The 111,112-nt window shown below is 66.4% G+C and carries 105 protein-coding genes (1 of these 105 cut by a window edge); 40 read left to right on the top strand and 65 right to left on the bottom strand.

What is annotated here, in order from left to right; genetic code table 11:
* The 14 genes from ACOHWE_RS13020 to ACOHWE_RS12955 all read right to left on the bottom strand — a co-directional run.
* On the bottom strand, positions 1-205 hold the beginning of the coding sequence (locus tag ACOHWE_RS13020) for a DUF2938 domain-containing protein (protein ID WP_420666950.1). It extends 320 nt beyond the left edge of the window; only the first 205 of its 525 coding nucleotides appear in the window; the start codon lies at positions 203-205; the stop codon falls past the left edge of the window.
* 157 nt (positions 206-362) lie between these two features.
* Positions 363-818 carry a hypothetical protein gene (locus ACOHWE_RS13015; RefSeq protein ID WP_420666948.1) on the bottom strand — a complete coding sequence of 152 codons (456 nt, stop codon included), beginning with the start codon at positions 816-818 and terminating at the stop codon, positions 363-365.
* Positions 819-820: 2 nt separating this feature from the next.
* Positions 821-1,864: a hypothetical protein gene (locus ACOHWE_RS13010; protein WP_420666946.1), complete on the bottom strand. Its 1,044-nt coding sequence runs from the start codon at positions 1,862-1,864 to the stop codon at positions 821-823.
* Positions 1,865-1,944: 80 nt separating this feature from the next.
* Positions 1,945-3,246, bottom strand: a complete 1,302-nt coding sequence (locus ACOHWE_RS13005; RefSeq protein ID WP_420666944.1) for a vanadium-dependent haloperoxidase — start codon at positions 3,244-3,246, stop codon at positions 1,945-1,947.
* Positions 3,247-3,353: 107 nt separating this feature from the next.
* On the bottom strand, positions 3,354-4,799 hold the full coding sequence (locus ACOHWE_RS13000; RefSeq protein WP_420666942.1) for an SLC13 family permease: 1,446 nt from the start codon (positions 4,797-4,799) through the stop codon (positions 3,354-3,356).
* Between the two features lie 208 nt (positions 4,800-5,007).
* On the bottom strand, positions 5,008-5,559 hold the full coding sequence (locus ACOHWE_RS12995; RefSeq protein ID WP_420666941.1) for a gamma-glutamylcyclotransferase: 552 nt from the start codon (positions 5,557-5,559) through the stop codon (positions 5,008-5,010).
* Between the two features lie 78 nt (positions 5,560-5,637).
* Positions 5,638-6,309 carry a M23 family metallopeptidase gene (locus ACOHWE_RS12990; protein WP_420666939.1) on the bottom strand — a complete coding sequence of 224 codons (672 nt, stop codon included), beginning with the start codon at positions 6,307-6,309 and terminating at the stop codon, positions 5,638-5,640.
* Positions 6,306-6,851, bottom strand: a complete 546-nt coding sequence (locus ACOHWE_RS12985; RefSeq protein WP_420666938.1) for a hypothetical protein — start codon at positions 6,849-6,851, stop codon at positions 6,306-6,308. The genes ACOHWE_RS12990 and ACOHWE_RS12985 overlap by 4 nt, the downstream gene beginning before the upstream one ends.
* Before the next feature lie 74 nt (positions 6,852-6,925).
* On the bottom strand, positions 6,926-8,122 hold the full coding sequence (locus ACOHWE_RS12980) for an acyl-CoA dehydrogenase family protein (RefSeq protein ID WP_420666936.1): 1,197 nt from the start codon (positions 8,120-8,122) through the stop codon (positions 6,926-6,928).
* Positions 8,123-8,161: 39 nt separating this feature from the next.
* On the bottom strand, positions 8,162-8,578 hold the full coding sequence (locus ACOHWE_RS12975) for an acyl-CoA thioesterase (protein ID WP_420666934.1): 417 nt from the start codon (positions 8,576-8,578) through the stop codon (positions 8,162-8,164).
* The gene (locus ACOHWE_RS12970; RefSeq protein WP_420666933.1) at positions 8,575-9,219 is read right to left on the bottom strand and encodes a prephenate dehydratase; all 645 of its coding nucleotides are present in this window, start codon (positions 9,217-9,219) and stop codon (positions 8,575-8,577) included. Before ACOHWE_RS12970 ends, ACOHWE_RS12975 begins: the two co-directional genes overlap by 4 nt.
* 341 nt (positions 9,220-9,560) lie before the next feature.
* Positions 9,561-10,247, bottom strand: coding sequence for a glutathione S-transferase N-terminal domain-containing protein (locus tag ACOHWE_RS12965; RefSeq protein WP_420666931.1), 687 nt, complete (start codon positions 10,245-10,247; stop codon positions 9,561-9,563).
* A 177-nt stretch (positions 10,248-10,424) separates the two neighbouring features.
* Positions 10,425-11,333 carry a LysR family transcriptional regulator gene (locus ACOHWE_RS12960; RefSeq protein WP_420666929.1) on the bottom strand — a complete coding sequence of 303 codons (909 nt, stop codon included), beginning with the start codon at positions 11,331-11,333 and terminating at the stop codon, positions 10,425-10,427.
* 246 nt (positions 11,334-11,579) lie between these two features.
* A complete protein-coding gene (locus tag ACOHWE_RS12955; RefSeq protein WP_420666928.1) occupies positions 11,580-12,128 on the bottom strand; it encodes a CHAP domain-containing protein in 549 nt (182 codons plus the stop codon).
* 311 nt (positions 12,129-12,439) lie between these two features.
* On the opposite strand from ACOHWE_RS12955, the gene ACOHWE_RS12950 reads away from it, so the two are divergent.
* Positions 12,440-12,982 (top strand): winged helix DNA-binding protein, encoded by a 543-nt coding sequence (locus tag ACOHWE_RS12950; RefSeq protein WP_420666927.1) that lies wholly within the window; start codon positions 12,440-12,442, stop codon positions 12,980-12,982.
* Positions 12,983-13,122: 140 nt separating this feature from the next.
* Here the strand turns inward: ACOHWE_RS12950 and ACOHWE_RS12945 are convergent, their stop codons facing one another.
* The gene (locus tag ACOHWE_RS12945; RefSeq protein ID WP_420666925.1) at positions 13,123-13,746 is read right to left on the bottom strand and encodes a TetR/AcrR family transcriptional regulator; all 624 of its coding nucleotides are present in this window, start codon (positions 13,744-13,746) and stop codon (positions 13,123-13,125) included.
* A gap of 125 nt (positions 13,747-13,871) precedes the next feature.
* Between ACOHWE_RS12945 and ACOHWE_RS12940 the strand changes: the two genes are divergently transcribed.
* The 3 genes from ACOHWE_RS12940 to ACOHWE_RS12930 are packed head-to-tail and all read left to right on the top strand — an operon-like array spanning position 13,872 to position 19,346.
* Entirely contained in the window at positions 13,872-15,656 is a 1,785-nt protein-coding gene (locus tag ACOHWE_RS12940; RefSeq protein ID WP_420666924.1) for an acyclic terpene utilization AtuA family protein, read from the top strand.
* 59 nt (positions 15,657-15,715) lie between these two features.
* On the top strand, positions 15,716-17,275 hold the full coding sequence (locus tag ACOHWE_RS12935; protein ID WP_420666922.1) for an acyl-CoA carboxylase subunit beta: 1,560 nt from the start codon (positions 15,716-15,718) through the stop codon (positions 17,273-17,275).
* Between the two features lie 13 nt (positions 17,276-17,288).
* Positions 17,289-19,346 (top strand): acetyl/propionyl/methylcrotonyl-CoA carboxylase subunit alpha, encoded by a 2,058-nt coding sequence (locus ACOHWE_RS12930; protein ID WP_420666920.1) that lies wholly within the window; start codon positions 17,289-17,291, stop codon positions 19,344-19,346.
* A 263-nt stretch (positions 19,347-19,609) separates the two neighbouring features.
* Here ACOHWE_RS12930 and ACOHWE_RS12925 read toward each other — a convergent pair whose 3' ends face one another.
* From ACOHWE_RS12925 to ACOHWE_RS12860, 14 genes are all read right to left on the bottom strand, one after another.
* On the bottom strand, positions 19,610-20,305 hold the full coding sequence (locus tag ACOHWE_RS12925) for an RraA family protein (RefSeq protein ID WP_420666919.1): 696 nt from the start codon (positions 20,303-20,305) through the stop codon (positions 19,610-19,612).
* Positions 20,302-20,997, bottom strand: coding sequence for an alpha/beta fold hydrolase (locus ACOHWE_RS12920; RefSeq protein WP_420666918.1), 696 nt, complete (start codon positions 20,995-20,997; stop codon positions 20,302-20,304). The genes ACOHWE_RS12925 and ACOHWE_RS12920 overlap by 4 nt, the downstream gene beginning before the upstream one ends.
* Positions 20,994-22,118 carry a cobalamin-independent methionine synthase II family protein gene (locus ACOHWE_RS12915; protein ID WP_420666916.1) on the bottom strand — a complete coding sequence of 375 codons (1,125 nt, stop codon included), beginning with the start codon at positions 22,116-22,118 and terminating at the stop codon, positions 20,994-20,996. The genes ACOHWE_RS12920 and ACOHWE_RS12915 overlap by 4 nt, the downstream gene beginning before the upstream one ends.
* A 139-nt stretch (positions 22,119-22,257) precedes the next feature.
* Positions 22,258-23,217: a cupin domain-containing protein gene (locus ACOHWE_RS12910; protein ID WP_420666914.1), complete on the bottom strand. Its 960-nt coding sequence runs from the start codon at positions 23,215-23,217 to the stop codon at positions 22,258-22,260.
* A gap of 156 nt (positions 23,218-23,373) precedes the next feature.
* Positions 23,374-24,348 carry a nuclear transport factor 2 family protein gene (locus ACOHWE_RS12905; protein WP_420666913.1) on the bottom strand — a complete coding sequence of 325 codons (975 nt, stop codon included), beginning with the start codon at positions 24,346-24,348 and terminating at the stop codon, positions 23,374-23,376.
* Positions 24,345-25,364, bottom strand: a complete 1,020-nt coding sequence (locus ACOHWE_RS12900) for a LacI family DNA-binding transcriptional regulator (RefSeq protein WP_420666912.1) — start codon at positions 25,362-25,364, stop codon at positions 24,345-24,347. The genes ACOHWE_RS12905 and ACOHWE_RS12900 overlap by 4 nt, the downstream gene beginning before the upstream one ends.
* Positions 25,364-26,131 carry an SDR family NAD(P)-dependent oxidoreductase gene (locus tag ACOHWE_RS12895; RefSeq protein ID WP_420666911.1) on the bottom strand — a complete coding sequence of 256 codons (768 nt, stop codon included), beginning with the start codon at positions 26,129-26,131 and terminating at the stop codon, positions 25,364-25,366. The genes ACOHWE_RS12900 and ACOHWE_RS12895 overlap by 1 nt, the downstream gene beginning before the upstream one ends.
* A 1-nt stretch (position 26,132) precedes the next feature.
* Positions 26,133-27,188 (bottom strand): ester cyclase, encoded by a 1,056-nt coding sequence (locus ACOHWE_RS12890; protein WP_420666909.1) that lies wholly within the window; start codon positions 27,186-27,188, stop codon positions 26,133-26,135.
* On the bottom strand, positions 27,185-28,498 hold the full coding sequence (hisD, locus tag ACOHWE_RS12885) for a histidinol dehydrogenase (protein WP_420666908.1): 1,314 nt from the start codon (positions 28,496-28,498) through the stop codon (positions 27,185-27,187). Before hisD ends, ACOHWE_RS12890 begins: the two co-directional genes overlap by 4 nt.
* A 10-nt stretch (positions 28,499-28,508) precedes the next feature.
* On the bottom strand, positions 28,509-29,039 hold the full coding sequence (locus tag ACOHWE_RS12880; protein ID WP_420666907.1) for an ester cyclase: 531 nt from the start codon (positions 29,037-29,039) through the stop codon (positions 28,509-28,511).
* 136 nt (positions 29,040-29,175) lie between these two features.
* Entirely contained in the window at positions 29,176-30,057 is an 882-nt protein-coding gene (locus ACOHWE_RS12875) for a carbohydrate ABC transporter permease (protein WP_315901051.1), read from the bottom strand.
* A 49-nt stretch (positions 30,058-30,106) separates the two neighbouring features.
* Entirely contained in the window at positions 30,107-31,138 is a 1,032-nt protein-coding gene (locus ACOHWE_RS12870) for a carbohydrate ABC transporter permease (RefSeq protein WP_420666905.1), read from the bottom strand.
* Between the two features lie 66 nt (positions 31,139-31,204).
* Positions 31,205-32,443, bottom strand: coding sequence for an ABC transporter substrate-binding protein (locus ACOHWE_RS12865; protein WP_420666904.1), 1,239 nt, complete (start codon positions 32,441-32,443; stop codon positions 31,205-31,207).
* 67 nt (positions 32,444-32,510) lie between these two features.
* The gene (locus ACOHWE_RS12860; RefSeq protein ID WP_420666903.1) at positions 32,511-33,563 is read right to left on the bottom strand and encodes an ABC transporter ATP-binding protein; all 1,053 of its coding nucleotides are present in this window, start codon (positions 33,561-33,563) and stop codon (positions 32,511-32,513) included.
* 114 nt (positions 33,564-33,677) lie between these two features.
* Here ACOHWE_RS12860 and ACOHWE_RS12855 point away from each other — a divergent pair, with 114 nt between their 5' ends.
* Positions 33,678-34,682 carry a nuclear transport factor 2 family protein gene (locus ACOHWE_RS12855; protein ID WP_420666902.1) on the top strand — a complete coding sequence of 335 codons (1,005 nt, stop codon included), beginning with the start codon at positions 33,678-33,680 and terminating at the stop codon, positions 34,680-34,682.
* A complete protein-coding gene (locus tag ACOHWE_RS12850; protein ID WP_420666901.1) occupies positions 34,679-35,569 on the top strand; it encodes an amidohydrolase family protein in 891 nt (296 codons plus the stop codon). Before ACOHWE_RS12855 ends, ACOHWE_RS12850 begins: the two co-directional genes overlap by 4 nt.
* A 142-nt stretch (positions 35,570-35,711) precedes the next feature.
* Here ACOHWE_RS12850 and ACOHWE_RS12845 read toward each other — a convergent pair whose 3' ends face one another.
* From ACOHWE_RS12845 to ACOHWE_RS12830, 4 genes are all read right to left on the bottom strand, one after another.
* On the bottom strand, positions 35,712-36,065 hold the full coding sequence (locus ACOHWE_RS12845; RefSeq protein WP_420666899.1) for a type II toxin-antitoxin system RelE/ParE family toxin: 354 nt from the start codon (positions 36,063-36,065) through the stop codon (positions 35,712-35,714).
* Positions 36,049-36,324 (bottom strand): type II toxin-antitoxin system ParD family antitoxin, encoded by a 276-nt coding sequence (locus ACOHWE_RS12840; protein WP_420666898.1) that lies wholly within the window; start codon positions 36,322-36,324, stop codon positions 36,049-36,051. Before ACOHWE_RS12840 ends, ACOHWE_RS12845 begins: the two co-directional genes overlap by 17 nt.
* Positions 36,325-36,632: 308 nt before the next feature.
* Positions 36,633-36,866 (bottom strand): hypothetical protein, encoded by a 234-nt coding sequence (locus ACOHWE_RS12835; RefSeq protein ID WP_420666896.1) that lies wholly within the window; start codon positions 36,864-36,866, stop codon positions 36,633-36,635.
* 111 nt (positions 36,867-36,977) lie between these two features.
* Positions 36,978-37,358: a c-type cytochrome gene (locus tag ACOHWE_RS12830; protein ID WP_420666894.1), complete on the bottom strand. Its 381-nt coding sequence runs from the start codon at positions 37,356-37,358 to the stop codon at positions 36,978-36,980.
* A 399-nt stretch (positions 37,359-37,757) separates the two neighbouring features.
* On the opposite strand from ACOHWE_RS12830, the gene ACOHWE_RS12825 reads away from it, so the two are divergent.
* The 6 genes from ACOHWE_RS12825 to ACOHWE_RS12800 all read left to right on the top strand — a co-directional run bounded on the left by ACOHWE_RS12825 (position 37,758) and on the right by ACOHWE_RS12800 (position 46,716).
* Entirely contained in the window at positions 37,758-38,465 is a 708-nt protein-coding gene (locus ACOHWE_RS12825; RefSeq protein WP_420666892.1) for an ABC transporter ATP-binding protein, read from the top strand.
* 3 nt (positions 38,466-38,468) lie between these two features.
* Entirely contained in the window at positions 38,469-40,826 is a 2,358-nt protein-coding gene (locus ACOHWE_RS12820; RefSeq protein ID WP_420666890.1) for an ABC transporter permease, read from the top strand.
* Positions 40,827-40,830: 4 nt separating this feature from the next.
* On the top strand, positions 40,831-42,033 hold the full coding sequence (locus ACOHWE_RS12815) for an efflux RND transporter periplasmic adaptor subunit (RefSeq protein ID WP_420666888.1): 1,203 nt from the start codon (positions 40,831-40,833) through the stop codon (positions 42,031-42,033).
* Between the two features lie 35 nt (positions 42,034-42,068).
* Entirely contained in the window at positions 42,069-44,705 is a 2,637-nt protein-coding gene (locus ACOHWE_RS12810; protein WP_420666886.1) for a cation-translocating P-type ATPase, read from the top strand.
* 44 nt (positions 44,706-44,749) lie between these two features.
* Positions 44,750-45,469, top strand: coding sequence for a VIT1/CCC1 transporter family protein (locus ACOHWE_RS12805; protein ID WP_420666885.1), 720 nt, complete (start codon positions 44,750-44,752; stop codon positions 45,467-45,469).
* A gap of 101 nt (positions 45,470-45,570) precedes the next feature.
* A complete protein-coding gene (locus ACOHWE_RS12800) occupies positions 45,571-46,716 on the top strand; it encodes a site-2 protease family protein (protein WP_420666883.1) in 1,146 nt (381 codons plus the stop codon).
* Here the strand turns inward: ACOHWE_RS12800 and ACOHWE_RS12795 are convergent.
* Both ACOHWE_RS12795 and ACOHWE_RS12790 read right to left on the bottom strand, forming a co-directional pair.
* Positions 46,713-47,531: a formate/nitrite transporter family protein gene (locus ACOHWE_RS12795; protein WP_420666882.1), complete on the bottom strand. Its 819-nt coding sequence runs from the start codon at positions 47,529-47,531 to the stop codon at positions 46,713-46,715. The genes ACOHWE_RS12800 and ACOHWE_RS12795 overlap by 4 nt on opposite strands.
* Positions 47,532-47,574: 43 nt before the next feature.
* The gene (locus tag ACOHWE_RS12790) at positions 47,575-48,420 is read right to left on the bottom strand and encodes a universal stress protein (RefSeq protein WP_420666880.1); all 846 of its coding nucleotides are present in this window, start codon (positions 48,418-48,420) and stop codon (positions 47,575-47,577) included.
* 184 nt (positions 48,421-48,604) lie between these two features.
* On the opposite strand from ACOHWE_RS12790, the gene ACOHWE_RS12785 reads away from it, so the two are divergent.
* From ACOHWE_RS12785 to ACOHWE_RS12770, 4 genes are all read left to right on the top strand, one after another.
* Positions 48,605-51,040 (top strand): Lon protease family protein, encoded by a 2,436-nt coding sequence (locus ACOHWE_RS12785; protein ID WP_420666879.1) that lies wholly within the window; start codon positions 48,605-48,607, stop codon positions 51,038-51,040.
* Positions 51,027-51,767 carry a hypothetical protein gene (locus ACOHWE_RS12780; protein WP_420666878.1) on the top strand — a complete coding sequence of 247 codons (741 nt, stop codon included), beginning with the start codon at positions 51,027-51,029 and terminating at the stop codon, positions 51,765-51,767. Before ACOHWE_RS12785 ends, ACOHWE_RS12780 begins: the two co-directional genes overlap by 14 nt.
* A 115-nt stretch (positions 51,768-51,882) precedes the next feature.
* On the top strand, positions 51,883-52,254 hold the full coding sequence (locus ACOHWE_RS12775; protein ID WP_420666876.1) for a hypothetical protein: 372 nt from the start codon (positions 51,883-51,885) through the stop codon (positions 52,252-52,254).
* A 51-nt stretch (positions 52,255-52,305) separates the two neighbouring features.
* Positions 52,306-53,253 (top strand): 1-phosphofructokinase family hexose kinase, encoded by a 948-nt coding sequence (locus ACOHWE_RS12770; protein WP_420666875.1) that lies wholly within the window; start codon positions 52,306-52,308, stop codon positions 53,251-53,253.
* Here ACOHWE_RS12770 and ppsA read toward each other — a convergent pair.
* Positions 53,250-55,631 (bottom strand): phosphoenolpyruvate synthase, encoded by a 2,382-nt coding sequence (ppsA, locus tag ACOHWE_RS12765; RefSeq protein ID WP_420666873.1) that lies wholly within the window; start codon positions 55,629-55,631, stop codon positions 53,250-53,252. The two genes, ACOHWE_RS12770 and ppsA, sit on opposite strands and share 4 nt — an antisense overlap.
* Before the next feature lie 178 nt (positions 55,632-55,809).
* Between ppsA and ACOHWE_RS12760 the strand changes: the two genes are divergently transcribed.
* The 4 genes from ACOHWE_RS12760 (at position 55,810) to ACOHWE_RS12745 (ending at position 57,576) form a co-directional block, all read left to right on the top strand.
* Complete coding sequence (locus ACOHWE_RS12760; RefSeq protein ID WP_420666871.1) at positions 55,810-56,160, top strand: spore germination protein GerW family protein; 351 nt, start codon at positions 55,810-55,812, stop codon at positions 56,158-56,160.
* 3 nt (positions 56,161-56,163) lie between these two features.
* On the top strand, positions 56,164-56,715 hold the full coding sequence (locus ACOHWE_RS12755) for a DUF2953 domain-containing protein (protein WP_420666870.1): 552 nt from the start codon (positions 56,164-56,166) through the stop codon (positions 56,713-56,715).
* Positions 56,712-56,984: a hypothetical protein gene (locus ACOHWE_RS12750; RefSeq protein WP_420666868.1), complete on the top strand. Its 273-nt coding sequence runs from the start codon at positions 56,712-56,714 to the stop codon at positions 56,982-56,984. The genes ACOHWE_RS12755 and ACOHWE_RS12750 overlap by 4 nt, the downstream gene beginning before the upstream one ends.
* A 145-nt stretch (positions 56,985-57,129) precedes the next feature.
* Positions 57,130-57,576 (top strand): hypothetical protein, encoded by a 447-nt coding sequence (locus ACOHWE_RS12745; RefSeq protein WP_420666866.1) that lies wholly within the window; start codon positions 57,130-57,132, stop codon positions 57,574-57,576.
* A 104-nt stretch (positions 57,577-57,680) separates the two neighbouring features.
* Here ACOHWE_RS12745 and ACOHWE_RS12740 read toward each other — a convergent pair whose 3' ends face one another.
* The gene (locus ACOHWE_RS12740) at positions 57,681-58,523 is read right to left on the bottom strand and encodes a universal stress protein (protein WP_420666864.1); all 843 of its coding nucleotides are present in this window, start codon (positions 58,521-58,523) and stop codon (positions 57,681-57,683) included.
* A gap of 195 nt (positions 58,524-58,718) precedes the next feature.
* On the opposite strand from ACOHWE_RS12740, the gene ACOHWE_RS12735 reads away from it, so the two are divergent.
* The gene (locus ACOHWE_RS12735; RefSeq protein WP_420666863.1) at positions 58,719-59,288 is read left to right on the top strand and encodes an Hsp20/alpha crystallin family protein; all 570 of its coding nucleotides are present in this window, start codon (positions 58,719-58,721) and stop codon (positions 59,286-59,288) included.
* A gap of 81 nt (positions 59,289-59,369) precedes the next feature.
* Complete coding sequence (locus tag ACOHWE_RS12730; RefSeq protein WP_420666862.1) at positions 59,370-59,786, top strand: CBS domain-containing protein; 417 nt, start codon at positions 59,370-59,372, stop codon at positions 59,784-59,786.
* Here ACOHWE_RS12730 and ACOHWE_RS12725 read toward each other — a convergent pair.
* Positions 59,783-60,535: a Crp/Fnr family transcriptional regulator gene (locus ACOHWE_RS12725; RefSeq protein WP_420666861.1), complete on the bottom strand. Its 753-nt coding sequence runs from the start codon at positions 60,533-60,535 to the stop codon at positions 59,783-59,785. The two genes, ACOHWE_RS12730 and ACOHWE_RS12725, sit on opposite strands and share 4 nt — an antisense overlap.
* Before the next feature lie 315 nt (positions 60,536-60,850).
* Between ACOHWE_RS12725 and ACOHWE_RS12720 the strand changes: the two genes are divergently transcribed.
* Positions 60,851-61,774, top strand: a complete 924-nt coding sequence (locus ACOHWE_RS12720) for a LysR family transcriptional regulator (protein WP_420666860.1) — start codon at positions 60,851-60,853, stop codon at positions 61,772-61,774.
* A 70-nt stretch (positions 61,775-61,844) separates the two neighbouring features.
* Here the strand turns inward: ACOHWE_RS12720 and ACOHWE_RS12715 are convergent, their stop codons facing one another.
* The 7 genes from ACOHWE_RS12715 to ACOHWE_RS12685 all read right to left on the bottom strand — a co-directional run bounded on the left by ACOHWE_RS12715 (position 61,845) and on the right by ACOHWE_RS12685 (position 69,325).
* The gene (locus ACOHWE_RS12715) at positions 61,845-62,549 is read right to left on the bottom strand and encodes an NAD(P)H-dependent oxidoreductase (protein WP_420666859.1); all 705 of its coding nucleotides are present in this window, start codon (positions 62,547-62,549) and stop codon (positions 61,845-61,847) included.
* A gap of 672 nt (positions 62,550-63,221) precedes the next feature.
* Positions 63,222-63,908 (bottom strand): D-lyxose/D-mannose family sugar isomerase, encoded by a 687-nt coding sequence (locus ACOHWE_RS12710; RefSeq protein ID WP_420666858.1) that lies wholly within the window; start codon positions 63,906-63,908, stop codon positions 63,222-63,224.
* On the bottom strand, positions 63,905-65,182 hold the full coding sequence (locus ACOHWE_RS12705; protein ID WP_420666856.1) for an MGH1-like glycoside hydrolase domain-containing protein: 1,278 nt from the start codon (positions 65,180-65,182) through the stop codon (positions 63,905-63,907). The genes ACOHWE_RS12710 and ACOHWE_RS12705 overlap by 4 nt, the downstream gene beginning before the upstream one ends.
* An 11-nt stretch (positions 65,183-65,193) precedes the next feature.
* Positions 65,194-66,237 carry an ABC transporter ATP-binding protein gene (locus ACOHWE_RS12700; RefSeq protein ID WP_420666854.1) on the bottom strand — a complete coding sequence of 348 codons (1,044 nt, stop codon included), beginning with the start codon at positions 66,235-66,237 and terminating at the stop codon, positions 65,194-65,196.
* A gap of 29 nt (positions 66,238-66,266) precedes the next feature.
* Positions 66,267-67,109, bottom strand: coding sequence for a carbohydrate ABC transporter permease (locus ACOHWE_RS12695; protein WP_420666853.1), 843 nt, complete (start codon positions 67,107-67,109; stop codon positions 66,267-66,269).
* Complete coding sequence (locus ACOHWE_RS12690) at positions 67,106-67,951, bottom strand: carbohydrate ABC transporter permease (RefSeq protein ID WP_420666851.1); 846 nt, start codon at positions 67,949-67,951, stop codon at positions 67,106-67,108. The genes ACOHWE_RS12695 and ACOHWE_RS12690 overlap by 4 nt, the downstream gene beginning before the upstream one ends.
* 105 nt (positions 67,952-68,056) lie before the next feature.
* Positions 68,057-69,325, bottom strand: a complete 1,269-nt coding sequence (locus tag ACOHWE_RS12685) for an ABC transporter substrate-binding protein (protein WP_420666850.1) — start codon at positions 69,323-69,325, stop codon at positions 68,057-68,059.
* A 287-nt stretch (positions 69,326-69,612) separates the two neighbouring features.
* Here ACOHWE_RS12685 and ACOHWE_RS12680 point away from each other — a divergent pair, with 287 nt between their 5' ends.
* Entirely contained in the window at positions 69,613-70,623 is a 1,011-nt protein-coding gene (locus ACOHWE_RS12680; protein WP_420666849.1) for a LacI family DNA-binding transcriptional regulator, read from the top strand.
* 331 nt (positions 70,624-70,954) lie between these two features.
* On the opposite strand, the gene ACOHWE_RS12675 is transcribed toward ACOHWE_RS12680, so the two are convergent.
* The 9 genes from ACOHWE_RS12675 to ACOHWE_RS12635 all read right to left on the bottom strand — a co-directional run bounded on the left by ACOHWE_RS12675 (position 70,955) and on the right by ACOHWE_RS12635 (position 80,649).
* Positions 70,955-73,252: a copper-transporting P-type ATPase gene (locus ACOHWE_RS12675; protein WP_420667114.1), complete on the bottom strand. Its 2,298-nt coding sequence runs from the start codon at positions 73,250-73,252 to the stop codon at positions 70,955-70,957.
* Between the two features lie 478 nt (positions 73,253-73,730).
* On the bottom strand, positions 73,731-74,453 hold the full coding sequence (locus tag ACOHWE_RS12670) for a DsbA family protein (protein ID WP_420666847.1): 723 nt from the start codon (positions 74,451-74,453) through the stop codon (positions 73,731-73,733).
* 137 nt (positions 74,454-74,590) lie between these two features.
* Entirely contained in the window at positions 74,591-75,985 is a 1,395-nt protein-coding gene (locus ACOHWE_RS12665; RefSeq protein WP_420666846.1) for a multicopper oxidase family protein, read from the bottom strand.
* A 51-nt stretch (positions 75,986-76,036) separates the two neighbouring features.
* Positions 76,037-76,933, bottom strand: coding sequence for a c-type cytochrome (locus ACOHWE_RS12660; RefSeq protein ID WP_420666845.1), 897 nt, complete (start codon positions 76,931-76,933; stop codon positions 76,037-76,039).
* Position 76,934: 1 nt separating this feature from the next.
* On the bottom strand, positions 76,935-77,549 hold the full coding sequence (locus tag ACOHWE_RS12655; RefSeq protein WP_420666844.1) for a c-type cytochrome: 615 nt from the start codon (positions 77,547-77,549) through the stop codon (positions 76,935-76,937).
* A 41-nt stretch (positions 77,550-77,590) separates the two neighbouring features.
* A complete protein-coding gene (locus ACOHWE_RS12650) occupies positions 77,591-77,944 on the bottom strand; it encodes a hypothetical protein (RefSeq protein ID WP_420666842.1) in 354 nt (117 codons plus the stop codon).
* A complete protein-coding gene (locus tag ACOHWE_RS12645; RefSeq protein ID WP_420666841.1) occupies positions 77,941-78,387 on the bottom strand; it encodes a c-type cytochrome in 447 nt (148 codons plus the stop codon). Before ACOHWE_RS12645 ends, ACOHWE_RS12650 begins: the two co-directional genes overlap by 4 nt.
* A gap of 122 nt (positions 78,388-78,509) precedes the next feature.
* Complete coding sequence (locus ACOHWE_RS12640; protein ID WP_420666839.1) at positions 78,510-79,952, bottom strand: ATP-binding protein; 1,443 nt, start codon at positions 79,950-79,952, stop codon at positions 78,510-78,512.
* A complete protein-coding gene (locus ACOHWE_RS12635; RefSeq protein ID WP_420666838.1) occupies positions 79,936-80,649 on the bottom strand; it encodes a response regulator in 714 nt (237 codons plus the stop codon). Before ACOHWE_RS12635 ends, ACOHWE_RS12640 begins: the two co-directional genes overlap by 17 nt.
* Before the next feature lie 171 nt (positions 80,650-80,820).
* On the opposite strand from ACOHWE_RS12635, the gene ACOHWE_RS12630 reads away from it, so the two are divergent.
* The 4 genes from ACOHWE_RS12630 (at position 80,821) to ACOHWE_RS12615 (ending at position 85,909) form a co-directional block, all read left to right on the top strand.
* Entirely contained in the window at positions 80,821-81,393 is a 573-nt protein-coding gene (locus ACOHWE_RS12630) for an EF-hand domain-containing protein (protein WP_420666837.1), read from the top strand.
* A 590-nt stretch (positions 81,394-81,983) separates the two neighbouring features.
* Positions 81,984-83,891 carry a copper resistance system multicopper oxidase gene (locus tag ACOHWE_RS12625; RefSeq protein ID WP_420666836.1) on the top strand — a complete coding sequence of 636 codons (1,908 nt, stop codon included), beginning with the start codon at positions 81,984-81,986 and terminating at the stop codon, positions 83,889-83,891.
* A gap of 29 nt (positions 83,892-83,920) precedes the next feature.
* The gene (locus ACOHWE_RS12620; RefSeq protein WP_420666835.1) at positions 83,921-84,625 is read left to right on the top strand and encodes a copper resistance protein B; all 705 of its coding nucleotides are present in this window, start codon (positions 83,921-83,923) and stop codon (positions 84,623-84,625) included.
* Between the two features lie 60 nt (positions 84,626-84,685).
* Positions 84,686-85,909: an ABC transporter ATP-binding protein gene (locus tag ACOHWE_RS12615; protein WP_420666833.1), complete on the top strand. Its 1,224-nt coding sequence runs from the start codon at positions 84,686-84,688 to the stop codon at positions 85,907-85,909.
* A 304-nt stretch (positions 85,910-86,213) separates the two neighbouring features.
* Here the strand turns inward: ACOHWE_RS12615 and ACOHWE_RS12610 are convergent, their stop codons facing one another.
* Complete coding sequence (locus tag ACOHWE_RS12610; protein ID WP_420666832.1) at positions 86,214-87,212, bottom strand: substrate-binding domain-containing protein; 999 nt, start codon at positions 87,210-87,212, stop codon at positions 86,214-86,216.
* Between the two features lie 58 nt (positions 87,213-87,270).
* Between ACOHWE_RS12610 and ACOHWE_RS12605 the strand changes: the two genes are divergently transcribed.
* From ACOHWE_RS12605 to ACOHWE_RS12590, 4 genes are all read left to right on the top strand, one after another.
* On the top strand, positions 87,271-89,658 hold the full coding sequence (locus ACOHWE_RS12605; RefSeq protein ID WP_420666831.1) for a DUF1989 domain-containing protein: 2,388 nt from the start codon (positions 87,271-87,273) through the stop codon (positions 89,656-89,658).
* A gap of 35 nt (positions 89,659-89,693) precedes the next feature.
* Positions 89,694-90,656 (top strand): ABC transporter substrate-binding protein, encoded by a 963-nt coding sequence (locus ACOHWE_RS12600; RefSeq protein WP_420666829.1) that lies wholly within the window; start codon positions 89,694-89,696, stop codon positions 90,654-90,656.
* 73 nt (positions 90,657-90,729) lie between these two features.
* Positions 90,730-91,779 carry a quaternary amine ABC transporter ATP-binding protein gene (locus tag ACOHWE_RS12595; RefSeq protein ID WP_420666828.1) on the top strand — a complete coding sequence of 350 codons (1,050 nt, stop codon included), beginning with the start codon at positions 90,730-90,732 and terminating at the stop codon, positions 91,777-91,779.
* 10 nt (positions 91,780-91,789) lie between these two features.
* Positions 91,790-93,307, top strand: a complete 1,518-nt coding sequence (locus tag ACOHWE_RS12590) for an ABC transporter permease (RefSeq protein WP_420666827.1) — start codon at positions 91,790-91,792, stop codon at positions 93,305-93,307.
* A 302-nt stretch (positions 93,308-93,609) separates the two neighbouring features.
* On the opposite strand, the gene ACOHWE_RS12585 is transcribed toward ACOHWE_RS12590, so the two are convergent.
* Entirely contained in the window at positions 93,610-94,053 is a 444-nt protein-coding gene (locus tag ACOHWE_RS12585; protein WP_420666825.1) for a cupin domain-containing protein, read from the bottom strand.
* Between the two features lie 111 nt (positions 94,054-94,164).
* On the opposite strand from ACOHWE_RS12585, the gene ACOHWE_RS12580 reads away from it, so the two are divergent.
* The 6 genes from ACOHWE_RS12580 (at position 94,165) to hydA (ACOHWE_RS12555) (ending at position 100,651) form a co-directional block, all read left to right on the top strand.
* Positions 94,165-95,091 (top strand): LysR family transcriptional regulator, encoded by a 927-nt coding sequence (locus tag ACOHWE_RS12580; RefSeq protein WP_420666823.1) that lies wholly within the window; start codon positions 94,165-94,167, stop codon positions 95,089-95,091.
* 392 nt (positions 95,092-95,483) lie between these two features.
* The gene (locus ACOHWE_RS12575; protein WP_420666821.1) at positions 95,484-96,467 is read left to right on the top strand and encodes a TRAP transporter substrate-binding protein; all 984 of its coding nucleotides are present in this window, start codon (positions 95,484-95,486) and stop codon (positions 96,465-96,467) included.
* A complete protein-coding gene (locus tag ACOHWE_RS12570; RefSeq protein WP_420666819.1) occupies positions 96,467-97,003 on the top strand; it encodes a TRAP transporter small permease in 537 nt (178 codons plus the stop codon). The genes ACOHWE_RS12575 and ACOHWE_RS12570 overlap by 1 nt, the downstream gene beginning before the upstream one ends.
* Positions 97,000-98,280, top strand: a complete 1,281-nt coding sequence (locus ACOHWE_RS12565) for a TRAP transporter large permease (protein WP_420666817.1) — start codon at positions 97,000-97,002, stop codon at positions 98,278-98,280. Before ACOHWE_RS12570 ends, ACOHWE_RS12565 begins: the two co-directional genes overlap by 4 nt.
* An 80-nt stretch (positions 98,281-98,360) precedes the next feature.
* Positions 98,361-99,113 (top strand): aspartate/glutamate racemase family protein, encoded by a 753-nt coding sequence (locus ACOHWE_RS12560; protein WP_420666816.1) that lies wholly within the window; start codon positions 98,361-98,363, stop codon positions 99,111-99,113.
* A 122-nt stretch (positions 99,114-99,235) separates the two neighbouring features.
* Positions 99,236-100,651, top strand: a complete 1,416-nt coding sequence (hydA, locus tag ACOHWE_RS12555; RefSeq protein ID WP_420666814.1) for a dihydropyrimidinase — start codon at positions 99,236-99,238, stop codon at positions 100,649-100,651.
* Positions 100,652-100,884: 233 nt separating this feature from the next.
* Here hydA (ACOHWE_RS12555) and ACOHWE_RS12550 read toward each other — a convergent pair whose 3' ends face one another.
* On the bottom strand, positions 100,885-101,616 hold the full coding sequence (locus tag ACOHWE_RS12550) for a GntR family transcriptional regulator (protein WP_420666812.1): 732 nt from the start codon (positions 101,614-101,616) through the stop codon (positions 100,885-100,887).
* A gap of 406 nt (positions 101,617-102,022) precedes the next feature.
* Between ACOHWE_RS12550 and ACOHWE_RS12545 the strand changes: the two genes are divergently transcribed.
* Positions 102,023-102,238, top strand: a complete 216-nt coding sequence (locus ACOHWE_RS12545; protein ID WP_420667112.1) for a hypothetical protein — start codon at positions 102,023-102,025, stop codon at positions 102,236-102,238.
* Between the two features lie 55 nt (positions 102,239-102,293).
* Here the strand turns inward: ACOHWE_RS12545 and ACOHWE_RS12540 are convergent, their stop codons facing one another.
* Together ACOHWE_RS12540 and ACOHWE_RS12535 are read right to left on the bottom strand one after the other, a co-directional pair.
* A complete protein-coding gene (locus tag ACOHWE_RS12540) occupies positions 102,294-102,959 on the bottom strand; it encodes a L,D-transpeptidase (RefSeq protein ID WP_420666810.1) in 666 nt (221 codons plus the stop codon).
* Between the two features lie 332 nt (positions 102,960-103,291).
* Positions 103,292-103,630: an ArsR/SmtB family transcription factor gene (locus ACOHWE_RS12535; RefSeq protein ID WP_420666809.1), complete on the bottom strand. Its 339-nt coding sequence runs from the start codon at positions 103,628-103,630 to the stop codon at positions 103,292-103,294.
* Positions 103,631-103,806: 176 nt separating this feature from the next.
* Here ACOHWE_RS12535 and arsH point away from each other — a divergent pair, with 176 nt between their 5' ends.
* Positions 103,807-104,532, top strand: coding sequence for an arsenical resistance protein ArsH (gene arsH, locus ACOHWE_RS12530; RefSeq protein ID WP_420666808.1), 726 nt, complete (start codon positions 103,807-103,809; stop codon positions 104,530-104,532).
* A gap of 68 nt (positions 104,533-104,600) precedes the next feature.
* On the opposite strand, the gene ACOHWE_RS12525 is transcribed toward arsH, so the two are convergent.
* The 6 genes from ACOHWE_RS12525 to ACOHWE_RS12500 form a co-directional block, all read right to left on the bottom strand.
* Positions 104,601-104,894: a DUF1330 domain-containing protein gene (locus ACOHWE_RS12525; RefSeq protein WP_420666807.1), complete on the bottom strand. Its 294-nt coding sequence runs from the start codon at positions 104,892-104,894 to the stop codon at positions 104,601-104,603.
* A 70-nt stretch (positions 104,895-104,964) separates the two neighbouring features.
* Complete coding sequence (locus tag ACOHWE_RS12520) at positions 104,965-106,455, bottom strand: NCS1 family nucleobase:cation symporter-1 (protein WP_420666805.1); 1,491 nt, start codon at positions 106,453-106,455, stop codon at positions 104,965-104,967.
* A 93-nt stretch (positions 106,456-106,548) separates the two neighbouring features.
* On the bottom strand, positions 106,549-108,009 hold the full coding sequence (hydA, locus tag ACOHWE_RS12515; protein WP_420666803.1) for a dihydropyrimidinase: 1,461 nt from the start codon (positions 108,007-108,009) through the stop codon (positions 106,549-106,551).
* A gap of 5 nt (positions 108,010-108,014) precedes the next feature.
* Positions 108,015-109,265, bottom strand: coding sequence for a Zn-dependent hydrolase (locus ACOHWE_RS12510; RefSeq protein ID WP_420666802.1), 1,251 nt, complete (start codon positions 109,263-109,265; stop codon positions 108,015-108,017).
* Positions 109,266-109,327: 62 nt separating this feature from the next.
* Positions 109,328-110,647 carry an omega-aminotransferase AptA gene (gene aptA, locus ACOHWE_RS12505; RefSeq protein ID WP_420666800.1) on the bottom strand — a complete coding sequence of 440 codons (1,320 nt, stop codon included), beginning with the start codon at positions 110,645-110,647 and terminating at the stop codon, positions 109,328-109,330.
* 23 nt (positions 110,648-110,670) lie between these two features.
* On the bottom strand, positions 110,671-111,112 hold a 442-nt coding region (locus ACOHWE_RS12500; RefSeq protein ID WP_420666798.1), incomplete at its 5' end, for an NAD(P)(+) transhydrogenase (Re/Si-specific) subunit beta.

The raw sequence follows: 111,112 nt of genomic DNA, 5'->3' as shown, positions 1-111,112 counted from the left end.
CACCTTGTACGGGCGCTGCCCTGCGCAGGCTATCGTGCACGAACGTGCCCTCCGGCATATGGCCGAGCCAGCGGCCGACCATGGTAAAGCTGCTCTGCGGAATTCCGAACATTGCCTCCGCCGCCACTGCCCAGATATCCATAAAAAGCGTGGCTCCCAATCCCGTCAGCACGATCCGTGCCGCCAATTCCATCTGCTGTGCCAAGGTTTTTGCTCCTCTGCTTGGGGAATGATCCGCGCGGGCGCCGCCCGGCGCGTGCAGGTTCAGCCTAAGGCAGGGGGACTGGCGCTGGCCAATTCGATAAGCTGAGGAAAAACAGCGGTTTTTCTGAGGGTTCGGCGGCCGTTCCGTGGGCGTCCCGTCAGTCCGGCACAGTAACCGTCACGCTGCGTGAGAGCGCGCCGCGGCGCTGCGGGCGGGCCAGGACGCGGTGATCGCTGGCGCGCAGCGAAACGGTGTAGCGATGGGTGCCGGGCGGGAGAGGCCCCAGCGGGAAAAGCGGCTGGTAGGCGGTGCCGATTTTTTCGCTTCCCTTGAAGACATGCGCATGCCCCGCGGGCGCACCATTCTGATCGAGGGCGCAAAGCCCGCTGAAAGTGAAACCCGGGGCGCTGATTTCCAGGTGCCAGGCGCCGCCCGAGGATTGAACCGCGGCCAGCGACAGCGCCGGGCTGTCCCCGGGCAGAGTCACGAACAATTGGTGCGGCAGCTGCCGCAGTTCCTGCGCCTGAGGCAGCCATGACGCCAGCGCGAGCAGCGGGCAGCAGGCTATGAGCGCGGTGGCTGCCAGCTGCCGCAGGGGACGGCGCGGCGGCATCCTCAGGCACGCTCCGCCCCGGGCTGGCGCAATCGCAGCACGCCCGGGCTGCGGCCGCCGTGCAGGAACAGAAAGACACACAGCCCGTAGAGATTGCCGTGCAGGAGCGGCGACTCCTGCAGGACGATGGCGAAGAAGGTGAACGCGCCGATCAGGAAGAGCGCGACGGGCCGCAGCAGCAGCCCCATTGCCAGCAGGACACCGGCCAGGAGCTCGATGCTCATCATGAACAGCGCTGTCCAGGGCTGCGGCAGGCCAAAGAAACTCAGGCCCCCGTGATCGAGGATTGCGATCAGCAGAGTGGGCTGGAGGAACTTGACGCAGACCGCAATCAGCGCAAAGCCGGCACCCGAAAGAACCTGTGCCGTGGTCCAGACCGCATTTGCGTTGGCGTTGCGGGCCTGTCGCGATCCCGATAGCTTCGCATCCAACCCAAACCGGCCGCCGCCATAGTGCAGAAGCAGCAGCGCAGGTGCCGCAAAATGCGGTGCGTAGTAGAGCAGGAAGTCCACCGGGAAGGCGCAGGCGCCCAGGAGCACAAGCACAATCACCCCCAGAGCAGCGGTGCGCACGGCAAGACCCGCGAGCAGCAGCGCGGCTGCGGTCAGGGCGGCGGGCGCCAGCCATTCCCAGCCCGGCGCGAGCGACAGCTGCATGTCGGGCACGAAGAGCGTGGGCTCGCTCCAGCGCGCGGTGCCGTGGCGCGGCAGGCCGCCAAGCGCATTCAGCCCGATGGTGAGTCCAAGGCCCAGCCGCAAAGCGAGGGGGCCAAAATCCGGACTCGCATCGTGCAGCGGCCTCAGCACGCGCGTTGCCGCGGGCTGGGCGCGCTCGGCGAGGAGCAGCGCGGCGAAAACCGCCAGCGCTGCGGCCAGCGCCACCAGCATCAGCGCCTGCCGGTCGAAAAACAGCGCTGGCACCGGGGCGAGGGACAGCTTGTACACCTCTTCCGGCGTCAGCAGCCATGCCTCATGTGCGGCAGCTGGGGCGGCGCAGAGCAGCGCTGCTGCAGCAATGGGCAGGAATGGCCGGCAATCCGGTGTCACGCTTCCCCCTGGGGCTAAGGAGAGGTTTGCAAGGGTGAGAGCATGCCGCCCGCGGTATGCAGGCGGCATGGCGATCAGCATCAGTAGGAGAGCTTCGAGGAAACATTGCTCAATTCGCCCGGCGTGCACTCGGCGGTACCCGCGCCGTTCTGCGGTTGCAGGGCGTTCTGCACGATGTAGGTGCCGATTTGATGGCCCAGCATGTCACCCACAGTGTTGGAGCGGCGGTAATGCACGCCGGCCAGCACCCGCGATTCCGCCTCCTCCTCGGCAAACTGCCGGAAGCTCGTGTAGTCCCTCTCCAGCCCCTTGCCATTGGTGAAGGTGAAACTGAATTCGCCGTCGCCGAAGACTGACTCCATCACCTCCTGCGCAGCGCTGCCGCTGGTGCAGTGCTGACAGGGGTACTCGGGGTGCATCGGGGCCGGAATGCGGGAGGACCAAGGCGTGCCAGGTGCCAGTTCGGGGTGCTCGAACCCCTTGCCAAGCGCCGCCATTGCGGTTTCCGGACGCCAGAAGGCGTATTCATACTTGGCGTTGAAGCCGGCCACCAGCGCATCGGTCAGTGCCAGGTTCAGCAGGGCCAGCAGCCGTGCCTCCTCCAGCAGATCAAGCCCGCAGCGCGCACTGCCGCCGAGCGCGATCTGGTTCCAGGCGCCCGAACCGGAGCCCGCATGCAGCTTGGCAATGGTGGTCACTTCTTCGGAAGCCTCCTGAGCGGCACCGCCGAGCCTGGCCACCTCGGCCAGGTCGCGGTGGAACTGCATGCTGTCGAGGGCGGGCGGCGGGGGCACCGGGAAATGGTCGGCGGAGGACAGAACGAAGGGCGTCATGTGCCGGATCCGGGGCGCGGCCATCGCCCGTTCGGAGGTCGGCTGATAGATGCCTGGCGCGGCCTTGGCCGGGGTGAAGTCGGCGGAGAAATCAGCACCATCCTCTAGCCGCGCCTGAAGCACCGCTTCGGCGGCCGCGCGGCCAAGCGCGATGCCCTGGCCGAGGATTTCGGGGCTGGCGGCGGCGTCCAGATGGCTGTCGGCGATCTGTTGCAATACCTCGGCGCGTTCCGGTATCAGCGTCTGCATCACCGTGAGAGCGGCCTGCGTCACCGCAGCCTCGCGCACCTCCGCTGGACCGCCGGGGCCGTCGTAGGCGTAGGCCTGGTAGTTGCCGCCTGCCGCATTTGCTGCGTCGAACATCGCGGTGTGCAGGATTGCCAGCGCGCGCTGGCGCTGAGGCCCGGGCCATTTCGCCTGTTTGATCAGCTGCATCGCGGCGCCTTGCCACTCTGCCGCCAGTTCGGCCTGCGCGCTGCCCGCGCTCATCGCCAGGGCCAGCGCCGCGCTACAGGCGATGCCCCGCAGCCAGGAAGTTCGTGCCGTCATCGTGTTACCTCGCAAGTCAGAAATACCTATAGGTAGAAACGCATCCGCGGTTCGCACAATTCGGAAGTGCCGAGGGCGGCCCTCAGGATTCCTTGCGCCCTGACCGCTCAGAGCACGCCCAGCACGCGCCACCATAGGAAATCCAGCGGCACCAGCACCAGGAGGCTCACCGTAAACAGTATCAGGCACATCCGGACCACCGCCCGGGCCGGGATGCGGCCGGCCTGGATCGCGGCCACCAGCGGCGGCGCCTGGAAGGGCAGGAAAACATTGGAGAAGGCCAGCACCTGAGTCATCAGCACGGTTTGCAGCGGCAGTCCGGTGGCCTGCGCCAGGTCGGCCCCCAACGGCGTCATCACCGCGGGCACACCGGGCAGGTTGGTGGCCATGGCCACCAGCGTCGACAGGCCAGTCAGCACGGCGAGGTTGCGCACAGGGGTCTCTGGCGAGAAGCCGGCGAAGCCGCCCGCGGCGGCCACCAGCGCCTCGCCCAGGCCGGCCGAAGCAATCACCGCGCCCAGCCCCATGATGCCCGCGACAAACAGCAGCGCGCCATAGCTGAGGTCGGTATTGACCGCTCCGCGTGCGGTGAGCCCGGCGCGCGGCCACAGGCAGGCAAGCGCCGCCGCCAGCCCGATCCAGGCGGGCGAGATCCCGTGCAGCTCGTCGCTCAGCCACAGCGCCAGGCACAGGCCCAGGATTGCCATCAGTTGCCATTGCGGCAGGGTGACGGGCGCGGGCGCTTCGGGACGCGCCTCGCCCCGTTCCGGCAGGCGGTCGGGGAACATCACCAGCACAAGGCCAGCAATGAGCGCCGATTTCAGCAGCCCCAGAACCGGGAAGTGCAGCTTCAGATAGGTCCAATAGGAGATCTCAACCCCGTAGAGGGTCTCGCTCATACCGGCGAGGATCATGTTCGGCGCGTTGGCGGGCAGGATGGTGAAGGCGGGCGCGAAGGTGGCGAAGGCCGCGGCTGTCAGCATTCCGGTGCGGCCCTTGGCGCCGGCCGCAAAGCCCAGCTGCCCGGCCAGGGCCGAGATTACCGGCATCAGGATCATGATGCGGCCGATCGAGGAGGGCACCAGGAAGGCAAGCGCCATGCTGCAGCCGGTGATGCCAGCAATCAGCATCGGGTAGGTCCTGAACGGCAGTCGCATCAGAAGCGCCGCGGCACGCTGGTCGAGCCCGGTGTGCTTGATGGCCGCGCCCAGCACCAGTCCGCTGAACAGCAGCCAGAAGGTGGAGGAATGAAAGCCGGAGAAGATCACCTCGGCCGGGGCCGCAGCAGTGGCAACCGCGGCCAGGAAAAAGGCCAGCGCGGTCCAGTATTCCGGCACCGCGGCGCTGGCCCAAAGGCCGAGACAGCCGGTGGAGAGCGCTGCAGCCAGCGCCATGCCGGGAGGCAGGTAGGCGGCGGCCAGCGCCGCGGCGGCGGCGGCGGCCGCAGCAGAGCCTGCAATCCCCCAGAAGGTTCTGCTGCGGGCGAACCTGTGCAGCGTGGCGGCAAGCGGGTTGAGGTGCGGCGGGGCGCTGGTCTGGGTATGATCTGTCATGGCGGCCTCTAATTCCCGGCAAAAGTGAACTGTCTCCGGGTTATGGGTGTGCGGGCGGCGCCAAATCCAATCGTTTTATCCGAGCTGGGGGCTCACGGTTTTCGAGGGGTGGCCGCCAGCGGCCTGGACGAATCCCGCTGGCAGGGTTTTTGGTTCTGCGCAGCGGGCGGCGCGCAGTTGCGTGGTGCCGTGCGGCACCCGGAAAGGGTCAGGCCGGGAGCCGGGTTCCTGCGTGCAAGGCGCGCACGCGGTCCGACAGCCAGTCGAGGTCAGGGTCGGCAATACCAAGGCTGCGCAGATGCGCGGCGGTGTTCCACAGGTAATCGCAATTGGGGCCCTTTTCACCTGCGGCGGCCGCGATGATCCGGGCCTGCTCGCCGCGCTCGAAACCGCAATACTGCGGGTGTTCACGGTTCACCACATAGGTCAGCGCAGTCACCTCGCGCCCGTCGCGGAGGGCGAGCCGGGTGGTGATTTCGCGGTAGGCCGGGTTGAACAGTTCACGCGCGCGCAGACCCTCCAGGACAGGTTCTTCCTGCCCCTGCGGCACCGCCAGCGCAACTCCGTGGCAGGCTTCGCGCGGCGCTGCGTCCAGCGCCAGCACCAGGCCTGGCTGCTCGGAGGTGCCGCGGTAGCGCAGCGAGCACAGGCAGAAGCGCCGCTTCCAGCCGTCGAGCCGCGCCGGCACCTGTTCGGCGGGATGGAAACCCGGGTTCCAGATCAGCGATCCGTAGCCGAAGACCCAAAGTTGTTCCGGCATGCTGAGGCTCCTTTCAATTAGCAAAATGCAGGCGGCCGGAGCGCGGGGGAGGGCGCTCCGGCCGCCGTGGTGCAGCGTTCAGGGCTCGATGGCCTGATAGGCCTGCACCAGGCTGGTGTAGGGCGGCAGGAATACCGACTTCACACGGCCGCCGGCACGGACCGTGTCCTTAACGTCAAAGTGCAGATGTACCGGCAGCTCCGAAAGCCAGCTGTTGGACACCTTGCCGATACGGTCGCCCTTGGAGACGCGGTCCATCGGCTCCACCTGGAGGCTTTCCATGTCGAGGTGCACATAGCGGTAGAGCGTGCCCGCGGGCGACTGGATGGTGACGGCAAAGCGGCCTACCTGCGCCACCACGCCGTCCGCGGCGGCGACCGCCCAGTGCTTGCCGGCCTCGCAGGTCGCCGGGCGGATGTCCTGGCCCTGGTGGCCTCCGGAAGCGCAGAGCGGCAGATCGGCGCGCCGGAACTCGCAGAAGTTGTCGCGCCAAGGGTAGGAGTAGTTCACCGGATCGCACTCGCTGCCGCCCCCGCCCTTGAAGCCGCCGGGGGCGTAGGCATGCGAATTGGCATAGGCCGGGCCGCTTTCCAGCGGGAAGCGCATATCCGGGAAGAACACCCTGGTGCTGGTCACGCCGGTGCCGGTATCTTCGATCAGATCGCCGGGCTCCAGGAACCGCGCGGGTTCGTCCGCCTGTACCGCGTGCCCGAGGACCAGGGCCGCTGCAAGAACATAGGTCCGGATCATTCTGCGGGTCCTTTCACGGCGATCAGGCTTTCCGCCAGAGTGGTCAGGTATGCGGGCTCGATGCAGCGGGGGTCCTTCGTGGGCTGGTCGCAGGTGATCCGCAACGTATAGAAGGCGCCGAAACGCGCGAGGCTGTAGTCCGCACCGTCCCCCGTGGACTCGTAAGCGCCGGTTTCATGGTGCACTTCAAGTTCGCCCTGAGCGTCCACCACCGAATGCGCCCCCAGAACGCTGACCTGTGCGCCCTCCAGCGTGTAATAGGCGGCGTAGGCCGTGCCCTGGCTGGCAAACAGCGGCGGCGAGGCTTTGGCCTCGGCGCCAAGGATCAGCACCGGCAGCCGGGTCTCCTCCAGACCATCCGGCCCAGCCGCGGCAAAGGCGTCGAGGGTTGCCGCGTCCTGCGCGCGGGCTGCCGCCGCAGCTTCGGCGGCGGCAGGCCAGTCGATGCGGGTGAACATCCGCTGGGGGCTGTCGACGGCGAGGGAAGGCGCGGCCGGCAGCAGCGCGAGCGCAAGGCCCGCGAGATGGGGTTTGCAGTTCATATCCGGTTCTCTCTGTTGAAGAAACAGCCGCGCGCGGAGCAGGCGCCCCTGCGCGGCTATGGCAGCCGCCCTGTTCAGGCGGTTTCCAGCGCCCGCTTGCGCGCCTTTGGCGCAACGTCGCGCTTGCTCTTGGCGTGCAGCCGGGTCATCTGGCCGATGATATTGCGGCGGTGCATCTCCTCGGTCCCGCCGACGCTGCAGAAGGCCAGCGCATCGCGCAGGAAGGTCGACACCTCGCCCTCGTGGTAGCCCTTGCTGCCATAGAGCTTCAGCAAATCCACCGCGCCTTCGGTGACCGCCTCCGCCCCGGCCAGCTTGGCAATCGAGCAGGACATCGCCGCCTCGGGCGCGCCGGTGAGCAGCTGGTGCAGCGCGCCATAGGCCGTCCACTTTGCCGTTTCCGCCGCAATCCTGAGATCGGTGAGCTTCTTCTGCACGTATTGATGCTCGATCACCGGCACCCCGAAGGTCTGCCGCTCACGCGCGTAGTCCATCGCCGCCGCCAGCATCGGCTCCACCAGCCAGGCAGCGGCAAGGCCATAATACAGCCGGCCGAGTGAGACGATGCTGACCAGGTTGCGCAGGCCCTCGCCGGGGGTGCCCAGCAGGTTGCCATAGTGCAGCGGCACGCTGTCAAAACGCATCGGTCCGGTCGGCAGGTCCAGATTGCCCAGCTTGCGGTCCGGTGGGCCGGTGTGCAGCCCCTCGCTTCCCGCATCCAGCAGCACCAGGGCGGTGCCGTCGCGGTCATGCCCGGCCAGCTTGCAGACCACGAGGGTGAAGCTGGCCACCGGCGCGTGTGCGATATTGTACTTGGCGCCGTCCAGCACGAAGGTCTCGTTCGGTCCGGGGCTCAGCACCGAGGAGGTCGCCCGCACGTCGGTGCCGGTGTCGGGGTCGGCGATGGCGGTGGCGCTGAGCTCGCCGCGCAGGATGCGGCCCAGGTATTCGCGCTTCTGCGCCGGGGTGCCGAACAGGTCCAGCGCCCGCACCATGCCGGCTTGCGCGATCACTGACAGCAGCAGCCCGGGCGCACGGATGCCCGAGGCCAGGCCTTCAAGCGCTGCGGTGAAATCCCACCAGCTGCGGCCGCGGCCGCCGTACTCCTCCGGCACGATCATTTGCCACAGCCCGGCGCTGGTCAGCTGATCCCAGGTGCGCTGGTCGAAGGCCCGCCGCCCGAGACGCAGCTCGTCCTGGTCGGTTCGGCAGGCGATCGAGGCGTATTCCGCCCGGATCGCCTGCTGCGCGCCGCTCCATTGCAGATCCATCATGCCGCTCCTTTTACGGTGACTTGCATCTCATGCACCTCAGTTGCCTTCCTGAAAGGCGGCAACCGCGGCCTTGAAGGCATCCGGCACCGGGTAGGTGGCTTGCTTTTCGTAGTCGAACATCACATGAACCGAGCCCGCCTTCGCCACGATGCGCCCATCCGCCCCGCCCAGCCGCATCTCGTGCGACATCTCGAAGCTCTTGCTGCCGAACTTGGTGACCCGGCTCAGCACTACCAGTTTCTCGCCGTACATCGCCTGGGAGACATAATCGCAGGAAGTCTTCACCATGATGTGCGGCAGCTTCTGCGACTTGGGCAGCTCCAAAAGATTGTGCATGTATTCCAGATACGCTGACTGCATGTAATCGTAGTAGACCGGGCTGCTGACGTGGCCCATGGAGTCGGTGTCGCGGTACCGGATGTCGATCGGTGTCTCGAATGCGCGTTGGGTCATGAAGGTTGCTCCTGTTGGCTGGAAAGGTTACTGCGCGGCCCCCGGGCGGGCGCCGCGCTGCGGGTGGTGGGCTGGCGGCAGGGGCCGTGGATGGTGAAGCCCATCGGCACCGGGCCGAAACTGCGCAGAATGGTGAGGCCGTATCGCTCCGCCGCGCGAAGCGTGGTGATGCAGCCATCCGCGCGGCCCTCGGCACACTCCGCCGCCGCCAGAACGTTGCTGGCGGCATAGATCCGCTGCATCGACGGCGGCAGCAGCTTCTCCGGCGCCGGATGCGTCGCGCAGAGCACCGGCATCTCCCCGGTCGAGGAGGCCAGCACCATGTTGTCGGTGTTCATGATGAACACGTCGATCAGCCTGAGATTGCCGAGATGCTCGTAGATGATCGAATGCAGCTGCGGGTAGGCCACCACGCTCAGCAGCACCGAACCAGGTGCCCCTGCCACCGCGCTCGCCGCCTGTTCCATCGAGCGGTGCAGGGAGACCGCGGCATTCGGGCATTTACGCCCGGCCCAGGCCAACGCGGCCTTTTCGCAATTCGTCCCGGATGGCCCCAGAGTGTGAATACGGCCCACCCAAGCATATTCCGCTTCGGATGAAATTGAGCTGTTATAGGCAGGAGTTTCAATTTGGACGTTCATGACACAGGCAGTCCTTCGGAAGGCACAAGAAAAGAAACATAAATTCCGAATCCGGAAACTTCCGGGCTGCCTCGCGGAATTAAATGGCAGCGCGGGATTTCGGGTTAAATATAACGAGTTTGATCTGTTTCCGGTGATTTCGAATCCGGGTCTTGCGGGTTATGGAAGCCGAGCGGGGGATTCTAAACAATTCAAAAAAACTGATAGCTCCCCTCGGAATCGGTGAAGGGGTAAGGCTAATACTGCGCAGGCCGGCGGCAGGCGCAGCCGAAAAGGCACCGCAGCGGGGGCGGCGCCTTCTGGTGCGTCCGGACGGAAGGCGAAGGGAGATCGGGCAGTGCTCAAGCTGCCCGGGCGCTGCGGCCACACCCGCCGAATAGATCCAGGCAGCGCTCGAACCATCGCTGCACCGGGTCAGCAGCGCCGAGCAGCGCACCCGGGCAGCAGACGTGATACCATTGCAGGGTGCCAAACAGGATATAGTCGGCAAACAAGGACTTTTCGCCCCCTAGCCACTCCCGGTCCGACAGCAGGTCGCGGACCGGGGCCAACTGATCCGGCAGGGTGCCGAGGGCACGGCCGCGGTCTTCGTGCACCTCTTCCAGGGTTTTGCCGAACCGCTGTTCGCGCGCGCTGCGGAAGTAGGCGCGGTCGGCTTCGCTCATCAGACGGTACATGTCCATCACCGCCGCCACCGATAGCGGCGGGTGCAGCATAGTCTTGCAATAGCTTTCCACAAATCGTGACAATTGAATGCCGCCGATGCCCTCGAAAAGACTGGGGGCGCTTGGGTATTTGCGCTCCAGGTGCACGGCGATTTTGAAACTGTCTCCTAATACAGTCCCATTGTCGTTCAGCACCGGAACGCTGGTGAAACGGCCGCCTTCAATTTCGCGAATGGAGGCAAAGGTGACCGGCTCCAGCTTATACTCTAGCTGTTTGTGCTCCAGTGCCATGATCACTTTCCAAACATGCGGCGAATAATGTTCGCCGCCTGCACCGCAGAGGCTGTAGAGAATCCGGGTCATCTATTTCTCCCTGGTTGAATAATGACGTCAGGGTGCAATATTTTCCGGGTGATGCAATGGGGATAATGTACGGTTTTCCGGCGTTTGCGGCGGCTTTACGGAAAGCTGCGGGGCACGGCACCGCCGTACCCCGTGAATCTGCGGTAAGCTGGGGGCTCTTCGGACGGGTGCCTCGGATCAGGCGGCCTGTTCTGCACCCGCCGCGCCGGCACCGGGGCGGGCGGCGAGAATGGCGCGGACCGCCGCGATCACCGGATCCTGCTGGCGGCAGGCGAGATGCGCGAACAGCACGCGGGCGGACTGGCGCAGCTCGCGCAACAGAACGAGACCGCCGTCCGCGGACTGAGCGCCCCCTGAGCCGCTGTGCACCAAGCCGACACCGGCGCCGCTGGCAATCAGCGTGCGGGTCACGGTTTCATCGTCCACATGGATGATGCGCCGCGGGTTCAGCCCGTGGCCCTCCAGCAGCTCCCGTGCCAGCCGCCCGCAACAAGAGGAGCTAGCAGGGAAAATCCACGGAAGATTCTCCAGCTTGGCCCAGTCGGTCTTCTCCCCGGCGGGCAGCAGGCCCGCGGGCGCGGCGAGGTAGACGCAGAAACTGGAAATCTCCAGCGCCGAGAAGCCGCTGAGATCCTCACCCGTTTCCGTGAAGAACCCGGCGTCGATGGTGCCGCGCCGAATGCCCTCCAGAACATCGGAGGAGCTCAGGTTCTGCAGCTCCACCTTCACGTCGGGAAATTGCCGGGACATGGCGGTCAGCAGGCTGCTCACCACCTCGGTGCCCGAATGCCGCCCGGCCCCCAGGCAAAGCTGCCCGGCGAGGCAGCCGCGCAGCCGGGAGGCTTCCTCCAGAAACCGCTGATGCTTGTCCAGAAGCTGGCGTGCCTCGCTCAGAAGGCGCTGGCCGTTTTCGGTCACCGTCATGCCGCGGGGGGTGCGCTGGAACAGGGTGAGGCCCAGGGTTTCTTCCATGCATTTAATATGGGCGCTGACGGCCGGCTGGCTGCGGAACAGCAGCTCCGAGGCGCGTGTGATGCTGCCTTCGCGCGCGACGGTCACAAATGTCTTGAGTTGTTGAATGTCCATTAATTCACCCTTCGTGCGTTCTGGCGCCTGGCCAGTCGGGCGGCAGGCCCCGGAAAGAAAATCAGACGGCCCGGGCGTTGGCGGCGGCTGTGCGCGCGGGCGCCTTAGAAGGGTCTCCCGCCCCTCTCCTTAAGGTTGTATTGCGGAGAGGCAGCGTTTCCAAGAGCTTATCCACGCGGCGCGGGATTTTGGCGCAGGAGCGCCGGCGGAAGGCTGTTCCACGGGCGCGTGACGCAGGAGGCCGCCCTAGCTGTTCTGAGGGGCGGGCGAGATGAATCCGCGCACCGGGTAGGTGCGTCCGAAGGCGCCGGGGTGGCTTTCCACCCGAACTGCGGACCAGTCGTTATCTTCCGATACGTCGATCACAGCCATGCCGAGCGATACCCTGTTGCGGTGCCAATTGGCGTGGTCGATCAGGATCTTGCGGGGCTCCAGAACGCGCGAGACCACCGCGACATGGCCAAGCGGCAGCGAGGGAGTGGCGCGGAAGGCCATCACGGCGCCGACCGTAGGCCTCTGCCGTTTGGCAAAGCCCTCCTGAGCCTGCTGCCACCAGGTCTTGGCATTGCCGTAGATGCTGATGCCGCTGGCGTTGCGGGCAAACGGCACGCACCAGACCCTGTGGCCGCGGGCGCGCAGGGTCTCGGCTTCGGAGACGGCAAAGGCCACCCGCTCGGGGTCGAGCTCGCGGCGGCTGACACCCTCCGGCTGCGGGCTGCAGGCGGAAAGAAAAATCCCGCCCGCTGCCAGTAGCGGCAACAGGCGCAACGGCTTGCGGGCGGGTGATTCAGGCATGTGGTCCCTCGGTCTGTTGGTAAATTTTTAACCAAGCGGATAAAGAACCCGATCCGTTTTGGCGAGCTTCTTGATGCAGCCCGGGTGCTGCTGAGCGGCGGGCCGGCAAAAAACCGCCATCAGCGTGCACGATTGACATGTCTTTTGCCGCGGACCCCTGCGGAGTACTGTCGCGGGTCCCGGTTTCACGGCTGTTCCGGCGTTTTAAGGCGGGCTGATGTCAGCGTTTCGCCGGCATTTCGGCGTGGTTTCTCCCCGGCATTCTTGATATCCCGGCACGGAACAATCCGGCAGCAGAGAGGACGGACGCCATGACAAAGACCCCCAAGGCCGAGCGGCCTGCGCTCTCGGGCACGCCGATTGTGTCCTCGGACCACCTCGCCGGAGACGGCACCGGCTGGGAATTCAGCGAGCTCGAATATGCGATGACGATGACCTACAATGCCTTTTCGAGATGGATGATGCACTGCATGAAGGCGGTGGGTTACAAGGACTTCAACCCGCTCGACATCCTGGTGCTGCACAACGTGAACCACCGCAGCAAGGAGAAGCGGCTCAGCGACATCGCTTTCATGCTTAACATCGAAGACACCCATACGGTGAACTACTCACTAAAGAAGCTGGCTAAGGCGGAGCTGGTGCAAAGCCGCAAGGTCGGCAAGGAGATGTTCTATTCCACCTCGGAACGCGGCAAGGAGGTCTGCGCCGCCTACCGCGACATCCGCAAGACCTGTCTTCTTGAGTCGGCGGAGGCGACAGACCGCGATTACCAGGAGATCCGCCACGTGGCGCGGGTGCTGCGCAGCATATCCGGCCTATACGACCAAGCCTCCCGTTCGGCAGCGTCGCTGTAGCCGCGGCCCGCGGAGCCCGGGCAGGTAGCGCTGCGGGGGGCGAAACAGCGCCTCAGGCCCGGCCGCTGCGCACCAGTGAACCGCCGCCATCGGCGCGCAGCAACTGCAGCGCGTCGCGGCAGCTGTCTTCCGCCGCCCGGTCAACGCAACTGAAGCTGAGGTTCGATCAGATCGGCAAAGCGCGCGAGCATTCGGTGCAGATACTCGGGCGAACTGACGAATTGCTCGTGTATGATCAATCCGCGCACGAAGGAGCGGGCAATGCTCCACAGCACTTCGGCATCGTCCGGCGCCTGCCCTGCACCTGAATACAGCCCGGTGATGGAGGCCAGGCTGGCGCGGTCCCACTCGCGCAGCTGCGGCGCCAGCCGCTGGTTCAGCACCGCATCGGTCCGGCAGGCGACCAGAATTTCCAGCATCGCACGCCCGCCTGCGGTGTTCACCACCCGCTCCCAGATCTCCTGCAGCAGCGAGCGGGCGGTGATCCGCCCGGCCGCGGCCTTGCGCGCCTCGATTGGGCGCAGCGACTGCCCGAGCAGGCGCGCCGCGGTTGCCGCGATAATGTCGTGCCGGTCGGAAAAATGATACATCAGAGCCCCGCGCGACACCGCCGCCTCGGCCTGGATCCGCCCCAGCGTGGTTTCGGCGTAGCCGTGCATGTCGAGGCAGCGGACCGCTGCCTCGCAGATGCGCGCCCGCATGGCGGCCGAGCGCTGCTCGTGTTTCGAGGGTTCGGCTTGCGGCGGGGAATTGGGATCGGTCATGCTGGTCAAGTAGCTGTTGGACGCGGCGTCACACAAGGGTGGCAATTGACCGGGCTTGCTTCAATACGAAAAATACCGACCAAACGGTTTTTATTTTTGGAGCACCGGAGAAGCGGGAGGACGACATGACGCGGAACACCCTGCGGATCGGGGGGGCTTGCGGCTTCTGGGGCGAGGCGTCCCATGCGACCACGCAGCTTCTGACGGACCCGGCGCTGGATGTGCTGGTTTATGACTACCTGGCCGAGATCACGCTTTCGATCCTGGCGCGGGCCCGGGCCAAGGATCCGGCGACGGGCTATGCCGCGGATTTCGTCCGCGATGCGATGGCGCCGAACCTGGCCGCGATAGCGGACCGCGGTGTCCGGGTGCTCAGCAACGCGGGCGGCATGAACCCGCAGGCCTGCGCCGATGCGCTGCGGGCAGAGATCGAGAGGCAAGGTCTTTCTCTGAAGGTCGCGGTGGTGGAGGGCGATGACCTGCGCGGCCGGATTGAAACGGTGGCAGAAGCGCCGGATATGTTCAGCGGCGCGGCCTATCCTCCGCGCGACAAAGTGCTGTCGGTCAACGCCTATCTGGGTGCCGGACCGATGGCAGCGGCGCTGGAGGCGGGCGCAGGTATCGTGATCACCGGCCGCTGCGCGGACAGCGCGCTGACGCTCGCGGCCTGCATGCACGCCTTTGGCTGGCAGGCGGACCAATTGGACCTGATGGCCGCCGGTTCGCTCGCCGGCCACTTGCTGGAATGCGGACCGCAGGCGACCGGAGGCAATTTCACCGACTGGGAGTTCGTGCCGGGTCTCGCCACGATTGGCTATCCGGTAGCGGAGATGCGCGCTGATGGCGTTTTCACTATCGAAAAGCCCGAGGGCACCGGCGGGCTGGTCACGCGCGAAGCCGTGGGCGAGCAGCTGCTTTATGAGATCGGCGATCCGCAGGCCTACCTCCTGCCCGACGTGATCTGCGATTTCTCCGGCGTGACCCTGCGCGAAGTTGGGCCGGGCCGGGTGGAGGTCTCCGGTGCCCGTGGCCGGGCCCCCAGCGGCAAACTGAAGGTTTCGACAACCTGGCATGATGGATTCCGGGCAGGACAGGTGCTGAACTTCAATGGCCGCGGCGCGCGCGCCAAGGGCGGGGCCTATGCGCAGGCGGTGCTCGATCGTGTGGCGGCGAAGCTTTCAGCGTTGAACGCCCCGGGCTTTGACAAGGTGAGCATCGAATGCTTCGGCGGCCGGACCGGGGAGGGGGATTACGAGGAAGTCGCGATGACCGCCGCCGTCCAGCATCAGGATGCGGCCGCAGTGGCGCTGTTTCTGAAAGAGCTGATAGGTGCGGCGCTGGCCACCCCTCCGGGGCTGCATTTCTTCACCGGGGCAGGGCGGCCCAAGCCCTCGCCGGTGGTGGCGCTGCATTCCAGCCTGGTCCCCGCGGACCTGCCGGAGGTCACGGTCACGCTCGATGGCGCGCCGGTTCCGTTTGAGGCAAAATCCGCCGCAGCTTCGGACCGCCACCCGCCGGCGCCGGAGCCGCCGGTGGCCGATGCCACAGGCAAAGAAATGGTCACCGTCCTGCTGGAGGATCTCGCCGTCGCGCGCTCCGGGGACAAGGGGGATGCTGCCAATGTCGGCGTGATGGCCCGCGTGCCCGTATACCTCCCGTGGATCTGGGCCGCGCTGACGCCCGGCGCGGTGGCGGCGCATTTCAAGGGGCTGGCCGAAGGGGCGGTGCAGCGTTTTTACCTGCCGGGCACCGCTGCGATGAATATCTTGATGCACAATGCCCTGGACGGCGGCGGCATTGCCAGCTTGCGCAACGACAGCCAGGGCAAGGGATTTGCCCAACGCCTGCTGTCCCTGCCGGTGGCGGTTCCAGCGGGTCTGGTTTCCAACCCAAGTCGGAGGGCGGGCTGATGGCCTTTGCCAGTCAAATCGATCCTGAAAGCCCCGTGTTCGGTAAGAACCGAAAGGAGATGCTGGAGAAGATTTCCGAGCTGCGCGCGCTTGAGGCGCGCCCGGTTGCCCTGTCCGAAAAGCGCCGCGAGCGGATGCACGGCCGCGGCCAGCTCACCCCGCGCGAGCGCCTGGCGCGGCTTCTGGACCCCGGTCTGCCCTTCCTGCAGCTGCACGCGCTGGCGGGCTACCTGGTGGACACGTCCGATCCCGAAACGTCTGTGCCCGGCTCCTCCACGATCATCGGCATCGGCTACGTCGAGGGCGTGCGCTGCCTGATCTGGGTGGACGACAGCGGCATCAAGGCGGGCGCCTTGGGGCCGATGACCGCCGACGTGATCCTCAGCGCGCAGGAGCTGGCCCTGCGCCAGAAGCTGCCAGTGATCCACCTTGTCGAGAGCGCAGGCGCCAACCTGATGGACTACAAGGTGGAGCAGTGGGCATTTGGCGGCCGGGTGTTCCGCAACCTCGCGAGGCTGAGCGCCGCGGGCCTGCCGACGATTGCAGTGCTGCACGGGCCTTCGACCGCGGGCGGAGCCTATATGCCCGGTATGTCTGACTACGTGATCGGAGTGAAGAAGAACGGGCTGGCGGCGCTGGCGGGCACTGCGCTGGTGGCCGCCGCCACGGGCGAACAGGCCGACGAGCGCGAGCTGGGCGGTGCGGAGATGCACGCCAGCGTTTCCGGCCTGGTGGAATACCTCGCCGAGGATGATGCCCACGCGATCCGCCTGGCGCGCGGCGTGATGCGCGATCTGGACTGGAACGGCTCCCTGCCGCCGGACAACCGCCCGGGCTTCGACGAGCCGGTCCTGCCGCCCGGGGACCTCGCCGGGGTGGTGCCACTGGACTACCGCACGCCCTATGACGTGCAAGAGGTCGCCGCGCGCATCGTGGACGGCTCCCGGCTCAGCGGCTTCAAGCCGGGCTACGGGGCAGCGACGGTCTGCATAAAGGCGCATCTCCACGGCATGCCGGTGGGGCTGATCGGCAACAACGGCCCGATCGACCCGGCGGGCGCCAGCAAGGCCGCACAGTTCATCCAGCTCTGCGGGCAGGCGGGCACGCCGCTGGTCTTCCTCAGCAATACCACCGGGTTTATGGTCGGGACGGAGTATGAGCAGGCCGGCATGATTAAGCACGGCTCGAAGATGATCCAGGCAGTAACCAACGTAGATGTGCCCCGCATCACGCTATATATCGGAGCCAGCTTCGGAGCCGGAAATTACGGCATGAGCGGTTTCCCCTACGAGCCCGATTTCCTGTTCGCCTGGCCCAATGCGGTCACCGGCGTGATGGGCGGCGAACAGGCGGCGGGCACGATGAACATGGTCGCCCGCGCCGCCGCGAGGCGCCAGGGCGCAGAAATTGACGAACAGCGCCTGGCCAAACAGAGCGCGGCGCTGAAGGCGCATTTCGACCGGCAGCACAGCGCCTTTTACACTTCGGGCCGCTGCCTAGACCACGGCATCATCGACCCGCGCGACACCCGCAAAGTACTGGGCTTCTGCCTGGAAACCTGCCGCGAAGCACGGGCCCGCCGCCTGAACCCCAACTCCTACGGCGTCAGCCGGTTCTGACGAGGGCAAAGCGATGAATGATCTGCCGCAAGATCCGCCCCTGTCCGCTCCGGCAAGCAGGCCTTTATCCCTGGCCTCCGTTCTGATTGCCAACCGGGGCGAGATCGCCTGCCGCATCATCCGCACCGCGAAGGCGCAGGGCCTGCGCACAATCGCGGTCTACTCCACGGCCGATGCCGGGGCGCCGCATGCAGCGCTGGCCGACGAGGCGGTGCCGATTGGCCCCGGCCCGGCGGCTGAAAGCTATCTCAGCGCGGAAAACGTACTGGCGGCCGCGCGGGCCACGGGCGCAGAGGCAATTCATCCGGGCTACGGCTTCCTGTCGGAGAACCCCGCCTTTGCCCGCGCGGTTGAGGCTGCCGGGCTGGTCTTTATCGGCCCTTCGGCCGCCGCGATTGAGGCGATGGGCAACAAAGCCGAGGCCAAGCGGCTTATGATTGCGGCTGGCGTGCCCTGCGTTCCGGGATACGAGGGCGCGGAGCAGTCGGAATCCGTGCTCACCGCCAAGGCACGGGAAATCGGCCTGCCGGTGATGGTCAAGGCCGCGGCCGGCGGCGGCGGGCGCGGCATGCGCCTGGTGACGCGCGACGGCCAGCTGGCCAGCGCCATTGCGCTGGCCCGTTCGGAGGCGCAGAACGCTTTCGGCTCCGGCGAGCTGATCATTGAGAAGGCCATCACCGCGCCGCGCCATGTGGAGGTGCAGGTCTTTGCCGATGCCCATGGCAACGTAGTCCACCTGGGCGAGCGCGATTGCTCGGTGCAGCGGCGCCATCAGAAGGTGGTCGAAGAGGCACCCTGTCCGGTGATGACACCGGAATTGCGTGCCCGCATGGGGCAGGCCGCCGCCGATGCCGCCCGCGCAGTCGATTACCGAGGCGCCGGAACCGTGGAGTTTCTGCTCGAGGCAAGCGGTGCCTTTTATTTCCTTGAGATGAACACCCGCCTGCAGGTGGAACACCCGGTGACGGAGATGATCACGGGCCTGGACCTTGTGGCGCTGCAGCTTGCCGTGGCGGGCGGCGCGCCTTTGCCGCTCAGGCAGGAGGATCTGCGGCTTGACGGCCACGCCATCGAGGTCCGGCTCTATGCCGAAGACCCGGCGAATGAATATCTGCCGGCCACGGGACGCATCGGGTTGTGGCAGCCGGCCAGCGGGCCGGGCGTCCGGGTCGATGCGGGGATCGCGCCCGGGCAAGAAGTGCCGCCGTTCTACGACCCGATGCTGGCCAAAATCATCGCGCATGGCGATACCCGCGAGGTGGCGCGGGCGCGGACGCTCCAGGCGGTCCGGGAAACGGTGCTTCTTGGCGTGAAGACCAACAGCGCTTTTCTCGCGGATGTATTGGCCCTGCCCGGTTTTGCCGCAGGCGAGGCGACAACGGCGCTGCTGGAGCAGGCCTATCCGGAGGGCTGGGCGGAGGCCCCGCTGTCCCCGTCCGATCTGGCGCTGGCGGCTGCCTTGCTGGGCCAGCGTGACCAGGACCGCGCCTTTGCGGCCGCCGGGTATCTGTCGCGCAGCCTGCTGGGGTGGGCTTCCGCGCCGCTGCCGTTCGCCACGACGGTGCTGATCCACGAGGGCAGCGAGCATGCCCTGGAGATGCGTTGCATTGGAGCGGCCTGGGAGGTGCGGTTTGAAGGAGACAGCCTCACGGTAGAGCTGACTGCAAAGGATGGGGACCGGGTCCGCGCGAAGGTCGGCGGCGCGTCCATTAACTGTACAGCCTGGCTTGACGGTGAGCGGGCGGAGCTTGCGATCGGCGCGCGCCGCCTGAGCTTCCAGCGCAAGCAGCCGGGCGCGCAGGAGGGCGCGGGCGCGGCCGGCGGCCGCATCACCGCGCCGATGCCCGGCCTGGTGCAGGAGGTGCTGGTGCGCGAGGGCCAGACCATCGCGAAGGGAGGGACCCTCGCGGTTCTGGAGGCGATGAAGATGCAGCACCAGCTCACCGCGCCATTTGACGGCACGGTCATTGGCGTGCGCGCCAAGGCGGGCCAGCAGGCAGCGGCGGGCGAGGTGCTGATCGAGATCGAGGAAGCGGCGCAATTAACGGCCAAGGCCCGGGTTCCCGGATAATCCGCCATGTGACCGTAGCAGCTGTATACCTGCCCCTGCGCGTCCGCTAACTCAGACACGGTCCGGCTGGACCCAAGCCAGGCGCCCGCAACTTCCTCAGGGCGCGGTTTCGCCAGCGCCAGGCCGGTCCTGCTATGGTCAGTGCGGAACTGAACGTGACCGGTCTAGACATGCGGCGGCCGGCGCGCCCAAGGCTCAACCGTCAACGGGGTGCTGCCGGCGGCCATGCCGTTTCTGCCTCCTGCGGAGGCCGCGCTTGCCGCTCAGGTCCGTGCCGCCTCGAACGCCTGCCAGGCCTTCTCGAAGGCCGCGAAGTCGAACTGCGGCTGGCGGGCCGGCTCCAGGATCAGCTTTTCGGTTTCGAGCAGCTTTAGGATTGCCGCCTCAAGGCTCCCGGTCACCTCCGGCGGGATCACCAGCGCGCCGTGGCGGTCGGCATGCACCAGGTCGCCGTCATGGATGGTGAGCCCGAAGATCTCGACCGGCGTGCCGACCTCGCGCACATGCACGAAGCCGTGGCTCGGCCCGACCGAGCCCGCCACCACCGGGAAGCCCTCCGGCAGGTCGCCAAGGTCGCGCATCACCCCGTTGGTGAGCGCGCCGCTGATGCCGAAGCCCTTGTGCACGGTGGTGTTGATCTCGCCCCAATAGGCGCCGATGCAATGCGGGAAGTCCAGGTCCTCGACTACGGTGACCGAGGGCCCGCTGCCGCTCGCCATGTGGCGGTAGTAGTCCATCCGGCGCTTGCGGATCACTTCGGGCGGCTCCTCGGGCGGGGACACCGCGGCGATCTTCGCGGTGCGGGCGTAGCCGACCATGGCGCCGGCACCAGGGTCGGAGCACAGCATGGTGCCGCGGGTGAAGGCATCAAAGCCGCGCTTGCCCTGGGCCACCTCGATGGCGTTGCAGACGGTGGGCGTGTCGACCCGTTTCAGCAGGTCCAGAAGCGATTGTTTCATAGCGTCTCCAGCCAGCGGATCAGCGCCGCCGTGGTTTGTTCAGGTTGTTCCAGGGTGGGCAGGTGGCCCGCTTCCTCGATGATCTCCAGGCGGCTCTGCGGCATCAACTCATGCATCAGCTCGTGCCGGGCGACCGGGCAGAGCGCGTCCTCGCGCCCGCAGAGCACCAGTGCCGGGCCGCGGTATGCGCGCAGCGTGGCGGCCTGGTCACTGCGGCTGCGCAAGGCCTTGGATTGGTTCACAAAAACATCCGGCCCTAGGCCCACGGCCATCTCCATGCAGATATCGAGGATTGCCGCCCGGTCCGGGCCGGGCGCGAGGTAGTTCGGCTTCATCTCCTCCGCCATCACCCGGCGCAGCCCGCCGTGGCGCACCGCCTCGATCTGCGGCGCGCGCCGGGCCTTGACCTCCTCCAGCTCGGCCAGCGGGTTGGTGTCCATCAGCGCCAGCCCCGCGATACGCCCGGGCGCCTGGCGCAGGATCTCCATCGCGAGGATGCCGCCCATCGAAAGCCCGGCGACGGCAAAGCGCGGCGGCGCATAGGACAGAACCTCCGCCGCCAGTGCCGCCATCCTGTCATGCCCGCCCATCGGCGCGGTCAGGATCGGCACGGTTCCGGACAGCGCCGCGATCTGCGGCGCAAACAGCCGCGCGTCGCACATCATGCCGGGCAGGAGCAGCAGCGGCGTCATCGGACCAGCGCCGCCCCCTCGGAGAGCGCCGCGAGCTTGGCATAGGCGATGTCGGGATCGACCGCGCCGAAGCCTGCAAAGGTGCCAAAGCCGCAGTCGCTGCCCGCGATCACCCGTTCAGCGCCGACGATATCAGTGAACCTTGCGATCCGCTGCGCCACCAGCTCCGGGTGCTCGACGAAGTTGGTGGTGGTGTCGACGACGCCGGGCACCAGCACCTTGTCCTCCGGGATCTCAGCCTTGCGGTCGCGGAACACGGTCCATTCGTGGGCGTGGCGCGGATTGGAGGTCTCGAACAGCACGTAGCGCGACTTGGTGGCCATCAGGGTGGAGAACACCTTGTCCATGCCGATGTCGCAGCAATGCGGGCCCTCGTAGTTGCCCCAGCAGATGTGGACGCGCACCTTTTCGGCGGGCACGTCCTGCAGCGCATGGTTCAGCGCCTCGACATGCAGGTTTGCGATCTTCACGAACTCCTCGTCCGTCAGGTCGCTGAACAGCATGTGCCGCGACAGCGCGAGGTCGGGGCAGTCGAGCTGCAGATCAAGCCCCGAGGCCGCGATGGTCTCGTATTCCGCCTTCATCGCATCGGCCAGCGCGGCGAGATAGGCCTCGCGGGTCTTGTAGTAGTGGTTCTGCAGGAACAGCGAGATGACGCCGGGCGAGGCGGCATTCATGAAACCGCGCTGCGCGCCATGCACGGCCACCGCCGCCTTCAGGTTGGCGATGTCCTTCTCCAGCTCGCCCTGGCCCTTGGAACGCACCTCCCCGGTGCACATGGGGCGGGCGTATTGCGGCGTGCCGCCGCCCTCGGCGAGGCGTTTCAGGAAGCCCGGGAACATCTTGAGATCGGCCGGTGCATTGCGCGGGGAATCCCCGGAGAACCCGGTGTAGCGATCCTTCACGTAAGTGGCATAGGAGATCTTCGAGGTCTCCCCGTCGCTCACGATATCCACCCCCGCCTGAACCTGCCTGTGCACGGTGTCCGAGACGGCCGCCGACATGCAAGCGTCAAAACCGTCCTGGTCGAAGGGCTCCTCGCGCTCGCGGGCAAAGATGAAATCCACCACCTCCTGCGTGCGCGGCAGCGAGCCCACATGGGTTGTCGCAATCCTGGTCATGGCGGCGTTCCTTTTTCTTCCGGTCATGTATTTGTCCTGCCGCGGGCGGCAGGCGGGCCCGCCCCGGGGAGGGGCGGGCGCCGGCAAAAGGGGCTCGATGCGCCTTTTGCCGGCTCCCTGCTGCCAGCCAGCCTTGCCGTCAGCCGTTCCAGGTGGCGCCGGCCGGGTCGTCGGTGGCGGTGATGCGGTAGAGTCCTGCGGTGCCGGTCATCGAGGGCGCGGCGCTGTAGCGCTCGCCGGGCAGCACCAGCGCGGTGTCGCCGTTCGACAGAGTGGTCTCCACGTCGTTGATGGTGATGCGCCAGTGGCCGCTGGCAGGCATCAGAACCACCGGCTTTGCGGCCTCGGCCTGTTCGCTCACGGCCGAGCCGCGGGTGAGGAAATCGACCTCGAAGCCGGGCTTGTCCTTGATCAGCGCGTCTTCACCGATGACCTTGGCCGGCTTGTTCGCCGCCAGCGCCATCAGGTCCCAGTAGCGGGCGACGTATTTGCCGATCACGTTCTCAATCGGCACCTCGGGGTAGGCCTTCAGCTCTTCCTCGCTCAGCACCGGCATCGGCTGCACGTTGTGCGGCAGCTCTTCGCCTTTCTTGCTGTCATAAAGCACGCCGTTGTTGCCGAGCATCAGCCCGTGCGCCCTGGCGTCCTCGATCACCTGCGGGGCCCAGGTCACGCCGCCGCCCGCGTCGTCGCCGCCGAGGATCGACATGATCATGCCGTAGTCCTGGCCGACGTTTTCAAAGCCGCGGAACATGCCGGTGGGGATGTTGAAGATATCGCCTTCCTCGGCGATGAATTCGCCCGCGGTGCCGTAGCGGCCCCAGAAGAAGCGCCAGCGGCCCTTGGCGACAAAGAACACCTCGGCGGTGGTGTGGCTGTGCAGCGAGTTGCGGCACTTGGGCGGCTGGCCCGCGGCGCCGATGTTGAAGCCGATCTTGTCGGTGATGTGCACGTGCTGGTCGGGGCTTTCGCTGACGCCGCCGCCGATGATGGTGAAGTTCTCCTTCTGGTCGGAGCCCGGGGTGTGGGCGTCGATGAAGGCGGTCTTGCAGGGTTTCAGCTCGCCGTAGCGGACGATGCGGTCCTGGATGGTGCTCATGTCTTTGATCCTCTTGAAATCTGGTTTGAAACGGCCGGTTCAGCCCGGGCGCCCGGGCGGGCGGTTGTTCAGCCGCCGGGCGCGCAGGCTGGCACGGTGGGTGTGAAACCGCAGCGCCGCCTCGCTGGCGTCCAGAGGAGAGGCACCGGGCCTCATTCAGAGATCGCCCGTCTGCAGCAGGATCTGCTTCCAGACCGAGGTTTCGTCGAACAGCGTGTACTCGCGGCGCAGGCCCCAGGGGCCGAACTCGGCGTGGCTCGCGCCCAGCACGAAGACTTCGGCGCCGGTCGGCCTGCCGAAGACGCCCCAGCCGTCGTGTTTGCCATGCAGCGTCCAGCGCAGCGCGGCGCGCGGCGGCATCATCGGGTCGTCGCGGCCGATCTGGTGGTGGATCTTGAACTCCGCGTTCGGGAAGGCGGCGCGCAGCCCCATCCAGAAACGGTCCACCGGGCCGAAGCTGTGGCCGGTGACGCCGCCGGGATATTCCGACTGCACCGCGCGGTCGTATTCGCTTTCGATCACCCGCATGTCGGCATTCATGATCCGGGTCAGGATATCGGCGTACTTCTGGCCCCATTCATTGTCATTGCCGTTGCCCTTGTAGGGGCCGGGCTGCTCGTTTGCCGGGGTGTAGGGCTGCACGCAGGCCTCTGGCCCGCCCTCGCGTTCGATCAGGTCGCGGGCATAGTCCTTGGGATTCCAGCCCATCTGGCGCACGATGGCGCCCTGGTCGCGGATCAGCCATTCGTCGTTGATCTGGTTGTTGATCGCGTGGCAGTCGGCGATGATCCGGTAGGTGAGCTTCTTGCCCGTCGCCTTGCCGTAGACACCGTCGCCCAGGTGGGTCGCGGTGGACAGCAGCCGGTGCGAGGACAGCATGCCTTCTTCCGGGGTGCCGGACCAGATGACATCTTCGCCCAGGAGGGTGCGGTCGGGGAACTCGGCAAGCGTCGCCATGGTCGCGGCGATCACGCCCTCGTTGCCGGTCACCACCGAGGCGGGCGAGCGCACGACGATGTCCGACGCGTAGTAGTCATGCAGCGTGGCAATGCCGCGGTCTTCCCAGATCTCCTTGGTGATGCCAATGATGTAATCCGGGAAGTCTTTGAACTTGGGGTCAAAACCCTTCATGTCTTCCATCCTTCAGGTATGCGGGCAGAGCCGCGGACGATAAGCGGGCCGTCGATCTCGACCCGGCGCGGACGCACTTCGGCGTCCTCGATCTTGGCCAGGATGATGTCGACGGTTTCGGCCACCATGCGGTTTGCCGGCTGGCGCACGGTGGTGAGGTCGTAAGTGGGCCAGGCGGCAACTGCGACGTCATCGTAGCCGATGACCGAGACGTCGCCCGGCACGCTGAGGCCCAGCTCGAAGCGCAGCGTGTCCATCACGGCGATGGCCATGTGGTCGTTGGCCACGAAGACCGCGTCCGGCGGATCCTGCGCGAACATGCGGCGGGTGGCCTCCTGGGTCTGTTCGGTCACGAAGTTGCCGACCTCGCGCGCGTGCAGCGCAGCGCCGCCCGCTTCCAGCCCGGCGCGGAAGCCCGCCTCGCGGTCGCGCTGGGTGGAGGCGCCCTCCCAGCCCGCGATATAGCCGATCTTCCTGTGCCCGCCCGCGAGCAGGAACTCCGCCGCCTTGCGCCCGCCCGCCACGTTGTCGGAGGTCACCGCCGACATCGAGGGATCGTCCTGCGCCCGGTTGAACAGTACCATCGGCACGCCAGCTGCCTGGCAGCGGGCGGAGAGGTCCGAGGACAGCGCAACCGAGGCCGCGATGATGCCGTCGACCTGGAAATCCAGGATCTCCTCGACCACGCGGTCGATGTTGCCGGCCGAATGGGAGGCGAGGAAGACCAGCACGTGATAGCCGCGCTCCTGCAGCGCGTTGGTGAGCTTCTCCAGCGCCTCAGGGTAGAACTGGTTGTTGAGGTAGGCCACCACCAGCCCGATGATCCCGCTCTTGCCCGAAACCATGGCGCGGGCCAGCACGTTGGGCCGGTAGCCCAGCTCGTCAGCCGCCTTGCGCACCTTCTCGATGGTCTTCTTCGAGGCCGAGGCGCCCGGTGTGAACACTCGGCTGACCGCCGACTGGCTGACGCCTGCGCGGCGGGCGACGTCCATGGATGTGACCTTGCTCGTGCCCATCAGTCTGCCGTCCAGCCGCCGTCCACCAGCATCGCGGTGCCGGTGACCAGGGCCGAAGCGTCCGAGGCGAGGTAGACCACCGCGCCCATGATGTCCTCGATCTCGCCCGGGCGGCCGAGCTTGATCTTGTCGAGCACCCAGGCGCGCTTTTCCGGATCGTCGAAGGTGGGCCGGGTGAGGTCGGTCAGGATGAAGGTCGGGCAGATGGTGTTGATGCGGATCTTAGCGGGTCCGAATTCCAGCGCCATCGCCTTGGTGAAGCCTTCGACCGCGAACTTGGACGCGCAGTAGACCGCGCGCTCACGGCCGCCAACGTGGCCCATCTGGCTGGAGATATTGATCAGCGAGCCGGGGCGGCCGGCGGCGATCAGCCCTTTGGCCACCGCTTGGGTGAGGAAGTAGGCGCCGCGCACGTTCACATCCATCACCGCGTCGAAATCCTCCGGCGCGGTGTCGACGGCCTTGCCATGCCGGGCGGTGCCGGCGGAGTTCACCAGGATGTCGAAGGGCCCGTTTGCCGCCACTGCTTCTGCCGTGGCGGCGACGTCTCCCACATCCAGTTGCAGCACCTTTGCCGCCCAGCCGCGGGCGGCCATTCCCGCGGCGACCTCCTGCAGCGCGTCCGTGCGGCGCGCTGCAAGGGTGACCTCGGCCCCATGCTCCGCCAGTGCCACGGCAGAGGCCATGCCGATGCCGGAGGAGGCGCCCGCGACAAGCGCGCGCTTGCCCTTCAGGCTGAAACTGGGGGTGCTGGGGAATTGGGTCATGTCATGCCTCGCCGACGGGAAATGGAATGCCGCCTGGCACGCGGGCCTTGTTGAACTCGCGCAGGCGCGCAAAGACGTCTACGCCCAGCTGGCGGTAGGCGTCCAGCAGGTCGACCGTCACCCAGTTCTCCCGGATCTTGCCGTTCTCCAGCCGCCAGAAGTCCAGCGAGCGCATGGTGATGCGCTGGCCCGAGGGCGCGATGCCCATCCAGCCGTCGTGGGTCACCGTCTGGATCATGTTGGGCCAGCCGGTCACCGCGGCGTATTCGCCGTCGCCGAAGAAGTGATAGGTGATGTCGGAGACGTATTTGCCGCGGTCGGGCATGCCGTTCAGGAACGGGATCTGGTGCCAGTTGCGGAACCCCGAGATGCCGCGGCCGGTGCCGATGCCCGCAGGGCCGTACCAGTTCATCCGCTCGTGCCAGAACTTCGGCATCTCCATCACCTCCGGGCCGCCCTGGCTCGGGTGTTTCTTCAGATGATTGAGCATCTCGACGATATGCGCGCAGGAAGCCTGGGATTTCTCCTCGTCCCAGGGCCCCGGCACGATGCCGTCGTGCGTGGCCGGGCCGGGGATGCAGAACTCGAGGCCGAGCGAGGGCGCCATCGGCCAGGCGTTTGCCTGCATCATCACCTCGGGGATGTCCCAGATGGTCTGGATCTCGACCACGCGGCCTTCCTCGAAGCGGCAGAACTCGTGGAAGCGCATGTGGGTCAGGTGGCCGGTCGGCGGGATGTCCAGCCAGGGCTGCACGAAGGTGCCGTAGTAATGGCCGCCGCAGCCGATCCAGTCGCCGCCGTGCTCGGTGCGCCCGCCCATTACGATCCAGTCGCGGCGCTCCAGGTCCGGCATGGACTGCAGCAGCGGCGCATAGCAGGTGTCATAGAGCTCCGCCGGCCCGGTCAGGTCGCCGAAGGGGTGGCACATATGCACCACCGCGTCCGGTGCGATCAGCTCATCCAGCGCGGCGCGTACGCCCTTCTCGCTGAAGTCGCGCATCGCGTCCCGCATCGGCGCGATCACCGCCTTGTTTCGGGTGTGGGTATCGGTGGTCATTCTGCGGCCTCTCCGTAGGCCACATTCTTGCCGCCATAGCGGCGGACCCGGATGTTGCACTGCTCGGCGTGGCCCACGAAGCCTTCGAGCATGCAAAGCCGCGAGCCGTATTCGCCGATCATGGTGGCGGCCTCGTCGGTGGTAACCTTCTGATAGCTGTGGGTTTTCAGGAACTTGCCCACCCAAAGCCCGCCGGTGTAGCGGCCCGCCTTCTTGGTCGGTAGGGTGTGGTTGGTGCCGATCACCTTGTCGCCGTTGGCCACGTTGGTGCGGGGCCCGAGGAACAGCGCGCCGTATGAGGTCATGTTCTCCTGGAACCAGTCGTCGCGGTCGGTCATCACCTGCACGTGCTCGGAGGCGATGTCATCGGCGACCTGGAGCATCTCCTCATAGGTGTCGCAGACGATCACCTCGCCGTATTCCTCCCACGACACCTTGGCGGTGCCGGCGGTGGGCAGGATGCCCAGCAGGCGGTCGATCTCGCTCAGGGTTTCCTCGGCCAGCTTGCGGGAGTTGGTGAGCAGCACGCAGGGGCTGTTGTAGCCGTGCTCGGCCTGGCCCAGCAGGTCGGTGGCGCAGAGCTCGGCGTCGGCGGCGGTTTCATCGGCGATTACCATGGTCTCGGTCGGGCCTGCAAAGAGGTCGATGCCGACGCGGCCGAAAAGCTGGCGCTTGGCCTCGGCCACGAAGGCGTTGCCGGGGCCGACCAGCATATGCACCGGGTCGATGGTCTCGGTGCCGATTGCCATGGCGCCGATCGCCTGGATGCCGCCCATCACGTAGATCTCATGCGCGCCGCCCAGGTGCATCGCGGCGATCACCGCGGCGTTGGGCTTGCCCTGGAACGGCGGGGTGCAGGCGATGATGCGCGGCACGCCCGCGACCTTGGCGGTGGCCACCGACATATGCGCCGAGGCGACCATCGGGAACTTGCCGCCGGGCACGTAGCAGCCGACCGACTGCACGGGGATGTTCTTGTGGCCGAGGATCACGCCCGGCAGGGTCTCCACCTCGATGTCCAGCATCGAGTCGCGCTGCGCCTGGGCGAAGTTCATCACCTGCTCCTGCGCAAACTTGATGTCGGCCAGCTCGCGGTCGCTGAGCGAGGCAATCAGATCGTCGATCTCCTGCTGGCTGAGGCGGAAGCTTTCCGGGCTGTAGTTGTCGAACTTCTCGCTGAGCTCGCGAACGGCGGCGTCGCCGCGGGCCTCGATGTCCTTCAGCGTGGCTTCGACCACGGCGCGGGTCTTGGCGTCATCTTCGGCGCGGTCGGCGTCAGACTTGCCGCGTTTCAGGTATTCGATGGTCATGGTCAGGTCCTCAATTGTCGGGGCGCGGAGGGGTCTTCTCCCCGCGGTCAAAAGCTTCCCAGCCCTCGCCGTTGAACAGGTCAACGCCGAGCTGGGCGGCGACATGGGCGAAATCGACGTTCACCCAGTTGTCGACGATCTTGCCGTCCTGGACCTTCCAGAAGTCCATGTAACGGATCTCGACCCGCTTGCCGGTGGGGGCGATGCCCAGGAAGGTGCCGGAGTGGGTGGCTTCCTGGCGGCCGAAGGCGGCGGCCCATTCGCCCATGTAGAGGCGGGCCTCGTCGATGCAGACCTTGTCCGAGAATGCGGCCTGGAAGGGGCGCTGCCAGTTGTCCTGAAATTCCTTCAGCCCGGTCTTGGTGCCGCAGCCCTGGTTGCCCATCCAGCGGAAGCCTTCGGCAAAGAATTCGCCGATGTCGCCGATGCGGTGGTCATTCAGCCCGTCCACCATGTTCTCGATCACGCGGCGGGTTTCTTCGGTCTTGCTCAGGTCCGTGTCTTTGGTCAGCACGGCCTGTTCGGGGCGGGAGCCTTTCATGCTCTGATCCTTAAATTTGTTGCCAAGGGATGATGTGTTCAGACGGGGAGGAGACGGCCGTCCGTCAGAAAATCCCTTGGCATCCGGTTGAGCGCCGGGTGGCGCCCAACGGCATTATGTCTTGCGGCGCTGCTCATCAGCCCTTCACCGCGCCGGCGGTCAGGCCGCTGACGATCTGGCGCTGGAAGAACAGGATCAGCACGAAGAGCGGGGCGGTGGCGGAGACCACGGCGGCAACCGCGTACATCACCTTGCCCTCGACCTGCGTGGTGCCCAGGAAGCTGTTGATCGCGGGGATGATGGTTTCGTTCTCCGAGCTGAGCAGCATCGCGGTCACCGCGAAGTCGTTGTAGGCGAGAAGGAAACTGAACAGGCCGGTGGTGATGACGCCGGGCCACATCACCGGGATGATCACGTGGCGGAAGGCCTGGAAGCGGGTGCAGCCGTCGACCATGGCGCTTTCGTCCATGTCCTTGGGGATGTTGAGAAAGAACGAGTGCAGCATCCACAGGGTGAAGGGCTGGTTGATCGCCACGAGCACGATGATGGTGGTCGGCAGGATGCCCCAGATGTTCCACTCGAAGAACGGCAGCAGGTAGCCCGAAACCAGGGTGATATGCGGCATGGCGCGGAACACCAGCGCGGCCATCAGCAGCCAGAAGGCGTAGCGGCGGCCGGAGCGGGCGAGCGCGTAGCCGCCGAGCGTGCCGAAGGTGAGCGAGATCACCACGGTGAAGAACACCACGATCCCGGAGTTGATGACATTGCGCCAGAATTCCTCGTCCACCCAGGCGCCCTCGTAGCCCTCGAGGGTGAAGGCGCTGCCGGTCTGCCGGATCGTGTTGACCCCGTAGATGGCGTTCTGCCAGTCGGTCTTGGAGAAGAAGTCCGACTGCACCTTGAAGCTGCCCCAGAAGGTCCAGAAGAAGGGGAAAGCAGCGATGATCAGCCAGAGCGCGACGAGCGCCAGAGAGATCACGGTGAGCGGCTGGATGCGGGTCCGGGACTTCGTGCTCACTGCCGGGACCGTAACGCGGGTTTGTGCCTTGGTTGCCATGTTGGTGCCCTCAGTGTGCTTTGCGGGAGAAGTCGCGCCAGGTGCGGATCAGCACCGGCATCAGCAGGATGACCACGCCGATGATGGTCATCATCGAGGTCGCCCCGGCCGAGCCGTAGAGCGGATTGCCGCTTTCGCGCAGGTCGTTGTAGATGATCCAGCTGAGAGAGGTGGCGTGTGCCTCGGCCTTGAAGCTGACGATCGGCTCAAAAACGCGGAAGTTGTCCATCAGCAGCATCAGCGTAACGAAGGCCATCAGCGGCGCCAGGTGCGGCACGATCACGTGCAGCATGCGCTGCCACTTTGAGGCGCCGTCGATCATCGCCGCTTCCATGGTGTCCTCGGGCACGGTCTGGAGGCCGGCGTAGAAGGTGATGAAGCTGAACGGCAGGGTGTGCCAGATGCCGTAAACGATCAGCATGGTCCAGGTCAGCGCGGTGGAGGCCTTGAGGCTCAGTGAGGGGTCGTTGAAGACGCGCTGGATGGTGGCGCCGATCACGCCGTCGCTGTCGACCATCCAGAACAGGATCAGGGATCCGACCAGCGGCGTCACCAGGAACGGCAGCAGCGAGATGAAGATCGACGGGCCCTTGAGGATGCGGGGCAGGTTGTTGACGCCGACCGCAATTGCCAGGCCAAGCGCGATCACGACCGGAGTGACAACAGCCGTGTAGGTCAGGGTGAAGATCAGCGCACGGTAGAAGGGGAGGTTGAAGACCCGCTTCCAGAATTCGCCGAAGCTTTCAGTGCTGCGCCAGGCTTCGCCGACTTCGACGAAGGCCAGGTGCGAGCGGTTGATGTAAGTGCCAATCCCGTTGTACCGGCCCAAGGGCTGTTCTTCCCGCAGCGCGGCGGTGGCCGCGGTATCGACCGTTGTGGTGGGGGTGCAGCCAAACGGGCCGCAGCTCTCGGAGACCACCAGAACCTGCTCGTGCTCGACAAACAGCGACTGGATGAAAACCGAGACGATGGGCAGCGCGATGAACAGGATCATCGCGGATAGCGTCGGCAGGATGAACCAGAAAAAGGTGCGGTGCTTCATGGCGTGCGTCTCAGTCTTCAGTCCAGAAAAGGGAGGGGGCCGGCAGCCCCCTCCAGTCGGGGAGGTTTACTTGAGGAAGCCGGCTTCCTTGGCAGAAGTCCGGTAAGCGGTCTCGACATCAGACAGCGCCTGTTCGGCACTTTCGTTGCCTTTCAGGAAGTCGGTCAGCTCGGAGCCGAGCGCGGCGTGCAGCAGGCCGATCTGCGGGATCATCGGATAGGGCCGTGCCCCGCCCTGCACGGTTCCGGCCACGCCCGCCGCCGCCGGCCCGGGTTCGAAGCCCGCCAGCAGCCAGACCGCGTCGTCGTTGTTTTCCGCCACCATCTCCGGGTTAAGCGCGCTGACCAGCGCGGCGAAGGTGGCCTCGGCCTCTTCATCCGGGACATTGGCGGCGATGGAGATGCCGTCCCACCACAGGGTTGCCGCGGGGATAGAGCCGCCGCCGACGGTGGGCGCCGCAGACAGAACGGTGTTCGAGGTCACCTCTTCGCTGGAGCCTTCGTCATCCAGGATCGGCGCGCCGCGCGAGCCCCACATGACCGCCAGCGCCGCCTGGCCGGATTCCCACAGGCCTTGGGTCTCGTTGGAGGCGTGGGTCAGGTGGTCCGGGTGGGCGTATTCCACCAGCGCCTTCATGGTGTTGAGCGCGGCGATGCCCTTTTCGTTGTTGATCGAGGGCTCGGCGGAGCCCGGTGCGAAGAACTCGCCGCCGTGGCCGAGATAGATCATGTTGAAAACTTCACCCACGTTCCAGCCGGTCTGCAGGTTCATCGCGATGGGATGCTCCATGATGCCCGCGGCGCGGATCTTTTCGGCAGCCTCCAGCACCTCCTCGTAAGAAGCCGGAATGCCCTCGACGCCCGCCTGCTCCAGGATGTCCTTGCGCGAGAACAGGTGCTGCGAGTTGGCCATGAAGGCCACCGCCATCACGTTGCCGTCGATGGTGATCAGCAGGTGCGGCGGGACGTTGTACTTCTCCGCCAGGTCGTTCAGCGGCCGCACCAGCCCGTCGTTCATCAGCTGGGTCAGGGTCGCGTTGGCCAGGATCACGCTGGTGTATTCCGCCGGGTTCGGCGTCAGAGCGGCGTTCATGATCTGCCGCGCCTCGGTGGTGTGGTTGGCGGAAAATTCCTTAGCGGCCGCTGCGCAATTGGCCCGGGCCGCATCGACCACGGCGTGGATCGCCGGGAAATCGCTGGCCAGGATGCGGATCGACTGGCCCTCGGGGCCGCAGTTGGCCGCATAGGCGGCGGAGCCCATCAGGCCCGCAAACAGCGACGCGGCTGCAAGTTTCTTCAGTAGCATGTTCTTCTCCCTGTTTTACTTAAGATTGGGTGCGGGCCGCATGCGCCCGCCCTGTGTGCGGAGACGTTCAGCCCCCGATCCGCGCGCCGGTCTGACCGTCGAACAGGTGGCAGATGTGCTGCGGCACGGAGATCGAGACCATGTCGTCGATCTCCGCCCGGAAGTTCTTGTCCGCCTTGACCGAGACCAGCGCCCCGCCCACGCGGACCGAAATCATTGTCGCGTCGCCCAAAAGCTCCAGCGTGTAGATCGGCGCGTTGATCTGGCCCCGGCCGGGTTCCGCGATGCCGGCATCCTCGGCCCGGAAACCCAGGGTCAAGGGGCCATCCGGCGCGTTCAAGCCGTTGATTTCCACATTCCGGGCACGGAAGGTGCCGCCCCGGACCTCGCCCTCCATCAGGTTCATCGCCGGGTTGCCGATGAAGCTGGCGACGAAAGTATTGGCGGGGCGGTCGTAGATCTCGGTCGGCGAGCCCACCTGCTGCACCACGCCCTTCTTCATCACCACCACGCGGTCGGCCAGCGTCATCGCCTCGATCTGGTCGTGGGTCACGTAGATCGTGGTCACCGCCAGCTCGTGGCTGAGGTTCTTGATCTGCGCCCGGGTGGAGACGCGCAGCTTGGCGTCGAGGTTCGACAGCGGCTCGTCCATCAGGAAAACGTTCGGCTCGCGCACGATGGCGCGGGCCAGAGCGACGCGCTGGCGCTGGCCGCCGGAGAGCTCGGCCGGCTTGCGGTGCAGGAACTCGTCGAGCTCCACCATCGCCGAGGCGCGGCGGACCTTTTCATCATGGGTCTTCGGATCGATGCCGCGCACCTTGAGCGGGAAGCGGATGTTCTCGTAGACGTTCATGTTGGGGTAGAGCGCGTAGGACTGGAACACCATCGCCACGTCGCGGTCCTTGGGCTCCATGTCGTTGACCCGCTTCCCGTCGATCAGGATGTCGCCCTCGGAGGCCTCCTCCAGCCCTGCGATCATCCGCATGGTGGTGGTCTTGCCGCAGCCCGACGGCCCGAGCAGCACCAGAAACTCCTTGTCGGCGATGGTGAGGTCAAAGTTGTCGACGCCGACGAATGACCCCCAGCGCTTGCCAACGTTCTGCAGTTGTATCTCGGCCATGAATTCCCCCTGGCGGTTTCGCGCGCTCGGCTTGCATACGTTTGCAATAGACTAGACTTAGCGTCAGCTTTTCGGCAAGGATTTTTTGCAAACGTATGCATCAGGAGCGCGCCCATGCCCGGCTTTTCAGAAGAGAAACAAGTCATTCGAGCCTTTTACGCCGATCTCGACTCGGTAGAGGAGCACGCCCTGGAAGGGGTTCTGGCGCGCTACTGCGCCCCGAATCACCTCTGGCGCGGCTACCACCCGTTCCACGAACAAAATGGTGCGGAGGCGGTGGCAGAGACCTTCTGGCGCCCGCTGCGCCAGGCGCTGCGGCACATGCAGCGGCGCGAGGACGTCTTCATGGCCGGTCTGAACGAGATGGACGGCTTCACCTCCACCTGGGTGGTTTCGATGGGGCACCTGATGGGGCTGTTCGACGCGCCCTGGCTGGGGATCGCGCCGACCGGCAAGATGGCCTTCCTGCGCTATTGCGAGTTCAACCGCGTGGAGAACGGCCAGATCACCGAGACGGCGATGTATTTCGACATTCCGCATCTGATGATTCAGGCGGGGCTGCAGCCCTTCCCGCCGCAGACCGCCGCGCATCTGGTCCAGCCCGGGCCGATCACACATGACGGGCTGATGTTCGGCCCGCAGCCGCCGGAGGAGGGGCAAAAGACCCTGGCCGCGATCAACGCGATGATCTCCGACCTCGGCCAGTGGAAGAGCGGGCTGAGCCTGGAGGACGAGCTGCGCCGCACCTGGTCTGAAGACATGATCTGGTGGGGGCCTGCCGGGATCGGGGCGACCTACACCATCGAACGCTACGCCAGGCAGCACTCGGGGCCATTCCGCGCGGGCTTCACCGACCGCTCGAAGACCAAACACATCTGCCGCCTGGCGGAAGGCAGCTTCGGCGGTTTCTTTGGCTGGCCCAACTTCACCGCCCGCCCCTCTGGCGGCTTCATGGGGATGCCCGCGACGGAGAAGGCGGGCGAGTTCCGGGTGATCGACATCTACCGCCGCGAGGGGGACAAGCTGGCCGAGAACTGGATCTTCATCGACCTTCTGCACTTCTGGAACCAGCAGGGCGTCGATATCCTCGCCCGCATGGCGGAGGTGCCCCGCACATGACCGGATGGATCGACGCCCACCACCATCTGTGGGACTTGCAAGCGGTGCATTACCCCTGGCTGATGGCGCAGGGAGAAACGCGGTTTTTCGGCGACCCGGCCCCGATCCAGCGCGACTACCTGCTTGATGAATTCCGCGCCGAGGCCGCCGCCGAGGGCTTTGCCGCCTCGGTCCACATCCAAGTCGGCGCCGAAGACGGGCTGGCGGAGGCGCGCTGGGTGCAGTCGGTGGCGGACGAAACTCCGGGCTGGCCGATGGCGCAGGTGGTGTTCTGCGACCTCACCGCGCCGGATCTGGCCGCGCGGCTGGACGCATTCCAAGAGCTCTCTACCGTGTGCGGCGTGCGCCAGATAATCGGCCGCGCCCCGGGTGAAGACGCACAGACCGGCACCAATGCGCTCTTGGACGACCCGCGGTTCCTGGCCGGGCTGCAGGAGGCCGGTCGGCGCGGCCTCAGTTTCGATTTGCAGCTGATCCCGGAACTGATGGAGAAAACCGCCCGGGTGCTGGCGCAGGCACCGGGCACGAAAGTGGCCCTGTGCCACGCGGGCTCGCCGCATGACCGCAGCGCCGAAGGGTTGCGGGCCTGGGAGGCGCAGCTGGCACATCTCTCGCGGCTGCCGCAGGTAAGTTGCAAGCTCTCCGGTCTGGGGATGTTCGAGCACGATTGGACTGCAGCCAGCATCCGCCCGATCGTGGAGGCCTGCCTCGGCCAATTCGGGCCTGGGCGGGTGATGTTCGGGTCAAACTTCCCGGTCGACAAGCTCTACTCCGATTACCGGACCCTCGCGCAGGCCTTCCACACGCTGATTCCGGCGGACGCGCACTCGGCCGTATTCCGCGATACCGCCGCCCGGTTCTATGGCCTGGAGGTGCCGGCCGGCTGACTGGCTCTAGAGAGCCGCCGAGCCCCTTTTGACATTGCGCACTGGCGCTTACAGCCGGGGGAAGGCGATGCGCACGGTGGTGCCGCGTTCGGCCAGCCGGCGGCGGCTGTCCGCCCCACGGCGGCACCCCGTGCGCCGCGGGTCACTCCGGCCCGGAGAGCGCGCGCAGCAGCATCCGGCGCTGGTGGTCCTGGCCGCCAAAGAACACCGCCAGCACCCGCAGCACTTCGGCCTCTTCGTCGAGATCGAAATAGAACACTGCCCGCCCCTTGGTCACACTGCGCAGACCGGGCGCGGTTTCAGGGCGCAGCGTGCCCTGGTGCGGGGCGCGGCCCAGGGCTTCCATCGCGTCCTCGATCGCGGTGATCCGGGTGGCGGCGCGTTCGAAGGCGGTGGCCTCGTCTTCGCCGAACTCCAGCGCCGCTTCGAACAGGAAATCGAAAATCGCTTCCAGGTCGTGGTCCGTTGCGGCGGCCCGCTCAACCCGGAAGATCATACTGCGTCTTCTTGCTGGCAAGCATCGCGGCAGTACGGCCGCGGCCATCGGCAACGCTGGTGAAACCGCCTGCTCGGCGCTCCTCGATCAGGTTGCGCAGGGCTTGAGTGTCAGCCTCCGCCGCCTCCGCCTGCAGCCGCAACAGTTCCAGCCCCTGCTGCATCACGGCGCTGAGACTCGCATAGCGGCCCTCCGCCACCAGCGAGCGGGCAAAGGCCTCCTGCGCTTCGGTCAGGGAAATCGACGCTTTCACACTCATGGCGGGCACCTCCGTTTCCGCAAAGATATGCTACTGAGTAGTATCTATCAAGGGCCTGCCCCCCGCAAGGACCCGAACCGGGCGCGGCATTGAGGCGGCCGTTCGCTGCTGCAGCCTGCCTCTGGCGCAGCAGGGTTGGGAAGAACTGCACGGAGGTTCGCCGGAAAGAGGAAAGTAACCCCCGTTGTCAGCCAGCGTTCATGGCAGAATGTGGCGGCGCTCCACGCCGGGAGCACGAGTCTGGAGCCGTTACTTGCCGCGCTCGTCCCCGCGGGAAGGCGCGTGGCCGGAAGTCTCTAACCGTGAGATCAATGAAGGCTCAGCAGCATCTCGATGCCGCGGCGGCTGAGGCGTTGCAGCAGGGCTCTCTCTTCAGCCGAGAGCCGTGCCTTGCCGTCGATGTACTGCTTAAGGAGCGCTGCCACCTCGGTGGTCGAGCGGTAGTAGAAGTCCATCTCTGTCCGGCTCAATTCCTCCACCAGCCGGCTCAGCAGCTGTTTCTGCTTTTCCGAGTCCAGATCCTTGCGCTTGTCCTGCAGCATGATTTGTCCAAAACCGTTTTCCCTCTCGCCAGACGATAGGGCGCGGGGCGCATCCGCCAAGAAATTTCCCGGGCTTAGGGCCGTGCGGCCTCGCCTTCGAAATTTCCCGCCCTATTCCTCCTGCACGGACTGCAGGTATGCGATGACATTGGCCAGCGGCACACCGGTCATCATTGGCTGCCCGCTGGGCAGCTGCAGGGCCACCTTGCGGTCCGAGTCCAGCGCGGCTCCGAACAGGGGCATCTCCCCGCCATGCGCGAGCAGCGGCGCCCGGCCGTCGATCTGGCGGGCCACTGCTTCCAGCGGAAATTCGCCGCCGTTGCGGGCCGCAAGCCGCGTGAGATCTGGTGTGTCTATGGCCAGCATCTCTGCCATCGGGCCGTTTCCGGCCGCATTCAGGCCATGACACTGCCAGCAGTAGGTTATGTAGAGGTTGCGCCCGTCCTCTGCGTCGGGTTCCTGCGCCCCGGCAGCTCCGGCGGCTGCGAACATTAAGAAAATTCCGCGAAATAGAATCACTTTCTTTCTCCTCTGCGGCAGATCAGGCTGAGGCAGTATATGATCCGCCGCCGGAGCGCGGCGTTGACCTGCGTCAAACCTTCTTCAGGATGCCGCCATGTCCGGTTCAGCCGCTTCGGAAAGCGTCACAGCGGGACAAACGGTATAGGGTATTGGAGGCTCGAAAACCTCTAGCCACTCTTTAGTGGGCCTGGCAGTTGCGGGAGGGCTGATAGAACGCCGCCGCAAAGCCGGGGCCGCAAGTACGGACAGGCGCCGCTGGAATTGCAGAGACCCGCCCTCCGTGGAGCGGCTTTCCCCAAATCCAATTGAGCCAGATCATGTCCGCCGCTGCCGCCTCCGTGCCACCCTGTGAGGGGAAAGGAACGCCGAATGCAGCAGCCCGTCTTCATCATGGAAGGCGTCACCAAGGTCTATGACACCGGCGGCGCCAAGGTGCATGCGCTGGCCGGTGTCGACCTGCAGCTCTACCGCGGCGAGCTGGCGGTGCTCCTTGGGCCGTCGGGCAGCGGCAAGTCCACGCTGCTCAATATCCTCGGCGGGCTGGACCATGCGACGGGCGGCACGGTCTGGTTCGGGGGGCTGGAGCTCACCGCGCTGCGCGACCGGGCCTTGACCCGCTACCGGCGCGATCATGTCGGCTTCATATTCCAGTTCTACAACCTGGTCCCGAGCCTTACCGCGCGCGAAAACGTGCAGCTGGTGACCGATGTGGCGCAGAACCCGATGCCCGCAGCAGAGGCGCTGGCGCTGGTCGGGCTCGGCCACCGGATGGATCACTTCCCGTCGGAAATGTCGGGCGGCGAGCAGCAGCGCGTCGCCATCGCCCGTGCCATCGCCAAGCGCCCGGAAGTGCTGCTATGTGACGAGCCGACCGGGGCACTGGACAGCAAGACCGGCATCCAGGTGCTGGAGGCGCTGCACCGCATCAACCGCGAGTTCGGCACCACTACGGTGGTGATCACGCACAACGCCGATATCCGGAAGATGGCGCACCGCGTGATCTACTTCCAGGACGGGCGCATAAGCCGGATCGAGGCAAATTCCGAGCGCCTCGCCCCGGCAGAGATAAGCTGGTGACATATGCAGGCGCTTGACCGGAAACTCTTGCGGGATTTCAGGCGGCTCTGGGTGCAGGCGCTGGCGATTGCGCTGGTGCTCGCCTGCGGGGTGGCAATCCTTCTGGCGGCGGTGGGCATGTACCGGGCGCTCGACGGCACGCGGGAGGCATACTACGGCCGCAACCGCTTTGCCGATGTCTTTGCCACCGCGCGCCGGGCACCCGAAAGCCTGCTGCCGGAGATCGCCGCCATCGAGGGCGTGCTGGCGCTGGATGCGCGGGTGAGCAGCTATGCGAACCTCGACATGCCGGGCCGGGCGGAGGGCGCGGTGGGCCGGGTGCTGTCCCTGCCCGAAACCGGGCCGCCGCGGCTGAACCTGCCGGTGCTGCGCCGCGGGCACTGGCCCGCGCGGCCGGGCGAGGTGGTGGTGAACGCGCCTTTCGCCGCGGCGCACGGGCTGGCGCCGGGGGATACGTTCCTTGCCAATCTGGACGGCCGCAAGCAGGCGCTGACCCTCACCGGCACGGCGCTTTCGCCCGAGTTCATCTATACGCTCGGCCCCGGCGCGCTCTTGCCCGACAACGCCGCCTTCGGGGTGATCTGGATGCGGCGGCAGGAGGCGGAGGCCGCTTTCGGCATGACCGGCGCCTTCAATGACCTGACCCTGAAGGCCGCCCGCGGCGCTGCGGTGGAGGAGGTGATCCTGCGGCTCGATCAGCTCCTGGAACCTTACGGAGGGCACGGTGCGGTGACTCGGGAGCAGCACAGCTCACATGCCATCATCGACGCCGAGATCGCCCAGTTGAAAGGCACCGCGATGGTGCTGCCACCGATCTTCTTCGGCATTTCGGCTTTTTTGGTCAGCATGGTGATGGGGCGGATCGTGGCGCTGGAGAGGGCGGAGATCGGCCTGCTGAAGGCGGTGGGCTATTCCGACACCGAGGTGTGCCTGCATTACCTGTTGCTCGCGGCGCTGGTGGCGCTGGCGGGGATTGCCATCGGCTGGGCCGCGGGCACCTGGCTGGCGCGGGCGCTGGCGGAGCAATATGCCCGATTTTTCGACTTTCCCTTCCTGATTTACCGGGTCTCCTACTGGGCCTATGCCATGGCAGCGATGGCGGCACTGCTGACCACCACTGCGGGCGCCGCGCGCAGCGCGCTGCAGGCGGCCCGGCTGGCACCTGCCGTGGCAATGCAGCCCCCCGCCCCGCCGCGGTTCAAGCACAGCGTGGCGGACGTCCTGATGCGCCGCCTGCGCCTGTCCCAGCCCACGGTGATGATCCTGCGCAGCTTCCTGCGCTGGCCGGGGCGCAGTGCGCTGACAGTGTTAGGGCTGGCCCTGGCGGTGGCCTCTATCGTGTCCTCGGCCTTTTTCTCGGACGCGCTGGACGAAATCGTCGACAGCGCCTTCGTGCAGTCCAACCGGCAGGACGCCCTGCTGATCTTCTCCGAGGACCGCCCGGACACGGTGCTGGAGGAAGCCCGGCGCCTGCCGGGAGTCCTGCAGGCGGAGCTGCTGCAATATGCACCCGCGATCCTGCGCAATGGTCCGCGCTCCAAACGGGTCTCGATCGAGGCGCGCAGGCCGGACGCGGACCTCAGCCGCGTGCTGGCGAGCAGCGGCCGCGTGGTGAACGCGCCGCCCGGAGGCATCCTTCTGAGCGAGCGGCTGGCTGGCCAGCTGGAAGCCGAGCCGGGCGATCTGATCGAGGTGCAATTCACCACCGGCCGCCGGGAGCGTGCCCGGGTGCCAGTGAGCGGTACGGTGCGCCAGTATTTCGGGCTCGGCGCCTATATGGACCACGCGAGCCTCAACGTGCTGCTGCGCCAGGCGCCGCAGGCTTCGGCCGTGAGCCTGAGCTTTGACAGTGAGCGGGAGCAGGAGCTGCAGCGCGCGGTGAAGGATCTGCCGGCCGCCTCCGGGCTGGTGATGATGGAGAAGATGCGCCGCTCCTTCCGTGACACCATCCGCCAGAACGTGCTGGTGATGAACGCGATATACACCACCATCGCGGTGCTGATCACCGTCGGCGTGGCCTACAACGGCGCCCGCATCCAGCTCTCAGAACGCGCCCGCGAGCTCGCGAGCCTGCGCATCCTGGGGTTTTCGCGCGGGGAAGTCTCCTACATCCTGTCCGGGGAGATGATGATCCTCGCGCTTCTGGCGCAGCCGCCCGGCTGGCTGATCGGTGCATGGATCGCGCGTCTCGCTGCGGAGAACTTCGCCAGTGACCTCTATACGATTCCGCTGGTGCTGGAGCCCGCCGCATTCAGCAGGGCCAGCCTGATTGTGCTGGCGGCAGCGCTGGCCTCGGTGCTGGTGGTGCGGCGGCGGCTGGACCGGCTGGACCTCGTGGCGGTGATGAAGACCAGGGAGTGAGCCGATGCAATTCAGCCTGCGCACCGCGGTTCTGCTGCTCACCGGCGCATTGGTGCTGGCCTCGCTGCTCTATGTGACCTTCCGCGAGGAGCCGGTGCCGGTGGATCTGCACGCCGTGAACCGCGGACCGATGCAGATCACCATAGATGCCGATGGCAAAACCCGCATCCGCGACCTCTATGAGGTGGCAGCCCCGATTGCCGGCACTGCGCGGCGCTCGCCGGTCCGGGCGGGCGACAGGGTGGTGGCGGGGGAGACCGTGGTGGCGATTGTCGAGCCGGTGCGGTCGTCGCTTCTGGACCTGCGGGCCCGGCTGCAGGCGGAGGCCACGCTGCAGGAGGCCCGTGCGGCGCTGCATGTGGCCGAAGCCGACTTGCAGAAGGCCAAGGAGGACCGCGCCCATGCGCAGAGCCACTTCGGCCGCATGAAGGCGCTGGCCGAGCGCAACGTGGTCTCGCTCACCCGGCTGGAGGATGCGACGCAGCGGCTTGCCATTGCTTCTGCCGGGGTGGCGGCGGCGGAGGCGCGGGTGGAGATGTCGCAAGGCACGCTGGAACGGGCCGAAGCGGCGCTGATCCCGCCCGAGGCCGGCACGCCGGTGCCCGACAGCTGCTGCATCCGGATCACCGCGCCTGCGGACGGAGTGGTCCTGTCGGTGGCTGCGATCAGCGAGCGCCCGGTGCTGCCGGGGGCGCTGCTGCTGACCATTGGCGATCCGGGCGACCTGGAGCTGGTGGCGGACCTTCTGTCCGCCGATGCGGTCCGAATCGCGCCCGGCGCCCGCGCGCGGATCGAGCGGTGGGGCGGCCCGGACCCCCTCGAGGCGGAGCTCGACCGGATCGACCCGGTCGCGGTCACCAAGGTCTCCGCCCTCGGAATCGAGGAGCAGCGGGTCGATGCGTTCTTCACCCTGACCACGCCGCCGGCGCAGCGCGCGGCGCTGGGGGAGGGGTTTTCGGTCTTCCTGCGCATCGTTGAGTGGGAGGGCGAGGACGTGCTGCAAATCCCTGTCAGCGCCCTGTTCCGCCGTGGCGGCGCATGGGCGGCCTATGTGGCGGAGGAGGGCCGCGCGGCGGAGCGCGCGCTCAGCCTGGGGCGCCGCAATGGGCAGGTGGCCGAAGTGCGCGCCGGGCTTGAGGAAGGGGAGCGGGTGATCCTGCACCCAAGCGCCGATGTCGCGGCGGGCGTGGCGGTCACGGCACGCTAGACCAATTTCCTGGAGCATCTGAAGGGCAAGCGCAGATGGACGACATGGCAGAGAAGGCAGCCGCCGCCGGGGCACAGTCAAGGCTCACCGGCCTCGATTCCGCTGAGGTGCTGGAATCGCGGGCGCAGCATGGCTGGAACGAGCTGCCCGCGGCCAAGCGGGCCGGGCCGGTGCGCGTTTTCCTGCGCCAGTTCAGCAATTTCCTGGTGCTGATCCTGATCGCGGCCGGGATCATCGCCTTTGCCCTGCAGGAGTATGCCGACGCGCTGGCGATTGCCCTGGTGATCGGGCTCAACGGGGTGCTGGGCTTTATCCAGGAATGGCGGGCCGAGACCGCCTTGGAGGCTCTGCGCAGCATGCTGTCGCCGCAGGCGCTGGTAGTGCGGAATGGGCGCGAGCAGGTGATTGCCGCGCGTGAGCTGGTGCCGGGCGATCTGGTGATCCTCGACACCGGTGCCCGCATTCCCGCTGATGCCGAATTGCGCGAGGCCGCGGGGCTCCGCGTCGACGAGAGCGCGCTCACCGGGGAGTCCGTGCCGGTCACCAAGGCGCCGGGAGCGGAAGACGGCACGGTCTATGCGGGAACCATCGTGGTTGCCGGCCGCGCTCTGGGCGAGGTCACGGGCACCGGCGCTGCTACAGCCTTCGGCAAGATCGCAGCGCTCACCGGTTCGGTCGGGCTGAAAAAAACCAACCTGCAGGTGCAGCTTGGCCGCCTCGCCCGGCAGCTCGGCTTTGCGGCGCTGGCGGTTGCGGCGGCGATCCTCGCCCTTGGTCTTTACATGGGGCGCGGCACCGCGGAGATGTTCATGACCGCGCTGTCGCTGTCGGTCGCGATGGTGCCGGAAGGCCTGCCCGCAGTGGTCACCATCACGCTGGCGCTGGGGGCGGCGGCAATGGTGCGGCAAAGGGCACTGGCCCGCCGACTGCAGGCGGTGGAGACGCTGGGTGCGGCTTCGGTCATCTGTACTGACAAGACCGGCACACTTACCGAGAACAAGATGACGGTGACCAGCCTCTGGACGCTGGATCGCAGTTATCAGGTGACCGGCACCGGCTATGATCCTGCGGGCCACATTGCCTTCGACGGCTCGGTGATCGGCGCCCGGGACGACGCGGTGCTGGGGGCGATCCTGCAGGCGTCGCTCACCTGCACCCATGCGCGCCTCAACCGCGAAGGGGAGCACTGGCAGATGACCGGGGCCCCGACCGAAGGGGCGCTGGTGACGCTGGCCTACAAAGGCTGGGCCGACCTGCCGGATCCGGACGATACGCTGGAGGAGATCCCGTTCAGCAGCGACCGCAAGCGGATGAGCGTGCTGGTGCGCGGCGGCGAAGGCGGAGAACGCCGCATCTTCACCAAGGGCGCGCCGGAGCAAGTTCTGGCGGTCTGCTCTCACGTGATGACCCAGGCCGGCCCGCGGGCGCTGGATGCGGCAGTGCTGCAGGCCATTACCGGGGCCTATGAGGCGATGGCGGAGGAGGGCCTGCGGGTGATCGCGCTGGCCACCCGGGCGACGGAGGCCCAGGCCATCGCGGAGGAGGACATGGTCTTCCTCGGCCTTGCCGGGCTGATCGACCCGCCCCGGCCCGAGGTGCGCGCCGCCATTGCCGCTGCGCGCTCGGCGGGCATCCGGATCATCATGATTACCGGCGACAGCCCGCTGACCGCCCAGGCGATTGCCGCCAAGCTTGTCCTGCCCGCGGCGGAGACCGTGACTGGCGCGGCACTGGAGGAGATGCCGGAGGAGGAGCTTTCCGCCCTGTTGCGGAAGCAGGTGCTTTTCGCCCGCACCCGGCCTGCCCATAAGATGCGTATCGTCAAGGCGCTGCAGGCGCTGCATCAGGTGGTCGCGATGACCGGTGACGGGGTGAACGATGCGCCCGCGCTGAAACAGGCGGACATTGGCGTCTCCATGGGGCTGCGCGGCACCGACGTGGCCAAGGATGCCTCCGACCTGGTGCTGCTCGACGATAATTTCGCCACCATCGTGAGCGCCATCGGCGAGGGCCGGCGGCAGTTCGGAAACGTGCGCAAGTTCGTCCGCTATCTCTTGTCGTCGAACGCGGGCGAGGTGATCGCGCTGATGCTCAACATCCTGATCGGCGGGCCGCTGATCTTCCTGGCGACACAGATACTCTGGATGAACCTGGTGACCGATGGCGTCACGGCCGTTGCGCTGGGGCTGGAGAAAGGCGAGCCGGATCAGATGGAGCACCCCCCGCGGCAGAAGAATACGCCAATCGTCGGGCGTGGCGGGCTGCTCGCGATCCTCGGGCTTGGCATCTACACCGGGCTGGCGAGCCTGTGGCTGTTTCTGCATCTGCTGCCGGCTGGCGAGGATCTCGCCCGCACCGCTGCCTTTACCGCGATGGTGGTCTTCGAAAAGGCCAGCGTCTTTGCATTCCGCTCGCTGCACCTGCCGTGCTGGCGGATCGGGCTCTGGTCGAACCCCTTCCTGCTCGCAGCGCTCACGGTGACGCTGGCAGCGCAGGCGGCGGCGGTCTACTGGCCACCCTTGCAGCTCCTCCTCCACACGGTGCCGCTCGGGAGCGGCGAATGGGCGCTGATCGGGCTTCTGGTACTGCCGATCCTCTTGGTGCCGGAGCTCGCCAAGACCCTGCTGCTGCTGCGCCGCCGCCCGGGCCGGGCCCAGCCCGCCGCGGCTTGACCTTGCTCAATGCGCGGGCGGGCCGGGCCGGCCACGATGACCGCATGACCAGAGAGCACGGCCACAGCAGGGAAGAGATTGCCCGCCGCCTCGCCGCGGGCGGGAGCAAGGGCAGCGGGCACCTGCGCGATGCGGTGTACGGCGCGATGGATGGCGCGGTCACCACCTTTGCCATTGCTGCCGGCGTGGAGGGCGCGGGGTTGGCGCCGTCAGTCGTCGTGGTGCTGGGCATCGCCAATGTGCTGGCGGACGGGTTTTCCATGGCCGCGGCCAACTACCTCGGCACCAAGGCGGACCGGGACGAGCGGCGGCGGCTGACCGCGGTCGAGCGGCGCCACATTCGCGACTTTCCGGAAGGCGAGCGCGAGGAGCTGCGCCAGATCCTGCAGCATTTGGGGGTAAGCGGCGCAGCGTTGGAGAGCGCGGTGCGCTCGGTCTCAGCCCGCCCGGAGAAGTGGATCGAGGTTATGCTGACCGGCGAATACGGGTTGCCGCCCTCCGAGCCCGACCCGGCGGCGGCCGCGCTGACGACCTTTGTAGCCTTTATGCTGGCAGGCTGCGTGCCGCTCTTGCCGTTTCTTTTGCCGATCGCCGATCCCTTCCCGGTGGCCGCCGCCGCAACCGGCGCCGTGTTCTTTGCCGTCGGCGCCAGCAAGAGCCGCTGGTCGCTGGCGCGCTGGTACGTCTCGGGGCTGGAGACGCTGCTGATCGGCTCCGGCGCGGCAGCGCTCGCCTATCTGGCGGGCAGCCTGTTACGGGCATGACGGGGGGCAAATCACCGGCCGGGACGGGGGCCGGGACAATGGCCAAATCACAGGCGATGCGCCGCAAGGGCGCTAGATTGCAGGCAAAGGGAGCAGGAGCCATGTTCGAGAACGCTTTCAAAATCGCGACGCTGCAGGGGTTTGACATCAAGATCGACCCCAGCTGGGCGCTGATCGCGGCGCTGATCACCTGGAGTCTGTCGACGCAATACTTCCCCAGTGTCTATCCGGCGGCCGATGGCGGTACCTACCTCACACTCGCGCTTCTGGCGATGGCGGGTTTCTTCGGTTCCCTGATCCTGCACGAGCTGGCGCATTCGGTGGTGGCGCGCCGCTACGGGGTGGAAATCAAGGGGATCACGCTGTTCATCTTCGGCGGCGTGGCCGAACTCGGCGCGGAGCCGGAGACCGCGGTCAGCGAGTTCTGGATCGCTATAGCGGGGCCCTTGATGAGCTTTGCCCTTGCCGCAGGCTTCGGGCTGCTGGCGCAGGCGGGCGGGGCGGTCGCACCGGAGATGGCGCTCAATCACGTGCTCTCCTACCTCGCGCTGATCAACCTGGTGCTTGCGGTCTTCAACCTGCTGCCCGCTTTTCCGCTCGACGGCGGGCGCATCCTGCGGGCCTGGCTCTGGCACCGGGGACGGGATCTGCTGCAGGCCACCGCCATCGCCGCGCGGATCAGCAGCTACCTCGCCTATGCGCTGATTGCCTTCGGCGTCGTCGGCCTGTTTTCCGGCAATCCTGTGGCCTCGCTCTGGCAGGTGCTGATCGGGCTCTTTGTACTGGCCGCGGCAAAGGGCACCTATGCGCATCAGCTGCAAGTGTCCGCCTTCGAGGGCAAGACGGTGGCTGCGATGATGACGCGGGAGGCGGTGACCGTGGCGCCGGACATGAGCCTTGCCGACACCGTGAACCAGGTCATGCTGCCCTCGCGCCATTCCTTCCTGCCGGTGGAGGAGGCGGGGGTGCTGCTGGGCTATATCGATTCCGCGACGCTTGCGAAGGTCGCGCGGGAAGACTGGCTGCGCACGCCGGTGGGCGATGTCTGCGTGCCGCTCGAGGCCGCGGGCGCGATCCCGCTCGGGATGCCGGTGCCCGAGCTGATGCGCCGGATATCCGAGACCAAGCAGCGCAAGTTCCTCGTCGCCGAGGGGCGCCGGCTGCTGGGGGTGATCACGCTGGCGGATCTGATGGGCTACCTTGCGGTTCTGCAGGAGACCCGGATGCCCAAAGGCGGGCGGCGCTAGGCCTTCGGGCCCGAGCGGGGTGCGGGAGCTGCCAGCCTTGTGCCGCCCCGGAAGGCAAACCAGTAGGCCAGCGCGACTCCCCCCGCACCGCCCGCGATATTGCCAAGGCTCACCCAGAACAGATTGCCCGCTGCAGCAGTGACCGGCACCGCGGCGCCCGCAGCCCAGCCCTGCGGCAGAAAGTACATGTTGGCCACCGAATGCTCGAGGCCGAGGAGCACAAACGCCGTAATTGGCCACAGCACCGCGAGGATCTTGCCGGCGGCACTTCTGGCCGCGAAGGAGAGCCAGACCGCAAGGCACACCAGCCCGTTGCACAGCACTCCGCGCAGGAAGGCCTCTCCCGGCGGAAGCGCCGCCTTGGCCTCGGCGACCGCCTTGGCAGTGGTGCCCATCGGCCCCTCCAAAAGCCCGGTTCCGGCAAAGACCGCCGCCAGCGCGGCGGCACCGGCCAGATTGCCGGCATAGACAATGGCCCAGGCGCGGGCGAGCTCGGCGAGGGAAATCCGGCGGTCGACCGCGGCCATCACCATCAGCACGTTGCCGGTGAAGAGTTCCGCGCCGCCCACCACGACAAGGATCAGCCCGAGCGAGAACACCGCCCCGCCCAGCACCCGCACTGGCCCCGAAGCAGGGTCTGCACCGGTCATGGTCATCGTGAAGGCTGCCGCGCCGAAACCGATGAAAGCGCCCGCCAGCATCGCCAGCACGAACATCTGCCGGGCCGGCAGCCGCGCCTTCGCCACGCCTGCGGCCTCCACCCGGGCGGCGATCTCGGCGGGGGCGTAGGCGCCGAAGCTGGCGTGGCCGGTCATCTTCTCTTCCCCCGCTTGTTCCGGTTCCAGAGCGCCCGGGGGCTCAATGGGCGAACAGCACGGGAATTTCGTGCTGCTCCATCATCGTGCGGGTGGTGCCGCCAAACATTGCCTGGCGCAGGCGGGAATGGCCATAGGCCCCCATCACCACCATTTCCGCGCCGCATTCCGCCGCACGCTCGGTGATGCAGCGGCCGATCTCATGCCCGCCGCTTGGGAATTGCGACAGCGTCACGTTGCAGCCGTGATGGCTGAGCCAGCCGGCGATATCCGTGCCGGGGTCCTCGCCGTCGCGATCGGTCGACATCTCCGGGTCGAAGCAGCCGATCACCACCTCATGCGCCTGCAGAAAATAGGGCAGCGCCGCATGGGCAGCCCGCGCCGCGGCGAGGCTGCTGTTCCAGGCGAGGAAGATGCGCTCGTAAGGCGTCAGCGGGTCGCCGTTCACCATCAGCGGCACCGGCGAGTTGAACAGGATGCCGTGTGAAGCCTCGCGGAACAGGTCGGCGTCAGCGCGCAGCCCCGGCGCAGCCTGCGCCACGTCACAGGAGGCCGCGCGCTGTGCCGCAAACAGCCGGATGTCGGCGCCCGAGGCCACTGCATATTGCACATCGCCCGCGCAGCCCGCTTGCGTGAGGAGGGCCTCGATCTCCGCGGCGCGCTCTGCCGCAGCGCCGCGTGCCTCCTGCAGCAGGTCGGGCCAGTTGTCCGGCAGCACCACCCCGCCCACCGCCGCGCCGCCATAGACGAAGCTCGGCATGCCGGGGAGCGTATCCAGAAGCAGGCATGCCAAATGCGCCTGCCCGGCGCGGGCGCTCTCGGCGGCAGTGCTGATCGCGGTGCTGGGTGTCTCGGGGGTGAGCACGAAAAGGGATGTTCTGCGTTGCATTAGGGCCTCCTGCCACGGATTTGCGGCGGGCCTCCTGCCTGCCGCCCTGCCAGTAGAACAGCTTGGCGGCGCGCCGCCATGATCCGGATCAACCCCGCGCCGCTTCAGCCGTGGCAAACTGTGGCGCATCGGGGCAGGCCTGGGCTCCGCACCCCGGCTGCCCTTACGGCGACAGGAGAGCACAATGGCAGAACACCGCGGACCCGCGCCCCTGACGGCGGAGCAGCTGCAGCCCGCGCTGCCCGCCGGGGCGCTGCGCTTTTCCCTGACGGACGAGCTGGACGCCGCGACCGGCTGGCTGGGGCAGGAAAGGGCGGTGGATGCGATCCGGATGGCGGCGCTGGTCCCGCATGAGGATTTCCACGTCTTCGTGCTGGGCAAGCCCGGCAGCGGCCGCCATGCGATTGCCCAGTCGATCCTCGAAGCCATCGCCAGGGACCGCCCAGGCGCCGGCGACTGGGTCTACGTCAACAATTTCGAGATGCCGCACAAACCTGTTGCCATCCGCCTGCCCGCGGGCGGAGCCTGCCGCCTGCGCCGGATGATGGAGGCGCTGGTCGACGATCTCGCCAGCCAGATCCCGGCGCTGTTCGACAGCGACGACTACCAGGCCCGGCGCCGAACGATGGAGGAGGAGTTTGCCGCAGAACACGAAAGCGGGATGGCGGCGGTGTTCGAGGCCGCGCGGGAGGCCAATGTGGCGATCCGGCGCACTCCCGCCGGGTTCAGCTTTGCCGGGCTGCGCGACGGCAACGTGCTGTCGCAGGAAGAGTTCGAAGCGCTGACCGAGGACGAGCGCAAGGCGCTCGAGGCCGCAATCGAGGCGATCCAGAAGCAGATCTCGGAGGTGCTGAAATCGGTGCCGAAACGGGAGAAGCGGCACCGCCGGCAGGTGGAGCAGCTCAACGCCCAGCTTGTCTCCCGCGGGGTGGAGGAGGCGATCCGCGAGCTGCAGGACGCCTTCGCCGGCGAGGCGGCGGTGCTGCGCTACCTGGACGCCGTGCGCAGCGATCTCATCAAGCACGCCGAGTTGTTCCTGAAAACCGGGAGCGACGAGAGCGCGGGGCCGTTCCCAGGGGCCACCGGCCGCCATTTCGAAGAGCCCCAGTTCCAGCGCTACCGCGTCAACGTGATGGTGACAAACGGCGGCGGCACCCCTGGCGCACCCGTCGTCAAGGAAGAGCTGCCGACCATGTCGAACCTGATCGGGCGCATCGAATATGCCTCTGAACAGGGCGCACTGGTCACCGACTTTACCATGATCAAGCCGGGTGCGCTGCACCGCGCGAACGGCGGCTATCTGGTGCTTGATGTGCGCCAGGTCTTGAGCGAACCCCTGGCCTGGGATGCCCTGAAACGCTGTCTGCGCACGGGGCTGATTGCCATCTACTCCCCGGGCGAGCGGCTGAGCCTCGTCTCAACCGTGTCGCTTGAACCCGACCCGGTTCCGCTTCGCGTGCGGGTGGTGCTGATCGGCGAGCGGGTGCATTACTACCTCTTGTCGGCCCTGGACCCGGATTTTCTGCAGCTGTTCAAGCTGGAGGCCGATTTCGACGATCACCTGCCGCTGACCGGTGCGGACGCCGCGGAGGCCTACGCCCGGGTGATCGCCGCGCTGGTGCAGCGCTCGGGCACCCGGCCGCTGGACCGGCCGGCGGTGGCGCGGATCCTGCGTGAAAGCATGCGCATGGCGGGCGATGCCCAACGGCTGTCGCTGAACTTCAGCCGCCTCTCGGACCTTCTGCGCGAAGCCGAATACTGGGCCGGCGACAGCCAGACCCCGCATATCGGCGCGGAGCACATTGAGAAAGCGGTGGCAGAGAAGGAGCGCCGCGCCGGGCGGGTGCAGGCGCTTGGCCTGGAGGCGATCCGCCACGGCACCGTGATGATCGACACCGAGGGCGCCCGCGTCGGCCAGGTCAATGCGCTCTCCGTGCTGCAGATCGGCGGCCACAGCTTCGGCAAGCCCTCGCGGCTGACCGCCCGGACCCGGCCGGGCGCTGGCAAGCTGGTGGATATCGAGCGCGAAGCCGAGCTGGGCGGGCCGATTCACTCGAAGGGCATGCTGATCCTGCAGGGGTACCTGGCCGCCACCTATGCCACCAGGGCGCCGCTGTCGCTGTGGGCCAGCCTGGTGTTCGAGCAGAGCTATGGCGGGGTCGAGGGCGACAGCGCCTCGGCAGCGGAGCTGATCGCGCTCCTGTCGGCGCTCGCCGAGGTGCCGCTGGACCAGTCCTTTGCGATCACCGGCTCGGTCAACCAGTTCGGCGACATCCAGGCGATCGGCGGAGTGAACCAGAAGATTGAGGGCTTCTTCGACCTCTGCGCGGCGCGCGGGCTGACCGGGCGCCAGGGGGTGCTGATTCCCGCCGCCAACGTGCGCCACCTGATGCTGCGGCAGCGTGTGGCGGATGCGGCGGCAGCCGGCCGCTTCCGGATCATCCCGATGGCCACGGTCAGCGACGGGATTGAGGTGCTGACCGGGCTGGAAGCCGGGGTCCGCGGTGCCGATGGCGCCTTTCCCGAAGGCAGCCTGAACCGGCTGGTGGAAGACCGGCTCAGAGGGTTTGCCCGGATCCGCAAGGCTTTTGCGAGGGAGGCCGGAGATGACGCAGTCTGAGGAAAACGGGGAACTGGCCGCGGGCCGCACAAGGGTAATCCTGGGGGCGAGCTGCTACCCCGATGCCGAGGCGGCCCTCCAGCTTGCGATGGAGCTCGCCGGTCACCTGGGGGCCGAGCTGCAGGGCGTCTTCGTGCGCGAAACCGCGCTCCTGGCCGCCACCTATTCCTACGCCCGCGTGGTGACCTATTCCGGCCAGCAGGAAACCGGGCTGAGCGCGGGAGCCATGGCGCGGGCGCTGCAGGCGGATTCCCGGCGCTTCCAGGGCCTTTTGGCCCGCCGCGCCCGGGCCGCAGCCCTGCCGAGTTCCTTCCTCGAGGCGGAAGGCCATTTGCAGGACGCGCTGCGCCGGGCGGCGCGGGCAGGGGATCTCCTGGTGTTCGGCTTCAAGCCTATGCTGCGCGCGGCCGGCTGCCTGGCGCTGATCCTTGCGGAGGGGCAGGGGGTGCCGGACTACGCCGCGCGCCTCGCGCGCAGGACCGGCAAGCCGCTGGTGGCGCTGATCGCCTGCACCGGGCCGGCCGGGGCGCAAGGCACAGGTCCGCAGGACGCAAGCGGCAGCCCCATCGAGACCCGGCGCTGCACCCCGCCCGAGACCCTGCTCCGGCATCTGGAGCACATGAGTCCGGCCGCCGTCATCGTTGCGGCGCCGCCTGCGGGGCTGCCCTCCGCCGCACGCATCCAGGAAGCGGCGCGCTGCCCGGTGGTCATCCGGTGCGAGGGGTGAGGCCGCGGGCGGGTGCGATTGATGCAAATCATTCCGTGCGCGGGCGGCGGGGCTAAACTGGTGCCATCCCGCCTGCGCTGGGCGGGCGCATTCACAGACAACGGGGGAGATGGCCATGACAGACCCTGAACTGGACGTGCTGATCGGCGAGCTGGAAAACCGCACCGATCTGACCGTCGCGGATTTCGACAGCGTGTTGCATGCGCTTGCCTTCCTGAGGCCGCAGGCCGTGCTTGCGGGCGCGCAGGCGGCAAACCGGATTGGCACTGCCGACGGTGCCATGGAAGTGGCCGACAAGGCCTTTCCCGACTGGACCGTCCGCATCCGCGGCCGCGCCTATGGCAAGCACGGCGAGTGGCACTGCTCCCTGCGCGAAAACGACAGCCGCGACAGCGACGCAGCGATCGGGATCGGCGAGTCGCCGCTGCTGGCGCAGTCCATCCTCGCTGCGGTGCTGCGGTTGTCGATGATCCTGAAGAAGGACTGAACCGGCCGCTCCCGGCAGTTTCCGGGGCCTGGCGCAGACAGGGGCGATTCCGTGGCCGCAATCCTGACAATCACGCTCAACCCCGCTGTCGACCTCGCCACGTCGGTGGCCCGGGTGGTGGCGGGTCCAAAGCTCTATTGCGCGGCGCCCCGCGTCGACCCGGGCGGCGGCGGCGTGAACGTGGCGCGTGCGATCTGCAAGCTCGGCGGCGAGGCAATCGCCCTGGCCGCGGCGAACGGGGCGATGGGCGAGCGGCTGTTGAAGCTGCTGGCGGACGAGGGCGTCCCGGCAAAGCCCGTAGCGGCGGGCGGGGAGACCAGGCAGAGCTTTGCGGTGACTGACGAGGCCACGGGCGGGCAGTTCCGCTTCAGCGTCCCGGGCGAGGAGATGACCTCGGCGGACGCTGCGCTGCTTTTGCGCGCGATCGCGGAGGCGGCTCCGCAGGACGGATACGCGGTCCTGAGCGGCGGCGTCACCCCGGGGCTTGCGGATGATTTCCCGCAGCAGGTGCTGGCGGCGGTCGCGCCGCGCCGCTGCAAGCTGATCGTGGACACCTCCAAAGCGGCGCTGGATCATCTGCTCACCGCGCCGGCTGCGCCCTTCCACCTCCTGCGTCTGGACCGGCGGGAGGCGGAACAGGCCGCGGGCCATGCACTGAGCACCGCCGGTGACAGCCTGGCTTTCGCCGAAGCGCTGATCGCGCGCGGCGTGGCGGGGATGGTGGCGGGCGGGCGCGGCGCCGAGGGTTCGGTGCTGGCTGCCGGGGAGGGCCGCTTTTTCTGCCGCGCGCCGCGGGTGCCGGTCGTGAGCAGGATCGGCGCCGGGGACGCTTTCACCGGCGCGCTGACGCTGGCGCTGGCGCGCGGTGCGCCGCCAGGCGAGGCGCTGCGCTGGGGCGTGGCCGCCGCGGCGGCAACGGTGCAGACGGAAGGTACCGCGCTCTGCGAGCCGGACGAGGTGCAGGCGCTGCTTCCGCGCTGCGATCTGCAGAGGCTCTAGCCCCTCTCCGCCGCGGCGGCATTGCGCAGCACCTGCAGGAAACTGTCGGGGGTGACCGAGATACTGTTTATGCCGAATTCCACCAGGCGCCGGGCATAGGCGGGATCGTTGCTGGGGGCCTGGCCGCAGATGCCCACCTTCGCCCCCGCCCTGCGGGCTTCGCGGATCACCGTTTCAATCATCCACAGCACCGCCGGATCGTCCTCGCGGAACAGCTCCGCGAGCGCCTCCGAGTCGCGGTCGATACCCAGGGTCAGCTGGGTGAGGTCGTTCGACCCGATGGAGAAGCCGTCGAACCGCTCAGCAAATTCCGCGGCGCGCAGCACGTTCGAGGGGATTTCGCACATCACGTAGACCTCCAGCCCGTCCTCGCCCCGCTTCAGCCCATGCTCGTGCATCACCGCGAGCACCTTGTCGGCTTCCTCCGGGGTGCGGCAGAAGGGGATCATCACGATCACATTGCGGAAGCCCATGGCGCCGCGCAGCTGCGCAATCGCCTCGCATTCCAGCGCAAAGCCGTCGCGGTAGGCCTGTGAGTGGTAGCGCGAGGCGCCGCGGAAGCCGAGCATCGGATTCTCCTCCCCAGGCTCGAACCCGCGCCCGCCGAGAAGGCCTGCGTATTCGTTGGTCTTGAAATCGCTCATGCGGATAATCACCGGCTTCGGGTGGCAGCAGGCGGCTATCCGCGACAGGCCGCGAGCCAGGCGGTCCACGAAATAGGCTGTTTTCGGGCTGTAGCCTGCGGTCAGCTCTTCGATTGCGGCGCGGGCGCCGGGATCGCTCACCTGATCGAAGCGGGCCAGCGCCATCGGATGGACCCGCACGGCGTTGCTGATCACGAACTCCATGCGCGCCAGCCCGACGCCATCGGCCGGCAGCCGCCACCAGCGCAGCGCGGCGCCCGGGTTGGCGATGTTGAGCATAATTTCCGTCTTTGGCCGCGGCAGGTCATCAAGGCTCTCCTCGGTAACGGTGATCTCCGACAGCCCCTCGGTCACCACCCCCTGTGCGCCGCCGGCACAGGAGACAGTGACCTCCTGGCCGTCTTTCAAAACTTGGGTGGCATCGCCGCAGCCCACAACGGCCGACAGACCCAGCTCCCGGCTGATGATCGCCGCATGCGAGGTGCGGCCGCCACGGTCGGTCACGATGGCGGCGGCGCGTTTCATGACCGGCACCCAGTCCGGGTCGGTGGTGCCGGTCACAAGCACCGATCCATCGGTGAACCGGCCGATGTCCGCGGCGCTTTCGATCCTGCAAACGCGGCCAGCAACGGCGCCGCTGCCGACACTGAGCCCGGTGGCCAGAACCCGTCCCGGATCCTCGACAGAGCAGGTGGTCAGACGCCCCTCGCCCGCGCGCGCCTGCACGGTTTCAGGCCGGGCCTGAACGATGAAGATCTCCCCGCTCTCCCCGTCGCGCGCCCATTCCATGTCCATCGGCCGGCCGTAGTGCGCCTCGATCAGCTTTGCCTGCCGGGCCAGCGCCAGGATTTCGCCGTCGCTGAGCACAAACTGCGCGCGCTCGCCTGCGGGCGTGTCCACGTTGCGCGGGCTTCCGTCGTCGCCGCGGATCATCTTGACCGCCTTGCCGCCCAGGCGTTTCTCCAGGATCGGCACCAGCGCGGGGTCATCCAGGAAGGGTTTGAAGACAAGGTACTCGTCCGGGTCCACCGCCCCCTGCACCACGTTCTCGCCCAGCCCCCAGGCGGCGGTGATCAGCACCGCATCGGGAAAGCCGGTTTCGGTGTCGATCGAAAACATCACCCCGGCCCCGCCTGTTTCGGCGCGTACCATCTGCTGCACCCCGACCGACAGCGCCACCTGCATATGATTGTAACCGTGAATCTCCCGGTAGGAGATTGCCCGGCCGGTGAACAGCGAGGCATAGCACTTGCGGCAGGCGTCCAGCAGCGCCGCTCCTCCGGTCACGTTCAGGAATGTTTCCTGCTGGCCGGCAAAGCTTGCCTCGGGCAGATCCTCGGCGGTGGCACTTGATCGCACGGCCACAGCCACATCCTCTGTGCCCGCCATGGCGCTGAGCTGGCGGTAATGCTCAAGGATCGCCTCCGCCGTCTCCGGCGGCCACTCGCCCTCCCGGATCATCGTGCGGATCGTCTCCCCCGCTCGCCCGAGCGTGGTCTGCCCCGCCGCCAGCGACTGCAGCTCCGTGGCAATCCGCGGGCCCAGTCCGTTGGCGGCGAGGAAGCCGCGGTAGGCATCCGCGGTGGTGGCAAATCCGGGCGGCACGCGGATGCCTTTCGGCGCCAGTGCCCCGATCATCTCTCCCAGCGAGGCATTCTTGCCGCCGACCACGCCGGTATCGGCGCGGCGCACCCTATCGAGGCTTATGACAGGCGGGGCTGCGGGATGGTCCATCTCTGGTCTCCAGTCCTGTGCGGATGTCCCATTATGCCGAAGATCCCGCGCCCGACCGTTGATGCAGATCAGGCCGTCAGCGGCGCACCCGGGCCGCCTGATCTGCGTCAACCACGGCAGGGCGGCGGGCTGGTAGGCTCGCGGCACTGGCTGCCTCTCAGATGGAAAGGGTTTCGTGATGGAAAACGTCGAACGTCTGCTGAAGAACACGGTGGAGGAGCTCGAACGGCTCTTGAACGCCAAAAACGTCCTTGGCGATCCGATCGAGAAGGGAGCCGCTACGGTCATTCCTATCGTCAGTTATGGTTTCGGCTTTGGCGCGGGCGGGGGCGCCGGGGCGAAGGCAAATCAGGGCGCGGGTGCCGGGGCCGGGGGCGGTATCAAGCCGCTGGGAGCAATCATCATCGACGAGCGCGGCGCCCGGGTGGAATCGGTGCACGGCGCGATGACGGCGTTTGCGGAGGTTCTGGGGGAAGCGGCCGGCAAGGCCATCGAAACCGCCTCCAAGAGCCCGCAGGGGCAGGGTTGAACCATGCTGTCCGCCCTGCTGATAGGCGGGCTGGCGCTGCTGATTGGCTTCTTTGCGCTGCTGCTGTTCACGCCGCTCCACCTCGAACTGATGGTGCAAAACGAGACGTGCCTTGCTTTCAAAGCGGCCTTCCGGCCCTGCGGCGGCTTTGGCCCGCGGCTCACGCTCAGCCGGCGCGGAAGACCGGACCAGTCGGCGAAGACCAGGCGCAAACGCGGCAGGAGGCGCGGCGGCACGGGGGCCAGGCCGCTGCGGGTGGCGGCTGCGGCGCTGTGGCTGGCGGCGGAGATCTTGCGCCGGGTCCATATTTGCAAGCTGGTTGCTGAAGGCACCTTCGGGACCGGCGATCCGGCAGAGACGGGTCAGCTATTCGGTCTGCTCGCGCCGCTGATCTATGCACCCGCATGGTCCCGCAGGCTGCGGTTTGAGGTCGAGCCGGACTTTTCCCGGGCATGCTTCTCCGGCCGCGCCGAGCTGGTTCTTTCAGTGGTTCCGGTCGCGTTGCTCGGGCCGGCCGCCCGCTTCGGCTGGCGGGCATTCGGGCCGGTCTGGTGAGCTGGGTTGTGGATCAGCCCGTGCGGGCCGGCCCGCGCGCCTTTGCCGCGGTCTCGCGTGTGTGCCTGCGCCGCTCCGCCGCGGGCGGCCGCCTCGCCTGCTGCGGGGAGAAACGCCCGCTTCTGATCCTCGAGTTTGACGACGGCGCCGTGAGGGGCATCGGACTGGACGGGCGCAGCTATACCGCGCCAGAGGCAGAGGCGCTGTTCCCGCAGGCCATCGCCCGGGCACGGGAGCTGCTGGAGGAACAGGCCGCGCGCCCGGACTAACTGCTGCCGCAACGCTAAGCCGGAATCCGCCAGAAGACCGGCTTTTTACCGCCAGAGACGGGCGTCTCTTGATCTCAATTAAGGCAGGGGCGGCGGGTCCGGGGCAGAATGCGCCCACGATTCACTCGTGCGAGGAGATGAACAGATGCCAGATAGAGCGACCGGGGACGCTGCAGGGATCATTCCGGATGTCCTGGGGGCGATGCAAAACGCGATGATGCTTAACCCAATTATGAAACCGCAAGCCGAACAATTTTGGGCGGCGCAGGAGAAACTGCTGGACGAGGCCGAACTGTTTGCCCGGCATTGGTTCGAACGCCGCCACGAAGCGGCGCAGACTGCTCTGGCCGCCACCCTGACTGCCACCACTGGAAGCGGCGGCAGTCCGGCGGCCGCGATGCGTGCTCTCACCGAGTGGCAGCGCCAGTCGGCCGAACGGATCGCCGAGGATGGCCGCGAATGGGTGGGGATGGTTTCGCGCTGCGCTACCTGTATTTGCGAGACCGAGGCTGAGGCAGTTAAAGAAGCCCTCGACGAAGCGGTTGAAAGGGCCCGCGACTCGGCCAAGGCGTCAAAATCCGAACCTGTCTGACGGTCCGCGCCCGACAGGGCGGTCCAGGCCGTCCGGGACAGCCGGGCGGTGCGGCACGGGCGGGGGCAGGAAAGCCTCCGCCGCCGGTGCCGTCAGCTGGCATTTCACCCGGACATCAGCACCGGAATGCGCGCTTCATCCAGCACTTGTTCCGAGGCGTCGCCGAAGATCAGCCGGTGCAGCCGGGAATGGCCGTAGCCGCCCATCACGATGAGATCGCATTCCTGGCTCGCCGCCTCCATCAGCAGGCGGGTGCCAGTGCCATGCTCGCCTGAGTGGATGTGGCGCACCCTGGCGTGGATGCCGTGGCGCGACAGCAGCCGGGCGATCTCATGCCCTTCGGTTTCGGCCCCGGAGGGCGGGTGCTGGTTCTCGCCTATAGTCACCAGCTCCACGAATTCGGCCTGCTGCAGGAAAGGCAAACCGTCGTGCAGCGCGCGCGCCGCCTCGCGCGTGCCCTTCCAGGCGGCCAGAACCCGGGTGCCGACCGGCCGGCTGCCCCAGTCATCAGGCAGGAGCAGCAGCGGCCGGCCGCTGTTCAGCACCAGCTCCATCTGGAACCCCCGCTGATCGTAGCGCTCCTGCTCCCGGGCAGGCAGCAGCGCCAGGGCCAGATCGCAGCGCATCGCCGAGACCAGCAGTTCGTCCGCGGCTTCGGGCGAGCGCGCCGGGCGAGAGCGCCACTCCGCCTCGCAGCCGGCCTGATCGGTGGCGGCGAGAAACAGCGCCTCTATTGCCAGGTCTTCCTCGCCCACGCGCCTGTTGAACTCCCCGAGCGTGATGTCATCGGCGGCAATTGCGATGCCCGAGTATGGCACAAAAGCCTCCAGTGTGTGCAGACCTGTCAGATGCGCATCAAACCGGCGGGCCAGCGCGCAGGCGGCCGGCAGAAGATCCCGGGCCGCGGCCTGCGACGTCAGGCAGGCGAGAATTGACTTGTAACTCATCGGTTTCGGGCTCCTCCGCTTGCTGCAGGCCAACGGGGGCCGCACCGGGAAGGATAGCAGACCCGGCCGCGCCGGAGGTTGACACCGGTCAATAGCGGGGGTGCGGGGGGCTTAACGCCGGTTAATGCGTCCCGGCAGCGATGGGCGGAGGCTGGGAAAAGCGCGACTCACCCTCTGAATGACGGAGACCGAAGAATGCCCGACAAACCCGAAGACACCCGCCCCGAAGCCCCCCGAAACGAAGACACGGGCAGCCCGGAGAAGGCGCTGGCCGAACGCAGCTGGGGCCCGCTCTGGAACATCCGTGAGGAGATAGACGACCTGCTGGAGGATCTCCATTCCGGCAGCTTCTTCGCCCCGCTGCGCCCGCGCAGCCGGAGGCGGCGCAGCCCGCTGCGCTGGCCGCTGCAGGAGTTCTCCTGGAAGATGCCGGTGCTCGACGTGGTCGACAAGGAGGACGAGCTGAAGCTCACCGCGGAGTTGCCCGGCCTCTCGGAAAAGGACATCGACCTGCGCGTCGGCGACGGTACGCTGACCCTGCGCGGCGAGAAGAAACATGACCATGAGGAGGGAGACAAGGAGGGCGGCTTCTACCTCAGCGAACGGCGCTTTGGCGCCTTCGAACGGACCATAGGCATCCCGGAGGGGATCGACCGCGACAAGATCGAGGCGACCTTCAAGAACGGTGTGCTGACAGTGCGCCTGCCGAAGAAGCCGGAGGCCCGCAATCCGACCCGGAAGATCGACGTGAAGAGCGCATCCTGAGGCGCGCGGGCCGGGCGGGCCGGGCAGGCGGTTCGGGGGAGGGCCGCCTGCCTGAGCCGGCGTGAAGCGGAGACAGAGCCAATGATGGTGCAAGAGATCATGTCCGCGCCGCTGCGCTGGGTGCATCCGCAGGAAGATATCGCCACTGCGGCCTTGCAGATGCGCAGGCTCGGCGTCGGGGCTCTGGCGGTGGTCGAGGCGGAGCGCATCGTCGGCTTTGTGACCGACCGCGACCTGATCCTGGCGCTGGCCGGGCAGGAGGGCTTTCTTAGCGGAATCGCCGTCTCCAACTGCATGACGGCCCGGGTGATTTGCTGCCGGACCCGGGATTCGGTGGAGGCAGCCGCGGCGCTGATGGGCGATCACCAGATCCGCCGCTTGCCGGTACTGGATGAGAAGGGGCGTCTGGCGGGGCTGCTGTCGGTCAGCGACATTGCCGTGCATGCTTCGGAACAGCTTGCGGGTGAGGCGCTGGGGGAGATTGCCGAATTCCGTTAACCCCCCACTGGGGTGATCTCGGCGGCGAGCCGGGTAGGCTCTACGCCCGCAATCTCCGACAAGGCAGCGAGGTCCGTGATCCGGATGTCCATATGATCGGCGGTTTCCACCAGACCGTTGCGCACAAAGCGGCGCAGCGTGCGGCAGACATGCACCGCGGTAAGGCCGGTGAAGTCGCCGATATGGCGCTGCGTGAGCGGCAGGTGGAACAGGCAGTTGTCGGACAGGCCAAGCGGCCTCAGCCGCAGGCAGAGCTCAATCAGCGCATAGGCGATCCGGCTCTCCGCGCTTCCCCGCCCCAGCCGCAGCATCCGTTCCGAGAGGCGCGCCCGCCCGGCGGCATGCACCTGTTCGCTGGCCCGCGCCAAGCGGGGCGAGTCTGCCAGCATTCTGTGCCAGGCCGGCAGCGGTATGACCGAAACCAGCGCATCGGTGACCGCCTCCAGGCTCAATCCGGCGGTCTTGCCGTCCGCCGCTGTCGGGTCGGCGATGTCGCCCGGCAGGATGAAGTCGATGAGCTGCACCTCGCCATTCAGCGCGCATTTCGAGGCCGCAAGCCACCCCTCCGCCGCTACCAGCACCCAGCCGCCGTCTTCCCCGTCATGCAGGAGGATTTTCTGTGCCGGGATCTTCTGCACGTTCCGCCGCAGGCCTTCCATTGCCGGATCGCGGGCGTCGAAGGCAATCGCTCCGATGCGCAGCGCGGAGATCTTCGCCGTCTGGGCGGGGGGCGCGGGTTGCCTCGTCACTGGAGTTTTCCCTGTCAGAAAGGCCGGTACGGATGCCGGTACGGGCACCGCACGAAACCAGGACCGGCTTGGGGCAGCCCAAGCGCAGGTTGTATGAGTCAGAGTAGACGCCTGGGGCGATTCTGTCGACGGAATGCAGCGGCCCCGCCCGGATGGCCCTGGTTGCCGCCCCCCTGCGGTGGAGGCGCCGGCGGGGCTGTGCTGACAGGCCGGCGGCCGGCACGGGGCAGTTTGTGTTGCCGCACAGGCTTAATTATTATGAAATCAGAAAAATGGGCGGATTCAAAAGCGCACAATTCGGGTGTCGGGTATAAAATGGATACTGACGCACTTCGCCTCTTTGTGCTGGCAGCGGAAAAACTGAACATCAGCGCTGCCGGGCGGCAATTGGGACTGGCGCCGGCCGTGGCTGGCGCGCGGCTCGCGAAACTGGAGAACACGCTGGGCGCGGACCTGCTGCACCGCTCCACACGCAAGGTCTCACTGTCGCTCGAGGGTGCCGAGTTCCTGCCCTACGCGCGCGAGATGCTGGCGCAGGAGGACGCGGGGCGGGCTGCCCTGGGGCAGGGGAGGGCACGGCCCAGCGGCGTGCTGCGCTTTACCGCACCCAGCACCTTTGCCCAGCTCTACGTGGCGCCGCTGCTGCCGGATTTCCTGCAGGAGTTTCCCGAAATGACGCTCGACATGCGGCTCTCCGACAGCATCTTCGACCTGATCGAGGGCAGTTTCGACCTTGCCGTGCGCAACTCGCCGCTGGCCGATACCAGCTTGAAGGGCCGCAAGCTGGCGGATGACCGGCGCGTGCTGTGCGCGTCGCCGGACTACCTGGCCCGGCACGGGACGCCCGCGGTGCCCGGCGATCTTGGCCGGCACCAGCTCATCGGTTTCAGGGACCAGACCGCGCGCCCTCTGGCCGCGCCGGACGGGGCGGCCGGGGCATTCGATCCGCGTCTGGCGCAGAGCCGCCTCATCCTGGATGACGGGCTGACCCAGAAGCTGGCAACGATGGCGGGGGCAGGGATCTCGATCAACTCGCTGTGGAGCGTGCATCAGGAACTGCAGTCCGGTGCGCTGGTGCGGGTGCTGCCGGGCTACGACGTGGCCGACAAGTCGGTGCTGTGGCTGGTCTATCCCAAGGCAAATGTGCTGTCGCCAAAGGTTCGGGCGTTCATGGATTTCCTGATCAGCCGCATCGGCAAGGCGCCGGCGTGGGAAACGGGCAGCAGCAGCGCCGCATGAAGTTGGCCGCGCCCCCCTTGCGGGGAGTGCGGCCAGTGCGGGAGGTGCCCCGCCGAGGGAGGGGGCGGCCTCAGAACCAGCTGACGGTGTCTTCCATCGCCCGCCGGGTCTTGGGGAACTGCGGGTCTGCCGCGCGGTAGCCGAAGGCGAACATTACCGCAGGCTTGAAGAGTTTGGGGTCGATGCCGAAATGCGTCTCCAGCGCCGCGGTGGTTTGCTCCATGCCGAAGCCTTCGATCGGGCAGGAATCGATGCCCATCAGCGCCGCCGTGGTCATCATGTTCGCGAGCACGATATAGGCCTGTTTGCCGGCCCAGTCGGTGATTTCGCGGTCAGTGGTGATCTTGTGGTCGGTGGACTGGAACTTGCCATAAGCGCCGTTGAAGATCCCGATGACATCCTCCGGCAGCTGCTTCACGCCGCGGTAAAAGTCCTGCAGGTAATCCGAGCCCGCGGTCATCGTTTCCGCAGTGCTCGCCAGAATGATGCCAAAGTGGCTGGCGGTGCCGAGCTGGCCGGTGGTGCCGTTCATCATGCCGTTGGCGCCCCAGGAAAATTCGCGGAACAGTTCCCGCTTTTCCCGGGACTGGATCATCAGAATCTTGAATGGCTCGTGCCCGAAAGAGGTGGGTGACAGGCGGGCAGCTTCGAGAATGGTGGCGAATTCGGCCTCGCTGATCTTGCGCTCGGGGTCGAACACTTTGGTGGCGTGGCGGAAGTTGAAGGCGTCGATGATCTCGGCCTGGATGCGGGTGTTGCCGGTGAGGTCTTTCATGGGTCTGGCTCCAAATCTGATGCCGCCGATTTAGCCCGCGGCGGCGCCGCGGATTAGAAGGCAGACCACCAAAACAGAATTCGGTTTTCAGGTATTATGCGGACCGGCCGCCCGCCATGAGGCCGCACCTTCGCCCTACTGCCCGCCAGCCTGCCCGCCAGCCTGCCAGACCGGGCGGCCGCGCAGCATGCCGCTCTGCTGCGTCGCGCCCAGGCCGGTCGCCACGGTTGTGCGCAGCATTTTTGCGGCTGGCGGCATGGCCCGGTCCGGCCGACGGTGAGCCAGACAGACAGGGACGGTACGGCACTGCGGGCTGCGCATTTCGCCTCCATCTGAGGCGGCAGCATTCCGGGCCTGGTTCTGTTCATCCGCGCACCGAGCGGGTCGCGGCGGCTCGCTCGGCCGGTGTTTGCGCAAATGCGGCCGCTTTCGACCGCTTCCCTTGGCCGGGTCGCAGTCAGTGAAAGACCGGCTGCCACGTCGAGATCGGGCAGGCGGGCTTCTTCCGGACGGGGCGCCTGCCGGCAGTGTCGGGTTCTGCGTTGGTGCTGGGCGGGAAGGATTCGTGCGCGGTGAACAGCACGCCGCCCGAGAGGGACCGGTCCGGACGGACGGCGGCGGTTCTGGCCTCGCCTGGCTGTAGCCGGGATCAGAACCGCCGCTGCTGAGGCGTCAGGACAGCCAGGTGGCGTAGTCGCTGACGAGGAGGTGCAGCGGATCGGTGTCTTCCTCGATCTCGGCGAAGCGGCCGATTTTTTCGCGGAAGATGTTGTCGGTCTCGTCGTCGTTCACGGTCGAGACCTCGCCCACAAGCACGTCGCCGCCCTCGCCCCAGAAGGCGTGCCAGTCGCCGGGCATCAGCGTCACGCTTTCGCCGGGCCCGAAACGCAGCTTCTCGCCCGGGGCGTAGTCGCGCGCGATACCGTCGCACATGACGGTGCCGCCGCGGTCTTCGGCGAAGTTGCCCGCACCGTCGGAGCCGTAGAGCTCGACCACCAGTGTTGCGCCGCCGCGGTTGATGATGTCCTCGGCCTTAATGGCGTGGGTGTGCATCGGCGAAAGCTGGTCCTGCCGCGATATCAGCAGCTTTTCTGCGTAGCACATGCCGCGCCCGGCGGAGAGGTCGGACAGGCGGCCGTTGCGCAGGGTGAACAGGAACAGCCCCATCTCGTCGAAACGCCCGGCGCCGTAATCGGTGATATCCCAGCCGCAGCGGGTATCGATGACGTGGCTCGCCTCGCTGGCACGGGTGCGGAACTCGTCCGGCGTCCAGTAGGCGAACGGCGGCAGGGCAAAGCCGTGACCCCGGATCATTTCGTCCGCCGCCTGAAGGATTTCGTTAATCTTGGAGCGTTTCATGCCGCCTCCTGTGCGCGCGTGAGGAATTCGATGACCATAGCGGCGGTCCAGGTGAATCTTCCACCCCCGCAGGGCTCGCCTGTCTGGGGGTCATAGTACTCAGCAAAGCCGGAACGGCCAATGAGTTCCAGACTGTCCCGCACGATCCGGTCTGCGGTTGCGGTCTCGCCAGCGGCGCTGAGCCCGTCGGCAATCATGTAATTCACGATCAGCCAGAGCGGTCCGCGCCAATAGCGCTTGCCGTCGTAGTCGAGCGCGCCGGGGTCATGACTCGGCACCATGTAGCCTGCGCTTTCCGCAAGCTTTTCAATCCGCTGCGCAATAGCCGCGGCGCGCGCGCGCGGGACGGCGGCAAAGACCGGGAGGAGGCCGCCAACTGATGGGCTTTCGACCGGGGCCCCGGCGGCGCGGTCGAAGCAGAGGTATTGGCCGTGGTCCTCGCTCCAGAGCGTATCGAGCGCTGCCAGCCCGCGGGCGGCGAGAGCACGCGACCGCTCCGCGGCTGCGGTCTCGCCAAGCGCCTCTGCCAGTTTTGCAAGGTCAGTGCAGGAGCGGATCAGGATCGCGTTGAAGCCGGGGTCAACCACGCGGAACGGCGACGCATCGTGCAGCTTGCTATTGTCCCAGCCGAGGCCGCGGAACTGCTGCACCAGCGCGATGTAGCATTCGTATTGGGCCTGCGTCGGCCGGTGGGCGGCGTCGGCGTGCTGGAGGTCGCGGCGGCTGAAAGGGCCGACTCCTCCGGTGGCAACACGCGCGAGCGCCGCGTCCCAGTCGACCGAGTTGTCGCGGCCGGATTCCCAAGGATGGATGATGGCCACGAGGCCGGTGGCCTCGGGGTCGCGGCAGCGGAAGAACCACTCGTGCCAGGCCGCGACTTTCGGCAGCAGCGCGCGGGCCCGGGTCTCGGCGAGGGCCTTGTCTGCGGCGCGCTCAAAAAGGCGGTTGAGGGCAAAGCCGGCCACCGGCGGCTGGGTGATGCCCGAGGTCGGCACCTCGCGGCCGGTGCGCCATACATCAGGGCCGGGGAAATAGCCGTCGTCTTCGGCGTGAAAGACGATGTGCGGGACCATGCCGTCCTCCCACTGATGGCCGAACAGCGTTCCGATCTCGGTCCAGGCGCGGGCTTCGTCAAAGTGGGCAAACCCAAGCGCGGTCAGGCAGGAATCCCAGTTCCACTGGAAGGGATAAAGCCCCTTGGTGGGCACGGTGTAGGTGCCGCGGTCGTTCTCGCGCAGAATCGCCTCGGCGTCTGCGATGCGGGGGTCGGTCATGTTTCAGGTCCTTAAGCGACGGCTTTGGTGGTTTCGGGGTCGAACCAGCGCGCGCGCTCCGGCATCGGCGCGAGGCGGATCGCATCGCCGGGCTTGAGCGCCAGATCGCTGTCGAGCACGGCGCGGATGGCGGTGCCGCCGGCCTCGCAGGTGACAAGGAGATGCGCGCCGAGCGGCTCCACCAGCTTGACTTTCGCAGGCAGGCCGTGGCTGGCAAGGCGCATGTCTTCGGGGCGGATGGCGTATTGCAGCGGGCCGCGGGCGGCGGCGGGGCCGTCCACCGTCTCACCCGCAACCCGCCACTTGCCGCCGCCGGCATTCTCGGCGTGCAGGAAGTTCATCGGCGGGTTTCCGATGAAGCCGGCGACAAACGCGGCCGCGGGGTTGCGGTAGACCTCGATCGGGGAGGCCGCCTGGACGATTTCGCCCTGGTACATCACGCTGATCCGGTCGGCGAGGCTCATCGCTTCGACCTGGTCGTGCGTCACGTAGATCGCGGTGGTTTTGCTTTCGGCCAGCACACCCTTGAGTTCGGCGCGCATTTCGAGCCGGAGGAGCGCGTCGAGGTTCGACAAGGGCTCGTCCATCAGGATCACATCGGGCTCCATCGCCAGCGCGCGCGCCACCGCAACCCGCTGGCGCTGGCCGCCGGACAGCTCGCCCGAGTAGCGCTTCAGCAGCTGCTCGATGTGCATCAGTTCGGCGCAGCGTTGCACGCGGCGTTTCACCTCGGCGTCTGGCAGTTTCTGCATCCGCAGGCCAAAGCCGATGTTTTCGAAAACCGTCAGGTGCGGGAATACCGCATAGTTCTGGAATACCATCGCGATGCCGCGGTCCTTGGGCGGCAGGTGGTCGACCCGGCGCCCGCCGATCCACACTTCCCCGGTGGTCGCGGTGTCGAGCCCGGCCACGATGCGCAGGAGCGTGGTCTTTCCGCAGCCCGAGGCGCCCAGCAGCACCATGAACTCGCGGTCGCTGATGGTCAGGTTGATGTCGTGCAGCGCCTGGTAGGACCCGAAGCGCTTGGCGACGTTCTTGATCTGAATCTCGGCCATTGATCTGTCTCCCTAGAGCCGCGCCCGCCTCAGCGGTTCGCGATGCCCCACATGGCAAAGAGGTATTTGCGCACGGCGAAGATGAAGATCAGCGCCGGCACGACGAGGATGAAGCCGCCCGCGAATTTCAGGTGCATCGGCGATTCCGCGAGGGTCTGCAGCAGGAAGGCGGGCAGGGTGCGGTTCTCGATGGTCAGCACCGCCGCCGCGAAGACCTCGTTCCAGGAAATCACGAAGGCGAAGATCGCCGACGCGGTGATGCCCGGCAGGATTAGCGGCAGCACGACCTTGGTAAAGGCGGTGAAGCGGGTGCAGCCCAGAGTCCAGGCTGCCTCCTCCAGCTCAACCGGGATGCCGGAGAACAAGGAGAATGTGATGAGCACCGCAAAGGGGATCGCCAGCGTGGTATGCACCAGCGCAAGGCCCAGGGCGGTGTCGTCGAGCCCGGTGCGGATAAACAGAACCGCGAGCGGCAGTGCCAGCAGCGGCAGCGGGAAGGCCCGCGTCAGCAGGATCAGCAGCCGGAACAGCTCCTTGCCGCGGAACTCGAACCGCGACAGCGCGTAGCCCGCGGGCGCGCCGATGCTGATCGAGATCACCATTGTCAGCGCCGCCACCAGCAGCGAGTTCTTCAGTGCCGTCAGCATCCCCTGGAAGCCCGCGAAAAACTGTAGCGAGCCGAGATCGAACTCCGGAAGGAAGGGCTTGGGGAAGCTGTTCACCGTCTCGGGCGAGGACAGCGTGTTCACCAGCAAGAGGTACAGCGGCACCAGCACCCAGGCGCACAGGAGCGCAACGGACGCTCCGTAGAGGAAGTTGCCCGCCTTCCGGGTGCTGGCCGCGGCGCGCGCGGAAAGGGTTGCATCGGTCATATCGTGGCACCTTTCGGAACGCGCAGGGCGCGCAGGATAAGCAAGGTGAAGGCGAGCGAGATGGCCAGAACGATGAGCGCGAGCGCCGCCGCGTTGCCTGCATTCTGCAGGTCGAACTGGTAGGCGTAGATCTCGCCCATCAGCACCGGGAACAGCGTGCCGCCAAGGGCCGCGACCACCGCAAAGACCTCGAAGGCCAGCACCACCCGCAGGATCAGGGCGGTCTGCAAGGACGGCCGCAAGAGCGGCAGCGTGACCTTGAGAAAGCGCTGCCAGGGCGATGCGCCGAAGACCTCCGCCGCCTCGTAGTATTCCTTGGGGATGAGTCCGATCCCCGCGACGATGATCACGAGCATGATCGCTGTGGCGCGCCAGATCTCCGCCAGCATGATTGCCACGAAGACCATCACCGGGTTCTGGTAGGACAGGAAGTTGACCGGCCCGCTGGCCACGCCGAGCCCCGCCATCATCGAGTTCAGGAAACCCGACTGCTCGAAGATCGCGAGCCAGATGATGCCGGCGGCAAGGTCCGAGATGCCAAGCGGTATGGTCCAGACATAGAGCACCAGATCGCGGCCTTTTTGCATCCGGTTGACCATCGTTGCCATCAGCAGCGAGAGGGCAAGCTGGACCGGCACCACCAGCAGCGCGAGCAGGAAGGTGTTGCGCATCGAGATCGGGAACTTCCAGTAGCTCACCACGTCGCGGAAGTTGTCCAGCGTGAAGCCGCCGCCGCCGGTGAAGGCCTGCTGCGCTACCAGCACGAAGGGGTAGAGAAAAAAGACGCAGAGAAATAGCGTCACCGGCAGGATCAGCAGATAGGGGAGCAGTCGGGCATGCATCGGATCGCTCCTTTCCGGGTGCATTCAGACACCCTGGCGAGGCACAAGGAAGGGCGGTGTCCGGGCGGCAGCCGCCCGGATTTGCAGGGTATCAGGCGACGGCTGTCATTCGACCGGACAAGCGCCTTCGGAGGGGGCATCAGGCGCCCAGCATGGCGCGCCGGTTTCCTCCATGATACGCTGGAGCGTGGCCTTCTGATCCTCAAGCACCGCTTCAATCGGCTGGCCCGCGAGGATTATGCGCTCGAAGGTGTCGTTGTAGACCCGGCTGAAGTCGCCGCTCTTCTCGCCGAGGCCGGAGGGCAGCAGGCCGGGGTTGGCGTCTGCCGCGCCCGACATCCTGGCGATGGCATCGCCGGCCGCCTTGACCGCGGGCGGCAGATCATCGGGCAGTTCGGCGTTGATCACCGGGAAGAACGAGGTCGCGCGCAGTGTTGCGATTTGCGCCTCGGGTGACAGCATATACTCGATCAGCGCGCGGGCCGCGGCCTTGTCCGGCGCGGTCTCGGGGATCGCCATGCCCGCCAGCACCGGCATAAAGCCGCGCCCGGCCGGGCCGGCGGGCGCCGGAAACGCTACAAAGTCATCGGGCCGCTCATTGAAAGCCTGCGCCAGCCGCGAAGTGTGGTCAAAAACGATCCAGGCGTCACCGGAGAGCAGCTGTTCCTGCATGAAGGCGAAGTTGGTGGACGCCGGGTTGGTATGCTCCCACAGCTCGCGGAACTTTTCCCACGCGGTCACGGCCTCGGGCGAGGCGAAGGTGCGCACCACGCCATTGGTGTAAGAGGGGTAGAGATAGCCCTGGAAGAACCGGTGCTTGAGCCCCTTCGGCCCGGCCGGGAAGCCGAATTTGGGTGAACCTTCACCCTCGTGAACCGCCGCTGCCCATTCAATAAGCTGGTCGTAGGTCAGAGCGTTGATATCGGCACCCTCAGGCAAGTATTCGAGCGCCTGCCTGTTCGCCGCCATAATGTAGCTTGCCTGCATCCAGGGCACATACTGCATGGTGCCGGTGCCAAGTTTGGCGAGGCTCGCGAAAGTCTCGCTGGACACCTCTGCGCCGATCCCGTCGAGGTCCACCAGTTTATCAGGGTCCATGGCCGAGAAGTTCCCGTGCAGAGCACCCAGCACGCCGATCGCGCCGGAGCCTGCCTGCTCCTCCGCCTGCAGGCGGGTCAGCCACGGCCCTTCCTCGTTGGGTTGGTAGTCGACACCGGCTGCGAAGCCCGAGAGCACCTCCTGGCGCATCGCCTGCGCCTCCTCGGCGGGCCGCGCCTGAGTTGACCAGAAGAGCACTTCAGCATGCGCAGCGGACACGCCGCAAAGCATCGCTATGCCGGAGGCCGCTGCGGCCAGATTCGTTCGTAGAGTCATGTTCCCCTCCCAGAGACATTGGGCCGGTGCTTCCCGAACCCGCTCGCAAGACATCCGAGGTGCTCCGTCCTCCGCGGCGAACCTCGGTCGCCGGGGCGGCCGCGGACACGCGACTCATCCCGCCGATGAGAAAATAAGATACATCGTTATACCTATTGTCAATGCTCGCGAATGGCGTCCCACCCCGGAACATTTGTGGCAATCGCCACTCCAGGGGCTGATTTGCGCTTGAAGTGCCTTCTACTTCGCGCAATTCTCTATAACGTTATACCAAACCGGGGAACTGCATGAAAACCAAACCCACGCTGGGCACGGTCGCCAAGGCAGCGGGGGTCTCGGTACCGACCGTCAGCCAGGTCATGCGCGGCACAGGGCGCATTTCCGAGGAGACGCGCGCCAAGGTCCTGCGCGCGGCGAAGACGCTGCACTACGTGCCGGACTCGCGTGCGGCGTCAATGCGGTCGGGCGAGCGGCGGGAGATCGGCTTTGTCATCAACAGGCTGGCAAACCCGTTTAACGCCGAAGTCCTCAGCGGCGCGGTCGATTTGCTGGAAGCCGAGGGCTATCTGGTGTCTTTGCTGGATGGCCAGGACGACGCCGGGCGGCAGTTCCGCCATATCGAAGCCTTCATCCGCCATGGCCGCGGCGGGCTGCTCTGGGTCCCGGCGGCCGGCACGCCGGCCGCGACCTTCGACCTGATCGCGGCCCACGCCATCCCGACGGTCACCTTCCTGCGCCCGGCTGGGGGAAATTTCGACTACGTCGGCATCCGCAACGCCGAGGCGACCTTTGAGGCGGTGCAGCATCTTGCCCAGCTCGGCCACACCCGGATTGCCTACCTCGGCGGCACCGACATGGCGCATGTCCGGAAGAGCCGTATCGAAGGGTATGCCGCGGCGCTGGAGGCGCTAAATCTCGCGCCCCCGGTGATCTGGCAATCGCCAGACGGCCGCCGCGAGGGCATGGAGGCGATGTCGGCGCTGCGCGCGGCTCATCCGGAGGTGACGGCGGTGGTTTGCAACGGCGACATGGTAGCGCTTGGCGCCTGCCTTGCGCTCACGAAATCCGGCCTGACACCGGGGCGGGAGGTTTCGGTGGTGGGGTTCGATGACATCGACGATGCCGCCCTTGCGATCCCGCCGCTGACCACGATGGCTGTTTCCCCCGTGCGCTTGGGGCGCAAGCTGGCGCGGGTACTGCTCGACCGCATCGGCGACCCGGAGGCGCCGCCCAGCGTCACCGAGGTCTCCGCTGCCCTGACCATCCGCGCCACGACGGGCCCGCCAAACCGGCACTAGCCGAAGGTGAACGCCGGAGCCTCGAACGGCACCGCCGCTCAGACGCGCTTTACTGCGGAGGCCGGGGCGGATTACGGGCCACAGCAGCACAGGTCGGAGGGAATGGGCGCGGCTGTCTTTCGATTTAAAGGCCCCGATTGTCAGACAGGAGGTTCCTATAAGGGCGGAGGGAGCCACGCCGCTGCAATGGCGGGGAATCGGGGAGGCGCGCTTGGGAGAAGCTCACAGCGTGCTATCGGTACATAGCTGCGTAATGCGCATTATGTAATGTAAAGCTGCTGCATCGGCCTATGGATGAACTTGAGCTGGTGCCGCCTCCGCTTCCGCTGCGTCATATCCGGACCCGCCGCAGCCGCAGCGCGTTCACCACCACCGACACCGACGAGGCGCTCATCGCGAAGGCGGCGAACATCGGGCTGATCAGGATGCCGAAGGCCGGATACAGCAGCCCTGCCGCAACCGGAACGCCGGCCGCGTTGTAGATCATCGCAAAGAACAGGTTCTGGCGGATATTGCGCATAGTGGCGCGCGCCAGCCGGCGGGCCCGCACGATGCCGTCCAAGTCGCCCTTCACAAGGGTGAGGCCTGCGCTTTCGATGGCCACATCGGCGCCGGTACCCATGGCGATGCCAACATCGGCCTGGGCCAGCGCCGGCGCATCATTGACCCCGTCGCCGGCCATCGCAACCCTGCGTCCCTGCCCCTGAAGCTCCTTAACGATGCGGGCTTTGTCCTGCGGCAGGACGCCGGCGCGGATCTCGTCGATCCCGAGCGGGCCGGCGACGGCGCGGGCGGTCCGTTCGTTGTCGCCGGTCGCCATGATGATCCGGAAGCCGAGATCGTGCAGCGCCTGCAGGGCCGCGGGCGTCGTCTCCTTCACTGGATCGGCCACCGCCACCAGTCCGGCCACAGCCCCGTCCACCACAACGAACATCACGGTTTCGCCCTGGTCGCGGCGGGCATCCGCCTTGGCCTCCAGCTCCGTGGCGTCGAGCCCCAGATCCTGAACCAGCCGTAAATTTCCGAGCGCCACCGGGCGCCCTTCCACCCGCCCCTTGACTCCCTTTCCGGTGACCGCTTCGAAGTCCGCGGCCTCGCCCAACTCCGTGGCCCGTTCCCGCGCGCCGGCCACGATCGCCTCGGCCAACGGGTGTTCGGAGCCCTTTTCCAGTGTTGCTGCGAGGCGCAAGACTTCGGCTTCCGCGTGGCCGGGTTCGGGCAGCACTGCCACCAGCCGCGGTTTGCCCTCGGTCAGGGTGCCGGTCTTGTCGACGATCAGCATATCCACCTTCTCGAACCGCTCCAGCGCCTCGGCGTTCTTGATCAGCACTCCGGCCTGGGCCCCGCGCCCAGTGGCCGTCATAATCGAGAGCGGCGTCGCCAGACCCAGCGCACAGGGGCAGGCAATGATCAGCACCGCAACGGCCGAGACCAGCCCATAACTCAGCGCTGGCACCGGTCCCCACAGCGCCCAGGCAATGAAGGCGAGCACCGCAACCGCGATCACCGCGGGCACGAACCAGCCGGCCACTTTGTCGGCGTATTTCTGGATCGGCGCCCGGCTTTTCTGTGCGCTGGCCACCATCTCGACGATTTGCGACAGCAGCGTATCCGCCCCCACGCGGGTGGCTTCGATGATCAGCGAGCCGGTGCCATTTATGGTCGCGCCCGTAACCGGATCGCCCGCGGTTTTTTCTACCGGCACCGGCTCTCCTGAAATCATGCTTTCATCGACTGAGGAGCGCCCCTCCAGCACCAGCCCGTCCACCGGCACCTTGTCGCCAGGCCGCACCCGGAGGCGGTCGCCCAGATGCACCTCTTCCAGCGGGATTTCCTCCTCCTGGCCGTCCGGGCGGATCACCAGCGCGGTCTTGGCAGCCATGTCCAGAAGCGCCCGGATCGCCTGGCCGGTGCCCTCCCGCGCGCGCAGCTCCATCACCTGGCCAAGCAGCACCAGGGTCACGATCACTGCTGCCGCCTCGAAATAGACACCGACGTGGCCTTCGGCATCGCGGAAGCCCGCCGGGAAGATCCCCGGGGCCAAAACCGCCGCCACGCTGAACAGCCATGCGGCCATCACCCCCATGGCAATCAGGCTGAACATATTGAGGTTCAGGGTCCGGAAGGAGTGCCAGCCGCGCACCAGGAACGGCCAGCCGCACCACAGTACCACAGGGGTGCCGAGAACCAGCTCGATCCACTGCGCCGCGCGTTCGCCGAAGAGGCCGCGCACGCCTTCGAGTCCGAGCATGGGGCCCATTGTCATAAGCAGCAGCGGCAGGGTGAGGATCGCGCCCGCCCAGAAGCGACGGGTGAAATCCACGAGTTCCGGGTTCGGTCCCTCCGCGGCCGCCGAACCGGCCTCCAGTTCCAGCCCCATTCCGCAGAGCGGGCAGGCGCCTGGCTCCGCCTGCCGCACCTCGGGGTGCATCGGGCAGGTATAGACCGGCCCGTCCCAGCCCGCAGGCACGGTGTCATAGGCGCCCGCCGCCGCCGCGGGTTCCGCAGCGTGAAACCGATGGCCCGCGTGATGAGTACCACCATCCCCGCCCGCAGCGCCTTCTGGCACCAGGTGCATCCCGCATACGGGACAATCCCCGGGCGCCGGCGCACGTACCTCCGGGTGCATCGGGCAGGTGTAGAGGGTACCGGCAGCCGTTCCCGCGCGCCCTCCGCTGTCAAGGTCGTTCATGAGATTACCCTCCCGTACGAAGAATGCCGAAGCCCCTTCAGTCTGCTGGCGGGTGCGGACTATGCCCTTTGGGCGCCCAAGCGCGCTGTGCCACGCCCGGAAATCCCGCTTCCCAAACGGGCGATGATGAAGGGTGTTGACAGTATCCCATCAATGGCCGCTTTCGAGAAGCATTAGAAATTCAGTGCCCGACCCCCGGTGGCGCAGCACGGCCAGCCAATCGGAATGCAAGGCGTTGCGCGGCAGGCAGATTGAGCGTCCAAGACCGCGCAAATGGCTTTGCGGCGCGCTCACAGGTTAGCGGGTGCAGGCAGCGGAATTCCAGAAGATGCGCCTTGGGAATTGTACCGGTCTGTCGCAACTCAAGAGGCTGCGACAGGGGATTACAATATTCACCAGGCAGAGCTGCGGGAGATCACTCTGCCGCGCTGCGGGCCTCGTCGACCAGCTGCTGCAGCTGGCTCTGTTCGGCCAGGCCCGGCGCCAGGCTGTCGCCGATCACGAAGGAGGGCGTGCCGTTGAAGCCGAGCGCGCCCGCGAGCTCCATCGAGGTGGCGATGTGCTCTTCCACCTCGGGCGCTTCCATGTCGCGGCGCAGCTGTTCTGTATCGAGGCCAACTTCCTGCGCGGCGCGCATAACCGTCGCTTCGCTGGCGCGGCCATCCATGCCCATCAGCGCCCAGTGAAACGCTTCGTACTTACCCTGCTTGCGCGCCGCCAGCGCCGCCCGCGCGGCAAACACCGAGCCTTCGCCCAATATCGGCCATTCGCGGTAGACCACGCGGACATTTTCGTCTTCCTCAATCAACCCCTGCACATGCGGCATCGCGCGGCGGCAATAAGGGCAGTTGTAGTCGAAAAACTCCACTACCGTGACATCGCCCTCCGGATTGCCCAGAACCGGTGCGTTTGCATCGCGCTCCAGCATGTCCCGGTTCTCTGCCAGCACGCTTTGCACCGCGGCATCCTGGGCTGCCGCTTCGCTGCGCTGCAGCTTCTCGACCGCCTGCATGATGATCTCGGGCCGCTCCATGATGGCTTCATAGACCAGTTGCTTGATCTCTTCCTCGCTCAGTTCCGCTGCGGGGGCGAGCGTTGGCAGGGCCGCCAGGCTCAGGGCGAGGGCTGCGCGTTTCATCGGGATCATAGGTGTGTTCCTTCCTGCACGGCTTGCGCCGCAGTTCTTTCCGCCCGTATCCGCCGGATCTTCTCCGGCCGGGCGGGTGTTATGAAAGTTCGGATGCCGCGGATTCCGGCATTGCTGATCTGTCCGCCTCACGCCTGCACCCGCAGCCATGTCATCATACCCGAGGCCGCGTGGGACAGCATATGGCAATGGAGCGCCCAGTCGCCCGGGTTGTCGGCAGTAAAGGCGATCTCCTGCGTTTCACCTGCCAAGCTTAGCACTGTGTCGCGCAGCGGCCCCAATGTTCCGTCTGGCGCAACAGTGCGGAAATGCATCCCGTGCAGATGCATCGCATGCGGGAAGGCAGTGGCGTTGCGTATGCTCAGCCGGATTGTCTCGCCTCTGGCGATGGTGGCCAGAGGCGTGTCTGCCATGCCGACCACCCCGTTGAAAGCCCAGAACTGGTTGGCCTGCGCCATCTGCCGGAAGCTGGCTTTTTCGCCGTCCTTCACGGCAGTGCGCAAGGAGCCCATGGCGCCGCCCTCCATGTCGAGACGCAGAACCCGCGCGTCCGCCAGTCCCGTCACCGCCATTTTCGGGTTGGGCGGCAGCGGTCCGGGCGCGGAGCGGCGGGCGGCGCTGGCGGTGCCGCGCACCGGAAAGGCCGCCTGGGCATAGCCGCCATCGCGGTCTGCCCGGACCAGAAACGCCTCCTCGCCATCATCCGCGGTGACATCGGCGATCAGGTCGGCCCGCTGGCCCGGGCCAAGCACGAGAGGACCGGACAGAGGCTGCGGCTCGGCCAGCGGCATCCCGTCAAGCGCAACGGTCCAGCCTTCCAGCCCGGCCAGCCCCAGCGAAAATATCCGCGCGTTTGCGGCATTGATCAGCCGCAGCCGCAACCGCTGGTGGCGCTTTACACCGAGCGACCAGGAAGGCTGGCCGCTGGTAGCAACGAAATTGCCCATCCGCCCGGCGTGCGAGCGGTCATGCGGGGCGTCGAACACCGGATCGACCTGCCCGGTCTTTGGGTCCAGACGCCAATCGTCGAGCACCAGAACGGCTTCGGCGTCCACGTCCGGCGGCGCGGCTTCCTCGACGATCAGCGGGCCGTGCAGCCCGCGGGCGACCTGCTCGGCCGAGCGGTTGTGCGCGTGATACCAGAAGGTGCCCGCGTCCTGTGCCGAGAAGTCATAATCGAAGCTGCCGCCGGGCGGCACAGGGTCTTGGGTGAGGCCCGCCACGCCGTCCATTGTGTTGGCGGCCCGGATGCCGTGCCAATGCACCGTACTGGCTTGGGGCAAAGCGTTGACGAAGCGCCTCTGCACCCGGCCGCCCTGCGGCACCCGGATCTCCACGCCCGGCGTGCGGCCGCCGTAGCTCCAAATGCGGGTTTCGGGATAGTCCGGCGGCAGCAGCTGAAAGTCGGCCTCAGCCGCGCGCAGCTCTTCAATACCGGTCAGAGCTGCCCTGCCCTGGCCCGGCAGTCCGGCCGCGAGCGCCGCGGCGCCCGCCGCTCCGAAAAATTTCCGCCGTGAAAGCATTGCTTCCCCCTCGTTCAGAACGCGGGCCGCCGGCAGCGGCCCGCCACCCGTTCAGCCGCCGGCCGCCGGGTCCATCAGATAGGCCGCCATCGCGCGGCGGTCCTCGTCGGTCAGGAAGGCGGTGCCCTGGAACACCACCTCTCCCATCGAACCGCCCATTGCATCGCCAGATGGGGTCAGGCCGGTCTTCAGCCCATAGGCCAAAGCGTCCGCGTCCCAGCCCTTTTCCCGCAGGCTCGCCGGATCTATTGGCGGAGCCTTGGAACCGCCCGGCAGGCGGTCGTTGCCTTTGAAGCGCAACTCCGGAACCCGCGCCCCGGCCAGATTGCGGCCGGTGTGGCAGGCAGCACAATGGGCCGCGCCCTCGACCAGCGCGCGGCCGCGGTTCCACTGCTCGCTCTTCCCCGGCACCGGCCCGGTTTCCGGCGGTTCCAGGAAAGCCGCCCGCCACAGCTTCAGGCCCCAGCGCTGGTCGAACGGGAAGCTGGTGTCATGCGGCCGGTCCGGCTCTGCCACCGGCGGCACGGTCTGGAACGCAGCCCAGAGATCGGCGATGTCCTGATCCGTGAAGTTGGCGTAAAACGGATAAGTGAAGGTGGGATAGTAGGGCTCCCCCGACGGCGAGATCCCCTGACGCACCGCGCGGGCGAAATCCTTCTGCGTCCAGCCACCGATCCCATACCCGGGATCGGTGGTCAGGTTGGGCGGGTAGAAGGTCCCGAAATCGGTTGCGAGAGGAGCACCGCCGGCCAGCGGCTTGCCGCCGCCCTCGGTGTCCGTGTGGCAGGCGATGCAGCCGCTGGCGCGGGCCAGATACGCCCCGCGCGCCACATCGCCTTCCAGTTCGGGCAAGTCGGGCTCTTCCCCGATCGGCCAGGCCGCAAGCGCGGCGATCACCGACCCGCCGAAGACGGCAGCCGCTGCCGCTCCGGTCAAGATCCAGCGCATGTCACTTGGCCTCGGCGCGGAATTTGGAGTGGCAGGCCGAACAGGTCTGGCTGAGCATCGTAAACACGCCGTCGGCCGGCATTTCCGCAAGCTCGTCACGGCCCAGTGTCTCGTGCATGTTGGCGCCGCCCATCATCGCGGAACCTCCTCCCATCATTGAAGACCCGCCCATCATTGAAGACCCGCTCATCATGCCGGTGCCGGCCATCATGTCAGAGCTGCTGTGCGAGCCGGCCATCATCAGGCCGTTGTCCGCAGCCAGAGCCAGCCCCTCCGAAAGCGTGTGCAGCTGTTCCGCGAGCGCACTGAATTCGTCCCAGTTGCTCCAAATCCCAGGCTTGGCCTCGGATGGCATCCCATGCGTTCCCTCCGGGAACAGGTCCGTCATGGATTTTCCAGCGTGGCGGCCGATCCGTTCGGCGGCGGTGCGCACCGCGTCCGCATCATAAGCCGCCTTGCCCTGCATCATCGGGGTCAGCGCCTTCATCGCCTTGCCCATGTCCGACATCCCGTCCATGCGTTCCTTGACGATACCGGTCGCCCCGCCGTGCGCCCATACCGCGCCTGCAGCAGTTCCAGCCACCAGGGCCGCGATAGCGATTTGCTTGAGTTTCATTCTGCTTGTCCTGTCTTTGCCTGATTGAAATTAATTGCATCTCAGACAAGGACGCGCGGAGGCGGCGGGTCGAAACCAGGGTCCCAGCCGCAGACGCTGCGGTGCTGCCGGCGGCGGAGAGGTTTGGTCTGCAGGTGCGGTGCGGGCTGTGCGGCAGGGGCCGAAAAAATGGCGAAAACCGAGCAGTCCAGCCCGGCATGGCAATGCCCCAGGAGCGTATCTTCGGCATGGCCAACCGAAGCGCCGCTATTCTGGTGAACCGCTTTCATGCTCTGATCAGCCGAATGTCCGGAATGGGCATGCGCCTCCTGCGGGGGCGCGAACAGCGCGAGGAACCCGGCGGCAAGCGCCAGGCGGATCCAGTTCAGCCAGTTTGCTGCCAGGCGCACCGTCACCGGATCCCGTTCTCCTCTTGCAGCTCCCTCACGTAACGCACGACATACCTCACTTCGGCGTCAGTCACACCCGGCACCGGCGGCATATTGCCGAAGCGCCAGTGGTGCGCCCGCACGCCATTCTTCGCGGCCAGCAGGAAGGCCGCGTCGGAATGATGGCCGGGCTCATAAATCTTGTGAACCAGCGGCGGCGCCGTGCCCTCCTGCCCCGCGGCATTGGCGCCATGGCAGCTGGCACATTTGGCCTCATAGACGCTCTTGCCGATCTGCGCGTCCTCGGACAGAGCGGCAGGAAGCCTGACTTCCGCCATCGCCGCGCCTTGCGCAGGGCCGCCGCCAGGCGGCGCCACGGCAGGTTCCGGCCCGGGGCGCAAGACGCTCCACAAGACGATACCGCCGATGAGAATACCTGCTGCTGCTGCTGCCAGCTTCGTTCTTTTCATGCCCTTGCCTGCTCTCTTTGCTCTTGCCGGCCGCTATGTTCCGCCCTTGCAGCCCCATCAGCGGCCATCCCCCGAGATGCTGGCTTCCAGCGCGGGAAGGTCAACCGCGGGGCGCCGGTTTTTTATGTATCAGAATGTAACCGCCCCCCCCCTGCGCCGGCCCCCTGCGCCGCCAGCGGGATCGTCAGCGTGGCCAGAAGCCCCCCCTTGCCGCGGTTGGAGAGCGTAATGTCACCGCCATGCGCCCGCAATATGGTGCGGGCAATCGACAGGCCCAGCCCGTGCCCGCCGGTTTCCAGCGAGCGCGACGCCTCCAGGCGCAGGAACGGCTCGAACACTTTCTCAAGGTCCTCCTCCGGAATTCCGGGGCCGCCGTCGGCCACAGTAATCACCGCACTCCCGCCTTTCCGGCCATAGCTCACGCGGGCCGAGCCGCCATAGCGCAGGGCATTCTCGATCACGTTGCGCAGCGCTCGGCGCATTGCGTTCGGACGCAAGCCGACGGCAATCGGCCCGCCGGCTTCCAGTTCAAAGCGCTCCGGCATATCCGCTTGAAGCTGGCTCAGGAACGCCCCGAGCTCGCAAGTCTCGGAAGGCTCGCTGCCGGCCAGCCCGCGGGCGAAATCGAGCGCTGAGTCCACCATGCCCTGCATTTCCTCGATGGAGGATATCAGGCTCTGGCGGGTCTCCTCCTCGTCGACGAATTCCGCCCTTACGCGCATCGCCGTCAAGGGGGACCGCAGATCGTGGCCAATCGCGGCCAGAAGCCGGGTGCGGTCCGCCACGAACCGGGTGAGCCGCTTCTGCATGCGGTTAAAGGCGCCGGTCAGCTCGCGGACTTCCGGCGGGCCGGATTCGGGCAGCACCGCCACGTTGTCGCCGCGGCCAAGCCGGTCAGCCGCCACCGCCAGCCGCCGCAGCGGTCCGGTGACGCGTGTGATCAGAAACCAGAATACGGCTATCAGGATGGCCGCTGCGCTCAACGCGAAGGTTAGCGCCGACTGCACAGGCCATTGCAGCGGCGGCCGTTCGAAGCGGGTGCCGACGTTGAGCCACTGGCCGCTGGAAAGGGCAATCGACAGGGTCATCTCGATGGCGGACATCGTGCCGCGCATCATTTCCCTGTGCATCCGCGCCATTTCGGGAGGGAGATGCGGCAGCGGCAGCTCGGCGCTGTCGACCTCGTGCAGTTCAACACGTATCTCGCGGCTGTAACTGTCCCCCAGGAGCGCCCGCACCCGTTCCTCCACCGCGCCGGTGCCGCCATGGGAGGTGTGCTGAACCTCCGGCCGCGGGGACATGTCAAACCGGACAAGAGGCGAATTCGCAGCCCGCAGGATCGAAGGGTGCAGGCTGGGCGGCGCTTCTTCGAGCAGCCGCGCCACATTCGCGGCCCGCCCGGCGGTTTCGGCCCCGATGGCGGCCCGCACCGCCAGGCCGCGCTCGTCCACGAACAGCCACAGGCTGACCGCCTGCGCCGCGACCAGCGCCAGGATCACCAGCAGTATGATGCGGGCATGCATACTGGCAAAGAACTGGCGCACCCGCCTACCCGGCCTCGACATCGGCCGCGAGGCTATAGCCGCCGTTGCGCACGGTGATGATGAGCTGCGGGCGCAGCGGGTCGCGTTCCACCTTCCGGCGCAGGCGGCTGATCTGGTTGTCGATGGTCCGGTCCAGCGGCCCCGCCGGGCGGCCCGCCGTGAGACTCATGAGCTGGTCGCGGCTCAGCACCAGCCGCGGGCGTTCAAGCAGCACGGTCAGCAGCTTGAAGTCCGCCCCGGTGAGGGCGGTTTCGCGGTTGTCGCCGCCGGTGAGCACGCGGCGGTCGCAATCCAGCTCCCACTGGCCAAAGCGCACCTTCTTGCCCGCCAGGCTGCCAGCCAGCGGCTCGGACCGGTCCGAGCGGCGCAGGATCGCCTTGATGCGTGCCAGCAATTCGCGGGGATTGAAAGGCTTCGGAAGATAATCGTCCGCGCCGATTTCCAGGCCGACGATCCGGTCGGTCTCGTCCCCAAGCGCGGTCAGCATCAGGATCGGGATGCGGCCCGACATGCGGCGGCACACCGACAGCCCGTCTTCGCCCGGCATCATCACGTCAAGCACCATCAGGTCAAAATGGCCGGCGGCCAGCTGCGCGTCCATTTCCGCCGCGTCTTTTGCCGCCGCCGCGCGCATGCCGTTTTTCTCCAGAAACCGCGTAACCGCGGCCCGGATTTCGCGGTGGTCATCGACCACGAGGATATGCGGCGTCCCGTTCATCGGCTCCACCTTAGGCTGTTGGTGCAGCTTCGGCCGCCCCGAATTTGTCGCAATCTGTATCCACCGACTGATCTGAGACAAGGCGTTACAAACCCGAATACTGGCAGACTGGCGGCGCCAGGCTGTGCAGCACAGATTGGCCATATTGCAACCCATAGGAAAGGTCTGAAGATGAGACAGCTGAAAATTCTGGCACTCGGCCTCGCGGTTTCCGGCACCGTGGCGGCAGCGGCTGCGGCGCAGTCGAGCGACGGTATGGGAGGCTCTTCCGGCAGCCCTGCCCCCGGCATGATGCAGCAGGGCATGATGCAGGACTGCGTGATGCAGGGCGGCCAAGCCCGGGGCCGCATGATGGACGGCATGAAACAGATGCACGGCAAAATGGTGCAGATGCACGGCCCGGACGGCATGTCGGCGATGAGGGACCGCCACATGATGGGGATGGGCAAACCCGGGATGATGGCGGAACAGCTCGCGACCGCGCTGCAGGAGTATGATGCGGACGGCAGCGGCAGCCTCTCGCTTGCGGAGTTCGAAACATTCCACAGCGCCCTGATCCGCGAACAGATGGTGGACCGGTTCCAGCACCTGGATGCCGACGGGGACGGCGCGGTAACCGAAGCGGAAATCAGCGCCCAGACCTCTCGCATGCAGGAAATGATGCAGAGGCGGGGCATGATGCAGGGCGGCAGTTCCGGCATGGCCCAGGAAGAGGATGTGCAGGAAGAGACAGAGGGCAACTGAGCCCCTGTCAGCCGTGGGGCCGCTTCGGTTTCCGGGGCGGCCCCACGCCACGGGAAATGTATCTGAATGTATTCTTGCCTCCCGCATTCCGCGGCCGTAACACACCGGCATGGAAGCTGAATTGGATCGTGAATGATGCGCGCCCGGGGACATCTGCTGCTGCGTTTAATGGCGTTTGCGGCCGCCCTGATGCTTGGCTTCTGGAGCCCTCCGCTGCATGCAGGCACGATGCATCCAGGCAGCATTTCACTTGAAAACCTAATGGCGGAAAGCGGGCCAGCGGCGGATGCGTCCGCAAGTCCCTGCGCGCCTGCCCTCCACTGCGACGCACCCGCCGCCCTTGCGGCGGTTTCAGACGAAATCCGCCCGCAACCGCGCGCGCGGACGGGTTACGCGTTTACCGGCACCGCCTCTGCCTCAGCTGCGCTGGATCCCGCGCTGCCGCCTCCCCGCATCCGCCCCGGCGCCTGACCTGCGCCGCCTGCTTCCGCGCGGCATAGCTTTGGGGGGTGTCCGCCCCGGCGTAAGATGCGCCCGCGGCCGCGGAAGCTCCTCTGACGACACAAAACCATTCACAAAAGGGAATGCCGATGAAACCCATCGCATCCATGCGCTCCGCCTTGGCCGGAGCCATTCTTGGCGCGTCTGCCGCCACCGGCGCTCTGGCCGGAACCTATGACATCTCGGTCGACCAGATCCGGCTGGATACCGGCAGCTTCCGCAAGAAGGGGGTCGCCTACAACAACAGCCAGACACCCACCGTGCTGCGCTTCACGGAAGGCGAGGCTGTCACCATCAACGTGACGAACAATCTGCGCGAGAGCACTTCGATCCACTGGCACGGGCTGATCGTGCCCTTCCGCCAGGACGGCGTGCCCGGCATCAGCTTTAACGGCATTAAACCGGGTGAGACCTTCACCTACAGGTTCCCCATCGTGCAAGCCGGGACCTACTGGTTCCACAGTCATTCCAGCTTCCAGGAACCCGATGGCGCCTATGGCGCGATCGTCATCGAACCCAAGGGCAAGGACCCGGTCAAAGCCAGCCGCGATTACGTAGTGCAGCTCACCGATACTCATCCGCATCAGGGCTCGCGGGTGATGCGCAATCTCAAACTGTCGGCGGATTACTACAACCGTTCGCAGCGCACCCTGAAGGACCTCATCCAGGACGCCGGGAACATGGGCCTGAAAGGAGCGCTCCGCGAACGCGGGATGTGGGGCCGCATGCGGATGATGCCGACCGACATCGAGGACGTTCAGGGTTTTACCCCTCTGATCAACGGCAAGAGCACGTCCCAGAACTGGACCGGACTGTTCAAGCCCGGCGAGAAAGTCCGCCTGCGGCTCATCAACTCTTCGGCGATGGCCTATTTCGACGTGCGCATCCCGGGACTGAAGATGACCGTGGTGCAGGCGGACGGCAACGATGTGAAACCAGTGGCGGTCGACGAGCTGCGCATTGCGGTTGCCGAGACCTATGACGTGATCGTGCAGCCCCGGGAAAACCGCGCGTACAGCATCGTGGCGGAATCGATGGGCCGGACCGCCATGGTCCGCGGCACCTTGGCGCCGCGCGAAGGCATGGCCGGCCCCGTCCCGCAGATGCGGCCGAAACCGCTGCTGACCATGGCCGACATGGGCGGCATGATGGGCAGCATGGGTATGGAAGGCCATGGCATGAACATGGAAGGACATGTCATGCGCAACGCCGGAGCCTCGGCGGCGGACATGTTCAGCGTGAGCAGCATGGATCACAGCCAGCACCAGATGCCCGCGTCCGAGCCCGTGGATCACAGCCAGCATCAGATGCCGGCGGCCGAGCCCGTGGACCACAGCCAGCATCAGATGCCGGCGGCCGATCCCGTTGATCATAGCCAGCACAAGATGCCGGAGCCCGCGGCCCCCGCACAACCCGCAATGCCGGCCGTCAAGAATCACGCCCAGCACCCGGCGCCGGCCGCCAAACCCTCCGGCGGCGCCGGGCACGCGGGCCACGCAACGGCCGCCACCAGCGGGCCGGACCCGTTCTATGCGCCGGGCAGCGGCCTTATCCCCAGCGCGGCCAATGGCGGCAAGTTCCTGTCCTACCAGGATCTGACCGCGCGCAGGCCGCTGTACAAGGACCGTCCGCCCACCCGCGAGATCGAGCTGCGGCTGACCGGCAACATGGAACGCTACATCTGGTCAATCAACGGCAAGAAGCTTTCTGAGGCCGAACCCCTGCGGCTCAAGTACGGCGAGCGGGTGCGGTTCAAGTTCGTCAATGAAACGATGATGAGCCACCCGATGCACCTGCATGGCATGTGGTCGATCCTGGACACCGGCAAAGGCAAGTGGGACCCGGTCAAGCATGTGATCAACGTCGCGCCCGGCACTACCGTCTACTCCGAAACCGAGGTCGATGCGCCCGGCCAGTGGGCCTTCCACTGCCACCTGTCCTACCACGCCGACGCCGGCATGTTCCGCAAAGTGATCGTCGAAGGCGGCCCGGCGTGAGCAGCGCCGCAACAGCAAGGAAAATCAAGATGAAACCTTCCCTTACCGCGCTGCTTGCCGCGGTGCCGCTGGCCGTCTGGGCGGCCGCAGCCCAGGCCGAGGCGCTGATCTACGGCTTTCAGGCCGAGCAATTGGAATACCGTTCCTCCGATGGCGAAGACGCCTATGTCTGGGATTTCGACGCGCTGATCGGCAGTGACGAACTGAAGCTTGTCTGGCGCAGCGAAGGCGAACGCGGCGTGTCTTCGGGCGGGTTCGAGACTCTCGAGAACCAGCTGCGCCTGCAGGTGCCCATTTCCACCTTCTTCGACGCGGTGGCCGGTATCCAGGCCAACACGCCGGATGGCCTGCCGGACCGCTACAACGGGGTGATTGGCATTAAGGGCCTCGCGCCGCAATGGTTCGAGATTGACGCCGATCTATACCTCTCCGGCCGCCCCTCCTTCCGCTTCGAAGCCGAATACGAAGGCATGCTCACCAACCGGCTGATCCTCACTCCCAGCCTGGAGCTCACGGTTCCTCTTGAGGATGACCCGGCCTACGATCTCGCGTCGGGCGGCATCGTTTTGGAGGCGGGCGCCCGGCTCAGCTACGATCTGATCGGCCGGGCTTTCGCGCCGTATGTGGGCGTGAACTACGAAAAAGCCTTCGGCGGCACCGCGGACATGATCCGCGCCAGCGGCGAGGACACTGAAACCGTCGCTATCGTCTATGGCGCGCGTCTCATGTTCTGAGGCGCCCGTGCGGCACCGGCCCGGCCGGTGCTGCGCCACCCTTGCGAGCAGTGCAGAATAATGCCGGCCGGCCAGTCGCTCCCCGAATACCACGGCTATGCGCATCGCATCGCCGGGTGGCTCGGTTTCAATTATGACGCTTCAGATCCGGGATGGGTGCATCCAGTCATGCACCTTATCCTGGTTCTTGCTCCGGCCATCCTGGCCGTGACGCTCAGCGTTTTGCTGGCGCGGACGGCCCACGGCTTCCTGAAAGCGCGCCTCGGGCAGCCTTCGCCGGGGCCGCTGGCGAGGGTGGACGGGCTGCATCCCAGCCTTGTTCAGCAGGTTTGGCACGCTACCCGGGCGCGGCAGCTTGGACTGGTCGTTCTCAGCCTCTCCTCCATGCCGCTGCTCTATCTGTCGCTGGAGCTGCCGAAGCAGATTGTGAACAACGTCCTCGACGGGTATGCGGCCCCGGTGTCCTTTCTGGGCGTGGAGCTGCAGCAGGTTAAGGTGCTGGCCCTGCTGAGCAGCGCCTATTTTATTACCATCCTTCTGCATGGAATTAACAAATACTGCCTGAACGTATTCCGCGGCCGGGTAGCCGAGCATTTCCTGCGTCAGCTGCGGCTGCTGATCTACCGCAGCTGGCGTCGGCGGGCCGAACCGGGCGGTCAGGCCGAGATCGTCCAGGTGCTGGGTCAGGAAGCCGAGCCTCTGGGCGGTTTTGCGGCCGAGTTGCTCACCCTGCCGCTGACACAAGGCGGCACTATGGCAACGATCCTCGTCTTCATGTTCATTCAGGACCCGATCCTGGGCGCCGCCGCGCTCGCCGTGCTGCCGGTGCAACTGGCCCTCCTGCCCGGCTTGCAGCGCATGATCAACCAGCGCAGCCGTGCCCGGATCGCGGAAATGCGCAACCTCGCGCGCCTGCTGGCCGGTGAACTGCGCCCCCAGCCCGGACCGGCCAGCGCGGTGCGCGCCGCCACCGCCTCCCTCAGGAGACTGGAACTCCTGCGCCTGGATATTCACCGGATCAAGTTTTTCACCAAGTCCCTGAATAATTTCCTCACGTCCCTTACCCCGTTCCTGTTTTACTCTCTCGGCGGTTACTTTGTGATCGAGGAGCGCATTAGTTTGGGCGCGCTTGTTGCTGTTCTGGCGGCGCACAAGGATTTCTCGGCCCCGCTCAAAGAGCTGTTCCGGTTTTATCAGCAGATAGAGGACACACGGCTGCGCTATGGCGGAATCCTGCATTTCCTTCGGCCAGAGCCAGGCCCGGCGTGGCACCGGGGCGGCTGAAATCCGAAGGCAGCCGCCCCCGCCGGCAGACTGATGACGGGTCCTCGACAGGCCCTTGGACTTCGCCGGCCGGGATTATCTATGAGCGCCCGCTCCCAAGCCAATGGACTTATCACATGCGCGACCACGGGGTCATAATCGCCAGGTCAGTCCAGGCTGGCTGTTCCGCTGCGGTGCATCCGCGCAATACCGGGCATGACAAACGAGCCCCCTGGAACGGCGCGGCCCGCAGGCAAGCAGATAGCTATAGATAGAAGGCCCGCCCCCTCCGGCCGCCGCTGCGAAGAGGTTCCACGCGCCTAGTTCAACCGGGCCGGCCAGTCGAATTCCGGGTGACCAGGCGGGATTCCAGCAGTACCGGATCAGGAGCCGTTTCGGTTTCAAGCCAGGAAGACAGCGCATCCGCCGCCGCAACCCCCATCTGGCCGACCGGCAGGTGGACGGTAGTCAGTCCCGGAGCGGTATGGGCGGAGCCGGGCAAGTCATCGATCCCCATTAGGGACAACTTGTCTGGCACAGATATGCCGCGCCGCTGCAGTTCATAAAGTGCACCGGTGGCCTGAACGTCGGACAGGCAAAGGATGGCGCTGATCTCGGGGCGCGATTCCAGCACCGCCTGCACCCCCTGGCAGCCGCCCTCGATGGACAGCGGTACCTGGTGGAACTCCAATTCGGCACCGCCTGGGTGGCGGCGCAGTGCCTCTGCCCGTGCCCCGGTCCGGTCGTTGGTCCGCGTCGGCCCGTGAATGACCGAAATGCGCCGGTGGCCGAGCCCGGTCAGATGGGACAGCGCGGTGAGCGCCGCGGCGGCATTGTCGTAACCGATTGTAGGCAAGCCGAAATCCAGCGAGTAGTAAGAGGTGGCGACCGCCGGGATCTGGCCGCGTTCGATCAGGGCGTAAAGCGCCGGGTCATGGTCCAGCCCGGACACGATCAGCCCTTCAGCGCCGATTTTCACCAGGGTCCCGGCCTTCTCTGCTTCGACTTCGGGCAGGCCATCGGTGGTGGCAACAACAAGGGACAGACGGCGCTCGGCAAGCTGGCTTTCCAGCGTCGACAGGAAGCGGGCGAAGATCGCGTTGTCCAGAGTGGGCACCAGCGCGCCGACAAAGCGCGTGCGCCCAGTGCTGATCGCGCGGGCGGCGGCACTGGGAATGAAGCGGAGTGTGTCCATGGCCTCCTGCACCCGCTGCCGGGTGGCCTCGGACACCGCGTCCGGAGAGTTCATCACCCGAGAGACGGTGGCCACGGAAACGCCCGCCGCGGCGGCGACGTCCCGCAGATTTGCCCGTTTTCTGCTCATTTTACCGTTCATGCCAGCGCGCCCGTATTGCCATTTGAACCTCGTCTAAAAGAATATATTGACGTATGTAACTGGTTTCATCAACCATGTAACCGGTTACATCGCTCAGGATTCGGATATCGCCATGACCGGCTACGCAGTACTGCACGCCTTCGACAACATGGGGCACATGACCCCTGCCAGGGCTTTCCCCGGCTTTGCCAAGGCACGAAAGCGGATCACGCGGGTGCTGGCACCGCGAATGCTGTTCAAGCAGGAGCTGCGGGAGGGAGACTTGCTGTCGGTGCAGGGGCCGCCGGGCGGTGTGCAGATTGCCGCCTTTGACGCGGCGGGCCGGCCGGCGCTGGCCGCGCTCGGGCTTCCGGGAGGCAATCCGCTGCCGCTGGAAGACCTGGACGCGGTGCCGCTGCTCGGCTGGATCGCTGCCAACGGCGGCAATGCCGGCGCGGAGATCCCGGCCGCCGCACCGAATATGCCCGCCGGGCCGCTGGTCCTGAAAGCCTCCGGTCCCGTCACTGCGTGGATTGGCTGCCCGGCCGGCCGGCAGCAGCTTGCCTTCGGCGGCGTGCCCGGCAACGCCACTGTCACCTGGCAGCCCGCCGCAGGCGCGGCGCCGCAGCTGCCGCCGCTTCTGGGCGACACCCGCGAGGAATTCACCGTCAGCCGCGCCACCGCCCGGGCCTACGAGGTGAAGCGGGGCGAGATCGTGCAGATCATCGACTTGGAGGGGCAGCAGTGCTCGGATTTCACCGCCTTTAACGCCGGCGCGCTGCAGCGGGGGGAGGAGCTGATGATCGACGGCACCGCCACCCGCTCGATGGTGCGCCGCGCCTACCCGGGGCCGGGGCTGCTCGACAAGTTCTTTGACCGCGACATGCGCCCGCTGCTGAACGTGGTGCAGGACACTTGCGGGCGGCATGACACCTTTGGCCTTGCCTGCACCGCGCGCGGCTATGAGGAGCGCGGCTTTCCCGGGCATGTGAACTGCTCCGACAACATCTCCCTCGCGCTGGCTCCCTATGGAGTGGCGCGGCGGGCGGCCTGGCCCGCGATCAACTTCTTCTGGAATACCTGGGTCGACCCGCACTCGCACCACATCCTGACCGAGGAATCCTACTCCCGCCCCGGCGATTACGTTGCGATGCGGGCGCTGGAGGATCTGGTCTGCGTCTCCACCGCCTGCCCGGACGACATCGACCCGATCAACGGCTGGAATCCGACGGATGTGCATGTGCGCATCTACCGCCCCGAAACACCCCTGCGCCGCGCCGTTGCCTACCGCGAAAAGGAAGACGCCCCGATGTCGATCAGCCAGAACTCTGCCTTTCATGACCGTCTGGAACCGCTGACGCAGCATTTTGCCCCGGCCCGCGACCTTTGGGCGCCAGTGAGCTTTCCCTCGCATGGCACCACCGGCGAATACTGGGCCTGCCGCAACGCAGTGACGGTGCAGGACATGAGCGGCTTGCGCAAATACGACATTGCCGGCCCCGACGCCGAGGTTCTGCTTCAGCAGGCCACCACCCGCAACGTGGCCAAGCTGGCAGTCTGGCGCGGCTCTTACACGCTGATGTGTGACGAGGCTGGCACGGTGATCGACGACGGCACCCTGTTCCGGCTGGCGCCCGATCTGTTCCGCTGGTGCTGCGGCTCGGAGGAAAGCGGCCGGGTGCTGAACGCGCTGGCACAGGAGATGGGTTTGCAGGTGCGCATCCACGACATGCGCGGGGCGATGCCCAACCTGGCAATCCAGGGCCCCAAGTCGCGGGACCTCCTGCGCAAAATCGCCTTTACCCAGCCGCATGTGCCGGCCCTGGATCAGCTGAAATGGTTCGGCGCCACAGTGGCGCGTCTGCACGACCGCGAGGGCGCCCCCTTCATGCTGTCGCGCTCCGGCTACACCGGGGAGCTGGGCTACGAGCTTTTCTGCTCCCAGGCCGATGCGCTCACCATCTGGGACGCTGTAATGGCGGCGGGCGGGGAGTTCGGGATCACCCCGATGGGTTCGGCGGCGCTGGAGATCATCCGGATCGAAGCCGGGCTGGCCGCCGCCAATGCGGAATTCGCGCCGGGCGTGGATGCGTTCGAGGCGGGCCTGGGCTTTGCCGTCGACCTGACCAAGCCGGCCTTCACCGGCAAGGCAGCGCTGGAGCGCAACGCGCATGCGCCGCGCCGGGTGCTGAAAGGGCTATTGCTGGGCTGCAACGACGTTCCGCTGCACGGCAGCCCCGTCTATGACGGCGAGCGGCAGGTGGGCACGGTGACCTCCGCCACCCGCTCGCCCTCGCTGGAGCACGCCATCGCCATCGCCCGGCTGGGCGTCGAGCATGCCGAAAACGGCGCCCGGCTGGAAATCGGCCAGCTCGACGGGCGGATGAAGCGCCTCGGCGCCACCGTGACGGACGTTCCATTCATAGACCCGCAGCGCAAGCGGGCCCGCGCCTGAGGGCGCACAATCACCCTCAACAGGAGAGAGACCACATGAAACCGCTGAAAACGCTTACCGCTGTCGCCGCCCTCACCCTGGGCACCGGGGCACTGGCGCAGGAAAAGGTCATGGTCGGGGAGCCGAGCTGGCCCGGCGCCAAGGTGATGAGCCGGATCATCGGCCAGGTTATCGAAACCCGCCTGGGCGGGGAGGCGGGCTACGCCCCCGGTGCCAACGCGGTGATCTTTGCAGCGATGGACGGCGGGCGCGGCGACATCGACGTGCACCCGGACGTCTGGCTGCCAAACCACCTGTCCTTCACCGAGGAATATGTGGACCAGAAGGCTACCGTCGGCCTGTCCTCGGGAAGCTACAAGGGGCGCACCGGCTTCTGCACCCCGACGTACATGATCGAAAAACACGGTATTTCGTCCATCTTCGATCTTGCCACCCCGGCCGCGCAGGAACTCTATGACACTAATGGCGACGGCAAGGGCGAGATCTGGGTCGGCGCCACCGGCTGGGCCTCGACCAACGTTCACAAGGTGAAGGTGCGCGATTACGGGATCGAGACCTTCCTGGAGCCCTCAACCGAGGATGAGACGGTGTTCTACGCCCGCCTCAAGGATGCCATCGCGCAGGAGCAGGGCGTGGTATTCTACTGCTACGAGCCGCATTACGTGCATGCTCTCTATGATGTCACGATGATCGAGGAACCGGCACACGATCCCGCCGCCTACACCATGCTGCAGCCGGACCAGGATTCCGACTGGTTCAACAAGTCCTCGATCACCTCCGGCGACCCGGTGAAAACGGTGACCGTGGCCTATTCCAAGTCGCTGGACCAGCGGAACCCGGCGGCGGCGGCATTCCTCAGCAAGATCGACATGGACGCGGGCGAACTGTCCAAGCTCACCTATCAGGTGGTGATCCAAGGCCGGGAGATTGATGCCGCGGTGTCGGAATGGCTGGCTGAAAACGGCGAAACCGTGGACGCCTGGCTTGGTCTCAACTGATCCTATCCTCCGGCCCCGCTTGCCAGGGTGGACGGCGGGGCCGGCACACGACTCTTGACGACAGGGGAAGGCCATGGCCGGTGACATCGCAATTGACGCACGCGGCGTCTGGAAGATTTTTGGCGCACGCGCGGATGAGGCGCTGCGGGCCATTCACGCGGAAGGGCTGAGCAAGCCGGAAGTGCTGGAGCGGTTCAACTGCGTGGTCGGGGTGGCGGATGCCAGTTTCCAGATCGAACGCGGCGAGCTGTTCTGCGTGATGGGCCTGTCGGGCTCCGGCAAATCGACGCTGGTGCGCCATGTGAACCGGCTTCTGGAGCCGACCGACGGGCATATCTTCATCAACGGCGAGGACGTGATGGGGCTGAAAGCCGAAGGCCTGCGCGACCTGCGCAACCGCCGCGTGGCCATGGTGTTCCAGAACTTTGGCCTGATGCCGCACCGCACTGTGCGCGACAATGTGGCGATGCCGCTGGAAATCCGCGGCACCGGCAAGGCGCGCCGCTGGGAGGAGGCCGACCGGGTGCTGGAGCTGGTGGAGCTGACCGGCTGGGAGGACAAGTACGCCCATGAGCTCTCCGGTGGCATGCAGCAGCGGGTGGGTCTGGCGCGGGCGATTGCCTCGGACCCTGAGATCCTGCTGATGGACGAGCCGTTCTCGGCGCTGGACCCGCTCATTCGCAAGCAGCTGCAGGACCAGTTCATGGAACTCAGCCGCAAGCTCGGCAAAACCACGATGTTCATCACTCATGACCTCGATGAGGCGATCCGCATTGGCCATCGCATTGCGATCATGAAGGACGGCCGCATCGTGCAGACCGGCACGCCGGAGGAGATCATCCTCAACCCGGCGGACGACTATGTGGCGGATTTCGTGGCCGGGATTTCGAAGCTCAACATGATCTTTGCCCATTCGGTGATGAAGCCGGTGGCGGAGTTCGAGGCCACCCACGGCGCGCTGCCGGGAGACGCCAAGGTGGCGCGGCCCGACATGGACTTGAGCGACCTGATGGATCTGGCCGTGGACGGCCATGGCATCGTCAAGGTCGCGGATGCGGGCGCCACCGTCGGGGTGATCAACCGTGCAGGACTGATCCGCGCCATTCAGGACAGCCAGGCGTAAGGAGGCGATGATGAAACACATCGACCAATCACAGATCAAACCGGAAACCGCCGGGCGCCTGAACGCGCTGGTGGGTGAGTTCACCGGCCAATCGCAAAGCTACTACCAGCAGGTCTTCAATTACATGATGGAGGCACCGGGTTACCGGTTCACCCTGAACCGGGCAGCCTGCATCCTGGGGCCGGTCTGGTTCGGCGCGCGGGGGCTGTGGTCCTGGTTCCTGGGGTTCCTGGTGCTGGAGACCCTCGCCTATATCCAGATCGCGCTGGGACTGTTCGGCGACCTGGGCCGGGATTTCCGCATCCGGGCCGAGCAGATTGCCCAAACGCTGGAGCTGCGCCGTCAGCAGATTGCGGCGGCAGAGGCCTCGGGCGCATCCTCGCTGGAGTCTCTGAAACGGGCGGCGGAGTCGCTGGAGGGCGCTCTGGCTGGGGCGCAGGAGGCTGCGGCGGCGGCCAATGCCAGTGGTGTCACCTACCTGTTCGTGGGCGCGGCACTGCTGCTGGCGGTCAAGTTCCTGGCGGCCTCCCTCGCGAACTGGACGCTGGAGGGGCAGTTTACCCGCTGGCGCTCTGACCGCAGCGCAGCTAGCGGCTGGTCGATGGCGCGGCTTGCCGTCTCGGCGGTTCTGGCGGCAGCCGTCGTGGTGCTGTCGGCGCTGAAGTTTGCGATGCCGGATGCGTTCTCATTGCTGAACGCTTTCCCGACCAACCGCGACTGGCGGCTGAATGCGGGCGACGGGGTGCAGGCCGCGTTCGACTGGACCAAGACGTCCGGCCGGGGCTTTTTTGACGGGCTGACCGCGGGGATGCGCACGCTGCTCGACTGGATCGAAGTGGTGCTGGTCGATACGCCCTGGCCGGTGGTGGCACTGGTGATCGTGATGCTGGCCTATCTTGCCGCAGGCGCCCGGGTGGCGATCTTTACCGGTGCGGCGCTGGCCTATCTGGGGCTCCTGGATTTCTGGGAGAAGGCGATGACCACGATTGCGTTGCTCGGAGCCGCGGCACTGATCTCCATCACCCTGGGCATTCCGCTGGGTATCTACTGCGCGCGCCGCCCGCGGGTGTTTGCCGTGGTGCGCCCGGTGCTCGATTTCATGCAGTCGATGCCCTCCTTCGTCTATCTGATCCCGGTGGTGGCCTTCATCGGCTCGGGCAAGCCTGCAGGCGTGGTGGCGACGATGATCTTCGGCAGCCCGCCGGTGATCCGCTTCACCGTGCTGGGCCTGCAGCAGGTGCCGGAAACCGTGCGCGAGGCCGCGCTCGCCTTCGGGGCTACGCCGCGTTACCTCTTGTGGCGGGTCGACCTGCCGCTGGCGCGAAAGACGATCATGGCCGGCGTCAACCAGACCATTCTCCTGTCGCTGGCGATGGTGGTGGTGGCCTCGCTGATCGGCGCCAAGGGGCTGGGTGAGGACGTGCTGGAAGCGCTGCAATATGCTGCTGCCGGACAAGGCATCTTGGCCGGGCTGGCGATCCTGTTCTGCGCGCTGATCCTCGACCGGATCGTTGCCGGGAAGCGGTAACGAACAGACTGGTCGCGGCCCAATAGACGCTTAGAAAACTGGCCTCCCTGGTGGCCAGTTTCCCTGTTTGTGCCCGGAGGTCTTCGGCCGGCAGCGCTTTGGAGATACTCCCGCAACACACCGGGCGCCGGATCGGCAGCATGCCCCCCGGGGCGCGATGGGGCTGAAGCCGGCGGAGCGGATACCCGGTATGACCGGGGCAAGGCAGTCACGGCACTTGTTCCGGCCGCTCCATTTCACCTTCAGGCTTCGCTTCCGGCTCTCATGCGGGGAGATAGAAGATGTGCTTGCCGGCCATCGGTTCACTCCAGCGGCGGTCCGGTGAGGGAAAGTCCATGCCGCCTGGCCGATTCCTCTATCGCGGCCATATCCTCCGGAATGCGGAACTGACCGGCGGCCATTTCGGCAAAGAACCCTTCGAACCCGCCGGGGGTCAGGATCACCAGATGGCGGGATGGCTCGGTGCCCACGACCTTGAACGTGTGTTCCGTCCCGCGCGGAATGAAGGCGCTTTCGCCCGGGCCCGCGATGGTCTCCTGGCCCGCGATCCAGACCTTGCAGGTGCCGGTAAGCATCACGAATGTCTCATCCTCCCTTTCATGAATGTGCCGGGGCGGCCCGCTTCCCGCAGGTGACCAGCTGTCCACGATCGACATCGCACCCCCGGTCTGGTCGGGCGAAAGGATGGTTTTGTATCTAACGCCAAGCCATTCGTGGGCGTCTTTGTCTGTTGTGAGGTCCTTCATCGTTTCACTCCTCATTTGGGAACTGAAACGAAAGCGCTTTCGGTGTTGGGATGATAATCTGGGCACACGGTATCAGCCAAAGTGTATTTCCTGATATAGGATATCGCCTGAATGAATTTCGCTACGTTCGATCTCAACCTGCTGCGCGTGCTTGACGCAATCTTCCGGGAAGGCTCCACGGTCAAAGCCGCCGGCCGGCTGGGCCTGTCGCAGTCCGCGGTTTCCGGCGCCCTGTCACGCCTGCGGCATGCTTTGGACGACCCGCTTTTCGTCCGCCAGGGCAACCGGCTGATCGCGACGGATTATGCCGCCGGACTTAAAGAGCCGCTGCGGCAGGAGCTGGAGCGGATCGAAGCCATTCTATCGCCGCCTGCCCGCTTCGATCCGCACTCTGCCACGGGAACCTTCCGGATTGCGGCGAGCGATTTCTTCGCCGAGCTGCTGATGCCGCCGCTGGGTGATCTGCTGCAGCGCAAGGCCCCGGGCATCCGGGCGCAGCTCGTCGATCTGGTGCCGCACGACTATGTGGCCAGCCTCGAACGCCGCAGCGCGGACATCGCGCTGATCCCCGACACGCCCCTGCCTGACTGGGTCAGCCGGGAACCGCTATTCCACTCGCCGTTCCAGGTCATCGCGCGGCGCGGCAACCCGGGGATTGCCGGGCTCGAGCCGGGGCAGACCATGCCGCTCGATCTGTTCTGCACGCTTCACCACGTCCTGTTCTCCCCGGAAGGCAACATTGCAGCCATGGGCGATGCCGCCCTTGCAAGAGTCGGTCGGCAGCGGCGCGTCGCCATGACGGTTCCGGTCTTTTCGGGCGTGTGCCGCGCGGTGCGGGAGAGCGATCTCATCGCGCTGGTGCCTGCCCAGCTGGCGGCCGATGTTGCGGATACCTTTGGCCTGCGGATCTTCGAGCCGCCCATTCCGATCGATCCGCCTCTGATCGTGGGAATCTGGCACAAGCGGTCCGATACGACGCCCCTTGCCGTATGGATGCGAGATCAGGTGTTCAGCCTGATGCGCGCGGAGAAGCGCTAAGGGCTCGACGGCCAGGCGCCAATCCCCCGCTCTGGCCCGGCCGCGTCACGCCGGCGCTGCACAATCCGCTGCCCGATGCCGCTCCGGTGTGCCTCTTGGGCAGTGGAGCGCAGCGGCTCATACCTCACCGCAAGGGAATCCTGGTCCGGGAACCACCGAATCGTATCCTGGATCCCGCGCTTCCTCCCGTCTGCTGCTGCGCTGCCGAAGCCGGCTGCCGCGCTGCGAATCCCGGCTTTCCAGCGTTCAATGACAACTAGAATATTCAGTTATTTCAATATGTTATGCAAAATAAAATAAAAAACAAAAAATAATCTTGAGATCACGGAGCTCATTCCGAATACTTCAAACATCGCATGACTTCACGGGGATCGAGGGAGGAGCCCAAAGCCATGAAACTCAGGAACACTTGTATTGCAGCCGTCATCGCGGCCTGCGCCACGGCATCGCCGCTGCTCGCGGAAACTCTGCGTATCGGAGGAAATTTTCCGGCGGAGCATTCCAGCTCGAAGGCTATCGGGCGTTTTGCCGAAGCGGTTGCGGAAGCCACCGGCGGCGAGATCGAGATTGCCAGTTTTCCGGCCATGCAGCTGGGCGGCGCCAAGGAGAACGTCGATCAGGTCCGCACCGGGGTGATATTCGGCACCTGGATCGGCACCGCCTACCTGTCGCGCACCGTGCCGGAACTGGAAGCGGTCTCGCTGCCCTTTGCCTATCCGGACCGCGAAACCGCCTTCCGGGTGATCGACGGCAAGGTCGGCGAACTTCTGGCCGAAGAGTTGGCCGGCCAGGGCTTTGTCGCGCTTGGGTGGATGGAGCTGGGCTCGCGCAACGTGACCAACAACACCCGCCCGATCGAATCCGTGAAGGATTTCGGCGGTCTCAAGATCCGCCTGCAGCCCAACGAGACTCATCTCGCCACCTTCCGCGCCATCGGTTCCAGCCCGGTGTCGATGGGCATCTCCGAGGTCTATTCCGCCCTGCAGCAAGGGGTGCTGGACGGCCAGGAAAATCCCTATTCGATCATCAAGAGCCGCCAATTCGAGGAGGTGCAAACCTATTTGTCGGACAGCAACCACTTCTTTGATTACATCGCCCTGGTCGTGAACAAGCGGAAGTTCGAGCGTCTGAGCGGGGAGCACCAGGCAGCCCTGCGCGAGGCTGCCGCGGAAGCCGTCGCCTGGCAGCGCGCCCAGGCCGCTGCCGAGGATACGGCAGCGCGGGCGAAGCTGGTCGAGGCCGGCATGACCTTTACCGCTATCCCGGACGAGGTCCGCTCCGAACTGCGCAGCCTCACTGCGCCGGTGATCGAGGAACTGAAGACCCGCATCGACCCGGCCATCATCGACGCCGTGCTTGAGGAAGTGAGGGGCTGATGTCTGCCCAGGTACAGCAGGGGCCCGTGCAGGCGGGCCCCGTCTTCGGGCGCTGCAAGGCGGCCCTTACCCGCATCGACACCCTGTCCTGGGGCGCCGTCATCACCGCGATGGCTGTGATGACCGGGCTGGTGATCGTGCAGGTGGTGTTCCGCTATGTCTTCTCCAGCGCCATCGACTGGTCCGAGGAGGTTGCCCGGCTGGCCTTTGTCTGGGCCATGTTCCTGGCCATCCCGCACGGCATCCGCCACGGCGTGCACGTCGGCATCGACGCGGTGGTGGTGCGCTTTTCCGAGCGCGCGCAGGAGTCGCTGTTCCGCCTGTCAGCGGTGCTGGGCGCGGTGCTGATGGTGGTGATCTTCCGCGTCAGCGTTGACGTCACCCTCTACACCTGGCCCGAAATGATGCCGACGCTGCCGCTGACCAATGCCGTATATTACATCGCCGTGCTGATCGCCGCGGTGCATTCGGTGCTGCATCTGATGCTGCTGGCCTGGGGCGGCCGCGGCACCTGGTCCGGGGAGACCGCGCAATGACACTCACCGTTATTCTCATTTTCTTCGGGCTGGCCCTGCTGGGCATGCCGCTGGCATTTGCGCTCGGCCTTGCCTCGCTGGGCGGGCTGCTCGCAGGCGGCATCGAGCTCTCGGTGCTGCCGCAGCGCATGATGCACTCGGTCAATTCCTTTCCGCTGATGGCGATTCCGCTGTTCATGCTGGCGGGCGAACTGATGGTGCGCGCCGGCATCATGCAGCGTCTGGTCGATTTCTCCAATTCCATCGTCGGCAAGCTGCACGGCGGCATGGCACATGTTGCGATTGTGGCAGGCATGATGCTGGCGGCGGTCTCCGGCGCTGCCGTGGCCTCGGCCTCGGCGCTGGGGTCGACGCTGGTGCCCGCCCTGCGGCAGAACTACGACGACGGCTTCTCTAGCGCGGTTGTGGCCTCGGCCGCCAACCTCGGCGCCATCATCCCGCCGTCGAACGCGATGATCGTCTATGCACTGATGGCAGGCTCCACCGTATCAGTTGGCGGGCTGTTCATGGCGGGCATCGTGCCCGGCATCCTGCTGACCCTCGGCTTCATGGCGCTGGGATCCTGGGTCAGCTGGCGGAAGGGCTATCAGCTGACCGGCGAGAGCTTCCGCATCACCCATGCCCTGCGCGAAACCTGGAGGGCGCTGCCGGTGCTGCTGATGCCGATTGTTGTCGTGGGCGGCATCGTCGGCGGCATCTTCACCGCCACCGAGGGCGCGGGCATCGCCGTGGCCTATGCGATGGTGATCGGCTTTTTCGTCACCCGCAAGCTGACCGTCGCGGACCTGCTGCCGTCGCTGTTCAACGCCGCCGTGGGCGCCGCCATGGTCGGCGCGCTGATCGCCTTTGCCGCCGGGGTCACCTTCCTGTTCACCATCGACATGGTGCCCGCAGCGCTGGCCGGGTTTCTGGAGAACGTGACCTCCAGCCCGATGATCTTTTTGCTGATCGTCATGGTGATCCTGATCGTCGTCGGCATGTTCATCGAATCCAACGCCGCCTACATCATGCTGGTGCCGCTGTTCGCGCCGGTTGCCCTCAGCTTCGGCATCGACCCGCTGCTGTTCGGCTTTCTGTTCGTGTTCAACCTGATCATCGGGATGATGACGCCCCCGGTCGGCGTGGTGCTGTTCGTGATGAGCGGCGTGACCCGGGTGCCGATGACCAAGCTGATCGCCAGCGTCTGGCCCTTCGTCGCGCTGCAGTATGTGGTGCTGGCGCTGTGCCTCGCCTTCCCCGGCATTGTGACCTGGCTGCCGCGCACGCTTGGCTACTGATCCCCGTGAACAGACAAGACATCCAACAACAGACAGGCCGGCCCGCCCCCGGGCCAGCCAAGGACGAGCAAGGAAAACAGATGCGCATTCTGATGATCAACCCCAACACCTCGGCAGGGGTGACCGCGCGGCTCGAACAGGCGGCCCGCGCGGTCATGTCCCCGCAGACGGTGCTGGACAGCGTGACCGCGCCCGCAGGCGTGCCCTATATCTCGACCCGGACCGAGTCTCTGATCGGCGGCGTCTCGGTGCTGGAGATCCTGTCGGAGCGCCACCAGGACTACGACGCCGCCATCGTTGCCGCCTTCGGCGACCCGGGGCTGGGGGCCGCGCGCGAGCTGTTCGACCTGCCGGTGGTCGGGCTGGCAGAGGCCGGCATGCTCACTGCCTGCATGCTTGGCGGGCGCTTTGCCATCGTCACCTTTGCTGCCGCACTGGAGCCCTGGTACCGCGAATGCGTGGCCTGGCACCGGCTCGAGGCGCGCTGCGCCGGGGTGCATACCCTGTCCGGCGCGTTCCGCTCGATCAACGGTGTGCAGGAAGAAAAGGCCAGCCTTTTGGCCGAGCTCTGCAACCAGGTGGCGGCCAGCGGCGAGGCGGATTCCATCGTGCTGGCCGGGGCGCCGCTGGCCGGGCTTGCCGCGCAGCTGCGCGACCAGGTGCCGGTGCCGCTGGTGGACTGCGCCGAAGCCGCGGTCGGCCAGGCCGAGACCCTGGTCCGGCTGCGCCCTGCCAAGGCGCTTGCCGGCAGCTTCCGCCGCCCCGCTGCCAAACCCTCCACCGGGCTAAGCCCTGCGCTGTCGGCCCGTATCGCTCGTGACAGTGTCCGCTGACCCGGCCGACGCCCGCGCCAAGTTCGAAAGGGCGAATCCACTTGCTGAACTCCAGCGGCGAGGCCTGCCGCACCCTCGCTGCCCGGGACCATTCTGACCGAAACCAAAGGAGTGCATCCGGCATGCCTGAATTCGACCTTGCCATCCGCGGCGGCACCCTCGTCACCGCCTCTGACCGCTACACCGCCGATATCGGCGTCCGCGGCGGCCGCATCGAGCAGATCGCCAGCCGCATCACCGGTGCCGCCGAGGAGATCGACGCCAGCGGCCTGCTGGTGATGCCGGGCGGAGTCGATGCCCATGTGCATCTGTCCCAGCCCACCAGCGACGGCACTGTTATGGCCGACGACTTTGCAAGCGGCACCCGCGCCGCGGCGGCGGGCGGCAACACCACCGTGCTGCCGTTTGCGCTGCAGGAAAAGGGCAAGTCGCTGCGTGCCTGCGTGCAGGACTACCACGCCAAGGCCGAGGGCAACTGTGTCATCGACGTCTCCTTCCACCTGATCGTCAGCGATCCCACCCCGCAGGTTCTGGGACAGGAGCTGCCGGCGCTGGTGCGCGATGGCTATACCTCGTTCAAGGTGTTCATGACCTATGACGACCTCAGGCTCGACGACAGCGAGCTGCTGGAGGTCTTCGAGGTCGCCCGGCGCGAGCGGGCGCTGGTGATGGTCCATGCCGAGGGCCACGACGCAATCAAGCACATGACCCGCCGACTGGAGCAGCAGGGCAAGACCGCCCCCTATTACCACGCCATCGCCCATTCCGAGATCGCCGAGCGCGAAGCCACCCACCGGGCGATCAGCCACGCCCAGCTTACCGATACGCCGATCATGATCGTGCATGTCTCCGGCCCCGACCCAATGGAGCAGATCCAATGGGCCCGCCGCCGCGGCCTCAAGGTGCTGGCGGAAACCTGCCCGCAGTATATCACTCTTACCAAGGAGGACCTGGCCGGGCTCAACATGGATTTCGAGGGCGCCAAATACGTCTGCTCGCCGCCGCCGCGCGACCACAGCAGTCAGGAGGCGATCTGGCAGGGGCTGCGCGACGGAACCTTCGACGTGTTTTCATCGGATCACGCGCCGTTCCGCTTTGACGGGCCGGGCGGCACCGGCAAGGATAACCTAAACGCCCGCACCTCGTTCAAATGGGTGCCCAACGGCATTCCCGGCATTGAAACGCGGCTGCCGATCCTGTTCTCCGAGGGCGTCAGCAAGGGCCGGATCACTGCCGAACGTTTCGTCGCCCTCACCGCGACCAACCCGGCGCGCACCTATGGGCTCTATCCCCGCAAGGGGTCGATCATGGTCGGTGCGGATGCCGATATCGTGCTGTGGGATGCGCAGAAGACCGCCCCGATCCGCCAGCAGGATCTGCATCATGGTTCAGACTATACCCCCTACGAGGGGATGGAGATCACCGGCTGGCCGGTACGCACCATCCTGCGCGGCATGACGGTGGCGCTGGAGGGCACGGTCACCGGGCGGCGCGGCGATGGCACGTACCTGAGCCGCGGTCCGTCCGATTTCGTTTGACTGGCCGTGCATTCGGGGCTGTGCTGCGTGGCGGCCAGAGCGGCCATTAATACGCGCTTTCAGCACAATTCCATGAGCTGGACCTGGGAGCTCTGTGGCCGCAGAACCGAGTTCACAACCGGCGCCGATGCTGTCATCTGCCCGGGTTCGGGCATCGGCGGCTCGCTGGCCGTGCGGACCGGCACGTTATGCCCCGGCGCGGACCGCCCGTGCCGGGCTGCCTCTGGCCGCGCTCAGGTCCCGGGTTGTGCGCGTTCTGCCTCCCAGACCTTCAGAATCCGGCAGGTTTCGGCGCCGGAACTGAGCAGATGCCGCCGCCAAACCGCATGCGCCGTCTTGGCGTCACGCGCCCGAAGCGCCTGCATCAATTCATCGTGGTCCTGCATCGCCTCGAAGCGGTGCGGCCCGGAGGCCACGGAGATGAACCGCGCCCGCTCGGCCCGGCGGGCCAGCTGCGCCCGCATTTCCTGCAAGGTATCATTGCCGGCAAACTCAACGATCCTGTCGTGGATCTCCCGGTTGAGCTCGAAATACGGCTCCTTTTCGCCGCGCTCGTGATGCCCGCGCATGGTTTCGTGCAGATGTTCAAGACCGGCCAGTTGCTCCTCGGAGATCCGGGTGGCGGTCAGCTCCGCCGCCAGCGCCTCAATCCCCGCGATCACCTCAAACAGCTCCTTGGTGCCCTCGACCGTGATCGGCGCGACGCGGGCACCCCGGTTCGGCATCAGCTCGACGAGCTGCTCGCCCGCCAGAACCTTGAGCGCCTCGCGCAAGGGCGTGAGCGACACCTGCAGCTCCTCGGCCAGCTCGTTGAAACGGATCTTCTCGCCGGTCGGCAATACGCCGGACACGATCATCTGGCGCAGCTGATTGACAACCTGTTCATGCAGAGACAAGCGGCTGATGGTCAGCTTGCCCTGGGCATTGTATCCTCTGCGCGTCTTCTGCGCCGGCTTTCCGTCCATATCGTGCTTTCCCTGTTCCGGCCCCGGGCGTCCCGGGACGCCTTGGTATTTACGCATCCGCGTCCCGCCCGGTCAATTAGGCTGTTTGTTTCAGGTTATCAACGCTGTGCCTCCAATCGTATTACTAATCAAATCTCCGCGGCAGCATCCGCGGACCTGAAAGTCGGCACTAGACAGTTGTTTACAGTTTTTCCGGTTTGCGCCTGCTTCGTTCCGATACGGGCCCGTTGTTTTTCTTTTGGGCATTTGAGCAGAGCGCCGCGTCGCGTGAGTGACCGAAGAGCCGTCAGCCGGGCGTCAAAGCGTTGCAGCGCCGGTCATTCGGTGACAGTATGGAGCGGACAAAAATGAATTTCCGCGGGGGTTTACAGTGAGACGTCAAGCAGCTTTAGCATGTTCGGCCGGTATTTTTCTGGGCGCCTGCGCCGTGTCCGAGGGAGGCAGCGGCAGAATCCCGGAAGAGGTAGCAGCGCTGGCCGGCCCAAACCAGAATCTGGCGACAGCCCGCCTCATGCCGGAGGACGGCTGCTACTGGTACCTGCACGAAGGCCCGGTCGAAACGACCCTGCTTCCCCTGCGCACCGCCTCCGGCAACCCGATTTGCGTCCAGCGCGCCGGGTAACCGTCCGGGGGAGCCAAGCTGCGGCTACTCAGCCGGACCTGGCTGGGCTGCGGCTTCAGCTTTGCGCCGTGACATAGTCTTCTGCAGGATACAGGTAGGCCGTGGAGCCGATGGTGACATGCGGAAAAAGATCGTTGATGTGCGCCATGACCATGCGCACGCAGCCCGAGCTCGCCCGGCCGCCAATCGAACGGGGATGCGGCGTGCCATGGATACGCAGGTATGTATCGCGGTTACCGACAAAGAGGTACAGGGCCCGTGACCCCAGCGCATTGCGCGGCCCCGGGTCCATACCGTCTGCATATTGCGCATAGGCCTCTGGTTCCCGCTCGATCATAGCCGGTGTGGGCGTCCAGGTGGGCCATTCAACTTTCCGGCGGATGGTGTAGGTGCCCGGTTCGTAGAGATTGCCCTTCGCAATGGCGACACCGTAACGCATCGCCGTGCCGCCTTCCTCGATATGGTACAGGTATCGCGCGACGGCATCGACATGGATGTCCCCCGGCACCAGATTGTCCTTTGCTGCCACCCGCTGCGGTAAGAACCGCGGGTGCAGTCCCCACGGATTTGTTGTCGCAGGATCATAGCCCGCGGGGGTCACCTGCGCGTCCCATGCGGCTTTCTGAGCCGCTGACGGCCGGACCTTGGCAAAAGCTGGAGCAGCGATAGGCGCGGAAAACAGAGCTGCTGTGGTCGAAATGAAGTGGCGTCTTGTCAGCATGTCAGTGGGCTCCGTGGCCAGAGGGGCGGCGAATTGTGTTCTGCTGGGCCAACTAATAAGCAAGGGGAAGAGTTCCCAACAGGGCCGCGGGACCTAGTGCTAGCCACAGAGCAGTTCGGGCGCAAGCACCTGACAAAAACGTGTAATGCAGTTGATCCAGCGGGACCGGTATCCGCGCGCCCTCTGCCATCGGGACGTGGAGGATCTGCCAGAGGGCGGCGCGAGGCCTGCGCCGCGATGGGGATCTGAGCGGAGCCGGCAGCCGTGAGCCGAGCCCGCCGCAACGCTTCGCGCCGAAGCGCGGTAGGGGGACAGCCGCGTCCCGGCCGCGGCTACGGCTGGGTGGTATGGCCGAGGCCCGCACAAGCCGCGGCTTGCCCCCCGCAGCAGTCCTGGAGCAGAAAACGCACCAAGCCGTTCACCGCCGCGAAATGCGGCGCGTAGAGTATTTCGCGGTGATTGCGCCTGGACGTCACGAGCCCTGCCCGCTTCAGAACCGACAGATGACCCGAGACGGTCGACGGCTTCAGTCCAAGCTGGCGGCCGATTTCCATGGCCGGCGTGCCTGCGGGGCCGCGCTGGACCAGGAGACGGAACACCGACAGCCTTGTATCATGCGCCAGCGCGCCAAAGGCGTCTATCGCGCCGGGCTGATCAAGAGGCATATCCATATTTCGTGATTACGGGAAATGAGGCACCTTGACAAGGCTGCCTGCCCGCCGGTAGAGGGGCCTCAATTCGCCAAAGCCCGAAATGACACACTGGCAGATTTTCCCGGCCGCGCGGCTTTGGGACGCGGAGCAACGAGGGCGCGGGCAGAGGCGCCCGCAGGGCACAGGAGACCGCCATGACCGACACCACCGACACCCCCAACATTGCTGCCGATAGCTTTGCCGCGATCGATCCGGAGGCGCTGTTCCCCACGGGCCGCAGTGCCCATCCGGCGCGCATCCTGATCCTGTACGGCTCCCTTCGGGAGCGCAGCTTTTCGCGCTTTGCCGCCGAAGAATCCGCCCGCATTTTGACGCGCCTGGGCGCCGATGTGCGGATCTTTGATCCGAGGAGCCTGCCCCAGCCCGACGATGCGGAAGCCGATCATCCCAAAGTGGCCGAGCTGCGTGACCTCGTGACCTGGTGCGAAGGCATGGTCTGGTCTTCGCCCGAACGCCACGGCGCAATGACCGGCATCATGAAAAGCCAGATCGACTGGATTCCCCTTAGCCTCGGCGGGGTGCGCCCGACGCAAGGCAAGACGCTGGCGGTGATGCAGGTCTGCGGCGGCTCGCAATCCTTCAACACAGTGAACCAGCTGCGCATCCTCGGCCGCTGGATGCGGCTCCTGACGATCCCCAACCAGTCCTCGGTGGCCAAGGCCTGGGACGAGTTCGACGAAGACGGCCGGATGAAGCCCTCGCCCTATTACAACCGCATCGTCGATGTGATGGAGGAGCTGGTGAAATTCACCCTGCTGACCAGGGACATCAAGGAGCACCTGGTGGACCGCTACTCGGAACGGGTGGAAAGCCGGGCGGAACTCTCGAAGCGCGTGAACCAGTCCAAGGCCGTGGGCTGAAGCCTCCAGAAGAGGCTCCGGCAGAATAGTCACGGGACCCGCGTGAGGGCCCCGCGTGAGGCGGCCGGTCAGTCCGGCGCGCCCTCGACGATCACGATATTGGCCAGACCCGCGCCTTCGCGGTGCGCCTTGGCGGCCTGGTATTCCGGCGAGTTATAGCAGGCGAGCGCCGCATCCATCGAGTCGAACTCGATCACGACGTTGCGCGGATGGCCCTCGCCCTCCATCTGCTCGCAGGCGCCGCCACGGGCGAGCACCCGGGCGCCGAAGGTTTTGAACGCCTGCGTCGCGCCTTCGGCATAGAGCTGGTAGGGGTCGGGGTCAGTGACCGTGACATGGGCGATCCAGTAGGCTTTGGGCATGGAAGCTCCGCTATTCTGAGTAGGCGTCTGAAAGGAATGCCGGGGCGGCAGGCGCCGCCCCGGCAATGGATCACTTGTTGAGGATCTTGGACAGCACCAGATAGGCGGCGCCAGCCACGACCAGGCCCACGAACCAGGCGTAGGTGTAGATCGTGGCAAAGAAGTCCGAGGTGCCCGCAGTGATGCCGACACCGGCCAGGAAGCCCGGCAGGTTCGGCAGGATGCCGATCACCAGCGCCCAGACACCGGCCCAGTTGGTGCCGTTCTTGCCGGAGTAGATGCCGTTCATCTTGAACAGGTCAGCCACTTCCAGCTTGGTCTTGCGCAGCAGGTAGTAGTCCGCCAGCATTACGCCCGCGATCGGACCCAGCAGCGCCGAGTAGGCGATCAGCCAGCCGATGATGTGGTTCACCAGGACCCAGGGGAACATGGCGATGCCGATGCCCGCGGTGATATAGCCGCCGCGCTTGAGATTGATCTTGCTCGGCGCCAGGTTCGAGAAGCCATGCGCCGGCGCGACCACGTTCGCCGCCAGGTTGGTGGTCAGCGTCGCCACGATCAGCGCGAACAGCGCGATGATCACCGAGAACCCGCCCATCTTTTCAGAGAGCTGGATCGGATCCCAGATCGCTTCGCCATAGATCACCACGGTGGCCGAGGTCACAGCGGAGGCAATGAAGGCAAACAGCGCCATCGGGATCGGCAGGCCGACCATCTGGCCGAGGAACTGGTCCTTCTGGCTTTTCGCGTGGCGGGTGAAGTCGGGGATGTTCAGCGCCAGCGTCGCCCAGAAGCCGATCATGCCAGTGAGGCTCGGCCAGAACACCACCCAGAACTGGCCTTCCTGCGGCTGGCCCGGGTCAAAGGCGCTGGGGGTCGAAAGCATCTCGCCGAAGCCGCCGGCGTTCACGTAGGCCCAGGCCAGCAGGGCCAGGCCCATCGCCAGCAGGAACGGTGCGGCATAGGTCTCCAGCCAGCGGATCGACTCTGTGCCGTTCTTGATGAAGTAAAGATGCAGGCCCCAGAACGCGAGGAAGCAGACGAACTCGCCCAGGCTGATGCCAAGGACCGCCAGAGGCTCGCCAGCCAGCGCGCCGCCGGTCAGCGTGTTCAGGATCACGAAGATCGCCGAGCCGCCGACCCAGGTCTGGATGCCGAACCAGCCGCAGGCAACGATTCCGCGGGCCACGGCCGGGATCTTGGCGCCGGTGGGTCCGAAGGAGGAGCGCAGGAGCACCGGGAAGGGGATGCCGTATTTGGTGCCGGCATGGCCCACCAGAACCATCGGAATCAGCACGATCGCGTTGGCGACCAGGATGGTCATCACCGCCTGATCCCAGCTCATGCCCGAGCCGATCAGGTAGGAAGCCAGCAGGTAGGTCGGAATGCAGACCACCATGCCGACCCAAAGCGCGGCAATCGCCACCCAGTCCCAGGTGCGTTCCGCAGCTGTGGTCGGCAGCTGGTCTTCATTGTAGAGCGCGGGGTCGATCCCCGCCAGATCGGTCCGCGGCGGCGCCTCGGCGCCGGGGGCGGAAAATCCGCTGGTTACGTCAGCCATGGTCGTTGTCTCCCTGTTTTATGGCTTTCCGCTGCCCGCTTCTGCGGCGGGCAGCACATACAAAATTTCCCCGGCTTTCACCAGGGAATCCATTCAGACGCAGGCGGGCATGTTTTCCGCCGAGCGAACAACTTTGCGCGGCGCCGTTACCTCTTTCCACTTCGACAGCGCCTTGTTCACCTCCGGGAAGGCGGGCCGCTCGACAAAGCGGCCGTGGCCCGGGGTGGCGCAGACCTTGCCGTCGTCCACCGCCACCTCGCCGCGGCTGAGGGTATAGCGCGGCAGGCCGGTGACCTCGCGGCCCGCGAAGACGTTGTATTCCACCACGGACTGCTGGGTCTCGGGCGAGATCGTCTTGGACTTCTTCGGATCCCACACCACCAGATCGGCGTCGGAGCCTTCCACGATCGCGCCCTTGCGCGGGTAGATGTTGAGGATCTTGGCGATGTTGGTGGAGGTGACGGCGACAAACTCGTTCGGGGTCAGCCGGCCGGTGTTCACACCCTCGCTCCACAGAACCGGCATCCGGTCTTCCAGACCGCCGGTGCCGTTCGGGATCTTGGTGAAATCGTCGATGCCGGTGCGTTTCTGGTCCACGGTGAAGGCGCAGTGGTCGGTGGCGACCACCTGCAGCGAGCCTGCCTGAAGGCCAGCCCAGAGACTGTCCTGATGCGCCTTGTCGCGGAACGGCGGCGACATCACGCGCTGCGCGGCGTGGTCCCAGTTCGGGTTGCGGTATTCGCTTTCGTCCAGCACCAGGTGCTGGATCAGCGGCTCGCCAAAGACGCGCATGCCCTTCTGGCGCGCCCGGCGGATCGCCTCATGCGCCTGCTCGCAGGAGGTATGCACCACGTAGAGCGGCACGCCGGCCATGTCGGCGATCATGATGGCGCGGTTGGTCGCCTCGCCCTCGACCTCGGGCGGACGCGAGAGGCCATGGCCCTCGGGGCCGCGGATGCCGTCGGCCAGCAGTTTCTGCTGCATGGTGGCAACCACATCGCCGTTTTCGGCATGCACCATCGGCAGCGCGCCAAGCGCGGCGCAGCGGCGGAACGAGTCGAACAGCTCGTCGTCCTCCACCATCAGCGCGCCCTTGTAGGCCATGAAGTGCTTGAAGGAGTTGATGCCGAGATCCACAACCTGCTGCATCTCCTCGAACACCTGCTCGCTCCACCAGGTCACCGCCATGTGGAAGGAGTAGTCGGCGCAGGCGCGTTTCGACTTGGCGTGCCAGGCCTCCAGCGCCTCCAGCATCGACTGGCCGGGGCTGGGCAGGCAGAAGTCCACCACCATGGTGGTGCCCCCCGCGAGCCCTGCGCGGGTGCCGGACTCAAAATCGTCGGCGGAATGAGTGCCCATGAAGGGCATTTCCAGGTGCACATGCGGGTCGATGCCGCCGGGCATGACATAGCAGCCCTCGGCGTCGAGCACCTTGTCGCCATTCAGGCCAGTGCCGATCTGCACGATCTTGCCATCCTCGATGGCGACATCGGCTGCGTAGCTGCGGTCTGCGGCAACGATGGTGCCGCCCTTGATCACGGTTCTTGCAGTCATATTCTTCACTCCACGACTTCTGCCGTTTCCAGCACGGCATGCAAGAGCACATCTGCACCTGCAGCCGCCCATTCGCGGCTGATTTCCTCATCCTCATTGTGGCTGAGGCCGTCGACGCAGGGGCACATCACCATCGCGGTGGGCGCCACCTTGTTGATCCAGCAGGCATCGTGGCCGGCACCCGAGATGATGTTTCGGTGCGAATAGCCCAGCTGCTCGGCCGCGCGGCGCACGGCGGAGACGCAGTTCTCATCGAAGGTGACGGGATCGAAATGGCCGACCTGCTCGATCTCGAGGCCCAGTTCCAGCTCTTCGGCGATCTTGGCAGCACCCTCGCGCAGACGCTTCTCCATATCCGCCTGGGTGTCGAAGCTGGGTGAGCGGAAGTCGATGGTGAAGACCACCTTGCCCGGCACGATGTTGCGGCTGTTGGGGTAGTAGTCGCAGTGACCCACGGCGCCGACGGCGTCGGGCTGGTGGCTCATCGCGATCTCATGCACCAGATCGGTGATCCGCGCCGCCCCAAGCCCTGCGTTGCGGCGCATCGGCATCGGGGTGGAGCCGGTATGCGCCTCCTGCCCTGTCAGCGTCACCTGAAGCCAGTTCAGGCCCTGGCCGTGAGTGACGACGCCAATGTCCTTGCCTTCGGCTTCCAGAATGGGCCCCTGCTCGATGTGCAGCTCGAACATCGCATGCATCTTGCGGCTGCCCACCGGCTCGTCGCCGACATAGCCGATGCGGGCCAGTTCCTCGCCGAATTTCTTACCGTCCGCGTCCTCGCGGGCATAGGCCCAGTCCTGAGTGTGGACGCCGGCAAAGACGCCGGAGGACAGCATCGCGGGGGCAAAGCGCGTGCCCTCCTCGTTGGTCCAATTCACCACCACGATCGGGCGGCGGGTGCGCAGGCCCTGGTCACGGATCGAGCGCACGACCTCAAGCCCCGCCAGCACGCCGAGCACACCGTCGTATTTGCCGCCGGTGGGCTGGGTATCCAGATGGCTGCCCATCATCACCGGGTCGAGATCCGGCTCGGTGCCTTCAAGGCGGGCAAACATGTTGCCCATGCTATCGACGCCGACCGTCATGCCGGACTCTTCGCACCAGCGCTTGAACAGGTCGCGGCCTTCCTTGTCGGCATCGGTCAGCGTTTGGCGGTTGCAGCCGCCGCGCAGGCCGGGGCCCTTCTGCGCCATCTCCATCAGCGTATCCCACAGGCGGCTGCCGTCGATGCGGGCGTTGCTTTGCACGTCTTTCATGTCTTTCTCCCTGTTCCGCCCCTGCCCCGCGCGCCCATAGGCCGCGGCGCAGGGGCAGGTCCTCACGCGATGAGCGACTCGGCCAGAATGCCGACCAGCTCGTCGATTTCCTGTTTCTCGATGATCAGCGGCGGCGACATGGCGATGATGTCGCCGGTGGTGCGCAGATGCGCCCCCTTGTCCCAAGCCCTGAGATAGGTGTCGAAGGCCCGCTTGGTGGGCACGCCCGCAACCGGCTCCAGCTCCACCGCGCCCACGAGGCCCGAGCAGCGGATGTCCTTCACATGCGGCAGCCCCTTGAGGCTGAACAGCGCATCGGTCCAGTAGTCCTCCAGCGAGGCCGCTCGTTCGAACAGCTCCTCCTCGCGGTAGGTGTCGAGTGCTGCCAGCGCTGCCGCACAGGCCACCGGGTTGCCCGAGTAGGTGTAGCCGTGGAACAGCTCGATCATATGCTCCGGGCCGGTCATGAAAGCATCGTGGATCGCGCTGCTGACCATCACCGCGCCCATCGGAATGACACCATTGGTCAGCCCCTTGGCGGTGGTGATCATGTCCGGCTCGACGCCGTAGTAGTCGGCACCGAAGGCACGGCCAAGGCGGCCGTAGGCGGTGATCACCTCGTCGAAGATCAGCAGGATGCCGTGTTCGCGGGTAATCTCCCGCAGCCGCTCGAGGTAGCCCTTGGGCGGCAGAATCACCCCGGCGGAACCCGCCATCGGCTCAACGATCACCGCGGCGATTGTCTCGGCCCCGTGCAGATCGATAAGCCGCACCAGATCCTCCGCCAGCTCCGCGCCATGCGCCGGCTGGCCCTTGGTATAGGCGTTGCGCTCCAGATCATGGGTGTGGCGCAGGTGATCGACGCCGGTGAGCAGACTGCCGAAATGGCGGCGGTTGTTGACGATGCCACCGACCGAGATGCCGCCGAAGTTCACCCCGTGGTAGCCCTTCTCGCGGCCGATCAGCCGGGTGCGGCCCTGCTCGCCTTTGACCTTGTGGTAGGCAAGCGCGATCTTCAGCGCGGTTTCCACCGATTCCGAGCCGGAGTTGGTGAAGAACACGTGGTTCAGATCGCCCGGCGCCAGTTCGGCCAGCCGGTTGGCCAGCTCGAACGCCTTGGGGTGGCCCATCTGGAAGGCCGGCGCATAATCCAGCTCGGTCACCTGCTTTTGCACCGCCTCGGTGATGCGCGGCGCGGCGTGGCCCGCGTTCACGCACCACAGGCCCGCGGTGCCGTCCATCACCTTGCGGCCTTCGGTGGTGGTGTAATACATGCCCTCGGCTGCCGCGACCATGCGCGGGGTCTGCTTGAACTGGCGGTTCGCCGTGAAGGGCATCCAGTAGGCGTCCATCGCGTTTGCGCGCTTCGGATCAGTGGTCATGAGCAAATCCTTTTCTCATACGGTCAAGCCGCGATTTTTCCCAGCAGCGTATCCAGCGACTGTTTTGCGTCGCCGTAGAACATGCGGGTGTTTTCCTTGAAGAACAGCGGGTTCTCGATGCCCGAGTACCCTGTGCCCTGGCCGCGTTTGGAGACGAAGACCTGTTTCGCCTTCCAGCATTCCAGCACCGGCATGCCGGCGATCGGCGAGTTCGGGTCCTCCTGGGCGGCCGGGTTCACGATGTCGTTGGAGCCGATCACGATGGCCACGTCGGTGCCGCCGAAATCGCCGTTGATCTCGTCCATCTCCAGCACGATGTCGTAGGGAACTTTCGCCTCGGCCAGCAGCACGTTCATGTGCCCGGGCAGGCGGCCCGCCACCGGGTGGATGGCAAAACGCACCTCCTTGCCTTTCGCGCGCAGCCGCTTGGTCAGTTCCGAGACCGACTGCTGCGCCTGCGCCACT

The organism is Cribrihabitans neustonicus (assembly GCF_048820895.1).
Classification (GTDB): Bacteria; Pseudomonadota; Alphaproteobacteria; order Rhodobacterales; family Rhodobacteraceae; genus Cribrihabitans_A; species Cribrihabitans_A neustonicus.
The sequence above is the reverse complement of the archived record's forward strand: the minus strand, read 5'-3'. Positions and strand labels throughout refer to the sequence as shown.

Coding starts and splice junctions, on each gene's coding strand:
- ACOHWE_RS13015 (WP_420666948.1), bottom strand. CDS start 818: ATGCCGCCGCGCCGTCCCCTGCGGCAGCTGGCAGCCACCGCGCTCATA.
- ACOHWE_RS13005 (WP_420666944.1), bottom strand. CDS start 3,246: ATGACGGCACGAACTTCCTGGCTGCGGGGCATCGCCTGTAGCGCGGCG.
- ACOHWE_RS13000 (WP_420666942.1), bottom strand. CDS start 4,799: ATGACAGATCATACCCAGACCAGCGCCCCGCCGCACCTCAACCCGCTT.
- ACOHWE_RS12995 (WP_420666941.1), bottom strand. CDS start 5,559: ATGCCGGAACAACTTTGGGTCTTCGGCTACGGATCGCTGATCTGGAAC.
- ACOHWE_RS12990 (WP_420666939.1), bottom strand. CDS start 6,309: ATGATCCGGACCTATGTTCTTGCAGCGGCCCTGGTCCTCGGGCACGCG.
- ACOHWE_RS12985 (WP_420666938.1), bottom strand. CDS start 6,851: ATGAACTGCAAACCCCATCTCGCGGGCCTTGCGCTCGCGCTGCTGCCG.
- ACOHWE_RS12980 (WP_420666936.1), bottom strand. CDS start 8,122: ATGGATCTGCAATGGAGCGGCGCGCAGCAGGCGATCCGGGCGGAATAC.
- ACOHWE_RS12975 (WP_420666934.1), bottom strand. CDS start 8,578: ATGACCCAACGCGCATTCGAGACACCGATCGACATCCGGTACCGCGAC.
- ACOHWE_RS12970 (WP_420666933.1), bottom strand. CDS start 9,219: ATGAACGTCCAAATTGAAACTCCTGCCTATAACAGCTCAATTTCATCC.
- ACOHWE_RS12965 (WP_420666931.1), bottom strand. CDS start 10,247: ATGACCCGGATTCTCTACAGCCTCTGCGGTGCAGGCGGCGAACATTAT.
- ACOHWE_RS12960 (WP_420666929.1), bottom strand. CDS start 11,333: ATGGACATTCAACAACTCAAGACATTTGTGACCGTCGCGCGCGAAGGC.
- ACOHWE_RS12955 (WP_420666928.1), bottom strand. CDS start 12,128: ATGCCTGAATCACCCGCCCGCAAGCCGTTGCGCCTGTTGCCGCTACTG.
- ACOHWE_RS12950 (WP_420666927.1), top strand. CDS start 12,440: ATGACAAAGACCCCCAAGGCCGAGCGGCCTGCGCTCTCGGGCACGCCG.
- ACOHWE_RS12945 (WP_420666925.1), bottom strand. CDS start 13,746: ATGACCGATCCCAATTCCCCGCCGCAAGCCGAACCCTCGAAACACGAG.
- ACOHWE_RS12940 (WP_420666924.1), top strand. CDS start 13,872: ATGACGCGGAACACCCTGCGGATCGGGGGGGCTTGCGGCTTCTGGGGC.
- ACOHWE_RS12935 (WP_420666922.1), top strand. CDS start 15,716: ATGCTGGAGAAGATTTCCGAGCTGCGCGCGCTTGAGGCGCGCCCGGTT.
- ACOHWE_RS12930 (WP_420666920.1), top strand. CDS start 17,289: ATGAATGATCTGCCGCAAGATCCGCCCCTGTCCGCTCCGGCAAGCAGG.
- ACOHWE_RS12925 (WP_420666919.1), bottom strand. CDS start 20,305: ATGAAACAATCGCTTCTGGACCTGCTGAAACGGGTCGACACGCCCACC.
- ACOHWE_RS12920 (WP_420666918.1), bottom strand. CDS start 20,997: ATGACGCCGCTGCTGCTCCTGCCCGGCATGATGTGCGACGCGCGGCTG.
- ACOHWE_RS12915 (WP_420666916.1), bottom strand. CDS start 22,118: ATGACCAGGATTGCGACAACCCATGTGGGCTCGCTGCCGCGCACGCAG.
- ACOHWE_RS12910 (WP_420666914.1), bottom strand. CDS start 23,217: ATGAGCACCATCCAGGACCGCATCGTCCGCTACGGCGAGCTGAAACCC.
- ACOHWE_RS12905 (WP_420666913.1), bottom strand. CDS start 24,348: ATGAAGGGTTTTGACCCCAAGTTCAAAGACTTCCCGGATTACATCATT.
- ACOHWE_RS12900 (WP_420666912.1), bottom strand. CDS start 25,364: ATGGGCACGAGCAAGGTCACATCCATGGACGTCGCCCGCCGCGCAGGC.
- ACOHWE_RS12895 (WP_420666911.1), bottom strand. CDS start 26,131: ATGACCCAATTCCCCAGCACCCCCAGTTTCAGCCTGAAGGGCAAGCGC.
- ACOHWE_RS12890 (WP_420666909.1), bottom strand. CDS start 27,188: ATGACCACCGATACCCACACCCGAAACAAGGCGGTGATCGCGCCGATG.
- hisD (WP_420666908.1), bottom strand. CDS start 28,498: ATGACCATCGAATACCTGAAACGCGGCAAGTCTGACGCCGACCGCGCC.
- ACOHWE_RS12880 (WP_420666907.1), bottom strand. CDS start 29,039: ATGAAAGGCTCCCGCCCCGAACAGGCCGTGCTGACCAAAGACACGGAC.
- ACOHWE_RS12870 (WP_420666905.1), bottom strand. CDS start 31,138: ATGAAGCACCGCACCTTTTTCTGGTTCATCCTGCCGACGCTATCCGCG.
- ACOHWE_RS12865 (WP_420666904.1), bottom strand. CDS start 32,443: ATGCTACTGAAGAAACTTGCAGCCGCGTCGCTGTTTGCGGGCCTGATG.
- ACOHWE_RS12860 (WP_420666903.1), bottom strand. CDS start 33,563: ATGGCCGAGATACAACTGCAGAACGTTGGCAAGCGCTGGGGGTCATTC.
- ACOHWE_RS12855 (WP_420666902.1), top strand. CDS start 33,678: ATGCCCGGCTTTTCAGAAGAGAAACAAGTCATTCGAGCCTTTTACGCC.
- ACOHWE_RS12850 (WP_420666901.1), top strand. CDS start 34,679: ATGACCGGATGGATCGACGCCCACCACCATCTGTGGGACTTGCAAGCG.
- ACOHWE_RS12845 (WP_420666899.1), bottom strand. CDS start 36,065: ATGATCTTCCGGGTTGAGCGGGCCGCCGCAACGGACCACGACCTGGAA.
- ACOHWE_RS12840 (WP_420666898.1), bottom strand. CDS start 36,324: ATGAGTGTGAAAGCGTCGATTTCCCTGACCGAAGCGCAGGAGGCCTTT.
- ACOHWE_RS12835 (WP_420666896.1), bottom strand. CDS start 36,866: ATGCTGCAGGACAAGCGCAAGGATCTGGACTCGGAAAAGCAGAAACAG.
- ACOHWE_RS12830 (WP_420666894.1), bottom strand. CDS start 37,358: ATGTTCGCAGCCGCCGGAGCTGCCGGGGCGCAGGAACCCGACGCAGAG.
- ACOHWE_RS12825 (WP_420666892.1), top strand. CDS start 37,758: ATGCAGCAGCCCGTCTTCATCATGGAAGGCGTCACCAAGGTCTATGAC.
- ACOHWE_RS12820 (WP_420666890.1), top strand. CDS start 38,469: ATGCAGGCGCTTGACCGGAAACTCTTGCGGGATTTCAGGCGGCTCTGG.
- ACOHWE_RS12815 (WP_420666888.1), top strand. CDS start 40,831: ATGCAATTCAGCCTGCGCACCGCGGTTCTGCTGCTCACCGGCGCATTG.
- ACOHWE_RS12810 (WP_420666886.1), top strand. CDS start 42,069: ATGGACGACATGGCAGAGAAGGCAGCCGCCGCCGGGGCACAGTCAAGG.
- ACOHWE_RS12805 (WP_420666885.1), top strand. CDS start 44,750: ATGACCAGAGAGCACGGCCACAGCAGGGAAGAGATTGCCCGCCGCCTC.
- ACOHWE_RS12800 (WP_420666883.1), top strand. CDS start 45,571: ATGTTCGAGAACGCTTTCAAAATCGCGACGCTGCAGGGGTTTGACATC.
- ACOHWE_RS12795 (WP_420666882.1), bottom strand. CDS start 47,531: ATGACCGGCCACGCCAGCTTCGGCGCCTACGCCCCCGCCGAGATCGCC.
- ACOHWE_RS12790 (WP_420666880.1), bottom strand. CDS start 48,420: ATGCAACGCAGAACATCCCTTTTCGTGCTCACCCCCGAGACACCCAGC.
- ACOHWE_RS12785 (WP_420666879.1), top strand. CDS start 48,605: ATGGCAGAACACCGCGGACCCGCGCCCCTGACGGCGGAGCAGCTGCAG.
- ACOHWE_RS12780 (WP_420666878.1), top strand. CDS start 51,027: ATGACGCAGTCTGAGGAAAACGGGGAACTGGCCGCGGGCCGCACAAGG.
- ACOHWE_RS12775 (WP_420666876.1), top strand. CDS start 51,883: ATGACAGACCCTGAACTGGACGTGCTGATCGGCGAGCTGGAAAACCGC.
- ppsA (WP_420666873.1), bottom strand. CDS start 55,631: ATGGACCATCCCGCAGCCCCGCCTGTCATAAGCCTCGATAGGGTGCGC.
- ACOHWE_RS12760 (WP_420666871.1), top strand. CDS start 55,810: ATGGAAAACGTCGAACGTCTGCTGAAGAACACGGTGGAGGAGCTCGAA.
- ACOHWE_RS12755 (WP_420666870.1), top strand. CDS start 56,164: ATGCTGTCCGCCCTGCTGATAGGCGGGCTGGCGCTGCTGATTGGCTTC.
- ACOHWE_RS12745 (WP_420666866.1), top strand. CDS start 57,130: ATGCCAGATAGAGCGACCGGGGACGCTGCAGGGATCATTCCGGATGTC.
- ACOHWE_RS12740 (WP_420666864.1), bottom strand. CDS start 58,523: ATGAGTTACAAGTCAATTCTCGCCTGCCTGACGTCGCAGGCCGCGGCC.
- ACOHWE_RS12735 (WP_420666863.1), top strand. CDS start 58,719: ATGCCCGACAAACCCGAAGACACCCGCCCCGAAGCCCCCCGAAACGAA.
- ACOHWE_RS12730 (WP_420666862.1), top strand. CDS start 59,370: ATGATGGTGCAAGAGATCATGTCCGCGCCGCTGCGCTGGGTGCATCCG.
- ACOHWE_RS12720 (WP_420666860.1), top strand. CDS start 60,851: ATGGATACTGACGCACTTCGCCTCTTTGTGCTGGCAGCGGAAAAACTG.
- ACOHWE_RS12715 (WP_420666859.1), bottom strand. CDS start 62,549: ATGAAAGACCTCACCGGCAACACCCGCATCCAGGCCGAGATCATCGAC.
- ACOHWE_RS12710 (WP_420666858.1), bottom strand. CDS start 63,908: ATGAAACGCTCCAAGATTAACGAAATCCTTCAGGCGGCGGACGAAATG.
- ACOHWE_RS12705 (WP_420666856.1), bottom strand. CDS start 65,182: ATGACCGACCCCCGCATCGCAGACGCCGAGGCGATTCTGCGCGAGAAC.
- ACOHWE_RS12700 (WP_420666854.1), bottom strand. CDS start 66,237: ATGGCCGAGATTCAGATCAAGAACGTCGCCAAGCGCTTCGGGTCCTAC.
- ACOHWE_RS12695 (WP_420666853.1), bottom strand. CDS start 67,109: ATGACCGATGCAACCCTTTCCGCGCGCGCCGCGGCCAGCACCCGGAAG.
- ACOHWE_RS12690 (WP_420666851.1), bottom strand. CDS start 67,951: ATGCATGCCCGACTGCTCCCCTATCTGCTGATCCTGCCGGTGACGCTA.
- ACOHWE_RS12685 (WP_420666850.1), bottom strand. CDS start 69,325: ATGACTCTACGAACGAATCTGGCCGCAGCGGCCTCCGGCATAGCGATG.
- ACOHWE_RS12680 (WP_420666849.1), top strand. CDS start 69,613: ATGAAAACCAAACCCACGCTGGGCACGGTCGCCAAGGCAGCGGGGGTC.
- ACOHWE_RS12675 (WP_420667114.1), bottom strand. CDS start 73,252: ATGCACCCGGAGGTACGTGCGCCGGCGCCCGGGGATTGTCCCGTATGC.
- ACOHWE_RS12670 (WP_420666847.1), bottom strand. CDS start 74,453: ATGAAACGCGCAGCCCTCGCCCTGAGCCTGGCGGCCCTGCCAACGCTC.
- ACOHWE_RS12665 (WP_420666846.1), bottom strand. CDS start 75,985: ATGCTTTCACGGCGGAAATTTTTCGGAGCGGCGGGCGCCGCGGCGCTC.
- ACOHWE_RS12660 (WP_420666845.1), bottom strand. CDS start 76,933: ATGCGCTGGATCTTGACCGGAGCGGCAGCGGCTGCCGTCTTCGGCGGG.
- ACOHWE_RS12655 (WP_420666844.1), bottom strand. CDS start 77,549: ATGAAACTCAAGCAAATCGCTATCGCGGCCCTGGTGGCTGGAACTGCT.
- ACOHWE_RS12645 (WP_420666841.1), bottom strand. CDS start 78,387: ATGAAAAGAACGAAGCTGGCAGCAGCAGCAGCAGGTATTCTCATCGGC.
- ACOHWE_RS12640 (WP_420666839.1), bottom strand. CDS start 79,952: ATGTCGAGGCCGGGTAGGCGGGTGCGCCAGTTCTTTGCCAGTATGCAT.
- ACOHWE_RS12635 (WP_420666838.1), bottom strand. CDS start 80,649: ATGAACGGGACGCCGCATATCCTCGTGGTCGATGACCACCGCGAAATC.
- ACOHWE_RS12630 (WP_420666837.1), top strand. CDS start 80,821: ATGAGACAGCTGAAAATTCTGGCACTCGGCCTCGCGGTTTCCGGCACC.
- ACOHWE_RS12625 (WP_420666836.1), top strand. CDS start 81,984: ATGAAACCCATCGCATCCATGCGCTCCGCCTTGGCCGGAGCCATTCTT.
- ACOHWE_RS12620 (WP_420666835.1), top strand. CDS start 83,921: ATGAAACCTTCCCTTACCGCGCTGCTTGCCGCGGTGCCGCTGGCCGTC.
- ACOHWE_RS12615 (WP_420666833.1), top strand. CDS start 84,686: ATGCCGGCCGGCCAGTCGCTCCCCGAATACCACGGCTATGCGCATCGC.
- ACOHWE_RS12610 (WP_420666832.1), bottom strand. CDS start 87,212: ATGAGCAGAAAACGGGCAAATCTGCGGGACGTCGCCGCCGCGGCGGGC.
- ACOHWE_RS12600 (WP_420666829.1), top strand. CDS start 89,694: ATGAAACCGCTGAAAACGCTTACCGCTGTCGCCGCCCTCACCCTGGGC.
- ACOHWE_RS12595 (WP_420666828.1), top strand. CDS start 90,730: ATGGCCGGTGACATCGCAATTGACGCACGCGGCGTCTGGAAGATTTTT.
- ACOHWE_RS12590 (WP_420666827.1), top strand. CDS start 91,790: ATGAAACACATCGACCAATCACAGATCAAACCGGAAACCGCCGGGCGC.
- ACOHWE_RS12585 (WP_420666825.1), bottom strand. CDS start 94,053: ATGAAGGACCTCACAACAGACAAAGACGCCCACGAATGGCTTGGCGTT.
- ACOHWE_RS12580 (WP_420666823.1), top strand. CDS start 94,165: ATGAATTTCGCTACGTTCGATCTCAACCTGCTGCGCGTGCTTGACGCA.
- ACOHWE_RS12575 (WP_420666821.1), top strand. CDS start 95,484: ATGAAACTCAGGAACACTTGTATTGCAGCCGTCATCGCGGCCTGCGCC.
- ACOHWE_RS12570 (WP_420666819.1), top strand. CDS start 96,467: ATGTCTGCCCAGGTACAGCAGGGGCCCGTGCAGGCGGGCCCCGTCTTC.
- ACOHWE_RS12565 (WP_420666817.1), top strand. CDS start 97,000: ATGACACTCACCGTTATTCTCATTTTCTTCGGGCTGGCCCTGCTGGGC.
- ACOHWE_RS12560 (WP_420666816.1), top strand. CDS start 98,361: ATGCGCATTCTGATGATCAACCCCAACACCTCGGCAGGGGTGACCGCG.
- hydA (WP_420666814.1), top strand. CDS start 99,236: ATGCCTGAATTCGACCTTGCCATCCGCGGCGGCACCCTCGTCACCGCC.
- ACOHWE_RS12550 (WP_420666812.1), bottom strand. CDS start 101,616: ATGGACGGAAAGCCGGCGCAGAAGACGCGCAGAGGATACAATGCCCAG.
- ACOHWE_RS12540 (WP_420666810.1), bottom strand. CDS start 102,959: ATGCTGACAAGACGCCACTTCATTTCGACCACAGCAGCTCTGTTTTCC.
- ACOHWE_RS12535 (WP_420666809.1), bottom strand. CDS start 103,630: ATGGATATGCCTCTTGATCAGCCCGGCGCGATAGACGCCTTTGGCGCG.
- arsH (WP_420666808.1), top strand. CDS start 103,807: ATGACCGACACCACCGACACCCCCAACATTGCTGCCGATAGCTTTGCC.
- ACOHWE_RS12525 (WP_420666807.1), bottom strand. CDS start 104,894: ATGCCCAAAGCCTACTGGATCGCCCATGTCACGGTCACTGACCCCGAC.
- ACOHWE_RS12520 (WP_420666805.1), bottom strand. CDS start 106,455: ATGGCTGACGTAACCAGCGGATTTTCCGCCCCCGGCGCCGAGGCGCCG.
- hydA (WP_420666803.1), bottom strand. CDS start 108,009: ATGACTGCAAGAACCGTGATCAAGGGCGGCACCATCGTTGCCGCAGAC.
- ACOHWE_RS12510 (WP_420666802.1), bottom strand. CDS start 109,265: ATGAAAGACGTGCAAAGCAACGCCCGCATCGACGGCAGCCGCCTGTGG.
- aptA (WP_420666800.1), bottom strand. CDS start 110,647: ATGACCACTGATCCGAAGCGCGCAAACGCGATGGACGCCTACTGGATG.